Annotated in this window: 104 protein-coding genes, 7 tRNA genes, 2 pseudogenes and 1 riboswitch (2 of these 114 running past the window's edge); of the genes and pseudogenes, 79 read left to right on the top strand and 34 right to left on the bottom strand. The window is 61.8% G+C overall.

From position 1 onward, the window contains the following. The 6 genes in view from ACH2A7_RS02490 to ACH2A7_RS02465 are tightly spaced (at most 27 nt apart) and all read left to right on the top strand, a layout consistent with a single transcriptional unit that may run on beyond the window. Positions 1-203, top strand: partial view of an ATP synthase subunit C gene (locus ACH2A7_RS02490; RefSeq protein WP_394959723.1) — the end only. The gene continues 253 nt to the left of window position 1, outside the view; only the last 203 of its 456 coding nucleotides appear in the window; its start codon lies off the left edge, out of view; its stop codon occupies positions 201-203. A 13-nt stretch (positions 204-216) separates the two neighbouring features. Continuing rightward, positions 217-525: a V-type ATP synthase subunit F gene (locus tag ACH2A7_RS02485; RefSeq protein ID WP_394959721.1), complete on the top strand. Its 309-nt coding sequence runs from the start codon at positions 217-219 to the stop codon at positions 523-525. Positions 526-535: 10 nt separating this feature from the next. Then, the gene (locus tag ACH2A7_RS02480; RefSeq protein ID WP_394959719.1) at positions 536-1,120 is read left to right on the top strand and encodes a V-type ATP synthase subunit E; all 585 of its coding nucleotides are present in this window, start codon (positions 536-538) and stop codon (positions 1,118-1,120) included. Positions 1,121-1,143: 23 nt separating this feature from the next. Then, positions 1,144-2,901 carry a V-type ATP synthase subunit A gene (locus tag ACH2A7_RS02475; RefSeq protein WP_394959717.1) on the top strand — a complete coding sequence of 586 codons (1,758 nt, stop codon included), beginning with the start codon at positions 1,144-1,146 and terminating at the stop codon, positions 2,899-2,901. A gap of 27 nt (positions 2,902-2,928) precedes the next feature. Next, on the top strand, positions 2,929-4,344 hold the full coding sequence (locus ACH2A7_RS02470; RefSeq protein WP_394959715.1) for a V-type ATP synthase subunit B: 1,416 nt from the start codon (positions 2,929-2,931) through the stop codon (positions 4,342-4,344). 25 nt (positions 4,345-4,369) lie between these two features. Next, positions 4,370-4,978 carry a V-type ATP synthase subunit D gene (locus ACH2A7_RS02465; protein WP_394959713.1) on the top strand — a complete coding sequence of 203 codons (609 nt, stop codon included), beginning with the start codon at positions 4,370-4,372 and terminating at the stop codon, positions 4,976-4,978. Positions 4,979-5,101: 123 nt separating this feature from the next. Here ACH2A7_RS02465 and ACH2A7_RS02460 read toward each other — a convergent pair whose 3' ends face one another. The 5 genes from ACH2A7_RS02460 to ACH2A7_RS02440 form a co-directional block, all read right to left on the bottom strand. Beyond that, the gene (locus ACH2A7_RS02460) at positions 5,102-6,271 is read right to left on the bottom strand and encodes a DUF1266 domain-containing protein (protein ID WP_394959710.1); all 1,170 of its coding nucleotides are present in this window, start codon (positions 6,269-6,271) and stop codon (positions 5,102-5,104) included. A gap of 170 nt (positions 6,272-6,441) precedes the next feature. Beyond that, on the bottom strand, positions 6,442-6,927 hold the full coding sequence (locus ACH2A7_RS02455; protein ID WP_394959708.1) for a hypothetical protein: 486 nt from the start codon (positions 6,925-6,927) through the stop codon (positions 6,442-6,444). A 160-nt stretch (positions 6,928-7,087) separates the two neighbouring features. Then, positions 7,088-7,714, bottom strand: coding sequence for a TetR/AcrR family transcriptional regulator (locus ACH2A7_RS02450; RefSeq protein WP_394959706.1), 627 nt, complete (start codon positions 7,712-7,714; stop codon positions 7,088-7,090). Positions 7,715-7,863: 149 nt separating this feature from the next. Further along, entirely contained in the window at positions 7,864-8,481 is a 618-nt protein-coding gene (locus ACH2A7_RS02445; protein WP_394959704.1) for a thymidine kinase, read from the bottom strand. A gap of 33 nt (positions 8,482-8,514) precedes the next feature. Further along, a complete protein-coding gene (locus tag ACH2A7_RS02440; protein WP_394959702.1) occupies positions 8,515-9,153 on the bottom strand; it encodes a redox-sensing transcriptional repressor Rex in 639 nt (212 codons plus the stop codon). A gap of 243 nt (positions 9,154-9,396) precedes the next feature. Here ACH2A7_RS02440 and ACH2A7_RS02435 point away from each other — a divergent pair, with 243 nt between their 5' ends. The 7 genes from ACH2A7_RS02435 to ACH2A7_RS02405 all read left to right on the top strand — a co-directional run bounded on the left by ACH2A7_RS02435 (position 9,397) and on the right by ACH2A7_RS02405 (position 17,013). Further along, positions 9,397-10,101 (top strand): ClpP family protease, encoded by a 705-nt coding sequence (locus tag ACH2A7_RS02435; protein WP_394959700.1) that lies wholly within the window; start codon positions 9,397-9,399, stop codon positions 10,099-10,101. A gap of 276 nt (positions 10,102-10,377) precedes the next feature. Further along, positions 10,378-10,827 (top strand): GNAT family N-acetyltransferase, encoded by a 450-nt coding sequence (locus ACH2A7_RS02430; RefSeq protein ID WP_394959698.1) that lies wholly within the window; start codon positions 10,378-10,380, stop codon positions 10,825-10,827. Positions 10,828-11,013: 186 nt separating this feature from the next. After that, positions 11,014-13,557, top strand: coding sequence for a DNA translocase FtsK (locus ACH2A7_RS02425; protein ID WP_394959696.1), 2,544 nt, complete (start codon positions 11,014-11,016; stop codon positions 13,555-13,557). 23 nt (positions 13,558-13,580) lie between these two features. Continuing rightward, positions 13,581-15,494: a YgiQ family radical SAM protein gene (locus ACH2A7_RS02420; RefSeq protein ID WP_394959694.1), complete on the top strand. Its 1,914-nt coding sequence runs from the start codon at positions 13,581-13,583 to the stop codon at positions 15,492-15,494. A 9-nt stretch (positions 15,495-15,503) separates the two neighbouring features. Beyond that, a complete protein-coding gene (locus ACH2A7_RS02415) occupies positions 15,504-16,499 on the top strand; it encodes a ComEC/Rec2 family competence protein (RefSeq protein WP_394959692.1) in 996 nt (331 codons plus the stop codon). Continuing rightward, positions 16,499-16,723, top strand: a complete 225-nt coding sequence (locus tag ACH2A7_RS02410) for a DUF3006 domain-containing protein (RefSeq protein ID WP_394959690.1) — start codon at positions 16,499-16,501, stop codon at positions 16,721-16,723. The genes ACH2A7_RS02415 and ACH2A7_RS02410 overlap by 1 nt, the downstream gene beginning before the upstream one ends. 11 nt (positions 16,724-16,734) lie before the next feature. Beyond that, complete coding sequence (locus tag ACH2A7_RS02405; protein ID WP_394959688.1) at positions 16,735-17,013, top strand: DUF1294 domain-containing protein; 279 nt, start codon at positions 16,735-16,737, stop codon at positions 17,011-17,013. 65 nt (positions 17,014-17,078) lie between these two features. Here the strand turns inward: ACH2A7_RS02405 and ACH2A7_RS02400 are convergent, their stop codons facing one another. Next, positions 17,079-17,831 carry a DUF975 family protein gene (locus ACH2A7_RS02400; RefSeq protein WP_394959686.1) on the bottom strand — a complete coding sequence of 251 codons (753 nt, stop codon included), beginning with the start codon at positions 17,829-17,831 and terminating at the stop codon, positions 17,079-17,081. Positions 17,832-17,993: 162 nt separating this feature from the next. Next, a riboswitch (Lysine riboswitch) is annotated at positions 17,994-18,179 on the top strand. A gap of 85 nt (positions 18,180-18,264) precedes the next feature. Between ACH2A7_RS02400 and ACH2A7_RS02395 the strand changes: the two genes are divergently transcribed. Then, the gene (locus ACH2A7_RS02395) at positions 18,265-20,031 is read left to right on the top strand and encodes a Na+/H+ antiporter NhaC family protein (protein ID WP_394959684.1); all 1,767 of its coding nucleotides are present in this window, start codon (positions 18,265-18,267) and stop codon (positions 20,029-20,031) included. A gap of 143 nt (positions 20,032-20,174) precedes the next feature. Here the strand turns inward: ACH2A7_RS02395 and ACH2A7_RS02390 are convergent. Then, positions 20,175-20,246: pseudogene (locus ACH2A7_RS02390) on the bottom strand (zinc ribbon domain-containing protein); the annotation flags it as partial. 27 nt (positions 20,247-20,273) lie between these two features. Here ACH2A7_RS02390 and adhE point away from each other — a divergent pair. Together adhE and ACH2A7_RS02380 are read left to right on the top strand one after the other, a co-directional pair. Next, positions 20,274-22,883: a bifunctional acetaldehyde-CoA/alcohol dehydrogenase gene (adhE, locus tag ACH2A7_RS02385; RefSeq protein WP_394959682.1), complete on the top strand. Its 2,610-nt coding sequence runs from the start codon at positions 20,274-20,276 to the stop codon at positions 22,881-22,883. A gap of 181 nt (positions 22,884-23,064) precedes the next feature. Next, positions 23,065-23,140, top strand: a tRNA-Ala gene (locus tag ACH2A7_RS02380). Between the two features lie 493 nt (positions 23,141-23,633). Here ACH2A7_RS02380 and ACH2A7_RS02375 read toward each other — a convergent pair. The 8 genes and pseudogenes from ACH2A7_RS02375 to ACH2A7_RS02340 all read right to left on the bottom strand — a co-directional run. Further along, positions 23,634-24,200: pseudogene (locus ACH2A7_RS02375) on the bottom strand (recombinase family protein); the annotation flags it as partial. Between the two features lie 134 nt (positions 24,201-24,334). Continuing rightward, a complete protein-coding gene (locus tag ACH2A7_RS02370) occupies positions 24,335-24,607 on the bottom strand; it encodes a recombinase family protein (protein ID WP_394959681.1) in 273 nt (90 codons plus the stop codon). Further along, on the bottom strand, positions 24,604-25,371 hold the full coding sequence (locus ACH2A7_RS02365; RefSeq protein ID WP_394959679.1) for a hypothetical protein: 768 nt from the start codon (positions 25,369-25,371) through the stop codon (positions 24,604-24,606). Before ACH2A7_RS02365 ends, ACH2A7_RS02370 begins: the two co-directional genes overlap by 4 nt. Next, positions 25,358-26,815, bottom strand: coding sequence for a Gldg family protein (locus tag ACH2A7_RS02360; RefSeq protein ID WP_394959677.1), 1,458 nt, complete (start codon positions 26,813-26,815; stop codon positions 25,358-25,360). Before ACH2A7_RS02360 ends, ACH2A7_RS02365 begins: the two co-directional genes overlap by 14 nt. Next, positions 26,815-27,678, bottom strand: coding sequence for an ABC transporter permease (locus ACH2A7_RS02355; protein ID WP_394959675.1), 864 nt, complete (start codon positions 27,676-27,678; stop codon positions 26,815-26,817). The genes ACH2A7_RS02360 and ACH2A7_RS02355 overlap by 1 nt, the downstream gene beginning before the upstream one ends. After that, positions 27,675-28,673: an ABC transporter ATP-binding protein gene (locus ACH2A7_RS02350; RefSeq protein ID WP_394959673.1), complete on the bottom strand. Its 999-nt coding sequence runs from the start codon at positions 28,671-28,673 to the stop codon at positions 27,675-27,677. Before ACH2A7_RS02350 ends, ACH2A7_RS02355 begins: the two co-directional genes overlap by 4 nt. Before the next feature lie 178 nt (positions 28,674-28,851). Further along, the gene (locus ACH2A7_RS02345) at positions 28,852-30,087 is read right to left on the bottom strand and encodes a sensor histidine kinase (RefSeq protein ID WP_394959671.1); all 1,236 of its coding nucleotides are present in this window, start codon (positions 30,085-30,087) and stop codon (positions 28,852-28,854) included. Further along, the gene (locus ACH2A7_RS02340; protein WP_394959669.1) at positions 30,084-30,758 is read right to left on the bottom strand and encodes a response regulator transcription factor; all 675 of its coding nucleotides are present in this window, start codon (positions 30,756-30,758) and stop codon (positions 30,084-30,086) included. The genes ACH2A7_RS02345 and ACH2A7_RS02340 overlap by 4 nt, the downstream gene beginning before the upstream one ends. 579 nt (positions 30,759-31,337) lie before the next feature. Here ACH2A7_RS02340 and ACH2A7_RS02335 point away from each other — a divergent pair. The 12 genes from ACH2A7_RS02335 (at position 31,338) to ACH2A7_RS02280 (ending at position 45,017) form a co-directional block, all read left to right on the top strand. Continuing rightward, entirely contained in the window at positions 31,338-31,961 is a 624-nt protein-coding gene (locus tag ACH2A7_RS02335; RefSeq protein ID WP_394959667.1) for a hypothetical protein, read from the top strand. A gap of 383 nt (positions 31,962-32,344) precedes the next feature. Next, positions 32,345-32,497 (top strand): hypothetical protein, encoded by a 153-nt coding sequence (locus ACH2A7_RS02330; RefSeq protein WP_394959665.1) that lies wholly within the window; start codon positions 32,345-32,347, stop codon positions 32,495-32,497. Positions 32,498-32,523: 26 nt separating this feature from the next. Beyond that, positions 32,524-33,270, top strand: coding sequence for a hypothetical protein (locus ACH2A7_RS02325; RefSeq protein WP_394959663.1), 747 nt, complete (start codon positions 32,524-32,526; stop codon positions 33,268-33,270). After that, positions 33,254-34,087: a sensor histidine kinase gene (locus ACH2A7_RS02320; RefSeq protein WP_394959660.1), complete on the top strand. Its 834-nt coding sequence runs from the start codon at positions 33,254-33,256 to the stop codon at positions 34,085-34,087. Before ACH2A7_RS02325 ends, ACH2A7_RS02320 begins: the two co-directional genes overlap by 17 nt. Positions 34,088-34,281: 194 nt before the next feature. Then, a complete protein-coding gene (pyrH, locus tag ACH2A7_RS02315) occupies positions 34,282-34,992 on the top strand; it encodes a UMP kinase (protein ID WP_394959658.1) in 711 nt (236 codons plus the stop codon). A gap of 81 nt (positions 34,993-35,073) precedes the next feature. After that, positions 35,074-35,628: a ribosome recycling factor gene (frr, locus tag ACH2A7_RS02310; protein ID WP_394959656.1), complete on the top strand. Its 555-nt coding sequence runs from the start codon at positions 35,074-35,076 to the stop codon at positions 35,626-35,628. Between the two features lie 80 nt (positions 35,629-35,708). Next, positions 35,709-36,425, top strand: coding sequence for a polyprenyl diphosphate synthase (uppS, locus tag ACH2A7_RS02305; RefSeq protein ID WP_394959653.1), 717 nt, complete (start codon positions 35,709-35,711; stop codon positions 36,423-36,425). A gap of 27 nt (positions 36,426-36,452) precedes the next feature. After that, entirely contained in the window at positions 36,453-37,295 is an 843-nt protein-coding gene (locus tag ACH2A7_RS02300) for a phosphatidate cytidylyltransferase (protein WP_394959651.1), read from the top strand. Between the two features lie 20 nt (positions 37,296-37,315). Continuing rightward, on the top strand, positions 37,316-38,470 hold the full coding sequence (gene dxr, locus ACH2A7_RS02295; protein WP_394959649.1) for a 1-deoxy-D-xylulose-5-phosphate reductoisomerase: 1,155 nt from the start codon (positions 37,316-37,318) through the stop codon (positions 38,468-38,470). Positions 38,471-38,519: 49 nt separating this feature from the next. Further along, positions 38,520-39,590 carry an RIP metalloprotease RseP gene (rseP, locus tag ACH2A7_RS02290; RefSeq protein ID WP_394959647.1) on the top strand — a complete coding sequence of 357 codons (1,071 nt, stop codon included), beginning with the start codon at positions 38,520-38,522 and terminating at the stop codon, positions 39,588-39,590. A gap of 19 nt (positions 39,591-39,609) precedes the next feature. Beyond that, complete coding sequence (ispG, locus tag ACH2A7_RS02285; RefSeq protein ID WP_394959645.1) at positions 39,610-40,653, top strand: flavodoxin-dependent (E)-4-hydroxy-3-methylbut-2-enyl-diphosphate synthase; 1,044 nt, start codon at positions 39,610-39,612, stop codon at positions 40,651-40,653. 344 nt (positions 40,654-40,997) lie between these two features. Next, on the top strand, positions 40,998-45,017 hold the full coding sequence (locus tag ACH2A7_RS02280) for a PolC-type DNA polymerase III (protein ID WP_394959747.1): 4,020 nt from the start codon (positions 40,998-41,000) through the stop codon (positions 45,015-45,017). A 74-nt stretch (positions 45,018-45,091) separates the two neighbouring features. Here the strand turns inward: ACH2A7_RS02280 and ACH2A7_RS02275 are convergent, their stop codons facing one another. Next, positions 45,092-46,048: an RluA family pseudouridine synthase gene (locus ACH2A7_RS02275; RefSeq protein ID WP_394959643.1), complete on the bottom strand. Its 957-nt coding sequence runs from the start codon at positions 46,046-46,048 to the stop codon at positions 45,092-45,094. A gap of 93 nt (positions 46,049-46,141) precedes the next feature. Here ACH2A7_RS02275 and ACH2A7_RS02270 point away from each other — a divergent pair, with 93 nt between their 5' ends. The 29 genes from ACH2A7_RS02270 to thrC all read left to right on the top strand — a co-directional run bounded on the left by ACH2A7_RS02270 (position 46,142) and on the right by thrC (position 82,137). Continuing rightward, on the top strand, positions 46,142-46,921 hold the full coding sequence (locus ACH2A7_RS02270; RefSeq protein WP_394959641.1) for a RadC family protein: 780 nt from the start codon (positions 46,142-46,144) through the stop codon (positions 46,919-46,921). Beyond that, positions 46,908-48,917, top strand: coding sequence for an excinuclease ABC subunit UvrB (gene uvrB, locus ACH2A7_RS02265; RefSeq protein ID WP_394959639.1), 2,010 nt, complete (start codon positions 46,908-46,910; stop codon positions 48,915-48,917). The genes ACH2A7_RS02270 and uvrB overlap by 14 nt, the downstream gene beginning before the upstream one ends. Positions 48,918-48,944: 27 nt before the next feature. Continuing rightward, positions 48,945-51,779: an excinuclease ABC subunit UvrA gene (uvrA, locus tag ACH2A7_RS02260; protein ID WP_394959637.1), complete on the top strand. Its 2,835-nt coding sequence runs from the start codon at positions 48,945-48,947 to the stop codon at positions 51,777-51,779. A gap of 125 nt (positions 51,780-51,904) precedes the next feature. Further along, positions 51,905-53,287 (top strand): tRNA (N6-isopentenyl adenosine(37)-C2)-methylthiotransferase MiaB, encoded by a 1,383-nt coding sequence (gene miaB, locus ACH2A7_RS02255; protein ID WP_394959635.1) that lies wholly within the window; start codon positions 51,905-51,907, stop codon positions 53,285-53,287. A 35-nt stretch (positions 53,288-53,322) separates the two neighbouring features. After that, on the top strand, positions 53,323-53,730 hold the full coding sequence (locus ACH2A7_RS02250; RefSeq protein ID WP_394959633.1) for a YlbF family regulator: 408 nt from the start codon (positions 53,323-53,325) through the stop codon (positions 53,728-53,730). A 108-nt stretch (positions 53,731-53,838) separates the two neighbouring features. Then, complete coding sequence (gene mutS, locus ACH2A7_RS02245) at positions 53,839-56,430, top strand: DNA mismatch repair protein MutS (RefSeq protein ID WP_394959631.1); 2,592 nt, start codon at positions 53,839-53,841, stop codon at positions 56,428-56,430. Between the two features lie 28 nt (positions 56,431-56,458). Then, complete coding sequence (gene mutL, locus ACH2A7_RS02240; protein WP_394959629.1) at positions 56,459-58,477, top strand: DNA mismatch repair endonuclease MutL; 2,019 nt, start codon at positions 56,459-56,461, stop codon at positions 58,475-58,477. After that, positions 58,461-59,402: a tRNA (adenosine(37)-N6)-dimethylallyltransferase MiaA gene (gene miaA / locus ACH2A7_RS02235; protein ID WP_394959627.1), complete on the top strand. Its 942-nt coding sequence runs from the start codon at positions 58,461-58,463 to the stop codon at positions 59,400-59,402. The genes mutL and miaA overlap by 17 nt, the downstream gene beginning before the upstream one ends. Before the next feature lie 40 nt (positions 59,403-59,442). Beyond that, positions 59,443-60,648: an HlyD family efflux transporter periplasmic adaptor subunit gene (locus tag ACH2A7_RS02230; protein ID WP_394959625.1), complete on the top strand. Its 1,206-nt coding sequence runs from the start codon at positions 59,443-59,445 to the stop codon at positions 60,646-60,648. 193 nt (positions 60,649-60,841) lie between these two features. Then, on the top strand, positions 60,842-61,207 hold the full coding sequence (locus ACH2A7_RS02225; RefSeq protein WP_394959745.1) for a cell division protein SepF: 366 nt from the start codon (positions 60,842-60,844) through the stop codon (positions 61,205-61,207). After that, the gene (locus ACH2A7_RS02220) at positions 61,191-61,988 is read left to right on the top strand and encodes a YlmH/Sll1252 family protein (protein ID WP_394959624.1); all 798 of its coding nucleotides are present in this window, start codon (positions 61,191-61,193) and stop codon (positions 61,986-61,988) included. Before ACH2A7_RS02225 ends, ACH2A7_RS02220 begins: the two co-directional genes overlap by 17 nt. Before the next feature lie 41 nt (positions 61,989-62,029). Next, entirely contained in the window at positions 62,030-62,800 is a 771-nt protein-coding gene (locus ACH2A7_RS02215) for a DivIVA domain-containing protein (protein WP_394959622.1), read from the top strand. A 58-nt stretch (positions 62,801-62,858) separates the two neighbouring features. Next, positions 62,859-65,648 (top strand): isoleucine--tRNA ligase, encoded by a 2,790-nt coding sequence (gene ileS / locus ACH2A7_RS02210; RefSeq protein WP_394959620.1) that lies wholly within the window; start codon positions 62,859-62,861, stop codon positions 65,646-65,648. Positions 65,649-65,766: 118 nt separating this feature from the next. After that, positions 65,767-66,291 carry a signal peptidase II gene (gene lspA / locus ACH2A7_RS02205; protein ID WP_394959618.1) on the top strand — a complete coding sequence of 175 codons (525 nt, stop codon included), beginning with the start codon at positions 65,767-65,769 and terminating at the stop codon, positions 66,289-66,291. Next, positions 66,278-67,204: an RluA family pseudouridine synthase gene (locus ACH2A7_RS02200; RefSeq protein ID WP_394959616.1), complete on the top strand. Its 927-nt coding sequence runs from the start codon at positions 66,278-66,280 to the stop codon at positions 67,202-67,204. The genes lspA and ACH2A7_RS02200 overlap by 14 nt, the downstream gene beginning before the upstream one ends. Continuing rightward, positions 67,201-68,019 carry an HAD family hydrolase gene (locus ACH2A7_RS02195; RefSeq protein ID WP_394959614.1) on the top strand — a complete coding sequence of 273 codons (819 nt, stop codon included), beginning with the start codon at positions 67,201-67,203 and terminating at the stop codon, positions 68,017-68,019. The genes ACH2A7_RS02200 and ACH2A7_RS02195 overlap by 4 nt, the downstream gene beginning before the upstream one ends. 122 nt (positions 68,020-68,141) lie before the next feature. Continuing rightward, on the top strand, positions 68,142-68,477 hold the full coding sequence (locus ACH2A7_RS02190) for a ComEA family DNA-binding protein (RefSeq protein ID WP_394959611.1): 336 nt from the start codon (positions 68,142-68,144) through the stop codon (positions 68,475-68,477). Positions 68,478-68,499: 22 nt separating this feature from the next. Further along, positions 68,500-70,659, top strand: a complete 2,160-nt coding sequence (gene ppk1 / locus ACH2A7_RS02185; protein ID WP_394959609.1) for a polyphosphate kinase 1 — start codon at positions 68,500-68,502, stop codon at positions 70,657-70,659. Between the two features lie 236 nt (positions 70,660-70,895). After that, positions 70,896-73,685, top strand: coding sequence for an N-acetylmuramoyl-L-alanine amidase (locus ACH2A7_RS02180; protein ID WP_394959607.1), 2,790 nt, complete (start codon positions 70,896-70,898; stop codon positions 73,683-73,685). A gap of 128 nt (positions 73,686-73,813) precedes the next feature. Continuing rightward, the gene (locus ACH2A7_RS02175) at positions 73,814-74,656 is read left to right on the top strand and encodes a M23 family metallopeptidase (protein WP_394959605.1); all 843 of its coding nucleotides are present in this window, start codon (positions 73,814-73,816) and stop codon (positions 74,654-74,656) included. Further along, positions 74,653-75,072, top strand: coding sequence for a peptidase (locus tag ACH2A7_RS02170; protein WP_394959603.1), 420 nt, complete (start codon positions 74,653-74,655; stop codon positions 75,070-75,072). Before ACH2A7_RS02175 ends, ACH2A7_RS02170 begins: the two co-directional genes overlap by 4 nt. A 73-nt stretch (positions 75,073-75,145) precedes the next feature. After that, a complete protein-coding gene (locus ACH2A7_RS02165) occupies positions 75,146-77,023 on the top strand; it encodes a TIGR03960 family B12-binding radical SAM protein (protein WP_394959601.1) in 1,878 nt (625 codons plus the stop codon). Continuing rightward, positions 77,004-77,639, top strand: coding sequence for a TIGR03936 family radical SAM-associated protein (locus ACH2A7_RS02160; RefSeq protein ID WP_394959743.1), 636 nt, complete (start codon positions 77,004-77,006; stop codon positions 77,637-77,639). Before ACH2A7_RS02165 ends, ACH2A7_RS02160 begins: the two co-directional genes overlap by 20 nt. 149 nt (positions 77,640-77,788) lie before the next feature. After that, entirely contained in the window at positions 77,789-78,133 is a 345-nt protein-coding gene (rplS, locus tag ACH2A7_RS02155) for a 50S ribosomal protein L19 (RefSeq protein ID WP_394959741.1), read from the top strand. A gap of 101 nt (positions 78,134-78,234) precedes the next feature. Further along, on the top strand, positions 78,235-78,774 hold the full coding sequence (lepB, locus tag ACH2A7_RS02150; protein WP_394959599.1) for a signal peptidase I: 540 nt from the start codon (positions 78,235-78,237) through the stop codon (positions 78,772-78,774). After that, positions 78,771-79,697, top strand: coding sequence for a ribosome biogenesis GTPase YlqF (gene ylqF, locus ACH2A7_RS02145; RefSeq protein WP_394959597.1), 927 nt, complete (start codon positions 78,771-78,773; stop codon positions 79,695-79,697). Before lepB ends, ylqF begins: the two co-directional genes overlap by 4 nt. Then, positions 79,663-80,283 (top strand): ribonuclease HII, encoded by a 621-nt coding sequence (gene rnhB, locus ACH2A7_RS02140; RefSeq protein ID WP_394959595.1) that lies wholly within the window; start codon positions 79,663-79,665, stop codon positions 80,281-80,283. Before ylqF ends, rnhB begins: the two co-directional genes overlap by 35 nt. Before the next feature lie 3 nt (positions 80,284-80,286). Continuing rightward, positions 80,287-80,646 (top strand): YraN family protein, encoded by a 360-nt coding sequence (locus ACH2A7_RS02135; protein WP_394959593.1) that lies wholly within the window; start codon positions 80,287-80,289, stop codon positions 80,644-80,646. A gap of 39 nt (positions 80,647-80,685) precedes the next feature. Beyond that, positions 80,686-82,137, top strand: a complete 1,452-nt coding sequence (thrC, locus tag ACH2A7_RS02130; RefSeq protein WP_394959592.1) for a threonine synthase — start codon at positions 80,686-80,688, stop codon at positions 82,135-82,137. Between the two features lie 62 nt (positions 82,138-82,199). Here the strand turns inward: thrC and ACH2A7_RS02125 are convergent, their stop codons facing one another. Next, on the bottom strand, positions 82,200-82,358 hold the full coding sequence (locus ACH2A7_RS02125; protein WP_394959590.1) for a DUF1540 domain-containing protein: 159 nt from the start codon (positions 82,356-82,358) through the stop codon (positions 82,200-82,202). A 63-nt stretch (positions 82,359-82,421) separates the two neighbouring features. On the opposite strand from ACH2A7_RS02125, the gene ACH2A7_RS02120 reads away from it, so the two are divergent. From ACH2A7_RS02120 to ACH2A7_RS02040, 17 genes are all read left to right on the top strand, one after another. Further along, a complete protein-coding gene (locus tag ACH2A7_RS02120; RefSeq protein ID WP_394959588.1) occupies positions 82,422-83,105 on the top strand; it encodes a metallophosphoesterase in 684 nt (227 codons plus the stop codon). A 69-nt stretch (positions 83,106-83,174) separates the two neighbouring features. Next, positions 83,175-84,476, top strand: a complete 1,302-nt coding sequence (tig, locus tag ACH2A7_RS02115; protein WP_394959586.1) for a trigger factor — start codon at positions 83,175-83,177, stop codon at positions 84,474-84,476. Between the two features lie 120 nt (positions 84,477-84,596). Further along, a complete protein-coding gene (gene clpP / locus ACH2A7_RS02110) occupies positions 84,597-85,181 on the top strand; it encodes an ATP-dependent Clp endopeptidase proteolytic subunit ClpP (protein ID WP_394959584.1) in 585 nt (194 codons plus the stop codon). A 53-nt stretch (positions 85,182-85,234) separates the two neighbouring features. Further along, positions 85,235-86,554, top strand: a complete 1,320-nt coding sequence (gene clpX, locus ACH2A7_RS02105; protein ID WP_394959582.1) for an ATP-dependent Clp protease ATP-binding subunit ClpX — start codon at positions 85,235-85,237, stop codon at positions 86,552-86,554. 97 nt (positions 86,555-86,651) lie between these two features. Continuing rightward, positions 86,652-89,114 (top strand): endopeptidase La, encoded by a 2,463-nt coding sequence (gene lon, locus ACH2A7_RS02100; RefSeq protein WP_394959580.1) that lies wholly within the window; start codon positions 86,652-86,654, stop codon positions 89,112-89,114. A gap of 13 nt (positions 89,115-89,127) precedes the next feature. Then, entirely contained in the window at positions 89,128-89,718 is a 591-nt protein-coding gene (yihA, locus tag ACH2A7_RS02095) for a ribosome biogenesis GTP-binding protein YihA/YsxC (RefSeq protein WP_394959578.1), read from the top strand. A 6-nt stretch (positions 89,719-89,724) separates the two neighbouring features. Next, positions 89,725-90,495 carry a class I SAM-dependent DNA methyltransferase gene (locus ACH2A7_RS02090; protein WP_394959576.1) on the top strand — a complete coding sequence of 257 codons (771 nt, stop codon included), beginning with the start codon at positions 89,725-89,727 and terminating at the stop codon, positions 90,493-90,495. Further along, a complete protein-coding gene (gene hslO / locus ACH2A7_RS02085) occupies positions 90,488-91,354 on the top strand; it encodes an Hsp33 family molecular chaperone HslO (protein ID WP_394959574.1) in 867 nt (288 codons plus the stop codon). Before ACH2A7_RS02090 ends, hslO begins: the two co-directional genes overlap by 8 nt. 138 nt (positions 91,355-91,492) lie before the next feature. Then, positions 91,493-91,568 (top strand) — tRNA-Gly (locus tag ACH2A7_RS02080). Between the two features lie 7 nt (positions 91,569-91,575). Then, positions 91,576-91,651, top strand: a tRNA-Val gene (locus tag ACH2A7_RS02075). A gap of 4 nt (positions 91,652-91,655) precedes the next feature. Then, positions 91,656-91,732, top strand: a tRNA-Asp gene (locus ACH2A7_RS02070). Positions 91,733-91,736: 4 nt separating this feature from the next. After that, positions 91,737-91,812 (top strand) — tRNA-Phe (locus tag ACH2A7_RS02065). A gap of 6 nt (positions 91,813-91,818) precedes the next feature. After that, a tRNA-Gly gene (locus ACH2A7_RS02060) sits at positions 91,819-91,894 on the top strand. 33 nt (positions 91,895-91,927) lie between these two features. Beyond that, a tRNA-Cys gene (locus tag ACH2A7_RS02055) sits at positions 91,928-92,002 on the top strand. A 311-nt stretch (positions 92,003-92,313) separates the two neighbouring features. Next, positions 92,314-92,802, top strand: a complete 489-nt coding sequence (locus ACH2A7_RS02050) for a dCMP deaminase family protein (protein WP_291244157.1) — start codon at positions 92,314-92,316, stop codon at positions 92,800-92,802. Positions 92,803-92,823: 21 nt separating this feature from the next. After that, on the top strand, positions 92,824-94,212 hold the full coding sequence (gene radA, locus ACH2A7_RS02045) for a DNA repair protein RadA (protein ID WP_394959571.1): 1,389 nt from the start codon (positions 92,824-92,826) through the stop codon (positions 94,210-94,212). A gap of 214 nt (positions 94,213-94,426) precedes the next feature. Then, the gene (locus ACH2A7_RS02040; RefSeq protein ID WP_394959569.1) at positions 94,427-95,494 is read left to right on the top strand and encodes a tyrosine recombinase XerC; all 1,068 of its coding nucleotides are present in this window, start codon (positions 94,427-94,429) and stop codon (positions 95,492-95,494) included. On the opposite strand, the gene ACH2A7_RS02035 is transcribed toward ACH2A7_RS02040, so the two are convergent. The 5 genes from ACH2A7_RS02035 to queA form a co-directional block, all read right to left on the bottom strand. Next, a complete protein-coding gene (locus tag ACH2A7_RS02035; RefSeq protein WP_394959567.1) occupies positions 95,456-96,256 on the bottom strand; it encodes a hypothetical protein in 801 nt (266 codons plus the stop codon). The two genes, ACH2A7_RS02040 and ACH2A7_RS02035, sit on opposite strands and share 39 nt — an antisense overlap. 98 nt (positions 96,257-96,354) lie before the next feature. Next, on the bottom strand, positions 96,355-96,774 hold the full coding sequence (locus tag ACH2A7_RS02030) for a TIGR04086 family membrane protein (RefSeq protein ID WP_394959565.1): 420 nt from the start codon (positions 96,772-96,774) through the stop codon (positions 96,355-96,357). 64 nt (positions 96,775-96,838) lie between these two features. After that, on the bottom strand, positions 96,839-97,165 hold the full coding sequence (yajC, locus tag ACH2A7_RS02025) for a preprotein translocase subunit YajC (RefSeq protein WP_394959563.1): 327 nt from the start codon (positions 97,163-97,165) through the stop codon (positions 96,839-96,841). Positions 97,166-97,245: 80 nt separating this feature from the next. Next, on the bottom strand, positions 97,246-98,379 hold the full coding sequence (tgt, locus tag ACH2A7_RS02020; protein WP_394959561.1) for a tRNA guanosine(34) transglycosylase Tgt: 1,134 nt from the start codon (positions 98,377-98,379) through the stop codon (positions 97,246-97,248). Positions 98,380-98,397: 18 nt separating this feature from the next. Continuing rightward, the gene (gene queA, locus ACH2A7_RS02015) at positions 98,398-99,426 is read right to left on the bottom strand and encodes a tRNA preQ1(34) S-adenosylmethionine ribosyltransferase-isomerase QueA (RefSeq protein WP_394959559.1); all 1,029 of its coding nucleotides are present in this window, start codon (positions 99,424-99,426) and stop codon (positions 98,398-98,400) included. A 201-nt stretch (positions 99,427-99,627) separates the two neighbouring features. Between queA and asd the strand changes: the two genes are divergently transcribed. From asd to ACH2A7_RS01990, 5 genes are all read left to right on the top strand, one after another. After that, the gene (gene asd, locus ACH2A7_RS02010; protein WP_394959557.1) at positions 99,628-100,707 is read left to right on the top strand and encodes an aspartate-semialdehyde dehydrogenase; all 1,080 of its coding nucleotides are present in this window, start codon (positions 99,628-99,630) and stop codon (positions 100,705-100,707) included. Between the two features lie 24 nt (positions 100,708-100,731). Then, positions 100,732-101,619 carry a 4-hydroxy-tetrahydrodipicolinate synthase gene (gene dapA / locus ACH2A7_RS02005; protein WP_394959555.1) on the top strand — a complete coding sequence of 296 codons (888 nt, stop codon included), beginning with the start codon at positions 100,732-100,734 and terminating at the stop codon, positions 101,617-101,619. A gap of 67 nt (positions 101,620-101,686) precedes the next feature. Further along, entirely contained in the window at positions 101,687-102,445 is a 759-nt protein-coding gene (gene dapB, locus ACH2A7_RS02000) for a 4-hydroxy-tetrahydrodipicolinate reductase (RefSeq protein ID WP_394959553.1), read from the top strand. 9 nt (positions 102,446-102,454) lie between these two features. Continuing rightward, positions 102,455-103,678: a CapA family protein gene (locus ACH2A7_RS01995; RefSeq protein WP_394959550.1), complete on the top strand. Its 1,224-nt coding sequence runs from the start codon at positions 102,455-102,457 to the stop codon at positions 103,676-103,678. A gap of 17 nt (positions 103,679-103,695) precedes the next feature. Beyond that, positions 103,696-104,160 (top strand): ACT domain-containing protein, encoded by a 465-nt coding sequence (locus ACH2A7_RS01990; RefSeq protein WP_394959548.1) that lies wholly within the window; start codon positions 103,696-103,698, stop codon positions 104,158-104,160. A gap of 46 nt (positions 104,161-104,206) precedes the next feature. Here the strand turns inward: ACH2A7_RS01990 and tyrS are convergent, their stop codons facing one another. From tyrS to nusB, 12 genes are all read right to left on the bottom strand, one after another. Next, positions 104,207-105,427 carry a tyrosine--tRNA ligase gene (gene tyrS, locus ACH2A7_RS01985; protein ID WP_394959546.1) on the bottom strand — a complete coding sequence of 407 codons (1,221 nt, stop codon included), beginning with the start codon at positions 105,425-105,427 and terminating at the stop codon, positions 104,207-104,209. Positions 105,428-105,775: 348 nt separating this feature from the next. Continuing rightward, a complete protein-coding gene (gene recN / locus ACH2A7_RS01980) occupies positions 105,776-107,437 on the bottom strand; it encodes a DNA repair protein RecN (RefSeq protein WP_394959544.1) in 1,662 nt (553 codons plus the stop codon). 42 nt (positions 107,438-107,479) lie between these two features. Then, a complete protein-coding gene (locus tag ACH2A7_RS01975; RefSeq protein ID WP_394959541.1) occupies positions 107,480-107,944 on the bottom strand; it encodes an arginine repressor in 465 nt (154 codons plus the stop codon). Between the two features lie 5 nt (positions 107,945-107,949). Continuing rightward, a complete protein-coding gene (locus ACH2A7_RS01970; RefSeq protein ID WP_394959540.1) occupies positions 107,950-108,792 on the bottom strand; it encodes an NAD(+)/NADH kinase in 843 nt (280 codons plus the stop codon). 24 nt (positions 108,793-108,816) lie between these two features. Then, entirely contained in the window at positions 108,817-109,614 is a 798-nt protein-coding gene (locus ACH2A7_RS01965) for a TlyA family RNA methyltransferase (protein ID WP_394959538.1), read from the bottom strand. Between the two features lie 4 nt (positions 109,615-109,618). Further along, positions 109,619-111,478 carry a 1-deoxy-D-xylulose-5-phosphate synthase gene (dxs, locus tag ACH2A7_RS01960; RefSeq protein ID WP_394959536.1) on the bottom strand — a complete coding sequence of 620 codons (1,860 nt, stop codon included), beginning with the start codon at positions 111,476-111,478 and terminating at the stop codon, positions 109,619-109,621. A gap of 18 nt (positions 111,479-111,496) precedes the next feature. Further along, positions 111,497-111,964 carry a divergent PAP2 family protein gene (locus ACH2A7_RS01955; RefSeq protein ID WP_394959533.1) on the bottom strand — a complete coding sequence of 156 codons (468 nt, stop codon included), beginning with the start codon at positions 111,962-111,964 and terminating at the stop codon, positions 111,497-111,499. 15 nt (positions 111,965-111,979) lie between these two features. Then, positions 111,980-112,861: a polyprenyl synthetase family protein gene (locus ACH2A7_RS01950; protein ID WP_394959531.1), complete on the bottom strand. Its 882-nt coding sequence runs from the start codon at positions 112,859-112,861 to the stop codon at positions 111,980-111,982. Next, positions 112,858-113,088 carry an exodeoxyribonuclease VII small subunit gene (gene xseB / locus ACH2A7_RS01945; RefSeq protein ID WP_394959529.1) on the bottom strand — a complete coding sequence of 77 codons (231 nt, stop codon included), beginning with the start codon at positions 113,086-113,088 and terminating at the stop codon, positions 112,858-112,860. The genes ACH2A7_RS01950 and xseB overlap by 4 nt, the downstream gene beginning before the upstream one ends. Next, a complete protein-coding gene (xseA, locus tag ACH2A7_RS01940) occupies positions 113,066-114,301 on the bottom strand; it encodes an exodeoxyribonuclease VII large subunit (protein ID WP_394959527.1) in 1,236 nt (411 codons plus the stop codon). Before xseA ends, xseB begins: the two co-directional genes overlap by 23 nt. Further along, a complete protein-coding gene (locus ACH2A7_RS01935; protein WP_394959525.1) occupies positions 114,294-115,226 on the bottom strand; it encodes a glycoprotease in 933 nt (310 codons plus the stop codon). The genes xseA and ACH2A7_RS01935 overlap by 8 nt, the downstream gene beginning before the upstream one ends. Positions 115,227-115,229: 3 nt before the next feature. After that, positions 115,230-115,343: the end of a transcription antitermination factor NusB gene (gene nusB / locus ACH2A7_RS01930; RefSeq protein ID WP_394959523.1), read on the bottom strand. The gene runs 333 nt beyond the window's last position; only the last 114 of its 447 coding nucleotides appear in the window; the start codon falls outside the window, past its right edge; the stop codon is at positions 115,230-115,232.

Raw genomic sequence — 115,343 nt, 5'->3', positions numbered from 1 at the left:
GCCTGATCGCTGCCGCTCTGGTCACCGGTCTGGCCGGCATCGGCGGCGGTATGGCTGTGGCCGCCGGCGCCCCCGCCGCCATCGCCGCCGCCAGCGAGGATCCCAAGAGCTTCGGTAAGAGCCTGATCTTCGTGGCTCTGGGCGAGTCCATCGCGCTGTACGGCGTCGTTATCTCCATCCTGATCCTGAACAAACTGGTATAAAGGGGGCGCAGCAATGCGTTTCTTTCTGATCAGCGACAACACCGACACCCAGACCGGCATGCGGCTGGCGGGCATTGAGGGCGTGGTGGCGCACACCGCCGAGGAAGTGACCAACGCCTTCGAACTCGCTTTGTCGCAGCCGGACATCGGGATGATCCTGGTGACCGAAAAGATCGCCGACGATTTCACCGAGATCGTCAACGACGCGAAAAAAGACCAGGAGGGTCCGCTGGTGCTGGCCATCCCCGACCGGCACGGTTCGGTCCTTGGCCGGGACCGCATCACCCGCTATGTACGCGAAGCCATCGGCGTTAAGATTTGAGGTGCAGCAAATGATTGAAGAAAACGAGCGCGCGGCAAAATTCATGCAGGCCATTCAGCGGGACGGCGAGAAACGCCGCGCCGCCATCATCCAGGCCATCGACGAGGAGATCGCCGCCGAACTGGAGAAAGTGAAAACCGACGCCGCAGCCAAGGCGAAGCAGATGGGGGACTATGAGAAGGTCCGCCTGCAGGAAGACACCAACCGCAAACTGTCCCACAGCGTGCTGGAGACCGGCGCCGAACTGGCCACCCGCCGCAACGAGATCGAGCAGCAGGTGTTTGACGCCTGTGAGGAGCGCCTTGCGCAGTTTACCGCAAAGCCGGAATACACTGACTACCTGCGCACGAGCGCGGAAGCGCTGCTGCAGCTGCTCCATGCAGACAAAGCGGAGTTTTTTGCCCGCACGCAGGATGTGGAAGTGGCAAAGAAGGCCGTTCCCGCCGGCTGTGCGGTGAGTGCCGACCCCACCATCCGCCTGGGCGGCCTGCGCGCCAAGAGCGGCGCGGTGGAGGCGGACGACACGCTGGATATGAAGCTGGATGCCCAGAAAGACTGGTTCCTGCAGAATTCCGGCATGTCCATCGCCCTTTAATTTGAAAACCGAGGTGAACCGAATTGGCTCAGAATCTCATCTACAGCATCAACGGCCCGGTGGTCACCATCAAAGGCAAGACCGACCTTTCCATGATGGAAATGGTCCACGTCGGCAATGACCATCTGGTGGGCGAGGTCATCCGCATGGATGAGGAACTCACCACCATCCAGGTCTACGAGGAGACCAGCGGCCTTGCCCCCGGCGAGCCGGTGACCACCACCGGCGGCCCTCTGTGCGTGACCCTTGGACCGGGCATCCTTCGCAATATCTACGACGGTATCCAGCGGCCGCTGCCCGCGCTGGAGAAGGCCAGCGGGCCTTTCATCGCCCGCGGCAGCAACATCCCCAGCCTGGACCCGGACGCCAAGTGGGATGTGACCGTGACCGTGAAGGTGGGCGACAAACTCACCCCCGGCCAGATCTACGCCACCTGCCCCGAGACTCCGGTCATCCTGCACAAGTGCATGGCCGCGCCCGGCGTGGAAGGCACCGTGACCTGGGTGGCGGAGAACGGCAGCTACACCGTGAACGACACCGTGGTGCGCATCACCGACAAATCCGGCAAGGAGCGGGAACTCACCCTGTGCCAGAAGTGGCCCATCCGGCGTCCCCGCCCGGTGCAGGCCCGTATGCCTGCCCAGCGCCCGCTGATCACCGGCATGCGCGTGGTGGACACCATGTTCCCCATTGCCAAGGGCGGCGCGGCCGCCATCCCCGGTGGTTTCGGTACCGGTAAGACCATGACCCAGCACCAGCTGGCCAAATGGTGCGACGCCGACATCATCATCTATGTGGGCTGCGGCGAGCGCGGCAACGAGATGACCCAGGCGCTGACCGAGTTCGGCGAACTGACCGACCCCAAGACCGGCCGGCCCCTGACCGACCGCACGGTGCTGATCGCCAACACCTCCAACATGCCGGTGGCCGCCCGTGAGGCGTCCATCTACACCGGCATCACCCTGGCGGAGTACTACCGCGATATGGGTTACCACACCGCCATGATGGCCGACTCCACCAGCCGCTGGGCCGAGGCCCTGCGTGAGATCAGCGGCCGTCTGGAAGAGATGCCCGCCGACGAGGGCTATCCCGCCTATCTGCCCAGCCGTCTGGCCGAGTTCTACGAGCGCGCCGGCTATGTGCGCGCGCTGAACGGGGAAGAGGGCTCGGTCACTGTTATCGGCGCTGTCAGCCCTCCGGGCGCCGACTTCTCCGAGCCGGTCACCCAGAACACCAAGCGCTTCACCCGCTGCTTCTGGGCGCTGGACAAGGCGCTGGCCTATGCCCGCCACTACCCGGCGATCAACTGGAACACCAGCTATACCGAGTACCTCACCGATCTGGCTCCCTGGTACTACGACAACGTGGGCCCGGATTTCCTGTCCTGCCGCGAGCAGATCGCAAGCCTGCTGCTGCAGGAGACCAGCCTGATGGAGATCGTCAAGCTGATCGGCTCCGACGTGCTGCCCGACGACCAGAAACTGGTCATCGAGATCGCCCGCGTCATCCGTGTGGGCTTTTTGCAGCAGAACTTCTTCCATGACCAGGATACTTACGTCAGCATGGAGAAACAGCTGAAGATGATGCAGGTCATCCTGCACCTGTACGAGAAGAGCCAGGCGCTGGTGGCACGGCAGATCCCCATCAGCAAGCTGCTGCGTCTGGGCCTGTTCGACAAGCTGGTCAAGATGAAGTACGATATCCCCAATGACAAATTGGAAATGTTCGACGAGTACACCGCCGAGATCGACCAGAAGATCGGCGAGCTGCTGCGCGCTTAACAAGGGAAAGGAGCTAAAGAGAGACATATGATCCTTGAACATGTTGGTTTAAGCCAGATCAACGGCTCGCTGGTTGTCCTGGACGGCGTGCAGGACGCCGCCTACGATGAGATGGTGGTCATGAAACTCACCGACGGCACCCAGCGCGTGGGCCGTATCGTGATGATCGAAGGCGAGAAGTGCGTCATTCAGGTGTTTGAAGGCACCACCGGCTTCTCGCTGGAGAACACCCGCACCACCCTGTCCGGCCATCCCATGATGGTGGACCTGAGCCCTGAGATCCTTGGCCGCACGCTGGACGGCCTGGGCCGCCCCATCGACGGCCTGGGGGAAATCTACCCCGAGTTCCGGCGGGACGTGAACGGCTCGCCCATCAACCCGGTGAGCCGCGTGTACCCCCGCAACTACATCCGCACCGGCATCTCCTCCATCGACGCGCTGGCCACCCTGATCCGCGGCCAGAAGCTGCCCATCTTCTCCGGTTCCGGTATGAAGCACAACGAGCTGGCGGTGCAGATCGTGAAGCAGGCGGACGTTTCCGACGGCGAGGACTTCGCCATCGTGTTCGCCGCCATGGGCGTGAAGAACGACGTGGCCGACTACTTCAAAAAGAGTTTTGAGGCCGCCAACGTTATGGACCGGGTGGTCATGCTGCTGAACCTGGCCAACGACCCCATCGTGGAGCGTATCATCACCCCCCGCGCGGCGCTGACCATCGCCGAGTACCTGGCCTTCGACCTGGGCAAGAACATCCTGGTCATCCTCACCGATATGACCAGCTACTGCGAAGCCCTGCGCGAGTTCTCCTCCTCCAAGGGCGAGATCCCCGGCCGTAAGGGCTACCCCGGCTACCTCTATTCCGACCTGGCGTCGCTGTACGAGCGCGCCGGCATCATCGAGGGCCGCAAGGGCAGCGTGACCCAGATCCCCATCCTCACCATGCCCGGCGACGACATCACCCACCCCATCCCCGACCTGACCGGTTACATCACCGAGGGCCAGATCGTGCTGGACCGCGGCATGGACGCCACCGGCGTCTATCCGCCGGTGAGCGTGCTGCCCAGCCTGTCCCGTCTGATGAAGGACGGCATCGGCGCCGGTTACACCCGTGAGGACCACAACCCGCTGGCCAACCAGTTGTTCGCCACCTATGCCCGCGTGCAGGACGCCAAGGCCCTGGCCAGCGTCATCGGCGAGGAGGAACTCTCCGCCAGCGACAAGCGGGTCATGGAGTTTGGCCGTGCCTTCGAGCAGAAGTTCGTGGGGCAGGGCAACACCAACCGCACCATCGAGGAGACGCTGGACCTCGGGTGGGAGCTTCTGTCCATGCTGCCCCGCGAGGAACTGGATCGTGTGGACCAGGTCATGCTGGACCACTACTACAAACCCAAGACGAACGCGGCCCATCGGGATCTCAGCACGGTCCTCAAGAGCAGCAAGTGATTTTTAACAGAGAGGAGGCTGCCGTATGGCACAGGTTTTCCCGACCAAATCGAACCTGATGGCGCAAAAGCGCAGCCTTGCGCTTGCCAGCCAGGGCTATGACCTGATGGACCGCAAACGCAACATCCTTGTGCGGGAAATGATGCAGCTGATCGACCGGGCGGCCGCCATCCAGGACGAGATCGCCACCGCCTACTCGGCGGCGTACAAGGCCTTACAGCGTGCCAACATTACCTTGGGCGTGGTGGGCGAGTTCGCCAAGACCGTGCCGGTGGAGACCGGCCTCAAGCTGGACTACCGCAGCGTCATGGGCGTGGAACTGCCCATCGTGAAGCTGGAGGACAGCACGCCGGGCCTGTACTACGGGCTGGATTCCACCAACAGCCAGTTGGACGATGTATACCTGAAATTCTGTGAGGTCAAGCGCCTCACGGTGGAGCTGGCGGAGGTGGAGAGCAGCGTCTATCGCCTTGCTGTGGCCATTCAGAAGACCCAGAAGCGCGCCAATGCGCTGAATAACATCATGATCCCTCAGTTTACCGCCACCATCAAGTATATCACCGAGGTGCTGGAGGAAAAGGAACGGGAGGACTTCTCCCGGCTGAAGGTCATCAAAAAGCAGCGGGACGGCTGATTGACGTCCGTACAATAGCGTAAAGCAAATCCCCCTTGCGGCGGGTCCGCAAAGGGGATTTGCGTATTTCAGGCAGGCCGCGCGGGGGGGGCGATGCAGATATGGCGGCGTCTGCGCAGGATATCACGGCGCAAACCCGATTTTTTTGCGTGCCGGCCAGGGAAAATCCCTCCACTGTCCGCCGGAACCGTCGCCTTTTCCCATCAAAAGGCAGGTGGCCGCGTCGGCAAGATAGCCCAGGTACCCTTCGGCGGGGCTGTTGCAGAGAAGTTTCCACATCAGGCCGCCAAAGAGGTAGGACTGGGCGAATTCCCGCCAGCTGCCCAAGTCTTCGGCCGCCCGTTGTGCCAGTTCCCACAGGATGCCCTGCGCCTCCTCCGGGGTGATCCAGCCCAGATAGCTGCCCCAGCGGGCCAGCATGGCGGCGCGGCCCACGTCCCAACCCGCCATGAAGGCAGGGGAGTACCGGCCTTTGTATCGCTGGGCAAAATTCCACGCCCGAATGACCCCCTCCCGGTCATCCTCATCCTCATCGCCGGTCATTAATTCCTCCGGCGACAAAGCCTCGCAATAAAAACGGTAACGCGCGGTGTAGCCGCCCTGGGTCAGGTAGCGGAGCGTTTCCAACAGTTCACCCCGCCCGTCAATGCCCCAGGAGCGGCGCACGACGGAGACCACCTGCTGTTCCAGCACGGGGATGTGCTCCTCCACATCCATCCCGTCCAAACGATGATCGTTGAGGGTGGACACGATGCCGGACAGCAGGATCCCGAACCGCCCCCAGAGTTCCGGGCTTTTCCCGTACTCCGCGGGCATTGGTTCAGGCAGCGCTTCCAGCCGTGCCATCGTCTCGTCCAGCAGCGTGAACAGCGCCTCGTCGCTCTCCTCCTCATCCTCGGCGCAAAATCCGTCGCCCTCATCCCCCATGGCCAGGGCCTCCAGCGCCGCGGCCAGCACCCCCATGTCTTCCCCGAACATCTGCTCCATCACGGCGTTGGTGCTCATGGCAGCCGCTTCGGCGACCCTGGCGTTGATCGCCTGCTGCAGTTGTTCCTGATTGGCTGCCATCTGCGCCATGGCATCGGCGTCAAATATCTGCCCCAGGATCTCCACCTGGCGCCGGGTATTGGCTGCCTGCTGAGCAGCCTCGTCATCGGCAGGACGCTGGGGCGGGATGACCGACTCCGGTCGGGAAGAAAATGCGGCCGGCGATTTTTCCTCCATCTCATGCAGGCTGTCCAGGGCGCGCGCCTGCGCGGCCTTTGCCCGGTTCATGATCTCATTGATGTCCATTGTGATTCTCCTTTTCTTTCCACAGGGGGTGCCAGGCCGACGGCGGAAGGGCAGACGCTTTGTCTGTTCCGGCAGAAATTCCACCAACTGAAACCCGGTGCCGGCCGAAGAGCATCACCGCCGTGGGCGGGGACGATCTCCCAAAACGTTTGATCCGCGGCATCACCGGTTCACTTTTTCGCAAAGCGATTCAAAAAGAAATCGGTGAAGGCCGCCAGTTCTTCCTCCTGGGAAACATATACATACAAACGTTCATCCTCCAGCCAATCGTAGGCGTTGATGGCAATGTACCCCCGCTTGTCAGGATAGATGACAAAGGCGTCGGTGGGGTACTTGTTCCGGCAGGCTTTGAGAATATCCGCACGCCGGTAGTAAACGGGATCGCCGCAGCTGGAAAGATCGGGGACGGTGGGCACCACCACAACGGTCTGCGTCTCTTCGTTCCAGCCCACGATGAGATTGCCGATCTTAGTCTTGCTGCCGTGGACAAAGCCGTAATTGAAGCGGCTCACGTCTTCGGTGTAACCAAAGATCAGCCTGTATTGGCCGCCGTTTTCCACCACATGATCGAACAGCGATCGCATTTTTCGGGCGTTTGCGGCGCTTTTTTCCATGTCGATCGTTGGCCCCTTGAACAGCTTGCTGAAAATACCCATGTCAAAAACCTCCTGAATATGTATGATATCGCCCCGCCGGGAGCAGGACGCATGAACTTTATATAAAGATAAATCTTTAAATTTATCTTTATTTTGGGTGAAAGGCCGGCCCGCCGGAAAATGCCGCTGAAACGGGGATCCGAACGGGCCGGAGCGTGGGTTATGCATTGCAGGCGTCTTCATCCCTGAGGGAGGCCAGGCAGTCCACGATGGTGCGGATCTGAGCCGCGACCGTGGCGTCGGCCGCCTCGGGAACGAAGAGGGGAAGGCTTTCGGGAATGGCGCGGCGGACGATCATCACCGTCAGGCACAGGTTGGTGAAAAGACTGATCCGGGGCGGGGAGGGCTTTACACCGAAAATATCCAGCAACTGCCCAAACAGCCGCGCCTGTTTTTCGCGAAAGACACGGTAGCTTTCGGGAGTGAGCCGCCGGAAGATCAGTTGCTGCTGTTCAATGGTCAGCACTGCGATCCCGTGCTGTTCGCCGTAGCAGCAGGAATGGAGAAACCGGGTGAGGGCGCTTCGCCAGTCCAGCGCCGGGTCGTCCATCAGTTGCCGGGCATAGCGGAGGATGCGGGGTTGCTGGAGGTAGAGCGTTTCCACGATCAGGTCTTCCTTGGTGGGAAAGAAGGTGTAAAAGAAGGAACGGGAGATGCCCACCTTTTTGTAGATCTGTTCCACCGTGGTGTGCTGGATGCCCTGTTTGGCCATCAGGGCAAGACCGGTGACGATCAGATCCTGCCGGATCTGTTGGCGCTCCGCTTGCGAGTATGAGACCTTTGGCATTCTTTCACCTCCACGCAATAAATACAGAATATATATTTTGTGTTTATTCTACCATGGCATATTCCGGAATTCAAGAGAGAAACACCGGAAAAACAAAAATCCCCCGCGGGCAGCCCGCGGGGGTAAACGTTATAAAGCAGAGCGATGGTTCAAAGGCCGACTTTCGGGTGCCGCTGGTAGAACTTTTCACGCTCGGCAAAATAGCACTGGGCGCAAAGACTCTGGTACTGCACGTTGTTTTCCTGGTCGATGGCAACCTGATCGCCCTCAAACACGAATTCTCCGTTCACCTTTCGCCCGTTGCAGGTGGCCTTGCGCCCGCAGGTGCAGATGGTCTTCATCTCCTCAATGGCATGGGCAAGTTCCAAAAGGCGGGTGGAGCCGGGGAACCCGTTCATGGAAAAGTCGGTGCGCAGGCCGTAGGCAATGACGGGAATGTTGAGCTTGACCGTGACCATGAAAAGCTGTTCGGCCTGTTGCGGGGTGAAAAACTGGCTTTCGTCGGTGAGGACACAGGCCAGGGGCTTGTCACCGCGAAAGGCCTCCTGCCTCACAAGTTCAAACACGTCCATGTCGGGGGTCACCGCCCTGTCCACCGGGCGGCTGACGCCCAGGCGGCTCAAAAGACATTCGCCGCCTTTTGTGTCGATGCTGGGTTTGAGGATGAACACCCGCATGCCCCGCTCCTCATAATTGAAAGCGACCTGCATCAGGGCGGTGCTTTTGCCGCTGTTCATCGCGCCATAGCGAAAGTATAATTTGGCCATAGGGGAGAGACGCTCACTTTCCGTTTTGGAGTTTTACTTGTTGCGCAGCCGATACCCCAGACTCATCAGGCTGTCTCCCAGATGCGCGTTTTCCACGGTAATGCCGGGATAGGCCACCGCCAGGTCATAGTGGCTGAAATTCCAGAAGCCCTTGATCCCCAGTTCCACCAGCTTGCCGGAGACTGCCTTCGCGCTTTCCCGGGGCAGACAAAGCACTGCCACGGCGGGACGGTTCGCCTTGCAGAAATCGTCCAGTTCGTCAATGTGGAGGATGGGCACACCGTCCAGATCGTGACCCACCAGTTCCTGCCGGACATCGAACACCGCCAACAGATTGTACCCGTTGGTATCGGTGGTCAAAAAACGGGAGACGGCGGTGCCCAGGCGCCCGGCGCCGAGAAGGATGGTGGGCAGCTTTTCTCCGTGGCCGAACAAAAGCTGGCCGATCTCGTTTTCCAAAACCTCCACGTTGTAGCCGATGCCCTGCTGGCCGAACCCGCCAAAACAGTTGAAATCCTGCCGCACCTGGCTGGCAGTGGTGCCCATCATGCGGGCCAGTTCACTGGAGGAAATCGTGGAGACGCCGGATCGGTGCAGCTGGGAAATATAGCGGTAATATTTCGGCAGCCGTTTGATGACCGGGAGCGACACTTTGCCCTGAGAGTGATTCATTCATTTCACCATCTTTTTATCAAATTCTTCAGCTTGCAAAAGGCAAAGCGGCAACAGGCCGCTTACCATCCCCCGGAACTTGTGGATCACAGGCGGGAGAAAGAAAATTGTCCTTGTATATAGTATAATCGTTACAGCGACTTTGTCAAACGATGTACAAAGAATTGCCCCTTTGTCTGTATAATCTGTGTGCCGGACGGGGAACAATGTGTGTGAAAATCAAAAGAGGGGAAGTAGGTCCGGATGGAAGAAAACGAGCAAAAACAGCAGCCCACCGACGCGCAGGTGGAGCAGGAAAAGCTGGAACATGAATACATGATGGACACCGGCTCGGTGATCCGCACAAAGGGCCGCCATGCCATCCACTGCCTCACGGTGGTGGGCCTGATCGAGGGCCACGTCAGTGCGGATCAGAGCCAGAAGGTCACAAAATACGAGCATGTCATCCCGCAGCTGGTGGCCATTGAGGAAGACCCGGACATTGACGCCCTGCTGGTGATCCTGAACACGGTGGGGGGCGATGTGGAGGCCGGCCTGGCCCTGGCCGAACTCATCAGCGGCGTGAGCAAACCCAGCGCCACGCTGGTGCTGGGCGGCGGGCATTCCATCGGCATCCCGCTGGCGGTGAGCGGCCGGCGCAGCTTCATCGTGCCCACCGCCACCATGACCATCCACCCGGTGCGGCACTCCGGGCTGGTGCTGGGCGTGCCCCAGACCATGCGCTATTTTGAGCAGATGCAGGAGCGCATCGCCGGTTTTGTGGAGGGCCATTCCAAAATCAGCAAAGAGCGCTTTGTGGAACTGATGATGCACACCGGCGAACTGGTGATGGACGTGGGCACGGTGCTCACCGGGCAGCAGGCGGTGCACGAGGGCCTGATCGACCAACTGGGCAGCCTGGGCGACGCGCTGAATTATCTGTATGGTGAGATCGAGCGCCGGGGCTGACCGCCCCGGCGTTTCCTTTGGTTGACACCGTCGGCGGCTGGTGTTATAATTTGTTAAACTCTGATGGAAAGCGAGGTGCCTGATCATGGAAAACAGCGGAATCAATCCAGCATCTGAATATCTTTCGGGCCCTCGGCTGCAGGTATGATCGATTCATAAATTTTGCCGCGGCGTATCAGCCGCGGCTTTTTCTTTTTGAGCCGATGGTTTTCCCTTCATGGAGATTCAGACACAATCAACCGGCGAAGAAAGTAAAAACGATTTATGGAGGAACATATGATCCATCTCAGAAAAATCACAGAGGAAAACTTTTTGGAGGCCTTTGGCCTGAAGCTTGCGCCTGAACAGGAACGCTTTGTTTCGCACCCGACCCGCAGTCTGGCACAGGCGTATGTGTACAGGGACCAATGCCAGCCGTTCGGCATCTGCCGGGGGGACACAATGGTCGGGTATGTCATGGTGATCTATGACGATGGTATTCCCGAATACAACATATGGCACATGATGATCGATGCATCGAAGCAAAGGCGGGGGTATGGAAAGGCGGCACTGGACCGGGTGCTGGAGTACATCAAAACAAAACCGTTCGGCCCCGCCGACCGGGTGGTCCTGACCTGTAACCGGGACAACGTCGGGGCGCTGCATCTGTACAAAAGCAGAGGCTTTGCCGAGACCGGAACCGTGTGTGAGGATGAGATCGAACTGTCCCGCACAATCCAGGGATAAACAGGCTCCGGCCGCTGCAGAGCCGCACTGCTTTTTCCAGTGTCGGGCACCCGTGTTCGGCAAATTTGGGTTTTACAATTCGTCTTGCAGATGGTAAAATAATTAAGTTAAGCATTCCGCGCCTTGGGGCAGAAAGCCGCCGGGGCGCATCCGATACAACGCAGGGCAAAGAGGAAATAAAGCGCTATGGCAACGAGAAAAACGACGACAAAAAAGACGAATACCGGCGCGCGGCGCCGCCGGTCCAAACCGGACATCGCCCAGAGCTGGAGCATCCTGCTCTTTGGCCTGGGGGCTGTGTTGGTGGCAATGATCTTTGTGGAGGGCCAATCCGTGTGGGCCTGGCTGCGCGCGGCGATGTTCGGCGTGTTCGGCCTGGGGATGTATGTGCTGGGCCTGCTGGTGCTGTATGTGGCGGTGCTGGTGGCGCTGGGTCTGCCCATCTGGTCCAAGTGTGCCAAAGCGCTGCTTCTCATGATGTTTTTGTGCGGCACCGCGGTGGTGTTCTCCCGCGTGAACCTCACGGACATGAATTTCGTGCAGGTGGTCAAGGCCCTCTACCAGCAGGGGCAGGGAGCGCTGGGCGGCGGTGTGCTGGGCGGCGTGGTGGGCGGCAGCCTGCTGGTGCTGTGCGGCCGGCCGGCGGCCAATATCCTGCTGCTGGTGCTGCTGGTCGCCGGCGCCATGTGGTTTGCCGGTGTCACCCCCGGCGATGTGTGGAACTTCGTCGCGGGGCGGTACGCTCTCTGGCAGGACGAACGCGCCGAGCGTGAGGCGCGCCGGGAGGAGGAGCAGGAAGAGAAACCCGCGCCCCAGCCCCGCAAGAAGGAACGCACGGCTCCCGCCTCTGCGCCCGGCGCACGCCGCCGGCCGGCACAGGTGGACATCGACCTCGGCCCGGACCCGGTACAGGAGACCGACCTCGCCCCCGAACCGGAAGAGCCGCTGGTGGGTCCCGGCGGAACCTTTGGGATGTTCCCGCCGCAGGATGCTGCGCCGTCCGCCCCGCCGGCCCCGGAAACTTCGGAGTTCGAGACCCCGATCCTGCTGGAAGGGGAGGAGCCGCCGGCGGAAGCGCAGGCGCTGGAACTGCCGGGTCAGGACCAGCCCGAGACGGTGGGCGGCAGCGACCTGGACGATCTGGTGCAGCGGGCCATGGGCGCGGCGTCCGCCGCGCAGCTGACCCCCGCCGCCGTGGTGCCGGGCAAGAACGATCAGATGACCATCGCACCGGCTTCTGCCGCCGAACAGGTCTATCACTATCCGCCGTTGAGCCTGTTTGAGCGCACGGGCACGGCGGATGACCCGGGCATGGAGGAGGAACTGAAGAAAAACGCCGAGTTGCTGGTGAGCACGCTGGAGAGTTTCGGCGTGCGCACCCGCGTGCTGGACATCTGCCGCGGGCCGTCTGTCACCCGCTATGAATTGCAGCCGCTGGCGGGTGTAAAGATCAGCCGCATTACAGGCCTTGCGGACGATATTGCGCTGAGCCTCGCCGCCGGGGGCGTGCGCATCGAGGCGCCCATCCCCGGCAAGCCCGCCGTGGGCGTGGAGGTGCCCAACCGCAAGAAGAGCCCGGTGGGCATCCGCAGCATCTTCGAGTCGCCAGTCTACTCCAAGAGCGCTTCGCCCCTGACGCTGGCCCTGGGCAAGGACATCGCCGGCAACGCCCAGATCGCAGACCTGTGCAAGATGCCCCACCTGCTGATCGCCGGCTCCACCGGCAGCGGCAAGTCGGTGTGTGTCAACAGCATCATCATCAGCTTCTTGTACAAATCCAGCCCCGAGGACGTGCGCCTCATCCTCATTGACCCCAAGGTGGTGGAACTGGCGGAGTACAACGGCATTCCTCACCTGTTGATGCCGGTGGTCACCGAGCCCCGCAAGGCGGCGGGCGCGCTGGGCAGCGCGGTGGCCGAGATGGAGCGGCGCTATCATCTGTTCGCCGAGAACAACGTGCGGGACATCAAGAGTTTCAACCGCCTCGCCGCCGAGAGCGACGGCCTGGAGAAGCTGCCCTACATCGCCATCATCATCGACGAGTTGGCCGACCTGATGATGGTGGCCGGCAAAGAGGTGGAGGACTACATCTGCCGCATCGCCCAGAAGGCCCGCGCGGCGGGGATGCACCTGATCGTGGCCACCCAGCGCCCCAGCGTGGATGTCATCACCGGTCTCATCAAGGCGAACATCCCCAGCCGCATCGCCTTCGCCGTGTCCAGCCAGGTGGACAGCCGCACCATCCTGGACGCCGGCGGCGCGGAAAAGCTGCTGGGCATGGGCGATATGCTGTTCATGCCGGTGGGCGCGGCAAAGCCCGTGCGCATCCAGGGCACCTATGTAAAGGATGAGGAGATCAGCGCCGTGCTGGACTTCATCAAACAGGGCAGCACCAGCCAGTACGACGAGGAGATGATCGCCCAGATGGACAAGCTGGCCGTGGCGGACAAGGGTTCCGGCGGCGGCGAGGAGGGCGACGGCGGCCACGACCCCATGCTGGATCAGGCGGTGGAGGTGGTCATCGACGCGGGGCAGGCCAGCACCAGCCTGTTGCAGCGCCGCTGCAAGCTGGGGTATGCCCGCGCCGCCCGCATCATGGACGAGATGGAGCAGCTGGGGGTCATCGGCCCCTACCAGGGCGCCAAGCCCCGTGAGGTGCTCATCACCCGCCAGCAGTGGATCGAGCGCAGTATGCGCGCGGACGCCGGCCCGGTGCCCGACGAGATTTGATAAAAGGGAAAGGAGACCGCTCCATGCAGCAGGGGACGGAATTTCTGCCGGTCAGCCGCGAGGAGATGGCGGCGCGGGGCTGGGATGAACTGGATTTCGTCCTGGTCACCGGCGACGCCTATGTGGACCATCCCAGCTTTGGCTCGGCCATCATTGGCCGGGTGCTGGAGGCGGAGGGATACCGGGTGGGGGTGCTCAGTCAGCCGGATTTTACCACGCCGGAGAGTTTCAAGGTCCTGGGCAGGCCCCGCTACGGCTTTTTCATCGGCGGCGGCAACGTGGACAGCATGGTGGCCCACTACTCGGTGGCAAAGATCCGCCGCAATGTGGACGAATACACCCCGGGCGGGGTGGCGGGCAAGCGGCCGGACCGCAGCGCCACCGTTTACACCCGGCTGGCAAAGCAGGCCTATCCCGATCTGCCGGTGATCCTGGGCGGCCTGGAGGCCAGCCTGCGCCGCTTTGCCCACTACGATTACTGGATGGACACCGTGCTGCCCAGCATCGCCGAGACCTCCGGCGCGGACCTCCTCAGCTACGGCATGGGCGAGCGGCAGACCGTCGCCATCGCCCGCCGACTGGCGGCGGGGGAGCGGGCCGAGACCATCCGGGACATCCCCGGCACCTGCTACCTGACGGATTTTGCCGGTCTGCCCGACCGCTATGTGGAGTGCGCGGGCTTTGCGAAGGTGAGCGCCGACAAGGCGGCTTATGCCCGCGCCTGCCGCATCCAGATGGACAACCAGGACTCGGTCACCGGCCAGATCATCGTGCAAAAGCAGACAAATCAGTACCTGGTGCAGAATCCGCCCGCAAAGCCCCTCAACCGCAAGGAACTGGACAAAGTGGCCGCGCTGCCCTTCACCCGCCGCTGGCACCCCAGCTACGACACGCTGGGCGGCGTGCCCGCCATCGAGGAGGTGGAGTTTTCCATCATCCACAACCGGGGCTGCTACGGCGGCTGCAATTTCTGTGCCATCACCCTGCACCAGGGCCGGCGGGTCACCAGCCGCAGTGTGGACAGTGTGGTGGAGGAGGGAGAGCTGCTCACCCGGCAGCCCGGCTTCAAGGGCTACATCCACGATGTAGGCGGCCCCACCGCCAACTTCCGCCTGCCCAGCTGCAAAGAGCAGATGACCAAGGGAATGTGCCAGGGCGGCAAAAAATGCCTCGCCCCCAGCCCCTGCCCCCACCTGATCGTGGATCACACGGAGTATCTCTCGATGCTGCGGCGGCTGCGGCAGCTGCCCGGCGTCAAAAAGGTGTTCATCCGCAGCGGCATCCGCTACGACTACCTGATCTGGGACAAAAACGACGAGTTCTTCCGGGAACTGGTGGAGCACCATGTGTCCGGCCAGCTGAAGGTGGCCCCGGAGCACTGTGCCCCCAATACCCTGAAGTATATGGGCAAGCCTCCGGTGGAGGTGTTCAACAAATTCTCCGCCAAGTTTTATGAACTGACCAGAAAGGCGGGCAAAAAACAGTATCTCGTGCCCTACCTGATGAGCAGCCACCCCGGCAGCACCCTGAACGACGCGGTGATCCTGGCGGAATATCTCTACAAGCACAAGATACGCCCGGAGCAGGTGCAGGACTTTTATCCCACGCCGGGCACCGTCTCCACCTGTATGTTCTACACCGGTCTGGACCCGTACACCATGAAGCCAGTCTTTGTGGAAAAGACGCCGGAGGGCAAGGCGCTGCAGCGGGCTCTGCTGCAATATTACGAGCCCCGCAACGCCGAAAAGGTGGTCAAAGCCCTGCGCAAGACCGGGCGGGAGGATCTCATCCCCCTGCTGGCGCCCACCTGGAAGCCGAAGCATGACAAGCGGCCTGCTGCACCCGCGCCCCGCGGCAAAGAGAACCGGCCGACGCGGAGTGTACAGCAAGGACGCTTTACACCCAATTCCAAGCCGCCCCGCAAGGGCAGAAAGTAACGCGCGCTCATGGCAAAACGCAGATCATCGCGCCGCCGCAGGCGCAAAATCAAACTCACTCCCTTTCAGGCCGTGGTGTTCTCGCTGGTGGGCCTCTGCCTTGTGCTGGGGCTCTACGTCAGCGTGGGCAGCGGCGCAGGGGTCGCTCCCTCCTGGCAGGAGATCTACACCGCGGTGGGCCTTGCCGACCCGTTGCCGGCCACCGATCTGCCCGCAGAGACCGACGCGGTGCACTTCATCGACGTGGGCCAGGCGGACGCCACGCTGCTGCAAAGCGGCGGGGAATACTGCCTGGTGGACGCCGGCGACACCGACAGCGAGCAGGCGCTGATGAACTATCTGGAACAGCGGGGCGTCACCCGCCTCAAACTGCTGGTGATGAGCCATCCCCATGCGGACCACATCGGCAGCATGGCGGCGGTGCTGCAGAATCTGGAGGTGGAGCAGGTGCTGCTGCCGAACTTTGAAAAGGCGCCCTATCCCACCACCCGTCTGTTCGAGACGGTGATGCAGGCTGTGGAGGACAGCGGCGCGGCGGTGTATACCGCAAAAGAGGGACAGAGTTATCCCGTGGGCGGTGGCAGTCTCACGGTGCTGGCCGCCGGCGTGGAAACGGACAACTACAACGACCTCTCCCAGCTGCTGCTGTTTGAGAGCGGTGAGCTCTCGGTGCTGCTCAGCGGCGACGGGGAAAAGCCGGTGGAGCAGGCGGCGCTGGAGGCGGGCGTGGTCCCGCAGGCGGACGTGTTCAAGGCGGCCCACCATGGCTCCGACACCTCCAACACGCTGGAGTTTTTGCGGGCAATCCGCCCGCAGTATGTGGTGATCAGCTGTGGGCTGGGCAACAGCTACGGCCATCCACACGCCGGGCCGCTGGAGCGGTTTGAACAGGTGGGCGCGCAGGTGCTGCGCACCGACCAGGACGGCAGCGTTGTGATCGCGGCCACCGAAGGCGGCCTGCAAAGTTATACCGCCAACGCCGAGCAGGTAAAGGAGGCCGCCTGATGGAATACATCGTGGATCGCTTTGAAGAAGGCTTTGCGCTGCTGGAGCCCTCGGAAGGGCCGTTCCGGGTGGAACAGGTGCCCCGCGACCGGCTTCCGGCTGAGACCCGGGAGGGGGACGTCATCGTGCGCGAGGGCGAACGCTGGCGGGTGGACGCAGCCGCCACAGCGGCGCGCCGGGAGCGGCTGCGCCGGCGTTTTTCCGCGCCGAAGCGTCCCGGCTGAGGAGAGACGGAATGGAGTTGCAGTATCAGTTCTTTCTTATCTATTTGGGAGCGGTCAACCTGCTGGCCTTTGTTTTTTGCGGCTGGGACAAACGGGCCGCAAAGCGCGGCGCGCGCCGGATACCGGAGCGCAGGCTGCTGGCCCTCTGCGCGCTGGGCGGCAGCCCGGCCTTTCTCCTGGGTATGACGCTGTTCCATCACAAGACCCGCAAGCCCAGGTTTGCGTGGGGCGTGCCGCTCATTTTGGCGGCTCAGATGGCCTTGTTGGTGCTGATCGCCCGCTGCCTGTAAAAAAACCTCCCGCTGCCCGGCAAACAGGCGGCGGGAGGTTTTTTCGTGAAAGGACAGGGGCGACTTTAGCGCTTGGGGTAGACCGCGAAGCCGGAGAGTTCATCCTCGCCGGTGATGCCCAGGGCGAAGGCCTTGGCCCGGGAGGCGGCGTAGAGTTCCGCCATGGTGGCGTATACATAAGGCATCAGGAAATAAAGGCCCAGTCCGCAGGTGAGCAAGCCCAGCAGATACCAGCCGATGAAGGAAAGCTGCAGCACGAAGATCTCCATCTTTTCGCCATTGCTCATGGCTTTGCTCAGTTCTTTGGCACGCTTGTAGCTCAAATAGGGGTTTTCCGCCAGCAGATAGGGCACATACACCAGCTGATAGCTGCGAACGATGCCGGGAATGATGAACAAAAGGGAGAAGCCGAAGATCTCCAGCCAGAGCAGCAGCATGTTTTTTGCCACATTGAGGTACTGGGCCTTGTCCCGGAAGGTGGAAAAGATGGTGTCGATGGGGGGATAACCGGCCCGGTTTTCCATCATGTAGCGTATGCCGCCCACCGAGAGCGGGGAGGACACAAAGGCGTTGAAGATGACCATAACGACGATCAGCAGCAGATAGATCAGAATTATGCCGGCCACATAGGCGCCCGGCGAGTTGATGGTGGCAAAGGCCACAAAGATGGTGGGCACCAGGATCAACACATAGGACAGTGCACTGGCAACGGCGCTCACGCCCAGGGTGATCAGCAGCCATACCAGGAATACACGCCAGTAGCTGCCGGCCAGCACCCGTTTGGCGTTTTGTTTGAGCAATTTGCGAGACCAAAACATTTGAATGATTCCCTCCCTTGGGCAGACACTGCCATGGGTCAGCGCTCCCCAGCGATATTTTCTTCAGTATAGCACAGAACGGTTTTATTTTACAGAAAATTGCAATTTATTTCACATGTCTTGTTGACTTTTGAGAAAATAGGCTTATCATTAAAGCGTATAAAGCATGATAGAGGCGCGGGTGTCAAGAGTACGGTTCTCCCACAAAAACAGGCAGGGGGAGCGGGGAAGGGGCATTCGCCGAGGTGCGGTGTGTTTCGCCTGTGGAGCAGCCGTGCCGGGCTGTGGGATAACATCCCCCGGACTGTCGCCGCCGTTGGGATACGGCGGCGGGGCGCTGTCGTGAATTCAGCCGTTTTTACTGCGGGTATCGGTATGAAGTCATGGCACGGTTCATGGCTTCATTTTTATTATGCAGGAGGGTAAAAACGTCATGAGAAAAACACTGTCACGCATTCTGCCTTTTGCGGCGATGCTGCTGGTGCTGCTGGTGCTGCTCAGCGCCACGGCGTTTGCGGCGGGCGACCCCACCGAGGAACCGGGCACCAAGATGATCGAATGCCCCGACTGCGGTACCCTTGGCATCTGCACGCAGTGCTACGGGCTGGATCCCGCCTGTGAAGCCTGCGGCGGCACCAATGTGTGTGCCACCTGCGGCGGCACCGGCTATGTGACCTCGCCCAGCCGGTTCTTCAACACCGTGTGGTCGTTGCTGCCGCCGGTCATCGCCATCGCCCTGGCGCTGATCACCAAGGAGGTTTACAGCTCGCTGTTCATCGGCATCGTGGTGGGCGGGCTGCTCTATTCCAACTTCCAGTTTGAGACCACCGTGCTCCATGTGTTCAACGACGGCATTGTCGCTTCGGTGACCGACAGTTACAACATGGGCATCCTGATCTTCCTGGTCATTCTGGGCGCCATGGTGTGCCTGATGAACAAGGCGGGCGGCTCCGCCGCCTTCGGCCGCTGGGCAAAGGCGCACATCAAATCCCGCGTGGGTGTGCAGCTGATGTCCATCCTCCTGGGCGTGCTCATCTTTATCGACGACTATTTCAACTGCCTGACGGTGGGCAGCGTGATGCGCCCCATCACCGACAAGCAGAACATTTCCCGGGCAAAGCTGGCCTACATCATCGATGCCACCGCCGCGCCGGTGTGCATTATCGCGCCGGTGTCCTCCTGGGCGGCGGCGGTGTCTGCTTTTGCGGAGGATGGCCAGGGCTTCAGCCTGTTCCTCCGGGCGATCCCCTATAATTATTACGCGCTTTTGACCATTGTGATGATGGTGGCGCTGGTGCTGCTGCGGGTGGAATACGGCCCCATGGCAAAGTTCGAGCGGAACGCCGTGGAGAAGGGGGACCTCTTCAGCGGGTCCAATCCCTATGCCGACAGCGATGACGATGTGAACGAGACCAAGGGCTCGGTGATGGATCTTGTGCTGCCGGTGCTGGTTCTGGTGGTGTTCTGCGTGATCGGCATGATCTACTCCGGCGGCTTTTTCTCCGGCGTGGGCCTTGTGGAGGCGTTCTCCGCGTCCGACGCCTCGGTGGGCCTGATGCTGGGCTCCGCCTTCGCGCTGATCGTCGCGTTTGTGTACTATATGGTGCGCCGTTCCATGACCTTTAAGGAGATGATGGGCTGCATCCCGGAAGGCTTCAAGGCCATGGTGCCCGCCATCATGATCCTCACCTTCGCCTGGAGCCTCAAGGGCATGACCGATTCCCTGGGCGCCAAGTACTTTGTGCGTGACTTTGTGAGCCAGAGCGCCGCCGGGCTGCAGATGCTGCTGCCGGTGATCGTCTTTGTGGTGGGTTGCCTGCTGGCTTTCTCCACCGGCACCAGCTGGGGCACCTTCGGTATCCTGATCCCCATCGTGCAGGGCGTGTTCTCCATGGATAACCCCATGGCCATCATCTGCATCTCCGCCTGCATGGCCGGCGCGGTCTGCGGTGACCACTGCTCTCCCATCTCCGACACCACCATTATGGCCTCCGCGGGCGCCCAGTGCGACCATGTGAACCATGTGTCCACCCAGCTGCCCTATGCCATCACCTGCGCGGTGATCTCGGGGCTGACCTATCTGGTGGCCGGCCTGCTCACCCACTTCGGCGCGCCGGGCGTGCTGGCGCTGCCGGTGGGCATCGTGATGATGCTGGGCACGCTGCTGTTTATCCGGCGGCGGGTGGGCACCATCGGCTGAGCAGCCCGGACCAAGGCACATAAACTTCCCAAAACGCCCGCGGAGCAAATGCTCCGCGGGCGTTTTTTTTGGCAATGTGCACCTTACACAAAAGTGTGTTATAATATTAACAATCTTTGGACAACCGCCTCATTGTTATTTCATTAACGATACGGTATGATAATGGCAGGGCAAACAGCTGCAGGCGGGAACAAAACGCTCCCGCACCACGCACATCACGCCTGAAAGGACGGAAGATTGCAATGGCAGACAAGAAACCTGTAGTGGAAACGACGAAAAACGACGTGCAGGTCATGATCGACGAACTGGTGGCAAAAGCCCAGGTTGCGCTGAAGGAGTTCATGACCCTGGACCAGGAAAAGGTGGACAACATCGTTCACGAGATGGCGCTGGCCGGCCTGGATAAGCATCAGGAACTGGCGCGCATGGCGGTGGAGGAGACCGGCCGCGGCGTGTACGAGGACAAGGTCATCAAGAATATGTTCGCCACCGAATACATCTGGCACGACATCAAAAAAGAGCGCACGGTGGGCATTCTGGAAGAAAACGATATGGAAGGCTATGTGGAGGTGGCCGAGCCGGTGGGCGTGATCTGCGGCGTGACCCCCACCACCAACCCCACCTCCACCACGCTGTTCAAGTGCCTCATCGCCATCAAGACCCGCAACCCCATCATCTTCGGGTTCCACCCCTCGGCCCAGAAGTGCAGCGCCGAGGCGGCCCGCATCGTCTACGAGGCGGCGGTGAAAGCCGGCGCGCCGAAAAACTGCATCCAGTGGATTGACAAGCCCAGCATCGAGGCCACCGGCGCTTTGATGAATCACCCGGGCGTGGCCACCATCCTCGCCACCGGCGGCCCCGGCATGGTGAAGGCGGCTTACTCCTGCGGCAAACCGGCGCTGGGCGTGGGCGCGGGCAACGTGCCCTGTTTCATTGAAAAGAGCGCCGACCTGCACCAGGCCTGCACCGACCTGATGATGTCCAAGACCTTTGACAACGGCATGATCTGCGCCTCTGAGCAGGCGGTGATCGTGGAGAAACCCATCGTCAAGGAGTTCGAGGCCTACATGAAGGCCAACAACTGCTACTTCCTCACGCCGGAGGAGACCGAGATCCTCACCAAGTATATGTTCCCTGACCCGACAAAGGGTGTGTTCGCTCCGGTGGTGGGCAAGAGCGCGAACTGGATCGCCGAACAGGCGGGCATCAGCGTGCCGGAAAAGACCAAGATCCTCATCGTGCCGCTGCCCCATCCGGGGGTGGAGCATCCGCTGAGCAAAGAGAAGCTCAGCCCGGTGCTGGCCTATTTCGTCTGCAAGGACAAAGAGCAGGGCTTTGAGTACGCCAACAAGATGCTGGAACTGGGAGGCTTGGGCCATTCCGCGGTCATCCACACCGGCAGCAAAGAGATCGCCGACGAGTACGGTGTGGCCATGAAGGTGGGCCGCATCATTGTGAACAGCCCGTCTTCTCAGGGCGCGATCGGCGACATCTATAACACCAACACTCCGTCCCTGACCCTGGGCTGCGGCAGCTACGGCAAAAACTCGGTGAGCCAGAACGTGACCACCGTGAACCTCATCAACAAAAAGCGCATCGCCAAACGGAGGGTGAATATGCAGTGGTTCAAGATCCCGCCCAAGATCTATTTCGAAGAGGATTCGATCCAGTACCTTGAAAAGATGGAGGGGATCAGCCGCGCGTTCATCGTCACCGACCCGGTGATGGTGCAGCTGGGCAACGTGGACAAGGTGCTGTACTACCTGCGCAAGCGGGAGCAGTACTGCCACAGCGAGATCTACTCCGACGTGGAGAGCGACCCCAGCGTGGAGTGCATCATGCGGGGCGTGGAGGCCATGCGCGCCTTCCAGCCGGACGTGATCATCGCCATCGGCGGCGGCAGCGCCATCGACGCGGCCAAAGGCATGTGGCTGTTCTACGAGCACCCCGAGACCAGCTTCGACGGCCTGCGCCAGCGCTTTATGGATATCCGCAAGCGCGCGTTCAAGTTCCCCAAACTGGGCACCAAAACCAAGCTGGTGGCCATCCCCACCACCTCCGGCACCGGCAGCGAGGTGACCAGTTTCTCGGTCATCACCGACAAATCCAACGGCAACATCAAGTATCCTCTGGCGGATTACAGCCTCACCCCGGACGTGGCGATCATCGATCCCCAGTTCACCTACACCATGCCCCGCAGCATCGTGGCCGACACCGGCCTGGACGTGCTGACCCACGCCATCGAGGCCTATGTGTCGGTGATGGCCAGCGATTACACCGACGGCCTGGCCCTGCATGCCACCGAGATGGTGTTCACCTACCTGAAAGCCTCTTATGACGGCGACAAGCTGGCCCGTGAGAAGATGCACAATGCCAGCTGCATTGCCGGCATGGCTTTCACCAACGCCTTCCTGGGCCTGAATCACTCGATGGCGCACAAACTGGGCGGCGAATTCCACATCCCCCACGGCCGCGCCAACGCCATCCTGCTGCCCTTCGTCATCGCCTACAATGCGAAGAAACCCACCAAGTTCGCCGCGTTCCCGAAATACAAGGAATATGTGGCCGACAAGCGTTACGCCAAGCTGGCCCGGCGCTGCGGGCTGTGCAATGTGGGCACCGATACCTACGAGGCGGTGGATTGCCTGATCGCCGCCATCCAGAAGCTGATGATGGAGACCGAGCGTCCCATGACCATCAAGGCCTGCGGTGTGTCGGAAGAAGAATTCCTGGCCAAGGTGGACGAACTGTCCTACAAGGCGTTTGAGGACCAGTGCACCACCGCCAATCCCGTGTATCCGCTGGTGAGCGAGATCAAGGAGATCTATCTCCAGGCGTACTACGGCAAATAAGCGATCCTCCTCCTTCTGTTGGGGCAGGCGACCGACCCGATGAGGGCGGCCGCCTGCCTTTTTGACGGGGATACCGCCTGGAATTCCAATGCGGACACCGGCGCGAAAATTTTTTTGAATCCAAAAAAATGTCTTGACTTTTGCGCGAAAATGCTTTAAATTAGATAAGGCAATCACACACGGGCCTGTAGCTCAGTTGGGAGAGCGCTGCGTTCGCATCGCAGAGGTCAAGGGTTCGAATCCCTCCAGGTCCACCATACGCACATTAGACGAACCCCCATCCGCGGAGATTGCGTCTAATGTAACCATTTCTTGACCGTTCTGCACATTCAGCAGAACGGTCATTTTTTGTGTTCCATCATCATTGTCGTACAGATACACACTGTTTACCAGAATATCGATAAGATAGCGGTTATACTCTGGGCTTTCAATGTTTCCGTGAATAAAATTCTCAAAGAAGAATGTCACTTCCTCCACCGATGGGATTCGGTGGAGGATTTTTTCTTTTGCAATTTCAGCCTCCAGCTGTTTTTTCTGCGTTTCCCGTTCGTCAAGACGATCCGCCAGTGCAGCTGTCGTTCTTCCTGCTTCAATAAGTGTTAACAGATTTTCGATGGCATGATTGACTTCTCGAAGTTCAGCCGTAAGCCGAAGAAGCTTCCCGTTGTCCTGCGCATCATTACAGCATTTTACAACCGCTTTAGCCAACTTATGGATATTGTTTTGAATCAAAGTCTTCTTCACTACATCCACAACAAGAGACTCAAGTACACTTTTGGAAATGTACTGCTTCGTGCAGGAATGATGTTTGTATCTGGCACAGCAGGCATAATACTGGTATTTTCTTCCTTTTGTCTTGGATGTACCTGAAACACCGGACATCGGGCTTTGACAAATCCCGCAAAAGAGTTTTGTAGTAAGTAAATATTGCTCTTCTTCACCCTTCGTCCGTGAAGGTGCTTTTTTGTTCTTCTCTATTTGCATCTGAACAGAATCGAAAAGGGCTTTATCAACAATTGCAGGAATGCGAACACCTATATCTTCGCCCTTATAAAGAAGGATGCCAATATACCGTTTGTCAGTTAAAATGCGGCGCATACCGGTAAGAAGAAATGAATTCCCTTTGCTGTTCTTAAAGCCCTTTTCGTTCAATTCTCGTGTTATTTCTGCCATGGACTTGCCCTCACTGTAACGCTGAAAGATCAGTCGTACAATAGGCGCTTCTCCTTCATCTACGACCAAGTGCTTATCAATTACTTTATATCCAAGCGGTCGCTGTCCTCCTGAAATCTGACCTTTGAGAGCAGATTTGTACATTCCGTCCATAACCTTTTCAGCCAGCTCTACAGAGTAGGCTTCATTGCTGCCAAGCAGGACTCCTTTAATAATAGAGGAGTGCGCACCCTTTGGAATTTGTTCTGTGGCTGAAATCAAAACCGCGTTGTTCTTCTTCAAGAGGCAGCATGGTCATCCATGTTGCGGGCGAATCGATCATAGCGCCAAACAAGAACCACGTCGAACTGATGACGGGAACTATCATAAATCATTTTTTGAAAATCGGGTCTGGCGTCGCTTTTCCCGGTCTTTTTCCGATCAATATAGCTTCCTACAATCATCATGTCATTATGGACTGCATAGTCCATGCAAATTTCAATTTGCCGTTCAATGCTTTCTTCCCTCTGCCGGCTACTGGAATACCGGGCATATATCACAGCCTTTTTCATTTTGTCTCCTCCAACAATTGCTTCCACTTGCTTTTCAAGCGTTCGCCAAAGTTCTCGACTGACTCGCATTCGATCTCCCAATTTATGCGATATGGATTGACTCCTCGACCTGAAAGCTCATCCAATTTAGCGTTTTTTTGTGCTTCATATTTTTTTGTTGCAGTTTCAAATTCTTGTCGAGCCCATTCGACCCAAGCGTCATATGCTTTCTGCATCCTCTGTACCTCGGCATCAGAATCAGTTTTCATGGAACGCAGATTATTCAGCTTTCGGTTATGGTATTGCCTTAAATAGCGGTATTTGCGATAGTACGAACTTTTGCTGTTGCTTTTTTCAATGTCATCGTCTTTACATTTTTTGCTGCAATAGACTTTGTTTTTGTATCCAGCCCGGAAAGCTGTTCTGCAAGTTGGACAAATACAAACTTTTTTCACGCTGTCGGCCCAGAAGAATGTGTGGTAAAAATCGAGCGCAAGGTAATCGTACAAAGACTTTACAGCATAGACCTGCATCACTTCCCCGTCCAGCAAAACAAAGGAAACGTTAAACCTGTTCGGCACAAATACGGTGCGATCGTTTTCATCTGATTCACAATGAGTAAACAAGTAGGCAGCCTGCTGAAACCTTTTTGCATCATCATTTTCCGTGCCAGGATGAGCAGATAGCGCAACATGCAGATCGGAGTAGTGCAACACGCAGACGGTGGCGATGCACACGGCCACCAGCACGCCGAACAGGATATACAGCCGTTTAGCCCGCTTCATTCTGCTTCTTCCTCCTCTTCAAGATAACATACACGCCCACCCCCAGGTATCCGATGGGGAACACGCCGATCATCAGGATCTTCAGCAGCGAGGCGGTGGAGCCGCTGATGGACAGATAGTTGTAGTTCAGCGATTTGCTGCGGATGGCCATGGCCTCGGTCTCGCCGATGAGCGACGAGAGGGCATTCATGGCAAGGTCGGAGTTGGAGCCGGAGGACAGCGCGTTGTACATATCGTCCAGGAACGCCGCGGAGGAGAACCAGATGATCTGGCCGTCGGTGCCGCAGGTGATGGACACCGCCAGGGCAAAGGGCCCGTCGATGTCGCCGTCCTCCTTTTCGTAGGTAGTCAGGTCATAGCCGGCGATCTTGCTGAAGGCGGCGTCGGAGGTGGTGAGCAGTTCGGTAACGTTGTCGCCGGCGCTCTCGGTGACCAGCAGGCCCTGGGAGATGGGCATGTTGGGATAGTAGTGCTCTTCGATCAGCGGATCGGTGATGGCGCTGCTGTTCATCTGCGGCAGCAGCACATAGGGCTGAGCGGTGTAGTACGCCCGGTCGCCCTCCACCACGACGCCGTCGCAGGTCTCCACGCCGTAGTCCGCCAGCAGGCTGTTCAGATTGGTCAGTTCGCCGTCCTGCACAGGCCCGGCGATGACCAGCAGCTTGCCGCCGTTTTCCGTGTAGTCGGCCAGCATCGCCTTTTCCTCCTCGGAGATGTCGGAGGAGGGCTCATAGATCATCACGCAGTCGGCGTCCTCGGGGACGGCGTCCACCGTCAGTAGCGACAGGGTGTTCTGCTCGATGTTCTCCTTTTCAATCTGGTCGCTGAAGGTGGCGGGCAGGTCCTGTTCGCCGTGGCCCTCCAGCAGATACAGCTGGGGCAGTTCGTCGGTGACCACATAGTCGATGGCGGAGGTGATGGCTCCCTCGCCGTCAAAGGAGGTGCTGTAGGAGTAGGAGTAGATATCCGTCTCCTGCACATAGATGTCGTCGTAGGCGATGTAACGGCTGCGGTCGCCGCACTCCACCACCAGGCTGTTGTTCTGCACCGTCTCATCGGTGTACTGCTCGGCAAAGGTGGGGTAGACGTCCGGGTTCTTCTTTACCACGGAGATGTGGTCGGAGAGGCTGTCGTATTTGCTCAGCAGCGTCTCGATCACATCGTCCTCCGCGCCGGACTGGACGATCCAGTAGATCGTCACATCCTCCTGCAGGGCGTTCACCACCACCTTGGTGTTGCTGGTGATGGAGTAGAGTTTGGAGGCGCTGATGTCGTACCGGGTCATGGAGGCGGGCAGCGCGCTGACCAGCACATTCACCGCGATCAGGATGGCCAGCAGGATCGCCGCCACGGCAAGGGAGTAGCTGCCGCCCTGAAAGGCAAGGCGGCTGGCCGCGCGGCCGGCCCGGTCCTTCCCGGCGGAAAAGAGATTCCAGCGTTTCATCAGTTGTACCTCCTTTTTTCAAGGGACTGCACCGTCAGAAACAGGAAGAAGGCAGCCACAGACAGATAGTAGACAACGGCCGTCAGATCGAACACGCCGCTGACAAAGGTGGTGAACCGGTCAAACAGCGAGAGCTGTTTCATGATGTTGGGCAGAAGGCCCTCGAACATCGTGTAGTCGGTGAAGTAAACCACCGCCACCAGCGCGAACAGCACGATGCACACTCCCACGGCGAACGTTTCATTTTGGGTCAGGTGCCGCACAACCGCACCCAGGGCCAGGATGAGCACCACCAGGGCGAGCACCGAGCCGAAGGCGGTGCTGGAGACATACTCCGAGAGGCTGACGCTGTAATAATTGAACAGGATCACGGCGATGCTGATGCCCGCCGCGAGGCCCTGGTTGTCGGTCAGCGAGGAGATGAAGATGCCGATGGCGATGAGGGCCGCGCCCATGATGAAGATGGCCAGCAGCGACCCGTAGCTGGTGGGAAGATACACGTCGCCGAACTGGGCAAAGATCAGCGGGTAGAGGCAGATGATGGCCAGGGGGATGAGGTAGACGGTGAGCAGGGCCGCATACTTGCCCAGAACCACCTGGGTGGTGGTGATGGGCAGGGAATAGAGCAGCTGGTCGGTCTTCTGCCGGCGCTCCTCGGCGATCACCCGCATGGTCAGGATGGGCACGATCACCACGAACACGATGTTGCCGAAGCTGAGCACATACTCGAAATTGCTCACCGCGGCTTGCAGGTTGTAGAGCATGGAACCGAACCCCACGATGGCCAGCAGGAACGCGCCGAACACATAGGCGGTGAAGGAGTGAAAATAGTTCCTCAGTTCATGTTTCAATACGGCGGTCATTGGTCGTTCGCCTCGCTTTCTGCGGAAGGTTGGCCGGCTTCGGCCGGCTCCGGGGCGGGGGCGCCCTCGGTCAGTTCGATGAAGATGTCCTCCAGGCTGGCCTTCTTCAGGTTCAGTTCAAGAAGGGGCAGCTCCCGCTTTGCAAAGGCGAAGAACAGTTCCCGGGAGGTGTCGTAGATGTTTTTGGCGTTGGTCTGCATCTGCGCGCGCACCAGCCCGTCCTCCGGCTGCGAGATCTTCACGTCGAAGACGTTGGGCACACCGGCCAAAATGCTGCGCACCTGGTCGGTGCGGGCGTCGGTGGTAAAGGCGATCTCGCTGGTGCCCAGCAGGCTGCGCTCCAGCCGGTCGGGCGTGTCGAAGGCCACCAGCCGGCCGTGGGCGATGATGAGGATCTTCTCGCAGATGGCCTGTACCTCCGAGAGGATATGGGAACTGAGGATGACCGTGTGCGTCTGCCCCAGCTGGCGGATCAGATCGCGGATCTCGATGATCTGCAAAGGGTCCAGGCCCACGGTGGGTTCGTCCAAGATGATGACCTTCGGATTGCCCAGCAGCGCCTGGGCGATGCCCACGCGCTGTTTGTAGCCCTTGGAAAGCGCCGAGATGCGCCGGCCTTTCACTCCCTCGATGCGCACCTGCCGCATCACACTCTCCATCTGCTGCGCCAGTTCCTCACCCCGCAGCCCCTTGGCCTCGCCCACAAAGCGCAGGTATTCCTCCGGCGTCTCGCTCATGTAGAGAGGCGGCTGCTCGGGCAGATAGCCGATCAGGCGCTTGGCCTTGTCCGCGTCCTCGAAGATCTCAAATCCGCCGATGGAAACGTGCCCGCTGCTGGGGGACAAGCACCCGGTCATAATGTTCATTGTGGTGGTCTTTCCCGCGCCGTTGGGCCCGAGGAAGCCGTACACATGGCCCTCGTCGATCTCGAAGGAGAGATCGTCCACCGCCAGAAAGTCGCCGTAGTACTTTGTCAGATGCTCAACTTTTATCATGGAGTGACCTCCTTGCTCTGCGTTTTAGCGGCTGTGCGCCGCCGTTTGCCGTGACAAGTATAGTGCCCCATCCTAAAGCGGCGCTAAAGAAATCGGTGAGGATTTTCCGAAAAAAGGAGGGGAGGCCGCAGCGCGGCCTCCCCTCGCAAGGTGCATGATCCGAATATTCCCCGGCGGGTCAGCGCTCTTTCAGCTCCGCCCGAAACCCGAAGACACCCTCCTTTTTATAAGCGGTGAGGGTCCCGCGGTGCTTTTTTGCGATGGACTGGGCGATGGACAGCCCAATGCCGAAACTTCCCGTAAAGGTGCGCGCCTTGTCGGCTCGGTAGAAGCGGTCGAACAGGCGCTCCAGTTCCAGTTCGTCCACCGCGGCATAGCTGTTTTCCACCGTGAGCACGGGGTGATGGCGGCAGCGCAGTTCCACCCGTATCTCGCCCCCGGCGTCGCAATATTTCACCGCGTTGTCCAGCAAAATGGCCGTCAGGCGGCGCAGAAGGGCCTCGTCGCCGCGGCAGTGAATGCCCGGCGCGATCCCGGCGGCAAGCACTTTGCTCCGGTCGGCGGCGAGAGACTCAAACTCCGAGACGGCGTCGCCCGCCACCGCGCTGAGGTCCACGTCCGCCAGCGCCAGGGGCGCGTCGCTCTCGTCCATGCGGCACAGGGTCACCATCTGGTTGATGAGCAGCCCCATGCGCTCGCTCTCGCTGCGGATATCGTCCAGCCACTCGTTTTTGCCCATCTCCGACTCCACGATGTCCAGATTGGAGAGGATGAGGGTCAGCGGGGTCTTGAGTTCATGGTTCGCGTCGGTGATGAACTGCTTTTGCTTTTCATAGCTTTCCGCCACCGGCCGCACCGCCCGCTTGGAGATGACGACGGTGAGCGCCAGGATGAGGCAGGCGCTGCCCAGCAGCACCAGAAAGGCGGTGAGGAGCAGCCGGCCGGACATGCTGCGGTTCATGCTGCCGTTCACGAACACAAGGGTGGAGCCGCTGTCAGTCTCAACAACGCGATAACGGTAGTCCGACACCCAGCCCCGCGGGGTCTGTTCCGCCAGAGCGGCGGCGGCGTAGTCCTCCACCTGCTCCTCCGAGATGGAGGAGACGGAGTTGATGTTGACCCGGGTGATCCGGCCCTGGGCATCCATCCAGACGGTGAAAAAGCGGGTGCTGAACCGGGTCTCCTCGGTGATGATGTCGTCAAACGGGAAGGGGCGTGAGGGCTTGTCTGGATCGCCCGGCTCAAAGTCCGGGAAAACGCCGTCGTTGAAGGAGATGGCGTCGGTAAGGGTGTCCATCGTGCGGTCCAACTGGCGGTTGCTGAAGTAGACCAGCAGCAAGAAGATGCCGGTGAACACCACACAGATGGAGACGGCGCTGGTGAGGATGAACTTCTTGCGCAGACTCGCGATCATGCCCGCACCTCCAGCAGATACCCCGCGCCCCGCACAAAGCGAATCTCCAGCGGCGCGTTCAGGGCGTTGATCTTTTTGCGAAAGTTGGAGATGTGCACCCAGATCACGCTGGTGTCCACATTGGTGTCCCAGCCCCAGAGATGGGTGATGAAGCGCTCGGTGGCGATGATGGTGCCGGGCGTCTGCATCAGCATCTCAAGCAGCTGGAACTCCTTCCCGCTGAGGGACTGCTCCCGGCCGCCGCAGCTCAGCTGATAGGTGGAACGGTTCAGCGTGACCGGCCCCAGACACAAAAGATCGGGCAGGTAATTGTCTTTGCGGCGCAGCATGGCCCGCACCCGGGCCAGGAGCTCCGCGGTGGAGAAGGGCTTGGGCAGGTAGTCGTCCGCCCCGGCGTCCAGCCCCTCCACCCGCTGCGATACCTCCGAGCGCGCGGTGAGAAACAGCGCGGGCGTGGTGATGCCCGCCGCGCGCAGGGCTTTGAGCACGCTCACGCCGTCCAGCCCGGGCATCATGATGTCCAGGACCATGCCGTCGTACTCCACCGTCTGCCCGTGGGCCAGCGCGTCCTCCCCGTTGGAAACGCCGTCCACACTGAATTTGTTGCTCTCAAAAATATGGGTCAGTGTCTTCAAAAGGCGGGGATCGTCCTCCGCTACCAGCAAGCGCATCGCCGCACCTCCCTGATCTTTTCCATCGACAGGATACCACCTGCCCCTAAAGGCAGCCTAAAGCAGGCGCCGTTATTTTTCATTGTAACATTCCGCCCGGGCGCGTCAAGGGCGGCAGAGCACTTGCCACAGGGCTTTCACAGGAACTTTACCGACTGTTCACAACCTCCTTTAGCGGTGCTTTAGACCGCTTTGGTATCCTTGTCTCACAGGATAAATCACTCCTCAGCACGGGATTTTCCGTGGCCGGCCGTCTGCCGGCAGAAATCCCCACTGGCGCAGGCACAGTATCTGCGGCTATGCGGCGGGCCGATGCCGGGGCAGACGCCCCGGATGAGCCGACGGCCCGGCGCTTTGGCAATAGCGGCACAGTGGTTTATATAGGAACACTCAAGCGCAGTTCATCAGGCGAACTGCGCTTGAGACAAGTTTGGAGCAAGGCGGACCGCAAAAATCTTTACAATTTCCACAAAACCGCCACAGCCGGCTTTAGCGCCGGTTTAGCCGGCGGGGGTAGGATGTTCCCGTCGGAAGAAATTCCGAACATACATGATGGACGAATGAATGGAGGGAAAAACCATGAAACATACCACAAAACAGATCGCCCTGTGCCTTGCAGCCGCTCTGGCGAGCGTCGCCGTCTTGACCGCCTGTTCCGGCGGTGCCGAGAGCACTGCGCCGGCGAGCGGTTCCACCGCCTCCGCCAGCGGTTCCGGCAGTGCCGCCCATGAGGCGAGCCAGGAGACCGTGATGGGCATGGTGAGCTATGTCGGGTCTGATTACATCAGCATGACCCGGTACACCGGTGGTGAGGAGGCGACGGATTATGCCGCTCTGGATGTGTCCGGCCTGACCGCCACCCAGGAGACCGTGAGCGTGGACACCACCGACGCCACCGAGTACCTGAAGGCGGAGTCCGGAATGCTCAGTGCCGCTGCCCGGGAGGATGTGACCACCGGCGCGTTTATCGTCTCCACCTATGACGAGAACGGAACGCACCAGATCATCCTGCTCCCCGCCGCGGCTTCGTCCGACGAAAGCACGTCCGGCAGCGCGGCGGAAAACACGGAAACGGACAGTACCGCGTCCGTCTCCGAAGCGCAGGAGAGCGCCTCCGCCGCTTCGGGTGAGCAGGAGAGCGCTTCCGTGGCTTCCGGCGAAGGGGAGGCGGCCGACGCGTCAGAATCCGCCGTTTCAGAGTGACCGGGCCTGGACCTCGAACTGCACATGCCCCGTCAAAGGGCCGCGCGCTGTGGAAAAACCACGGGCCGCGGCCCTTTTTCCTTTTCCCCATTGCGGACGTGGGAGATGATGGCCCGTCTTGGGGCCGTTATGGCTCCGGGCGCCGACATCGGCCCCGCGCGGGGCGCGACGGAAAACGACGGATTTTTATCATTGCATTTCTCGCCGTAATTCGATACCATTGTATTGATAAATATACAGAAGGGACCGGAGACACAGTGAAGATCGTCAAGCGATACCAAAGAGACAGAGTATTCTCACAGCTTGGTCGGCTGCAGAACGCCCATCGGATCCGATATTCACTGCTATTCTCGCCCGGGCGGACGGCAACGTATGAGATCCTGGTGGATTCGGCAAAGCAGCGCAGCCACGAGACCCGGGCCGTAACGGGACTGTGCAGACAGAAAGCGCGCTGGATCCTGGAGTATCTCTATGAGAACGCTGTGCCGGCGGAACATTGGCGGGATGTTCTGGACGATCTGCTGGCGCAGGTCTGAGGCAAAAAGGAAAGGTGTGACTTGCGTTGGGCGGACCGACACGCAAATGGGAGAAAATTCTTATCCTGGAATCTTCTGCCGTGCTTCAGCGCCGGCTTGCGGCGGGGCTGGAACAGTTGGACCAGACCTGCGTGTGCTTTCAGCGCGCGACAGCATTGCTGCGGTACATCAGCATGGAGCTCTCGCCAACGGTGGTGGTCGCGGATTGCTTTGTGCCGGATATGGATCTCTTTTCCTTTCTGAAACGGTATACCGAACAGGCGGGGACGCATACGGAAAACCGGCTCATCCTGACCTGTACCGAGACCTACCCGCCGCCGGAACTGAGGGCGCAGATATTGTCAAACGGCGCGGATTATTATATGATAAAACCATACACCGCACAAATGCTGCTGGAAAGCATCCAGCATCTGTATTCACCGGCTGTTCCGGCCCGTATGGCAGGGGTACATCCCGACATTGTGGACTATCTCCGCAAGCTTGGGCTGCCTCTGGAACACATCAGCTTCTGGTACATTGCCAGCGCTGTGCAGCTGGGGGTGAACGCCAATTCGCCCCTGCCGCTGAAATCCCTGTACATCGAACTCGGGCGTATCTACGGCGTCAGCCCGCAGGGAGTGGAGAGCGGTCTGCGGCGGATGGGCAAAACGTTGACCCGGCTGGGTGTGTTCAGTGAAGCGCCCAGTTCAAAACAACTGGTGGCCACCCTGGTGAGCGCATTTTTGCGGGAAAGATCGGAAAGCCGGGATGATGAGTATGCCGTCAAGCCATGAACCGGAGCTTCTGCTACGGGAAGAACAGCGAAAAAATCTTTTGTGCGGCGGCCTTGCCGGTGAGATCCAGCAGGTCGCCCAGGGGATCATGCTGGCCCGCGAGACGGTGGAACTGCAAACCCGCGACGCCCTGCCGGAGGGCTACGCCCGGTTCATCGGGCCCGCCCTCGCGGACATGGACGTCTGTGTGCGGTATCTGAGTTACATCGCCGAAAATCTGGCCGATCTCACCAGCTGCGGCCAGGGGCGGCTCACGCCCCGGCTTCAGCCGGTGGAACCGGCGTGGCAGTGGGCCCAGATGATCGAATTGGTCAACGAAACGACACCGGGAGGCGAACGGGTCGCCTGGGCGTGCGGCTGCCCCGCGGGGAAGTTCGTGCTGGCGGACCAGGCCTGGGCGGACAAGGTGCTTCTCAACCTGCTGATGAACGCGTTGCGCTACACCGAAGGGCCTGTGCAGGTGAGCCTTCATCCGGAGGGCGAGGGGCTGTGCCTTACGGTAAAGGATAAGGGGCCCGGCATCACACCGGAGCGGATGGCCCGTTTGTTCGAGCCGTTTTCCGATGACCCTTCACGCAGCGGGGAGCGGCACGGGCTGGGGCTTGGGCTGTATCTCGCGCGGGAGTACTCGCTGGTAATGGGGTGGAAATTCCAACTGGAAAGCGATCCGTCCGGAACCTGCGTCCGGCTGGATATTCCCGCCACCCCGCTGCAAACGGCGGGGCACACGGCGCTGCGCAGCACCTCGCGCAGCCTTGCATTGCGCGCCCAGCAGGCAAACCGGCTGCGCAACGCCCAAAGCGGCCTGCTGCTCTGAGGGCGGACCCGAACAAAGAATCTCCGCAAGGCGGCCTCCCCGGGCAGGGGGAGACCGCCTTGCTTTTTGACTGCCGGCATGGGCGGCCCGTTTTTTAATTGTTTACAAGAATGGGGTTTTATTGTAAAATATAAGCAATATAATAGATACAGATCGGGTGTCCGAACTGTACGGATACAGGCGGTGTTTTGAACGTGGCAACCAGATACAAACGCATCCTGCTCAAGGTGAGCGGCGAGGCCCTCGCCGGCGCCAGAGGCGCGGGCTTTGACGACGAGACCATGCGCGCCATCTGCGGCGGCATCAAACAGGCCCATGAACTTGGCGTACAGATCGGCATCGTGGTGGGCGGCGGAAACTTTTGGCGCGGCCGGTCCAGCGGCGCGATGGAGCGCACCTGCGCGGACAAGATCGGCATGCTGGCCACGGTGATGAACTGCCTGGCCCTGGCCGACGCGCTGCGCCAGGCGGAGGTGCCCGCGGTGGTGCAGACCTCCATCGTAATGCCCCAGATCGCGCAGGTGTTCACCCGGGACGAGGCGGTGGCGGCCATGGAGGAGGGCAAGGTCGTCCTCTTCGGCGGCGGCACCGGCTGTCCCTTCTTCTCCACCGATACCGCCAGCGCCCTGCGCGCTATCGAGACCGGCTGCGACGTCATGTTCAAGGCCACCATGGTGGACGGTGTGTATGACAAGGATCCCAAAAAGCACCTGGACGCTGTGAAGTATTCCACCCTTACATTCAGTGAGGTGCTGGAAAAGAAGCTTGCCGTGATGGACGGCACCGCCGCCACCCTCTGCCGCGAGAACGGCCTGCCCATCCTGGTGTTCGATCTGGCCGACCCCGCCAACATCGCCCGCGCGGTGCGGGGCGAGGAGATCGGCACGCTGGTGCAGGAAGCCTGATCCGTTGCAACCATTCCCCGCAAGATCGTAAAAAACGTACCCTGAGCCTGACGGCTGGAAAACAAAAAAGGAGCTTTGGATATGAGCGAATTTACAAAACCCTACGAGGAAAAAATGGACAGCGCGCTGCACCATCTGGACAAGGAACTGGTGGCCATCCGCGCCGGCCGCGCCAACCCGGCCATTCTGGACCGCGTTACGGTGGACTATTACGGCAGCCCCACCCCCATCAACCAGATGGCCGCGGTGGCGGTGGCGGAGGCCCGCATCCTCACCATCACTCCCTGGGATCCCTCGCTGATTCACGCCATCGAGCATGCCTTGCTGGTGAGCGACATCGGCATCAATCCCACCGATGACGGCCGTGTGATCCGCCTGGTGTTCCCCGCGCCCACCGAGGAGCGCCGCCGCCAGCTGACCAAGGACGTGCAGAAGCTGGGCGAGGAGACCAAGGTCGCCGTGCGAAATGTGCGGCGTGAGGCGATGGATAAGCTGAAAGCGCAGAAGAAGAACAGCGAGATCACCGAGGACGATCAGAAGCATCTCGAGGAAGAGATGCAGAAGATCACCGACAAGTTCGTGAAGCTGATCGATAAAGCCTGCGAAGAGAAAAACAAGGAGATCATGGAGATTTGATCTCGGCGTGACCACAAGGGCCGAGCCGCGCAGCGTTGGATGCGAAGCGCGGCCCTTTATTTGTGAAAGGAACATTTCGTATGCAGCAGTCCATTCAGGAACTGGCCAAGGGCCTGAGCATCGGCATCATCATGGATGGCAACGGCCGCTGGGCCAAGCGGAGGGGTCTGCCCCGCACCGCGGGCCACAAAAAGGGCGCGGAGGTCTTTCAGGACATCACCCGCTACTGCAACCAGCTGGAGGTGGCTTCCGTCACCTTTTACGCGTTCTCCACCGAGAACTGGCGCCGCCCGCAGGACGAGGTGAGCGCCATCATGAAGCTGTTCGGTGAATACCTCATCAAGGCCTTCGATTACCAGAAGGAGAACAACCGGGTGGTGTTCCTGGGCGAGCGCTCGGTGCTGGAACCCAAGCACCAGAAACTGATGAACGAGATCGAGGAAAAGACCGCCGGCAACACCGGCATGACGCTGAACATCGCGGTGAACTACGGCGGCCGGCCCGAGATCGTGCGGGCGGCGCAGCAGCTGGCGCAGCTTGTGAAAGAGGGAAAGCTGGAGCCTCAGGACATCACCGAGGCGATGATGAGCGACCACATGTACACCCGCGGCCAGAAGGATCCGGATTTCATCCTCCGGCCCAGCGGGGAAAAGCGGCTGTCCAATTTTATGCTGTGGCAGGCCGCCTATGCCGAACTGGTGGAGATGGACGTTCTCTGGCCGGATTTCACCCGGTCGGATCTGGACGCCGCAATTCTGGAATTCTGCCACCGTAACCGCCGCTTCGGCGGCATCTGAGCGGGGCCGAAAAGGGGAGACACTTGCATGAAAACGAGGATCATCACATCGATTTTCGGCTTGATCCTGCTGGCGATCGTGCTGTGCTTGTTCAATACGCCGGTTTTTGAGATCGTCGTGGCGCTGATCTGCCTGATCGCCGTGCATGAAATCTACAAGGCCTTTGACCTGGGCAAGCGCGGGCCGTGGATCTTCGGCGGCTTTGCGGTGTACACCGTGCTGCTGATCCTGTCCGCTGCCGCGCCGGAAAAACTGTTGATCGCTCCCGTCAGCTTTGTTTTTGTACTGTATCTGGCGATCTGCCTCATATGGTTTAACCAGAACCTGAATGTCGCCCGTCTCAGCGGGGTGTGCGCCGTGGGCGCGGTGGTCTGGTCTGCCTTTTACGCGCTGGTGTTCATCAAGGCGCGGTTGCCGGTGGATGTGTACGGGTATGAGGCGGTGTATCTGATCCTGATGGCGCTGGCCTTCGCCTGGGGCGGCGACACCTTCGCCTACTTCACCGGGCGCAAGCTGGGCAAGCACAAGCTGGCGCCGCTGGTGAGCCCCAACAAAACCGTGGAGGGCGCCATCGGCGGCATCATCGGCTCCGGTGTGGTGGGGGTGCTGTGCACCCTCGTCGCCCGCGCCGTCACCGGCCACACGGCGGGCAGCATGTTCGGTTACATCACCGTGTTCGTGCTGGGCATGGGGTGTTCGGTGCTGGGCATTCTGGGCGATCTGTTCGCCTCGGCCATCAAGCGCCAGCTGGGCATCAAGGACTACGGCACCATCTTCCCGGGCCACGGCGGCATCATGGACCGGTTCGACAGCGTGCTGTTCATCACGCCGCTGCTGTCGCTGGCCGTCTGGTCCCGCACCATGATGTAAATTCGACGGAGGAACGCGTTATGGCAAAAAGCATCACCCTGCTGGGCTCCACCGGCTCCATCGGCACGCAGAGCCTGGATGTGGCCCGCAGCCAGGGATACACCATCCGGGCGCTGGCCGCCCACTCCAATGTGGACCGGCTGCTGGAGCAGATCGGGGAGTTTCATCCCCGCTATGTGGCGGTGGCGGATCCCGCGGCCTGCCGCAAGCTGCGGGATGCGCTGGCGGACCAGCCGGGCGCGCCCCGGGTGCTGGAGGGCGCCGAGGGCATCGTGACCCTGGCCGGCATGGGCGAGGCGGACGTGGTCCTCAACGCCGTGGTGGGCATCGCGGGCCTGGGCGCCACCCTGGCCGCGCTGGAGAGCGGCTGCGACGTGGCCCTGGCCAACAAGGAGAGCCTGGTCACCGGCGGCTATCTGGTCACAAAAGCGGCGAAGGATCACGGCGCAAAATTGCTGCCGGTGGACAGCGAACACTCCGCCATCTTCCAGTGCCTGCAGGACGCCCACTCCGCCAAGGCCCTCACCAAGATCCTGCTCACCGCCTCCGGCGGGCCCTTCTTCGGGATGAAGAAGGAGGAATTGGCCGGCAAGACCAAGGCGGACGCCCTCAAACATCCCAACTGGAACATGGGCGCCAAGATCACCATCGACTCGGCCACCCTGATGAACAAGGGGCTGGAACTGATCGAGGCGGTGTGGCTGTTCGGCCTGCCGCCGGAGAAGGTGCAGGTGGTGGTGCAGCGCCAGAGCATCATTCATTCCATGGTGCAGTTTTCCGACAATTCCATTCTGGCGCAGCTGGGGGTGCCGGATATGCGCATCCCCATCCAGTACGCACTCACCTGGCCCGAGCGAGCCCCGGGCTGCGCGCCGGAACTGGATTTCACCACCCTCAAGGCCATCACCTTCGACGTGGCCGACGAGGAGACCTTCCGGTGCCTTGCGGCCTGCAAGAAAGCCATTGCCAAGGGGGGCCTGGGTCCCTGCGCCGCCAACGGGGCCAACGAGGAGGCGGTGCGCCTGTTCCTGGAAGACAGGATCGGCTTTTTGGACATCGGCCGCCTGGTGGAGGCGGTGGTGGACAGCGACTCCTTCGGCGGCGGATACATCCTCGCCGACGTGTACGAGTGTGACCGGATGGCCCGCTCCTTTGTGCAAAGTCATTTGGCTTGACAGGAGAGAACGCTGTCGATTTTAGAAGAAAGCGAGCAAACAAGGGCATATGTCAGTTTTGATTACGACCGTCGTTTCGGTGCTGATCTTCGGGCTGGTGGTGATGATCCACGAACTCGGGCATTTCGTCTGTGCCAAAAAGGCGGGCATCCAGGTGAACGAATTTTCCATCGGTATGGGGCCGGCGCTCTTCAGCCGGGTGCGGCACGGCACACGATACAGCATCCGTGCGCTGCCGGTGGGCGGTTATGTGAGCATGGAAGGGGAGGACGAGGAACTGGAGGAGGACACGGCGTTCTCTGATCCTGACCTTCCGCCGGAGGAAAAGACCGGCCTGCCCTTCCCCAAGGTAAAGGTGTGGAAGCGCATCATTGTGGTGGCCGCCGGCGCCATCATGAACCTGGTGCTAGGCTTTGTGGTGCTGCTGCTGGTCTTTTCCGGCACCGACACGCTGGCCAGCCGCACCGTGGCGCTGGTGGAGGAAGGAAGCGCGGTGGAGGCCTCCGGCCTGCAGGTGGGGGATGAGATCCTGGCCATCAACGGCCGCCGCTGCTTTGTGACCAACGATATAATATACGAGTTACAGCGCAGTGAAGACTTCACCGCCGACTTCACCGTGCGGCGGAACGGCGAAAAGGTGCAGATCGATGACGTTCACTTTGACCAGGTGCAAAACGGCGACACCGTTACCATGAACATGGGCTTCAAGGTCTACGCGCTGGAGAAGACGCCGCTGAACGTGATCGGGCAGGCCTTTGATTATACCCTCTTCTATGCCCGGCTGGTGTTCCGCTCGCTGGTGGATCTTGTGACCCAGCGGGTGAGCGTGACCGAACTCTCCGGCCCGGTGGGCATCGTCAGCGCCATCAACCAGGCGGCGGGCATGGGCCTGTCCGAGGTGCTCAGCCTGCTGGCGCTGCTCACGGTGAACCTGGGCATCTTCAACCTGCTGCCCTTCCCGGCGCTGGACGGCGGCAAGCTGGTGTTCCTGTTCATCGAGGGCATCTTCCGCCGACCGCTGCCCAAGCGGTTTGAGATCTGGGTGAACATGGCGGGGCTGCTGTTCCTGTTCGCTGTGATGATCTTCGCCACCTTCAACGACATTACCCGTCTGTTCTGATCAGAAAAGAGGAATAAATATGCGCAAAGTAAAGCGTGAAGTGAACATCGGCAATCTGGCCATCGGCGGCCACAACCCGGTGGCGGTGCAGACCATGCTCAACGTGCCCGCCGCCGACGTGGCGGGCAACGTGGCCCAGGCGGTGCGGGTGGCCGAGGCCGGCTGCCAGATCGTGCGGGTGAGCGTGCCCACCCTGGAGGACGTGCGCCTGATCGAGGCCATCAAGAACGCCGTGGACATCCCCCTGGTGGCGGATATCCACTTCAACCATCGCATCGCGCTGGCCTGTGTGGACGCCGGGGTGGACAAAATTCGCCTGAACCCGGGCAACATCGGCGGCGACGACCATGTGAAAGAGGTGGCTGCCGCCTGTAAAGCGAAAAACATTCCCATCCGTATCGGGGTGAATGCCGGCAGCCTGGAAAAAGAGGTGCTGGCCAAATATGGCGCGCCGGTGCCGGAGGCGCTGGTGGAGAGCGCCATGTACCATGTGTCTTTGCTGGAGAAATTCGATTTTGACAACATCGTCATCTCCATCAAGTCCAGCAATGTGCCCCGGATGATGGCGGCCTACCGGCTGCTCAGCGAGCGGTGCGACTATCCGCTGCATGTGGGCGTCACCGAGGCGGGCACCTACCGCATGGGGCTCATCAAGTCCGGCATGGGCATCGGCGGGCTGCTGCTGGAGGGCATCGGCGACACACTGCGGGTCTCCCTCACCGATGAACCGGAGAAGGAGGTCCAGGCAGGCTTTGACATCCTGCGCGCCGCCGGTCACGCCGTGGGCGGCCCGGAGATCATCAGCTGCCCCACCTGCGGGCGCACCAACATCCCGGTGGCGCAGATCGCCGACGAGGTGGAGCGCCGGCTCAAGGGCTACAAAAAGCCCGTCAAGGTGGCGGTGATGGGCTGTGTGGTGAACGGCCCCGGCGAGGCCCGGGAGGCGGACATCGGCATTGCCGGCGGCAAGGACGAGGCCCTTCTGTTCATCCGCGGCGAAAAGATCCGCATGCTGCGGGGCGATATCGTCGGGCAGCTGGTGGACGAGATCTATAAACTGTAAACTTTTGCTGCCGCAAGCCTGCGGGCGGGGCCGGGCCCCGTCCGTGGGCTGCGCTTTGTTACAAGGAGAGGGAGAACACATTGAAGCCACTGGTGAGCCAGCTGTGGCCGCAGTTCAACGCCGACGAGACCTTTGCCCGCTGTTTTGCGGGGGTGCTTGTGGAGCAGGTGGAACTGCTGCGCACCAGCCGAAAACTGAAGATCAGCCTGCGCAGCGCCTCGCCCTTGCCGAATGAGCTGTGCGGGCGGCTTTGCGCGTCGCTGGCGCCGCAGTTCGAGGGGCTGGAACTGACCGTGTGCAATTACTTTCCCTTTGAGACCATCACCGAAGAGAGCCTGCGGGCGATGATCGAGGAACTGCGGGATGAGGGCCTGCCGGTAAACGGCTTTCTGGACCACGCAGCCTTCGCGCTGCAGGGCGCGCAGCTTGCCATCACGGTGCCGGTGGGAAGGAACATCCTGGAGGGCATCGGTTTCCCGGATACGCTGGCAAAGCTGGTGCAGCAGCGCACCGGTGTGCTGCCCACCGTCACGCTGGAGCAGAACAGCAGTCTCACCGCCGACGAGTGGGAGAAACGGGTGCTGGAAAAGGCCCCCGCGCCCCGTTTCGAGGAGAAAAAGCAGCCTCCCGACTTCAAGATCCCCGGGCTGGACCTTTCCGACAAACCGGTGAGCGTGTTCCACGGCAAGACCTTCAAGCCCGGGGCCGTCACCCCCCTCAAGGACCTGGGCAGCGACAGCGGCAAGGTCACCATCTGGGGCGATGTGTTCGCCGTGGAGGTGAAGGGCAACTTCCAGAAGAGTTACATCGTGTCCATCACCGACTACACCGGCTCCATCAGCCTGAAGCTGCGCAGCCGGGACGGGGAGGACTACTCCCGCTGGGAGGAAGTGAAGAAGGGCACCACCTTTGTGCTCAAGGGCGAGTGCGCCTATGACAAATATGAGCACGACTATGTGGTCTACCCCTACGACGTGCTGCAGGTGGAGCGCAAAAAGCGGGAGGACACTGCCCCCGAAAAGCGGGTGGAGCTGCACCTGCACACCAAGCTTTCCAGCATGGACGGCTTCTGCGACCCGGGCGAGATCGTGCGCACCGCGCATCGCATGGGCCACCGCGCCATCGCCATCACCGACCACGGTGTCTGCCAGGGCTTCCCCGAGGCGATGCTGGCCGCCGAGGCCATCCGCAAAAACGACCCGGATTTCAAACTCATCTACGGCTGCGAGGCCTATTTTGTGGACGATATGGTGCCGGTGCTCTACGGCGAGGCCTCCGGGCCGCTCACCGGCAGCTTTGTGGTCTACGACACCGAGACCACCGGCCTGGACCCCAAGACCGAGGCCCTCGCCGAGATCGGCGCGGTGCTGGTGGAAAACGGCGAGATCACCAAAACCTTCGGCACCTTCGTGAACCCCGGCAAGCCCATCCCCCCCAAGATCGTGGAACTCACCGGCATCAACGACGCCATGGTGGCCGACGCGCCGGGCCCGGACGAGGCCATCCGGCAGTTCATGGCGTTCGCCGGCGACCGGGTGCTCATCGCCCACAACGCCCATAACTTTGACATGCGCTTTATGCGGGCGGCGGCGCAGCACGCCGGCCTGCGGCTGGAAAATGCCTACATCGACACGCTGCCTCTGGCCCAGAATCTCTACCACGGCCTGCGCAATTATAAGCTGGACACCATCAATGACCATCTGGAGATCGAGCCCTTCAACCACCACCGCGCGGTGGATGACGCCATGGCCCTGGCAAAGATCTTCTGCAAGATGCTGGAGGACCTGGCCCTCAAGGGGGTCAAGACGGTGGAGCAGATCAACACCGGCCTGGGCGGCGGCAATACGGCGGTCATCAAAAAGAAGTATTACCACCTCATCATCCTGGTGCGAAACCAGCTGGGGCTGAAAAACCTCTACAAGATCGTCAGCGAGGCCCATACCAAGTATTTCTTCAAAAAGCCGCGGGTGCCCCGCAGCGTGCTGGACAAGTACCGGGAGGGGCTCATCATCGGTTCTGCCTGTGAGGCCGGTGAGCTTTACAGGGCTATCGTGGAAGGCCGCAGCTTCGAGGAGTTGTGCCGCATCGCCGAGTACTACGATTTCCTGGAGGTGCAGCCCCTGGGCAACAACGAGTACATGCTGCGGGAGCACCTGGTGGACTCCATCGAGAAGATACAGGATTTCAACCGCACGGTCATCAAACTGGGCGAAGCGCTCCACAAGCCGGTGGTGGCCACCGGCGACGTGCATTTCCAGGACCCGGAGGATTCGGTCTACCGGGCGGTGCTGCAGGCGGGCAACGGCTTCAAGGACGCCGACAACCAGGCGCCCCTCTACTACCGCACCACCCAGGATATGCTGGACCAGTTCTACTACCTGCCCAAGGACAAAGCCTTTGAGATCGTGGTGAAGAACCCCAACAAAATTGCCGATATGTGCGACGGCGGCATCCGGGCCATCCCCAAGGGCACCTTCCCGCCCTCCATCGAGGGCGCGGAGCAGCAGCTGCGGGACGCCACCTGGTCCACCGCCAAAAAGCACTACGGCGACCCGCTGCCGGAGATCGTCCAGTCCCGCCTGCAGCGGGAACTGGACTCCATCTGCGGCCACGGCTTTGCTGTGCTGTACGTCATCGCCGTCAAGCTGGTGGCCTACTCCAACGCGGGGGGCTACCAGGTGGGCAGCCGTGGTTCGGTCGGTTCCTCCGCCGTGGCCCACTTCTCGGGCATTTCCGAGGTGAACAGCCTGCCGCCCCACTACCTGTGTCCGGAATGCCAGTACAGCGAGTTCATCACCGACGGCAGCGTGGCCGACGGCTTTGACCTGCCGGACAAGAACTGCCCCCGCTGCGGCGCCAAACTCATCGTGGACGGCCACGACATCCCCTTCGAGACCTTCCTGGGATTCGACGGCGACAAGGAGCCGGATATCGACCTGAACTTCTCCGGCGAGTACCAGAGCCAGGTACACCGCTACACCGAGGAGCTGTTCGGCAAGGAATATGTGTTCAAGGCGGGCACCGTGTCCGGCCTGCAGGATAAGACCGCCTACGGCTATGTGAAGAAGTATCTGGAGGAGCGGGGCCGCACGGTGAACCGCGCCGAGGAAAACCGCCTCACCGTGGGCTGCACCGGGGTCAAGCGCACCACCGGCCAGCACCCGGGCGGTATGGTGGTGGTGCCGGACGTGCACGAGATCCAGGATTTCTGCCCCATCCAGCACCCCGCCGATGACAAGGACAAGGGTGTGCTGACCACCCACTTCGAATTCAAATACCTCCATGATACGCTGCTCAAGCTGGACGAGCTGGGCCACGATGTGCCCACCATGTACAAGTATCTGGAGGACATGACCGGCATCCCCATGGACCAGGTGCCCATGAACGACCGCAAGGTCATCAGCCTGCTGGTGAGCACCGAGGCGCTGGGGGTGCGCCCGGAACAGATCGGCAGCCAGACCGGCACCTTCGGCATCCCGGAACTGGGCACCCCCTTCGTGCGCCAGATGCTCATCGAGGCCCAGCCCAAGAACTTCAGCGACCTGATCCAGATCTCGGGCCTGTCCCACGGCACCGACGTGTGGAACGGCAACGCCCAGGACCTGATCAAAAATCAGATCTGCACCATTTCCGACGTGATCGGCTGCCGCGACAGCATCATGACCTACCTGCTGCACAAGGGGCTGGAGCCGAAACTGGCCTTCAACATCATGGAGCTCACCCGAAAGGGCAAGGTGGCCAAGGGGGGCTTCCCGCCGGGTGCGGAGGAAAAGATGAAGGAGTGCGGCGTGCCGGACTGGTACATGGATTCCTGCCGCAAGATCAAGTACATGTTCCCCAAAGCGCACGCGGTGGCCTATCTGATCGCGGCCATCCGGCTGATGTGGTTCAAGGTCTACCATCCCCAGGCGTTCTATGCCACCTACTTCACCGTGCGCGGCGACGACATCGACTACGAGGCCGCCGTGGGCGGGGTGAAGGTGGCCCAGCAGCATCTGAAAGAGGTGGAGCAGCGTCTGCGGGAGGAAAAGAAGGCCAAGGACGAGGACATCCAGGTGTCGCTGCAGCTGGTGAACGAGATGCTGGCCCGGGGCTGCGAATTTTTGCCCATCGAACTGGGCAAGAGCCGCGCCGTGCGCTACATGGTGGAGGACGGCAAGGTGCGCCTGCCTTTCGCCTCGCTGAAGGGCGTGGGCGAGGCCGCGGCTCAGGCGCTGGAGGCGGCCACCATCAACGGGCAGGAATACCTCTCGGTGGAGGAACTGCAGCAGGCCTGCGGCGTGTCCAGCGCGGTGATGGAAAACCTGAAAAACGTGGGCGCCCTCGGCAGCCTGCCGGACACCAGCCAGGTCAGCTTCTTCTGAACAGTGAAAAACGGCGGCCCGCTCCCCGAAAGGGGAGACGGGCCGCCGTGCTTTATGCAAAAGGGAAGAGCGGATCATTTTCTTGCCAAAGAGTCGAACTTGTCCAGAATGGCCGGGTGTTCCAGCCGGATGGTCTTGCCACTCAGGGTACACAGCGTGTTCTCCGGCGGCAGCTGGGCAAAGGTGAGGCTCACCGCGCAGAGGGCCTGGGTCCTGAAGCCGGTCTTTTCGTTCCACTTGCGGTTGCCGTACTTGATGTCCCCCAGCACCGGCGCGCCCAGAAAGGCAAGATGTGCCCGGATCTGATGGGTGCGCCCGGTCACAAGGCCGATGCGGCAGAGGGCGAAGGGACCTTCGGTGCGCTCCACCGCCACATCGGTGATGATCTGCTTGAAGCCCTCGCCGGGCCCGGCCTGCACCTTCACCTTGTTGTTCTTTTCGTCGTGGCGCAGGTACGCGGTGTGCCGGCCCGCGGCGGGCACGCCGAAGGTGATGGTCAGGTATTCCTTGCGCACAAGGTCGTTTCGAATGACGGCGTTCATGTCCCGCAGCGCGGCGTAGGTCTTGGCGCCCACCACCAGCCCCTCGGTGCCCCGGTCCAGCCGGTTGCAGAGCGCCGGCTTGAAAGACGCCTCCGCCCGCGGGTCAAACTCGCCTTTTTGGGCAAGATAAGCGATGAAGGCGTCCACCAGGCTGGCGTCGCCGGTGCGGTCGCCGTGGCACAGCAGATGAGCGGGTTTGTAGAGCACGGCGATGGCGTCATCCTCGTACACCACCCTCAAAGCCGGCAGCTTCCGGGCAGGAGCAGGCTTTGGGGGAGCGGCGGCAAAAAACTCGTCGTTGATGTAAAGTTCCACCACGTCCCCCGGATGCAGCCGGTAGTCCGGCGTCTGGCGTTTGCCGTTCACCTTGATGCGCTTGTTGCGAAAACTCTTGTAAAGCAGGCTGGCGGGCAGGCCGGTGGTGACGCTCTCCACAAAGCGGGAAAGCCGCGCCCCATCCTCATTTGCGCCGGCGGTAAATTGTTTCAAATCCCCTGGCCCCTCTCTTTAAAAATGCCTGCAAATAGTATATAATAAATCGGATAATGCGTAAAGTGCCAATGGGGAAAGGAGGGGGACAGCTTGCCGCAGGAAAAAGGGCTTCATACGAATCACCGCCAGCGGATGTACAGGCGGTTTGCCCAGCAGGGCGGCTTTTCCGGCTTTGCAGAGCACGAGGTGCTGGAATACATCCTGTACCTCGCCATCCCCCGCAGGGATACGAACCCGCTGGCCCACCGGCTGATCGACCGTTTCGGCAGCCTGTGTCAGGTGCTGGAGGCCAGCGAGGCCGACATCCTCTCGGTGGAGGGGGCGGGGCCGGCGGTGGCCCGGCTGCTCACCACCATGCACGCCGCCAACCGCTATTACAGCCAGAACCGCGCCCGGGCGCCCCGGGCCTTTCAGGACCTGGAGGAGGTGGCGGACTACCTCATCCCCCAATTTTACGGCGCGGTGACCGAACAGGTCTACGTCCTGTTTCTGGACGACCGCAACTGCCCCATCAAGCTGCAAAAGGTCACCGAGGGCACTGTGAACGAGGCGGCCATGGCCCGCACCCAGATCGCCCGGCTGGCGGTGCAGTGCCACGCCACCCAGGCGGTACTGGCTCACAACCATCCGGCGGGGGCGGCGCTGCCCAGCCCCGCCGACATCCAGTTCACCCGGGACCTGGCCAACGCCCTGGCAAGCCTGGGCATTCGTTTTCTGGACCACATCATCGTGGACCGGGAAGGGGATTACATCTCGCTGCAGCAGTCGGGGCGGATGCCCGCGGTGGAACCCTCCCTGCTGCAGGGGGTGGCAGGCAGCAAGGAAAAACCCCTGGAGGAAGAGAAAAAGGAGAACCATGGATCAGTTTAAACTTGTTTCCAGCTATCAGCCCACCGGCGATCAGCCTCAGGCCATTGAAAAACTGGCCGAGGGTATCCTGCGGGGGGATAAGGCCCAGACGCTGCTGGGCGTGACCGGCAGCGGCAAGACCTTTACCATGGCCAACGTCATCGCAAAGGTGAACCGGCCCACCCTGGTACTGGCCCACAACAAGACGCTGGCCGCCCAGCTGTGCACCGAGTTCCGGGAGTTTTTCCCCGAGAACGCGGTGGAGTATTTCGTGTCCTACTACGATTATTATCAGCCGGAGGCCTATATCCCCTCCACCGACACCTACATCGAGAAGGACAGCGCCATCAACGACGAGATCGACCGGCTGCGCCACTCCGCCACGGCGGCCCTCTCCGAGCGGCGGGACGTCATCATCGTGGCCAGCGTTTCCTGCATCTACAGCCTGGGCGACCCCATCGACTACCGCAGCATGGTCATCAGCCTGCGGCCGGGCATGCAGATGGACCGGGACGAGCTGTGCCGCCGTCTGGTGAAGCTGCAGTACGAGCGCAACGACATCAACTTTGTGCGCAATAAGTTCCGCGTCCGGGGCGACACGGTGGAGATCAACCTGGCCTACGCCAGCGACACCGCCATCCGGGTGGAGTTCTTCGGCGACGAGGTGGATCGCATCAGCGAGATGAACCCCCTCACCGGCGAGCGCAAAAACGTCGTCAAACATGTGGCCATCTTCCCGGCCAGCCACTACATCGTCTCGCCGGAGAAGATGCGCGCCGGCCTTGTGCGCATCCAGGAGGAGATGGACGCCCAGGTGCGCAAGTTCACCGAGGAGGGCAAGCTGCTGGAGGCCCAGCGCATCGCCCAGCGCACCCGCTACGACATGGAGATGCTCCAGGAAGTAGGCATGTGCAAGGGCATCGAGAACTATTCCGCGGTGCTCAGCGGCCGGGCCCCCGGTTCCACCCCCACCACGCTGCTGGACTATTTCCCCAAGGACTTCCTGCTCTTTGTGGACGAAAGCCACGTCATGCTGCCACAGCTGCGGGCCATGTACGGCGGCGACTACGCCCGCAAGCGCACCCTGGTGGACTACGGCTTCCGCCTGCCTTCCGCCTTCGACAACCGCCCACTCAAATTCGAGGAGGTGGAGCAAAAGCTCAACCAGATCGTCTTTGTCAGCGCCACCCCCGGCGAATACGAGCGGGAGCACAGCACCCAGATCGCCGAGCAGGTCATCCGGCCCACCGGCCTGCTTGACCCGCAGATCATCGTCAAACCGGTGGAGGGCCAGATCGAGGACCTTCTGGGCGAGATTAACCTGCGCACCGCCCAAAACGAGCGAGTGCTGGTGACCACCCTCACCAAGAAAATGGCCGAAGACCTGACCGACTTCCTCTCGGAGCACGGTGTAAAGGTAAAATACATGCATCACGAGGTGGACACCTTCGAGCGCATGGAACTCATCAAGGACCTGCGCACCGGCGCCATCGACGTGATCGTGGGCATCAACCTGCTGCGGGAGGGCCTGGACCTGCCGGAGGTTTCGCTGGTGGCCATCCTGGATGCGGACAAGGAGGGCTTTCTGCGCAGCGAAACGAGCCTTGTGCAGACCATCGGCCGGGCGGCCCGCAACGCCGACGGCGTGGTCATCATGTACGCCGACGAGGTCACCCCCAGCATGGAGCGGGCCATCACCGAGACCGAGCGCCGCCGCTCCATCCAGATGGCCTACAACGAGGCCCACGGCATCGTGCCCAAAACCATCGTCAAGAGCATCCGTGAGGGCATCGAGATCAGCGACCACAAGGAGAACGAAAAGCTTTCCGGCCACCGCATGAGCAAGGCCGAGCGGGAGCAGCTCATCACCCGGCTGACGAGGGAGATGAAGGAGGCCGCGCGCCTTCTGGAATTCGAGCACGCTGCCTTTTTGCGGGACCGCATCGACCGGCTGCGCCGGGGCGAGAACCCAACAGAGGAGCCTCAGGCGCCCAAAAAGCGCCGCGGCCGCCGCTGAGCAAACCGACCAAGGGAGAGTATATCTGTGAGCAACGACAAGATCGTAATCAAGGGTGCGCGGGAGCACAACCTGAAAAACGTGGACCTGACCATCCCGCGGGACAAGCTGATCGTCATGACCGGCCTGTCCGGGTCGGGCAAATCCAGCCTTGCCTTCGACACCATCTACGCCGACGGCCAGCGCCGCTATATGGAGAGCCTTTCCAGCTACGCCCGGATGTTCCTGGGCCAGATGGAAAAGCCGGATGTGGACGACATCCAGGGCCTTTCGCCCGCCATCTCCATCGACCAGAAGACCACCAACCGCAACCCCCGGTCCACCGTGGGCACGGTGACGGAGATTTACGACTACCTGCGCCTTCTCTACGCCCGCATCGGCATTCCCCACTGCCCGGTGTGCGGCCGGGTCATCAGCCAGCAGACGGTGGATCAGATGGTGGACGCGGTGCTGGCGCTGCCGGCCGGCACCCGCTTTCAGGTGCTGGCGCCGGTGGTGCGCGGGCGCAAGGGCACCCAGCAGAAGGAGCTGGACGCCGCTCGCCGGGGCGGCTACGCCCGGGTGCGCATCGACGGGGACATGTACGACCTGGACGAGGAGATCGCCCTGGAAAAGAACAAAAAGCACACGGTGGAGATCGTGGTGGACCGCCTCGTCATCAACGAGAACGTCCACAGCCGCCTGGCCGACAGCCTGGAGACCGCCCTCGCCCTCACCGGCGGGCTGGTCACGGTGGACGTGCCGGGCGGGGAGACCATGCAGTTCAGCCAAAGCTACGCCTGCCCGGAGCACGGCGTGTCGGTGAACGAACTGGAGCCGCGGATGTTCAGCTTCAACAATCCCTTCGGCGCCTGCGAGCGCTGCACGGGTCTGGGCACCTTCATGCGGGTGGATCCGGAGCTCATCATCCCCAACAAGGAACTCTCCATCCGCCAGGGGGCCATCAAGGCAAGCGGCTGGTACTACGCCGAGGGCTCGGTGAGCGAGATGTACTATGAGGGCCTTGCAAAGCACTATGGCTTTACACTGGACACCCCCATCAAGGACCTGAGCGCCAAGGCGCTGAACGCCCTGCTTTACGGCACCGGCGGCGAGCGCATCGAGATGCACCGGGAGAACGAGTTCGGCTCCGGGCGGTACCTCAACGACTTTGAGGGCATCGTGAACAATCTGGAGCGCCGTTTCCGGGAGACCGGCAGCGAGTGGATGAAGGAGGAGATCGCCACCGTGATGAACGGGGTGGAGTGCCCCGAGTGCCACGGCAAGCGCCTCAAGCCCGCCAGCCTGGCGGTGACGGTGGGGGGCAAGAACATCAGCGATTTCTGCGAGATGAGCGTGCGGCAGGAACTGGAATTTCTGAACGGCATGGAACTTACCCACCAGGAGCACCTCATCGGCGACGGCATCCTGAAGGAAGTGCGGGAGCGGCTGGGCTTTCTGCAGAGCGTGGGCCTGGACTATCTGACCCTCTCCCGTGGGGCGTCGGGCCTGTCCGGCGGCGAGAGCCAGCGCATCCGCCTTGCCACCCAGATCGGCAGCGCCCTCACCGGCGTGCTCTATGTGCTGGACGAGCCCAGCATCGGCCTGCACCAGCGGGACAACGACAAGCTGATCGCCACCCTCAAGCGGCTGCGGGATCTGGGCAACACCCTCATCGTGGTGGAACACGACGAGGACACCATGCGCCAGGCGGACTACATCGTGGACGTGGGCCCCGGCGCGGGGGTCCACGGCGGCGAGATCGTGGCCGCCGGCACGGTGGAGGACATCTGCGCCGCTCCCCGCAGCATCACCGGCGATTATCTCTCCGGCCGCAAAAAGATCGTGGTGCCCGCCACCCGGCGCAAGGGCACCGGCAAAAAGCTGCGCATCGTGGGCGCGGCGGAGAACAACCTGCGCAACATCAACGTGGACATCCCCCTGGGGCGGATGGTCTGCGTCACCGGCGTGTCCGGCTCGGGCAAGTCCAGCCTCATCAATGAGGTGTTCTATAAGGCGCTGGCCATGGAGCTGAACGGCGCCAAGCGCCGCCCCGGCAAATTCAAGGCCATCGAGGGGCTGGAAAACGTGGACAAGGTCATCGGCATCGACCAGGCCCCCATCGGACGCACCCCCCGCTCCAACCCCGCCACCTACACCGGCGTGTTCACCGACATCCGCAATGTTTTCGCCCAGACCCAGGACGCCAAGATGCGGGGCTACGGCCCCGGCCGGTTCAGCTTCAACGTGAAGGGCGGCCGGTGCGAAGCCTGCGAGGGCGACGGCATCGTCCAGATCGAGATGCACTTTCTGCCGGACATCTTTGTGCCCTGTGAGGTGTGCAAGGGCGCGCGCTACAACCGGGAGACGCTGGAAGTCAAGTACAAGGGCAAGAGCATCGCGGACGTGCTGAACATGACGGTGGAGGAGGCCTGCGTCTTCTTTGCCAACGTGCCCAAGATCGCCCGCAAGCTGCAGACCCTGATGGATGTGGGCCTGGGGTATATCACCCTGGGCCAGAGCGCCACCACCCTGTCGGGCGGCGAGGCCCAGCGGGTGAAGCTGGCGCTGGAACTGGCCCGCCGGGAGACCGGCCGCACGGTGTATGTGCTGGACGAGCCCAGCACCGGCCTGCATGTGGCGGACGTCCACAAGCTGATTGGCGTGCTGGACCGGCTGGTGGAGGGCGGCAACACGGTGGTCATCATCGAGCACAACCTGGACATCATCAAACGGGCGGACTATATCATCGATCTCGGCCCCGAAGGGGGCAGCGAGGGCGGCACCATCGTGGCCACCGGCACCCCCGAGCAGGTGGCGGAAAATCCCGCTTCCTACACCGGCAGGTACCTCAAACCCATCCTGGAGCGGGATCGGGTGTGAGGCGCGCATTTGGCTCTTGTGCCAGACCGCAAAATATAGTATACTAAATCAGAATATCGGTGCGTTTGCCACAAGCAGGGGTGCCGTTTCACAAAAGCAACACCCGAGCGGAGGAAAAAACTGCATTGGAGATCCTGCATTTTGAACACAACCAGGGGGCAGCACAGCACATCGCCTCCTTTTATGACACCCCGCCCTTGGCCTATATCCACTCCTTCGGCTGCCAGCAGAACGTCAACGACGGCGAAAAGATCAAGGGCGTGCTGGCGGACGTGGGCTTTGGCCTGTGCGACGCCCCGGAGCAGGCCGACCTCATTCTTTTCAACACCTGCGCCGTGCGGGAACACGCCGAACAGCGGGTGTTCGGCAACGTGGGGGCGCTGAAGAGCCTGAAGGAGAAAAATCCCCGGCTGATCATCGGCCTCTGCGGCTGCATGGCCCAGCAGCCCACCGTGGTGGAGAAGCTGCGCAAAAGCTATCCCTTTGTGGACCTGGTGTTCGGGGTGAACGCCATCGACACCCTGCCGCAGCTGCTGTGCGAAAAGCTTGCCGGCGGCAAAAAGCGTCTCTTGCAGATGCCGGTGGAGCGAACGGACATCGTGGAAGAGGTGCCCATCCGCCGGGATTCCGACTTCCGGGCCTGGCTGCCCATCATGTACGGCTGCGATAACTTCTGCACCTACTGCATCGTGCCCTATGTGCGCGGCAGAGAGCGCAGCCGCCGCCCCGAGGACATCCTGGCGGAATTCCGCCAGCTGGTGCAGGCGGGCTACAAGGAGATCACCCTGCTGGGCCAGAACGTGAACAGCTACGGCAAAGGCCTGGAGCCCCGGGTGGACTTCGCCGACCTGCTTTTGATGCTCTGCCAGGTGCCGGGCGACTATCACCTGCGCTTCATGACCAGCCACCCCAAGGACGTCAGCCGCAAACTCATTGACGTGATCGCCGCCGAGGAGCGCATCTGCAATCATCTGCACCTTCCGGTGCAGAGCGGCAGCGACCGCATCCTGAAGGAGATGAACCGGCACTACACGGTGCAGCAGTATCTGGAACTCATCGACTACGCCAAGGCAAAAATTCCCGGGGTGACCTTCTCCAGTGACATCATCGTGGGGTTTCCCGGCGAGACGGAGGAGGACTTTGCCGCCACGCTGGAACTCATCCGGAAGGTGCAGTATATGCAGCTGTTCACCTTCATCTATTCCAAGCGCACCGGCACCAAGGCCGCCTCGATGCCTGACCCGGTGACCCACAAGGAAAAAACCGAGCGCATGGCGCGCCTTCTGGCGGTGCAGGAGGAGATCGCCCACGCCCAGACAGCCGCCCTTGTGGGGGATACCCAGCGGGTGCTGGCGGAGGGCCACAGCCGCACCCCCGGCACCCTGGCCGGGCGCCTCACCAACAATCTGGTGGTGGAGTTTCCGGGCGATGAGGCCCTCATCGGGCAGTACGTCCGGGTGCATTTCACCTCCAGCAAAGGCACCATCCTCAAAGGAACACTTGTGTAAAACAAAAATACTTTATAATTAAAAGGAGAACTACTATGGACGCGATCGACCTTTTCAAGAAAGCCGCTGTTGCCCTGCAGACCGACGAGCGCTATCTGGCGCTGGCCGCCGCCCGCAAGGCCAACGATGAAGACGAAGCCCTGCAGGACATGATCGGCGAGTTCAACCTGGCCCGCATGGATCTGAACAACGAAATTTCCAAGGACGCGCGGGATGACGAGCGAGTCGCCAGCCTGAACGCCAAGGTCAACGACCTCTACGGCAAGATCATGGCCAGCGAGGGCATGGTGGCCTACAACGCGGCCAAGGCGGACGCCGAGGCTCTTATCAGCCACATTGACGCCATCATCAACACCGCCATGAACGGCGGCGACCCGATGCTGGTGGAAGCGCCCGCGGCCGGCTGCAGCGGCAGCTGTGCCTCCTGCGGCGGCTGCGGCTGATCGCACATACCCATGTCAAACGGCGCGGCGGCAGACACTACCGCCGCGCCGCCCTTCATTTTTGGATACGGCCCCCTTTAAGAGATTACAGGCAGGTGAAGCGCAACAATGGCGGAACTTTCCCCCATGATGGCCCAGTATTTTGAGATCAAACAGCAGCACAAGGATGAGATCCTGTTTTTCCGGCTGGGTGACTTCTACGAAATGTTCTACGACGACGCGATCCTCGCGTCCAAGGAGTTGGAACTCACCCTCACCGGGCGGGACTGCGGCCAGCCCGAGCGCGCCCCCATGTGCGGCGTGCCCTTCCACAGCTACGAGAGTTATGTGGCCCGGCTCATTGCCAAGGGCTACAAGGTGGCCATCTGCGAACAGATGGAGGACCCGGCCCTGGCCAAGGGGCTGGTGAAACGGGATGTCATCCGGGTCATCACCCCCGGCACCGTCATCGAGAGCAGTATGCTCCAGGACGACAAAAACAACTACATCTGCAGTATATACTTGGAGGGGGACAAGGCCGGCGTCTGCTTCGCCGACGTCTCCACCGGGCAGGCCTATGCCACCTTGCTGGCCGGCCCGTCGGTGAGCGGGCAGATCATCACCGAGCTTTGCCGCTACAACCCCAGCGAGGTGCTGTTCAACGAGGCGATGCTCTCGCTGAAGGATGTCACCGCCTACATCAAGCAGCACATGGCCTGCGCCGTGGAATTGATGGAGAACGAGGCCTACGCCGACGCGCAGGACGCCCTGCAGGCCCAGTTCGGCGAGGAGGGCTGGCCTGCCGGCAGCCTCGCGAGGGACGGCGCCGCCGGATTTGCCGTGGCAGGGCTGCTGACCTATCTGCGCCGCACCCAGAAGCACGGCGTGGGACGGATCAAAACGGTGGTCAGCTACGCCGAGGCCCAGTATATGCAGCTGTCGCCGGTGACCCGGGCCAATCTGGAACTGACCCAGACCATGCGCGGGCGGGAGAAGCGGGGCACCCTGCTCTGGGTGCTGGACAAGACCCAAACGGCCATGGGCAAGCGCCTTTTGCGCGGCTGGCTGGAGCAGCCGCTGGTGAGCGCGCCGGCCATCAACGACCGGCTGGACTGCGTGCAGGCTTTGTACGCTGAGAGCGTGCAGCGGGCCGAGATCATCGAGACGCTGAGCCATGTGTTCGATATGGAGCGGCTGATGACCCGCACGGTCTACGGCAGCGCCACCCCCAAAGAGGTGTACGCCCTGGCCGCCACCTGCGCCCAGCTGCCCGGTCTGCGGCAGCTGACCGAGGGCTTTGACTGCCCCCAGCTGAAGGCGCTGGCGGTGCAGATCGACCCCCTCGCCGACATCCACGACCGCATCGTGGCCGCCATCGACCAGAACGCCCCCTCCACCCTCAAGGACGGCGGCGTCATCCGGGAAGGCTTCTCGCCGGAGGTGGACGAACTGCGGGACATCGTCCACGGCGGCAAGGGCTTTTTGTCCCAGATGGAGGCAAAGCTTAAGGAGGAGACCGGCATCCGCACCCTGAAGGTGGGCTTCAACCGGGTGTTCGGCTATTACATCGAGGTCAGCAAATCCTTCACCGATCAGGTGCCCGCGAACTTTGTGCGCAAGCAGACGCTGGCCAATGCCGAGCGCTACATCACCGAGGATCTGAAAAACCTGGAAAACAAGATCCTGGGCGCCAGCGAGCGGCTGCTGGTGCTGGAGCGCAAACTCTTTGAGGAGCTGCTGAACGACCTTGCGGCGCAGCTTGGCCGCATCCAGTCCACCGCCGGCGCGGTGGCGAAGCTGGATGTGCTCACGGCGCTGGCCCAGGTGGCGGTGGACAACAACTATGTCCGCCCCGCAGTGGACGAGGGCAGCGAGCTGCTCATCCGGGAGGGTCGCCACCCGGTGATCGAGCGGATGCTTAAGGGCAACCTGTTCGTACCCAACGACACCACGCTGGACTGCGGCGAAAACAACCTGCTCATCATCACCGGCCCCAACATGGCGGGCAAATCCACCTATATGCGCCAGAACGCCCTGATCGCGCTGATGGCTCAGATCGGCAGCTTTGTACCCGCCAAGGAGTGCCGAGTGGGCGTGGTGGACGCCATCTTCACCCGGGTGGGCGCCTCCGACGACCTGGCCGCCGGTCAGTCCACCTTTATGGTGGAGATGACTGAGGTGGCGCAGATCCTGGAATACGCCACCCGAAAAAGCCTGGTCATCCTGGACGAGATCGGCCGGGGCACCTCCACCTTCGACGGCATGAGCATCGCCCGGGCGGTGGTGGAGCACATCGTGGTCAAGATCGGCTGCAAGACCCTGTTCGCCACCCACTACCACGAACTCACCGAACTGGAGGAGCAGCTGCCCGGCGTCAAGAACTACAACATCGCGGTAAAAAAGCGGGGCGACGACATCACCTTCCTGCGGCGCATCGTCCGCGGCCCCGCCGACGACAGCTACGGCATCCAGGTGGCAAAGCTGGCCGGCCTGCCCGACGAGGTCACCGACCGGGCCAAACAGGTGCTCAAGACGCTGGACGCCGCCAGCCAGGCGAACCGCCGGGTCACACAGCTGGATTTTGACGCGCTGGAGACGATGAACAGCCCCGCGGTGCCCAGCGAGATGATGGACAAGCTGAACGCGCTGGACGTGGAGACGCTGACCCCCATCGAAGCGCTGAATTTTCTGTACGAGTTGAAGAAGACGCTGAAGGACTAAGTTTACTTACGGGAGGGAATACAGGCCCATGGCTGTGATTCATGTGCTGGACAAGCACACCGCGGAGCTGATCGCCGCCGGCGAGGTGGTGGAGCGCCCCGCTTCGGTGGTGAAGGAACTGCTGGAAAACGCCATCGACGCCGGCGCCACCCAGGTGAGCGTCGCCATCGAGAAGGGCGGCGTGTCCCTCATCCAGGTGACGGACAACGGCAGCGGCATCGAGGCGGAGTATATCTCCACCGCCTTCATCCGCCACGCCACCAGCAAAATATCCTGTGAGCAGGATCTGGAAAGCATTCACACCCTGGGCTTCCGCGGCGAGGCGCTGGCCTCCATCGCCAGTGTGGCGCGGGTGGAGGTGCTCACCCGCACCGAACCGGACGAATTCGCCTGCCTCTACCGCATCGAGGGCGGTGAGGAGCAGGGGATGGAGCCGGGCGCGCGGCCGGTGGGCACCACCATCACCGTGCGGGATCTGTTCTACAACACTCCCGCCCGGATGAAGTTTCTGAAAAAGGACGCCAGCGAGGGCGCCTTTGTGGGGGAGACGGTCGGCCGCATCGCCCTGTCCCACCCGGAAGTCTCGGTGGCCTTTATCCGGGAGGGTAAACAGCTTTACAAAACTCCCGGCGACGGGAATCTCAAGAGCGCCGTCTATGCCGTTCTGGGCCGGGACTTCGCCAAAGATCTGCTGCCGGTGGACGACGCCAGCGGCAGCTACCATGTGTCCGGCCTGGTCACTCCGCCCCGGGCCTGCCGGGCCAGCCGGGGCATGCAGTTCTTTTTCATCAACGGGCGGTTCGTCAAAAACCGCACCATGATGGCCGCGCTGGAGAACGCCTATCGCGGCACTCTGATGCAGGGCAAATTCCCCGGCTGCGTGCTGATGCTGGAGATGCCCGCGCAGCTGGTGGATGTAAATGTGCATCCCGCGAAAACGGAGGTCCGTTTCTCCCGGGAGAGCGATGTGTTCGACGCGGTCTATCGGGCGGTGAAGGCTGCCCTTGCCCAGCCGGGCAGCGGTGAACAGCGCTTCAGCTTTGCCAAACAGACGGCGATGGAGGAACCGGCGGAGAAGGTGGAGCAGCTGGACCTCACAACGCCTGTAAAGCATCCCGCAATTACACATGCGACGATCCCCGCGCCCGCCGCGCCGCCTCCGTCCGCGCCCGCCGGGTTGGGCGGATGGGGCAGCGAGCCGGCGGTGCCGCGCCCCGCGCCTGCCCCGCGGCCGGCAGCCCCGGCCTTCGAGGCCGTCCCGTCGCGGCAGGATTCTCTGCACTCCGAACCGCTGCCGCTGGGCGGCAAAGCCGCGCCTGCCGGGCCGGCGCGTCCCCCCGAGGAGGGGATGCCGGAGCGTGGGCAGGCCCCTGCCGATTTCGATGCGGAAGAGACGGGCGCCGCGAGCGACCGCGCCGCACCGCCGGCGGAAGCCCCGCAGGAACCGGCGCCGGCGCAACAGGCCGGGCAGGATGATACGCCGCTGGAATACATCGGTGAGGCTTTTAAAACCTACATCATCACCCAGCGGGGGGACGAACTCTGCCTCATTGACAAGCACGCCGCCCACGAGCGCATTTTGTATGAGCGGCTTGCCGCCGGCTACGGCGCGGCCAGCAGCCAGCTGCTGCTGGCGCCTGTGGCAGTGAACCTCTCCGCCCAGGAAAAGGCGGCGCTGCTGGAAAACGCCGACCTGCTGAACGCCGCGGGCGTGCAGGCGGAGGACTTCGGCGGCACCACCATGCTGGTGCGGGCGGTGCCGGCGGACGTTCCGGTCACCGATGTGGAGGGCCTTTTGTGCGAGCTGGCCGACCGCCTCGCCCGGGGCAGCCGGGAGACGTTGAGCGAAAAGACCCAGTGGGTGATGCACTCCATCGCCTGCAAGGCCGCCATCAAGGCGGGGGACAAGTCCGACCGGCAGGAGCTGATGGCCCTGGCCCGGGACATCCTGGCGGGAACGGTGCCGCCCTTCTGCCCCCATGGCCGGCCGGTGGTGCTGAAACTTACCAAAAAGGAGCTGGAAAAACAGTTTGGCCGATTGGGATAAGATGCCGGTGGTGGCCGTGGGCGGCCCCACCGCCAGCGGGAAGACCGCCTTTTCGGTGCAGCTGGCCAAGCGCCTCGGGGCCGAGATCCTCTGCGCCGACTCCATGCAGATCTACAAGGGCCTGGACGTGGGCACCGCCAAGGCGACCCAAGAGGAGATGGAGGGCGTGCCCCATCACCTGATGGACTTTCTGCCTCCGGAAGAGACCTTCAGCGTGGCGGACTTTGTGGCCGCCGCCAACCGGGCGGCCCGGGCCGTCGCCGGCCGGGGCAGGCTGCCCATGCTGGTGGGCGGCACCGGGCTGTACATCGAAAGTTTTTTGAACGGGGTCCGCTTTGCCGAACAAAAAGCCGACCCAGCCCTGCGTGCAAAGCTGGAGCGGGAGGCTGAAGCCCTTGGCCCCGCGGCGATGCACGAAAGGCTGGCCGCCATCGACCCGGACTATGCCGCCGGCGTGCATCCCAACAACGTGGGGCGGGTGATCCGGGCGCTGGAACTCTATTATTCCACCGGCAAGACCATGAGCCGGCAGCGGGCGGAATCGCTGCCCGAGGCGCCGCCCTTTGACGCGGTGGTGTTCTGCCTCGCGCCGGCGGACCGCTCGCGGCTTTACCGGCGCATCGACACCCGGGTGGACCGGATGCTGGACGCCGGCATCCTGGAGGAGGCACGAACGGTTTGGGAGAACCGGGAGCGCTACCGCACGGCGGCTCAGGCCATCGGCTACAAGGAGTTTTTTTCCTATTTCGAGGGGACGGCGGGGCTGAATGCCTGCGCCGAAAAGCTCAAGCAGGCCAGCCGCAACTACGCCAAGCGTCAGCTTACCTGGTTCCGCCGGATGAAGGACGTTGTCTGGCTGGACCCGGACGAGCCGCAGCTTGTGCAGCGCGCCGAGCAGATGGTGCGGGAACACTTCCAACAATGAGCGGCGCGGCCGCGCGCAAAAAGGAGAGGGGGAGAGGACGATGAAAGCCTCGGTCATCAAATACGGGCTGTTCGCGGCGCTGGGCCTTGCCGCCGCCTATCTGGCGGTACAGATCTTCACGGTGCTCGACCGGCCCTACCGCACCGAGACGGCTATCCTGTACGATATGTCCGACAGCCTCTCCTGCGGCGGATACCTGGTCTTTGAACAGGCGGAGGTGCCCGGCGAGGGACAGATGGGCTATCTTGTGGCCAGCGGCGAGCGGGTGGCGGTGGGCACCCAGGTGGCGGAGATCTACTCTGACCCCAGCCAGGCCCGCGCCCGCACCGCCCTCACCGAGCTGGACGCCCAGCTGGAACTGCTCCGGCGCAGTGAAAACACCGCGGGCACCGACGTGGATGTGCTGCTGAACCAGCGGCAGTCGGCGCTGTACGACCTGTTGGACAGCCTGGACCGGCAGGACTACGGGCAGCTCACCACCAAGAGCAACAATTACCTGCTCACCCTCAACCGGCTGCAGATCACCACCGGCGCCGTGAAGGACTTTTCCGGCGCGAAGGAGTTGATCGCTCAGGAACAGGCGGCGCAGCAGGCGAATCTGGGAAGCCCCGCGCCGGTCACCGTATCCACCGGCGGCTATTTTGTGACGGCGGACACGGCCCAGATGCTCACCTACAGCAAGGAGGAACTGGACGGGATGTCCGCTCTGGAGATGACCGACGCGCTGCTGAACGGCTCTGGCGTGCGGGCCGTTTCCGGCGCAGGAAAGCTGGTCACCGATTACAAATGGTATTTCTACGGTGTGTGCACCGCCGACGAGAGCAAAAAATTTGAAAATGTTACCAGCGTGGACATCAGTTTTCCCGGCGCGGCGGAGAAGGTGCTGCCGGCCACGGTGGAGAGCGTGAAGGTGGAGGAGGATTCCGGCCTCGCAAAGTTTGTTTTGAGCTGCGAGTATGTGGGGGCGGATGTGATGAGCCTTGCTTCCGCCACCGCCCGCATTGACTTCCAGTCCTTCAAAGGGGTGCGGGTCAGCGCCAAGGCGCTGAACATCGTGGACGGCGTGAAGGGTGTCTATGTGAAGTACGGCAACCTGGCGCGCTTTCGAAAGATCACTGTTCTTTACCAGGACGACCAATACATCCTGGTGCCGGAGGGGGGCAAGGTGGGCACCGACAACGAGGTGCGGCTGTTCGACGAGGTCATCGTGGAGGGTACCGATCTCTACGACGGGAAAATCCTGTGAAACAAAGGCAATGTTGCGTTTATTTGTTGACAGAAACACTAAAAATAGCGATAATATATACTAACTGGTGATTTGGTTTCAATTTGGAGCGATCATCATTTTCGGAAGGAGATACGGAACGATGCTCGACGGGCTTAAAAGATTTCTTGGTGTGAACGAAGAGGACGACGGTTACTACGACGAAAACGAGGATATGTTCCCTCAGCGCAGCACCGCGGAGGACGACGGCTATCAGCCCGAACCTACCGGCAAGCGCAACAAGGTGGTCAACATCAACGCCACCACCCAGCTGCAGGTGGTGCTGGTCAAGCCCGAGCGTTTCGACGATGCCAGCACGGTGGCCGATCACCTGAATGCCAAGCGCACCGTTGTGCTCAATCTGGAGGGTACCAACAAGGAAGTTTCCCGCCGCCTGGTGGACTTTTTGTCCGGCGTGGCCTACGCCAACAACGGCCAGATGAAGCGCGTCGCCAACAGCACCTTCATCATCACCCCCTACAACGTGGACATCATGGGCGATTTATTGGACGAGCTGGAGAGCAATGGCGTCTTCTTCTGACGGGCGGCAGCGGGGATATGTCCCGCCCCAAAACGATCAGGAAAAACTGGTCATGCGCCGCGCGCAGGATCTCTGCCGCGCCGCGCAAAACCGGGGCGTGGCCCGCTACAGCGGCTTTCTGTCCGACCGGGAGCAGACCCTGGCCGAAGCCGCGCTGAATCAGGTCGGCTGCGACTGGGCCGCCTTTGAGGGCGGCTATCCCGCAGCCGAGCGCAAACTGCTGTGCCTCGAACCGGCGGGCGCCTCGGGCGAACCGCCGATTTGTTGCGTTTTGCTCCGTTGCGCGGCGGCGGGCGCCGACGCGCCGGCCCACAAGGATTATCTCGGCTCCCTTCTGGGCCTGGGCCTGGAGCGGGAGTGTGTGGGCGATATCCTGCCCGACCCCGAATCGCCCGGATGCGCCTACGCATTCGTGCTGGAGCGGGTGGCGCCGCTGATCTGCGATGAACTGACCAGCGTGGGCCGTTTTTCCGCCTCCGCCCAGCGGTTCGACGGGCCGCTGCCGGTGCAGCCGCCCCAGCGGGAGAGCAGGACCGCCACGGTGTCCTCCCTGCGGGCGGACGCGGTGCTGGCGGCCATGCTCCGGTGCAGCCGCAGCCAGGCGGAAGCGCTGGTGCGGGGCGGCCGGCTGGAGATCAACCATGTGCCGGTGAGCAGTGCCCACGCGCCTGTGTATGAGGGCGACATCTTTACCGTGCGGGGAATGGGCCGCTTCAAGCTGGAGGCGCTGGGCGGCAAGAGCCGCAAGGACCGGTTGTTTATCCAATACTTTCAATATTGACGGCCCCCGTGCCGCCACTTTCGCCGAAAGGAATGATCTGAATGATTTCACCCCAGGAGATCCGCACCGTAACCTTCGACAAGGTCATGCGCGGCTACCGCACCGAAGATGTGGACGCGCTGCTGCAGCAGCTTGCGCAGCAGATGGAGGAGCTGCAGGCGGAGAAGGAGAGCACCGAAAAGAAGCTGTATGTCCTGGCCCAGAAGGTAGAGGAGTACCGCAAGGACGAGGATAACCTCAAGACCGCGCTGCTCAACGCGCAGCGCATGGGCGAGAACGTCATCAAAGAGGCCAAGCAGAAGGCGGAGTCCATCCTGCGGGAGGCCGGCATCAAGGCCGAGGACATCACCCGTGCCGCCCAGGAGCAGGTGAGCGAGGAGCAGCTGGAACTGGAGCGGGTGAAGGCGGAAGTGGCCCAGTTCAAGAACAGCGTCCTCAGCCTTTACAAACAGCACATCGAATCGCTGAGCACGCTGCCCGGCGATGAACCCGAGGAGCCGGAGGAGGAACCGTCCTCTCCCGCCGAGGAGGAACCCGAGGCGGCCGCCCCGCAGGAGCCGCAGGCGCCCGCGGAACCGGATCTGTTCGGGGAGAGTTTCGACGAGCAGGAGCAGCCGGAGGACCCCATCGGCCAGTTCCCCGATCTGGGCGCGCTGTACGATGCGCCCCAGGCCCCGGAAGAGGAGACCCCCGGGGAGGAGCCCACCCGCACCTTTGTGCCGGGCCAGTCCCGGCCCGCGCCCCAGCAGGCCGAGGCGCCGTCCGCCCCGTCGGTGTTTGAGGGGTTTGAGGGCATCAAATTCAGTGATTGATCCCGGCGCGCGCTTTCAAAAAACGCGCAGCTCATTCAGAAGAGGAGTGTAGATACCAGTGCCACAGGATTACAACAGCACGATCAACCTGCCCAAGACCTTGTTTGACATGCGGGCGGGTCTGCCCAAAAAAGAGCCGGAGATGCTCAAGGAGTGGAACGCCGACCATCTGTACGAGGAACTGATCAAGCACAACGAGGGCAAGCCCCGCTATGTGCTGCACGACGGCCCTCCCTACGCCAACGGCAACATCCACATGGGCACCGCCCTGAACAAGATCATCAAGGACATCATCGTTCGCTACAAGAACATGAGCGGTTTCCAGGCGCCTTATGTGCCCGGCTACGACACCCACGGCCTGCCCATCGAACTGAAGGCCATGAAGCAGCTGGTGGGCAAGGGCGAGGTCTCCAAGCTGGAGCTGCGCAAGGTCTGCCACGAGTTCGCCACCGAACACATCGACATCATGGGCGAGCAGTTCCAGCGCCTGGGCGTCATCGGCGATTTCAAAAACCCCTACCTGACCCTGAAGCCGGAGTTTGAGGCCCGCCAGATCGAGGTTTTCGGCGAGATGGCCAAGAAAGGCTACATCTACAAAGGCCTGAAAGCGGTGTACTGGTGCCCGGAGGACCGCACCGCCCTGGCCGAGGCCGAGATCGAGTATGGCGAGGACGAGTGCGATTCCATCTATGTGCGCTTTAACGTCACCGATGACCCCAACGGCATCCTGGCAAAGCGCGGCATCCCCATGGACAAGGCCTGGTTCGTGATCTGGACCACCACCACCTGGACCCTGCCCGCCAATGTGGCCATCTGCCTGAACCCCGACTATGACTACGTCTTCGTCAAGGTGGGGGAGGACTATCTGGTCATGGCCGAGGCCCTGGTGGAGAGCACCATGCAGGCCTGCAAGATCGACAGCTACGAGATCGTGGGCGAGCCGGTCAAGGGCAGTGAACTGGAACTGATGCAGGTGCAGCATCCTTTCCTGGACCGCAAGAGCCTGGTGATCCTGGGCGACCATGTCACGCTGGAAAGCGGCACCGGCTGCGTGCACACCGCGCCCGGTCACGGCGTGGAGGACTTTGAGGTCTGCACCAAGCACTATCCCCAGGTGCCGGTAATCGTGCCGGTGGACGACGGCGGTTTCCTCACCGCCGAGGCCGGTCCCTTCAGCGGCCTCAAGGTGTGGGAGGCCAACAAGGTCATCCTGAAGCACATCCAGGAGAGCGGACATCTGCTGGGCGTCCAGCACATGACCCACCAGTATCCCCACTGCTGGCGCTGCCACAGCCCCATCATCTTCCGGGCCACGAACCAGTGGTTCTGCTCCATCGACGCCTTCAAGGAGGACGTCTATAAGGCCATTGATCAGGTGCAGTGGTTCCCGGCCTGGGGCCATGACCGCATGATGGGCATGGTGCGGGACCGCAGCGACTGGTGCATCAGCCGTCAGCGCACCTGGGGCGTGCCCATCCCCGCGTTCTACTGCAAGAAGTGCGGCAAATATCATATCACCGACGAGACCATCAAGGCGGTGAGCGACCTGTTCCGCCGCGAGGGCAGCGACGCCTGGTACAAATACGACGCCGGCGAGATCCTGCCCGCGGGCTATACCTGCGAGTGCGGCGGCACCGAGTTCGAGAAGGACAAGGACATCATGGACGTCTGGTTCGACTCCGGCTCCACCCATGTGGCGGTGCTGGAGGAGCGCCCGGAACTGCACTGGCCCGCCGATCTGTACATGGAGGGCGGCGACCAGTTCCGCGGCTGGTTCCAGTCCAGCCTGCTCACCAGTGTTGCCACCCGGGGCGTCGCGCCCTACAAGAACGTGCTGTGCCACGGCTGGGTGGTGGACGGCGAAGGCAAGCAGATGCACAAGTCCGCCGGCAACGGCGTGGAGCCCAGCGAGATCATCAAGGATTACGGCGCCGACATCGTCCGCCTGTGGGTGGCTTCCAGCGATTACACCGTGGACGTGCGCATCAGCAAGGAGATCATCAAGCAGCTGAGCGAGGCCTACCGCAAGATCCGCAACACCGCCCGCTTCATTCTGGGCAATCTGAACGGCTTCGATCCCCGCACCGATCTGGTGGCACACGACCAGCTCACCGAACTGGATCTGTGGGCGCTGGACCGTCTGGACCAACTGAACGCCACCGCCTGGGACGGGTTTGAGAGTTTTGACTTCCACAAGGTGTACCACGCGGTGTACAACTTCTGCGTGGTGGATATGTCCAACTTCTATCTGGACGTGGTGAAAGACCGGCTGTATTGCAGCAAGGCGGACGCTCCCGCCCGCCGCGCGGCGCAGACCGCCATGTTCCGCATCCTGGTGGACCTCACCAAGATCATCGCCCCCATCCTGACCTTCACCAGCCAGGAGATCTGGAGTTTTGTGCCCGCATTTGACGGCAAGCAGAAGTATGTGGCCTTTGAGGATATGCCCAAGGCCGGCGTGTACGCGCAGAACGAGGAGTTCCGCGCCAAGTGGGATCGGATCATCGCCGTGCGCGACGACGTGAAGAAGGTGCTGGAGCAGGCCCGTGCCGAAAAGGTCATCGGTTCCTCGCTGGAGGCCAGGGTCACCCTGTACTGCTCGCCCGAGATGGCCGCGTTCATCGCCGGCATCCCCGTCGCCCAGTGGGAGGACCTGCTGATCGTCTCCCAGCTGGAGATCGCGGAAGGCGAGGGCGGTGCTCACGGCATGGTGGATGGCCTGGGCGTTGCCGTGCAGCATGCCGAGGGCGAAAAGTGCCAGCGCTGCTGGAAGTACACCGCCGACGTGGGCAGCAACGCGCAGCATCCCTGCCTGTGCGCCCGCTGCGCCGCTGTGCTGGCTGAATAAAAATTTTTTTTCAAAAGCGGCGCGCAAAGACGCATCCCAAAACGATGCGGCGGCGCCGCTTTTGAGCTATCAAAGGACCCGGCCGCCCCCAGGGGCAGCCGGCAACGGGAGGCTTCTCTTGATTTCTGCACTCATCACCCTTGTGGCCGCCGCCTTGCTGGTGGCCATCGACCAGGGCATCAAACTGTGGGCGACGGCCAATCTTGCACCCGTGGGCAGCATGCCGCTGATCCCCGGCATTGTGGAATTGCGCTATTTTCTCAACGATGGCGCCGCTTTCAGCATTTTGCAGGGCAAACAGACCTTTTTGATCCTCTTCACCGGTGTGGCGCTGCTGGCTGTGGCCTGGTATCTCCTCTTCCGGCGTCCCGCCAAAAAGCTGGAATACATCGGTTGGCTTTTCGTGCTGGGCGGCGGCATCGGCAATCTGGTGGACCGGGTGCTGAACGGCGAGGTGGTGGACTACATCAATCTCCTGTTTATGAACTTCGCGGTGTTCAACTTTGCCGACATGCTGGTCTGCACCGGCATCGGCCTGTTGCTGCTGAACCTCTTGCTGGAGGAACTGGCCGCCCGCCGCAAGGCAGGCGGCCGGGAGGAGCCGGCAGCAGATCTTCCGGAGCGGGACGATGGAACGGTTTGACGTGTTTGTTCCCGCCGAGTGCGCCGGGCAGCGCGCCGACCGTTTTCTTGCCGACCTGGAGGAGGTAGAACTCACCCGCAGCGCGCTGCAGCGTCTGTTCGAACAGGGCCTCGTGCAGTGCGGCGGCAGGCCGGCGGCGAAAAACCTGAAGCTGAAGGCCGGGGAACACCTGGCGGTGGACCTGCCGGACGCAAAGCCCCTGGAGGCGCAGCCCCAGAACATCCCGCTGGAGATCGTCTACGAGGACGCGTACCTGCTGGTGGTGAACAAGCCCAAGGGCATGGTGGTGCACCCGGCGCCCGGCAACCCGGACGGGACGCTGGTCAACGCGCTGCTGTACCACTGCGCGGGGCGGCTCTCCTCCATTGGCGGGGTGGTGCGCCCGGGCATCGTGCATCGCATCGACAAGGACACCAGCGGCCTGCTGGTGGTGGCCAAGACCGACGTTGCCCACGAGGCTCTCTCGGCCCAGATGGCCGTTCACAGCGTAGACCGGGTCTACGAGGCGGTGGTCTATGGGCGCTTCAAGGAGCCGGAGGGCTTTGTGGAGGCCCCCATCGGCCGTCACCGCACCGACCGCAAGAAGATGGCCGTGGTCCCGAACGGGAAGTATGCCTATACGGGCTACCATGTGCTTGCACAGTATGATGGCTTTACACACATTGCCTGCCGCCTGAAGACCGGACGCACCCACCAGATCCGGGTGCACATGGCCAGCATCGGGCATCCGCTGGCGGGCGACAGTGTTTATGGCCCGCGGGACTGCATCAGGCGGCTGAACGGGCAGTGCCTGCACGCCCGGGTGCTGGGCTTTACACACCCCATCACCGGCGAGGCTATGCGGTTTGAAAGCCCGCTGCCCGCCTATTTCACGGAATTTCTCCACACTCTCCGAAAGGAGCCGGAAACATGATCGAATCCCTTGCGGACCTTCTGGTCGTCAGCGATATGGACAATACCCTCCTCACCGCGAAAGAAGGCGTGCCCTCCTGCAACCGGGTCACCATCCAGCTGTTTTGCGAGTTGGGCGGGCGCTTCACCGTGGCCACCGGGCGGCCGGTGGAATCGGTGCGGGCGGCGCTGGGCGACCTGCCCTTGTCCTGCCCGGCGATCACCTGCGGCGGCAGCGTCCTGTACGATATGCAGGCGGGAAAAGTTCTGGAAACGCATTTTCTGCCCCGGCAGGCCGCGCAGCAGGCCATCGAGGCCGTGCTGACCCAATTTCCGGATATCGGCGTGGAGATCATGGCACAGGAAGGCCGGGTCTATATCGTGCAGGCCAACCGCTACACCCAGGCCCATGTGGAGGAGGAGCACATGCACTCCGTGCTGTGCCCGCTGGACCAGGTGCCGGACCACTGGGCCAAGGTGGTTTTCGCGGCGGATCCCGTCACCCTCGCCTCGCTGCAGAATTTCGCGGCAGGCCTTTCGGTGGAGGGAATGTATTTTTTGCACACCAACCTCATGTATTTTGAGATCATGCCCGCCGGGGTGAGCAAGGCCCAGGCCCTGCGGCGGCTGTGCGCTCTTCAGGACATCCCCCTGGAAAACACGGTGGTGATCGGCGATTACTACAACGACATCGACCTGATGCGCGCCGCGGGGCACGCGGTGGCGGTGGACAACGCGCCCGCCGAGGTGAAACTCGCGGCGGACGAAGTGGTCTCCAGCTGCCGCAGCGGCGGCGTGGGGGAATATCTTTACAGCCTGATCCGCCGCTACACCTGAATCGTTTGCCCGCCGATGCGCTGAAAAGGCGCGCTGGCGGGCTTTTTTACAAAGATTTCGGTTTTTGAAGGCGGAAAGATGTGCTATAATGGCTGTGTAGACTCCGAAATGGGGGATGTGCCGTGAAGAAGGCCCTGATGGCCGCCGTGTGCTGTGCCGCGGCTTTGGCGATCCTTGTGGGCGGATACCTCTGTTACGCGCCGTACTGGCAGCCGGGATACGCCCCGGTCTCGCCCGAGCCGCTCTCAACGGAAGAGGTGTTCCGGGTGGATCTGAACCGCGCCACCGCGGCGGAACTGCAAAGCATCCCCGGCATCGGCGAGGGGACCGCCCGGGCAATCCTGGATTATCGGGATGACTTCGGCGGCTTTATCATCGTGGACCAGCTTATCCTGGTGGAGGGTATCAGTATGGACGATGTGAACGCGTGGCGGGAGTATCTGTATATCGGAGAATGATTTGTGAGGAGGGAAACTGACGATGGAGGCCCAACGTCAGAGCGTGTTCATCAACCGGGAGCTGAGCTGGCTGGACTTTGACCGCCGGGTGCTGGCCCTGGGCAAGGAAAAAACGGTCCCGCTGGCGGAGCGGATGAAGTTTACCGCCATTTACGGCAGCAACCTGGACGAGTTCTTCATGGTGCGGGTGGGCTCGCTGTATGACCGCACGCTGCTGAAAAATGAGATCACCGACAACAAGACCAAAATGACCGCCGCGCAGCAGCTGGCGGCGATCATGCCCAAAACGGCGGACCTGCAGCAGCAGTGCGACAAGATCGTGGTAAAGCTGCGGCAGCATCTGGCGGAAGAGGGATATGTGCGCATTGATTTTCAAACCCTCGCCAAAGAGGACGAGCGGTTCTGGAAAAAATACTTTTTGAACGAACTGCTGCCGGTGCTCTCGCCCCAGATCATCGACCACCGGCACCCCTTCCCGTTTCTGCGCAACCAGGAGATCTACCTCTGCGCGACCCTGAAGGGAAAGGGGGACGACGCGGTCTCCTACGGGCTGATCCCCATCAGCAGCCAGTTTGACCGGATGCTCTATCTGAAGCGGGACGGCCAGCTGCTCTACGGCCTGGCGGAGGAACTGATCTTCCGCTTTGCCGATCTGGTGTTCCCCAAGGGGATGCTGCAAAAGAAATGCCTCTTCCGCGTGACCCGCAACGCCGACATCGACGTGAAAGAGGGGATGTTTGACCAGGACATCGACTACCGGCAGGTGATGAGCGAACTGCTCAAAAAGCGGCGCAAGCTGGCCGCTGTCCGCCTGCAATTCTGGAACGAGCCGCCCCAGGAGATCGACAAATACCTCCGCGAGAAACTGATGCTGCCCGAAAAGCAGTGCTTTTCCCAGGAGAGCCCGCTGGATCTTTCCTGCTATTTCAAGCTGGCCGCCCGCCTGCAGGCGGACGGGCGCAGCGACCTGTTTTATCCGCCGGCAAAACCCATGCAGGCCCCGGCTGACTTCAAGCTGGGGGAGGAGGCCAAGCGCCGGGACATTCTGATCGCCTATCCCTACCAAAGCATGCGGCCGTTCATCAAGATGCTGATGGCCGCGGCCTATGATCCGGACGTGGTCAGCATCAAGATGACCCTGTATCGAATGGCCAACAACTCCCAGATCGTGCAGGCGCTGGTGGCCGCCGCCGAAAACGGCAAGGAAGTGGTCACCATCGTGGAACTGCGGGCCCGGTTCGACGAGCAGAACAACATCGACTGGTCCAAAAAGCTGGAGGAAGCGGGCTGCACGGTGATCTACGGCCTGGACGACTACAAGGTCCACTCCAAGCTGACCCTCATCACCCGGCGCAGCCAGGGCCGCTACTTCTACACCACCCAGATCGGCACCGGCAACTACAACGAAAAGACCAGCGAGCAGTACACCGACCTTTCCTTTGTGACCACGAATCAGGAGGTGGGGGAGGAGGCTGCCGCCGTCTTCAACAATCTGGCGGTGGAGCGGCTCACCGACGACACCGAGCACCTGATCGTCGCCCCGCTGCATTTCAAGAGCGTTTTGCTGAAAGAGATGGACGCCGAGATCGAAAAGGCGCGCCTTGGCCAGCCGGCCCGCATCATCCTGAAAAACAACTCCATCAGCGACAAGGACATCATTGAAAAGCTGGTGGAGGCCTCCCAGGCAGGCGTCCCCACCGACATGATCGTGCGGGGCATCTGCTGCGTGCAGGCGGGGCTCCCGGGGCTGACCGACCACCTGCGCATCCGCAGCATCGTGGGCCGGTACCTGGAGCACTCCCGCATCTACGCCTTTGGAGAAGGCGGGGACAGGCGCATCTATATGGCCTCGGGCGACTTCCTCACCCGCAACACCGAGCGCCGGGTGGAGGTGGGCATCCGGGTGGATGACCCGGCCATCGCCCAAAAGCTGTGGGACATCCTGGAATTGCAGCTGGCGGACAATGTGAATGCCCGGGAAATGCGTCCGGACGGCAGCTACGCAAAGGTAAAGCCCGCCGAGGGGCAGCCCCTGGTGGACAGCCAGATGGAGCTGTACAACTATTTTAAGGACGGGTTCGCGGTCAGCGCGCCCGCAGCGGCGGATAAACAGCCCACGGGCGACGCGCCCGCGGCCGGCGGCCTGCTCGCGCGTCTGCGCAGCTGGCTTCACAGGGAATAAGAGCAAGAAAAGCCGAACACCTTTACAGGTGTTCGGCTTTTCTGTACTCAAAATTGCGGAAAACCACATCTGTAAAGTTTATTTGTTTTACATGCACAAACACTGGAAAACCGTCTCCTTTTGCTTGATTTTGTCCGAAAAACCGTATAGTATGAGGATGTGTCAACAACCGCGAAGTTTCGTCTTGAAGGGGGGCGTGTGCAGTGCAGCGTATGTGGCGGCGGTTAGCAGTCGGCTTGCTGTGTTTGGTGTTGTTTGCCGGCGGAAGGGTTTTCGCCGAGGAGGAGGCCCAGACAGCGACTTCGCCGGCTTCGGCCGGCGAACTGAAGGCGGTGGTCCTTCAGGCGGGTCGGGATTTCGACCCTGCCGCCGATGAGACAAACTGTAAGGCCCAGCTGGACGCGGCGATGGCGCAGGTGGCAGAGTACGGGATGAACGCGGTGCTGTTTCCCGCCAACACCTCCGACGGCGCGCTCTATTCCGGGACCATCTGGCCCATGGCTTCCGGCTTTGACCTGGTGGCCTACGCGGCGGAAGCCGCCCGCGGGCAGGGCCTTTCCTTTTATGTGATCCTGGACGCCTCCAACGGTGTGGGGGCGGAAGGGCAGTACGGTCCCCGGGCAAACCTGAGCGCGGAGGCGGTGCAGCAGACGGCTGCCGTGCTGAGCGAACTGACCGCTCAGTGCCAGCCGGACGGCGTCTATCTGACCGGCTATTACAACCAGAAAACCGCCGAGAGCATGAGCCTGTATCGCAGCGAAGGCGCCTCCATGGGCTACGACAACTGGGTGCGGGAATGCGGCAGTTCGCTGGTGGTCAATGCCGGCGCGGCGGTCCGTGAGGCAAAGGCGGACGCGCTGTTTGGCCTGATCGCCGACCCGGTGTGGGCCAACCAGTCCACCGACCCGGCCGGCAGCGACACCCAGGCGGACTTTGAGATGGCGACGGACGGCTATGTGGACCTGAACGCCATCTTCGCCTGGGCCGAGGTGGATCGCATCCTGGTGCGCTGCACCGGTTCCCTCACCGATCAGGACCAGAATTTTAAAACGGTGCTCAGCTGGTGGGCCGAAACCGCGTCCCAGCACGGAACGGGGGTGGCGGCCTGGATCTGCAACGACCGGCTGGGAGGCGACGAACCCGGCTGGAAAGCGCCCGATCAGGTGATGCGCCAGATCATCGAGACCCGTGCGGTGGAGGGCTGCGTTGGCGCGGCCTACGGCTCCCTCGCCGCGCTGGAAGAGAATGTGGGCGGTTCCACCGATGTGCTCCTGCGCTATTACGCCGATCAGATCGAGGAACAGGACATCCTCACCGACCTGACAGTCAGCACGCCGGAAAAGCGCACCTACACCACCCAGGAGCCCCAGATGAATTTCTATGGCGCCTCTGACCCCAACTTTCCGCTGACGCTGAACGGCAAGGAACTGGAGCGCAACGGCGAGGGCGTGTTCAGTGTGGAGATGGACCTGCAGCCGGGGCTCAACACTTTTACCTTTGAGCACAAGGAAAAATCGGTGGTCTACAACATCACCCGAGAGGTGGTCATCATCAAGGAGGTCTCGCCCTCCGGCAGCATGACCGTGGAGGGTTCCACCCAGATCGGTATCACGGTGATGGCCTATTCCGGCTCCTCCATCACCGCCAGCCTGGGCGGCGCCAGCGTCACCCTCACCGAGCAGGAGCTCACCGCCGACGCCGCCGACGGCAGCCCGTCCGCTTATGTGCCTTATAAGGGCACCCTTACCGTGCCGGCGGCCACCGAGAGCCAGCAGGACGTGGGCAACATTGCGGTCAGCGCCACCTGGTCCGGCATTACCCAGAGCGCCGGCGGCGCGCGGGTGTATGTGTCCGCGCTGCCCCAGCAGGCCCCCAATGTGGAAGGCCAGAAGGGGAACCTGGTGGAGGTGACAGCCAGCCAGGCCCGCACCTACCCCGCCAATGTGCTGAACAACGAGCCCAACGGCAGCTGCTTCCCACTGCCCAAGGGAACGGTGGACTACATCGTCAGCGACAAACTCACCTATTCCGACGATACCTACGGCAGCGGCGAGTACTACATCCTGGGCAGCGGGGTGCGGGTGAGCGCCTCCGATGTGAGCAGCCTGGGCGAGGCCGAGTGGCAGATGTCCTCGCTGAGCGGGGCATCCAGCTGGGCCGACGGCCAATACGTCTACGTCAGCTTTACCCGCTCCGGCCGCAAGACGGCCTACACCGTGCAGTTCGACGGGGTGGGATACTCCGCCTCCGGCGGGGTGAACGGCTTCTCCGGAGCCACCAGCATGAGCGCCATCCTGAAAGACACCAGCGCCGACACCGCCGCCCCCGGCCTTGCCGCCAACAACCTACTCAGCGGGGTGAGCGTCGCCCAGCAGGGCAACGACACGGTGGTCCGTTTCGATTTGCGCAAAGCCGGTTCCTTCCTGGGCTACCGGGCCTATTACGACGGCGACAACCTGGTGTTCCGCTTCAACCAGATCCCCTCCGGCCTCTCCGGGGCAAAGATCTATCTGGACCCCGGCCACGGCGGATACGACGGCGGCACCTCCATCACCGGAATGTACACCGAAAAGACCCTGAACGCCGACATCGCCGCCCGTGTGGCGGATATCCTGCGCAGCCGCGGTGCCACGGTGCAGGTGACGGACACCTCCGGGTATGTCTCGCTGGACAGCCGGGTCAGCCAGTCCCAGAGTTTCAGCCCGCACCTCTTTGTGAGCATCCACCACAATTCCGGCGTCTCCAGCGCAAAGGGCACGGAAGTGTACTACTTCAACCCCTATTCCCGCCAGCTGGCGGCAAACCTGTCCGGCGCGGTGGCCGGGGCGCTGGGCACCACCAACCGGGGCGACAAATATGGCGCCTACCGCGTTACCACGCACATGGATTTCCCAGCGGTGCTGGTGGAGTGCGGCTTCCTGACCAACCCGGAAGAGTTGAGCAAGCTGCAGAGCGACAGTTACAAAAACGCCATCGCCACCTCCATCGCGGACGCGATCCAGAATACACTGACTTCCATGCTGTGAACCGCCGCCTGGCGGAAGAGCAGCCGGCGGGGCTGCAATGTGCGGCCCCGCCTTTTCTGTAACTGCCATTTTTCCCTTGTCCGCCGCATACAATGGAGCATAAAGCACAGAGAAAGAGGAACAAAAACATGTGGGAAAAGACGCAGGACATCCAGTACCCGCCCATTCTGCCGCAGGCGGAAGAGATGAAAGCGGCCCTCACGCCGCCGCTGACGCCCCGGGAAAAGCAGCGGCCCAACTATATTTTGCGGGTCCAGGTGTTCCTCTGCCTGCTGGCGGTGGGGGCGGTGCTGGTGATGAGCCGGGTCGCGCCCGAGGCGTACCGCCAGTGCGGCGCGGCCTTTCGTGCCGCGCTGGAAAGCGGCGTGGAACTGAATGGTCAGGAGCAGCTGCTCAAATTCACCTCCGAGGTGGTCAGCCGCCTGCAGGAGGAGGTGGTTCAGGTGATGGCGCAGATCGACGGCTCGCCGGCGGCGGACAGCGAAGCGATCCCCGAACTCACGGGGGCAGGCGGCCAGCTGCGCGCCATCTGGCCCTTTGTGCCGGAAGGCAATTCCACAAAATCCTACCAGCCGCCCTTTGCGCTGTCGCTGCCGGTCAGCGGCTTTGCGGTCACATCGGATTACGGCTGGCGCAAACATCCCGTTACCGGCAAGAGCGATTTTCACACCGGCGTCGATCTTGCCGTCGGCGAGGGAACGCCCATTCATCCCGCTGCGGAGGGCGTGGTGCAAAAGAGCGAGTACAACGCATCCTACGGCAACAACGTGGTCATCCTGCACAGCGACGGCGTGACCACCCGTTATTGCCATATGCAGTATGTGTTTGTGCGCCAGGGCGAGCGGGTGAGCGCCGACACGGTGCTGGGCACGGTGGGGCAGACGGGTATGGTCACCGGCCCGCACCTGCACTTTGAACTGCTGTACAACGATGTGCGCTACGACCCGGCCAAGGCGCTGGGCCTGGCGTGAGGCATCTTCGCGTTCGCCGCCCGGTGCTGCTGCTGGCCGCCCTGTGGTTTGCGCTGTATCGGGACCACAGCGGCCTTGTGCGGGTGGGTCTGCTGGCGGCGCTGCTCCACGAGTGCGGCCATGTGGCGGTGTGGCTGGCCCTCACCCGCAGCCTGCCGGTGCTGCGGCTTTCGGTGCGTGGCGTCGGGCTGGATGTCTCCGGCGTTCACCTGTCCCGCCGGCAGGCCTTTGTGCTGGCGCTGGCCGGCCCGCTGACCAATTTTGCCCTCTGCGCGGGCACCCTGGCGAAAATGCAGCTGCGGGCAAGCTACTGGGGATACTTTTTCGCGGCGGCGAATCTTGCCACCGGGCTGTTCAATCTGCTGCCGGTGGGTGATCTGGACGGGCGCAGGCTGTTGCAATCCCTCTGGCCGTGATTGCAATTATGCGGCGAATCGGGTACAATAAACAGGTAATCAAACCTGCGGGCTGCCGTTTGCAGCGCGCGCGATGGAGGAACCGGTTTTGTTTGACCCGAAATTGAAAGAGGCGCTGGCCCATGTGCAGAAGCCGGGCCGCTACACCGGCGGCGAGCCGGGCTGCGTCATCAAGGACAAGGCGGATGTGGACCTGCGCTTTGCCTTCTGTTTCCCCGACACCTACGAGGTGGGGATGTCCTTTCTGGGCATGAAGATCCTGTACGAACTTTTGAACCAGCAGCCGAACTGGTGGTGCGAGCGCGTCTTTATGCCCTGGGTGGATATGAAGGCGGAGATGGAGCGGGTGGGCCTGCCCCTCTACGCGCTGGAGAGCAAGGACCCGCTGACCGAGTTCGACATCGTGGGCTTCACCCTGCAATATGAACTCTCATACAGCAACATCCTGGCCATGCTGGATCTGGCGGGCATCCCCCTGCGGGCGGCCGACCGGGGCGAGGAGTGGCCGCTGATCGTGGCGGGCGGCCCCTGTGTGTGCAACGCCGAACCTTTGGCGGATTTCATCGACATGATGATGCTGGGGGAAGGGGAGGAGCAGCTGCCCCACGTCTGCCGCATCGTGGAAGAGGCCAAGCGGAAAGGGCTGCCCAAAAAAGAGGTGCTGCGGCGCATCGCCGCCGTGCCGGGCTGTTATGTGCCCTCCTTCTATGACGTGAGTTATCACGAGGACGGCCGCGTCAAAGCCATTACCCCCAACGACCCCGCGGCGCCCGCCGTGGTCACCAAGGCCATCATCCGGGATATGGACAGCCAGACCCCGCCCACCCATTTTGTAGTGCCCATGGTGGGCGCGGTGCATGACCGTGCCCAGATCGAGGTGCTGCGGGGCTGCGTGCGCGGCTGCCGCTTCTGCCAGGCGGGCTTCCTCTACCGGCCCATGCGCCAGCGCAGCGCGGATAAGCTCAACGCCGCCGCCCACCGCCTGTGCGACAACACCGGCTACGAGGAGATCAGCCTCACCAGCCTCTCCACCTCCGACCACAGCCAGCTGGAGACCCTGCTGGACGACCTGCTCACCTGGACGGGAGGCGAGCATGTGAGCCTGTCGCTGCCCTCGCTGCGCATCGACAACTTCAGCGAGAGCCTGGTGGAAAAGACCAACCGGGTGCGCAAGACCGGCCTGACCTTCGCGCCGGAGGCGGGCACCCAGCGCCTGCGGGACGTCATCAACAAAAACGTCACCTGGCCGGAGATCGAGCGCACCTGCACCCTCGCCTTCAAGGCGGGGTACACCTCGGTGAAGCTGTACTTCATGATGGGCCTGCCCACCGAGACCATGGAGGACATCGAGGGCATCGCGGACACCGCGCAGAAGGTGGTGGACCTGTACTACGCGAATCCGGACAAGCCCAAGGGCAAGAGCGTGCAGGTGACCATCAGCGTGGCCTGCTTTGTGCCCAAGCCCCACACTCCCTTCCAATTCGTTCCCCAGGACACCGAGGCCCAGCTGAAGGAAAAGCAGCAGCACCTGCTGCACAGCGTCCACAGCAAAAAGATCCATGTGAACTATCACGACAGTTCCATCAGCTTTTTGGAGGCGGTGTTCGCCAAGGGCGACCGCCGGCTGGGCCGGGTGCTGGAGACCGCCTATCGCAAGGGCTGTTTCTTCGACGGCTGGGACGAGTGCTTCCACTACGACCGCTGGATGGAGGCATTCCGCGAGTGCGGGCTGGACACCGCTTTTTACGCCAACCGTTTCATCGGGCTGGATGAGGTGACCCCCTGGAGCCACATGGATTACGGCGTGAGCCATGCGTTCCTGGTGCGGGAGTACCAGAAGGCCATGGCCGCCCGGACCACCCAGCCCTGCAACAAAACATGCAGCGCCTGCGGCGCCAATAAATTCGTGGGAGGTGCCTGCTTTGACTACGGTGCGGATCTGGTTCACTAAGACCGGCGAAGCCTCCTACATCTCCCTGCTGGACCTCCAGCGGGTGATGCAGCGCTCCCTCAAGCGCAGCGGCCTGCCGGTGTGGTACACCCTGGGCTTCAACCCTCACATCTATATGACCTTTGCCTGCCCGCTGCCTCTGGGCCAGGAGAGCCTGGTGGAGAGCGTGGATGTAAAAACCGAGGAAGAACAGCCGGACCTGGCGGCGTGGAAAGCGGCGCTGGAGCCGGTGATGCCCCTGGGCGTGGCCGTCACCGCCGTGACCCTGCCCAAATACAAGGCGGAACAGATCGCCGGCGCCGTGTACACGGTGCGCCTGCCCGCGGCCTTCCGGGATGCGCTGGACCGCTACAACGCGCTGGACACGGCCCCGGTGATGAAAAAGTCCAAGCGGGGGCAGAAAGAGATCGACCTGAAAGAGCACTGCCCCCGGCTGGACTATGTCCAGGAGGGGGACGAGGTGCGTTTTGAGATGCTTTTGCCGGCGGGGGAAGGGCTGAACCTCAACCCGAGCCTGTGGCTGAGCTTTTTGCAGCAGCACTGCGGTGTGGACTCCACCCGGGCCCAGGTGCTGCGCACCCGGTTGCTCACAAAAAATTCCGAGGATTTTGCCTGAAAAAGCTTGCAAATCGTCCGGCGCTGTGCTATCATATTTAGGCGTTAGTGTTCGCTGGCACCACCAGCGGGGTTAATGTACATCATTAAACGGGCGGTCCTCTGCCGGGTTCCGGGCATGAACGTCATAAAAAAATGGAGGATTCATCAATGGACGCAATGCAGATCATCACGCAGGGCATGGTCAAAGAGAACCGGCCCCAGTTCGAGGTCGGTGACACCGTTCGGGTCTCCGTCCGCATCAAGGAAGGCGAGCGCGAGCGTATCCAGGCCTTTGAGGGCACCGTGATCGCCAAGAAGCACGGCGGCGTCGCCGAGACCTTCACCGTGCGCCGCACTTCCTACGGCGTGGGCGTGGAGCGCGTGTTCCCCGTCAACTCTCCCTTCGTTGAGAAGGTGGAGGTCGTCCGCCACGGCAAGGTGCGCCGGGCCAAGCTGTTCTACCTGCGCAGCCGCACCGGCAAGGCCGCCAAGGTCAAAGAGCAGATCCGATAAGACCACGAAAAAAGGGGCAATGGATATTGCCCCTTTTTTTGTTATATGCTACAATAAAACCCGTTAAATTTATTCATTATCACGGGGGAGGGCACGACATCATGGAGGAGAACCGTTTTCGGCGCAATATGGACATCCTGGACTGGTACGACGCGCTGGTGTTCGCGCTGGCGGTGCTGGTGCTGGTGTTCGCCTTTTGCGCCCGCATCGTGGTGGTCAGCGGCAGCTCCATGAACAACACCCTAATCGACGGCGACCGTCTGCTGGTGCAGAGCACCTTCTACACGCCCCAGCGGGGCGATGTGGTGGTGGTGGACAGCTACATCAACTACGGCAAACCCCTGGTGAAGCGTGTCATCGCCAAGGGCGGCGACACGGTGGACATCGACGTGGCCAAGGGCCTGGTGTATGTCAACGGCGAGGCGCTGGATGAGCCCTATACGCCGGAGGGCACCCTGTCCACGGGGGATGTGGAGTTCCCCCTCACTGTACCGGAGGGGGTGCTGTTTCTGATGGGCGACAACCGCCAGCACTCCACCGACAGCCGCAGCAGCAGTGTTGGGTTCATCGACGAGCGGGACATCCTGGGCAAGGTGATCCTGCGGCTTTACCCCTTCAATAAAATAGGATTGATCCAATGAGCAATGAATTTGTGAACCGCCGCAACATCCAGTGGTTTCCCGGCCACATGGCCAAGACCCTGCGGCTGATCGAAGCCAATCTGAAAAATGTGGATGTGGTGCTGCAGCTGCTGGACGCGCGCATTCCCCTGAGCAGCCTCAACCCCGAACTCCAGCGGCTCACCGCTGTTAAACCCCGGCTGTATGTGCTGAACAAGGCGGACCTCGCCGACCCGGCGCTCACAAAGGCGTGGCAGGCCTATTTCCGCGCCGCGGGGGCCGGGTGTGTGGCCATCAGCGCCAAGCAGAAGGGCAGCGCGGGCCAGGTGCGAAGCGCCATCGAGGCGGAACTGCGGCAGCTGCTGGAGAGGCGCGCCGGCAAGGGCATGGCGGGCGCGCGCATCCGGGTGATGGTGGTGGGCATCCCCAATGTGGGCAAGTCCACCTTCATCAACAACTTCGCCGGCACCACCCGCGCCAAGGCCGCCGACAAGCCCGGCGTCACCCGGGGCAAGCAGTGGGTCACGGTGGGCAACTACGACCTGCTGGATATGCCCGGCGTGCTCTGGAAGAAATTCGACAGCCTGGAGACCGCCACCAACCTGGCGTTCATCGGCTCCATCAAGGACGACATCCTGGACATTGAGGAACTGGCCATGGGCCTGGTGGCCCAGATGCAGGAGGTCTACCCCGACCGGCTGGCCCAGCGCTACAAGCTGGCCGAACAGCAGGTGCGGGAACTGGGCCCCTGGGAGCTGGTGGAGGCCATCGGCCGGGCCCGCGGCATGCTGGTGAGCGGCGGCGAGGTGAACACCGAGCGGGCGGCCATCATGCTGGTGGACGAGTTCCGCGCGAGCAAGTGGGGGCGCATCACCCTGGAGACGCCGCCCCGGCAAGGAGGGCAGCAGGATGGACACGAACAGCCCACTGAGCCCACTGTATGAATACGACGACGCCGTCCGCGCCCGGCACGGCATATTCTGCGGCGTGGACGAGGCGGGGCGCGGCCCGCTGTGCGGGCCGGTGTGCTGCGCGGCGGTCATCCTGGACCCCGCGCGCCCGGTGCCGGGGGTAAACGACTCCAAAAAGCTGAGTGAAAAAAAGCGGGAGGCCCTCTTTGACGAGATCACGGAGAAGGCGCTGGCCTATCAGATCGTGTTCGTGAGCCCCCAGGAGATCGACGAAAAGAACATCCTCTGGGCCACCATGGCCGGCATGGAGCGGGCGGTGGCGGCCCTTGACCCCGCGCCCGCCTTTGCCGTGGTGGACGGCAATCGGGTGCCGCCGCAGCTTGCGGTGCCGGCGCTGGCCCAGGTGAAGGGGGACGGCGTCTGCGCCAGCGTGGCGGCGGCGTCCATCCTCGCCAAGGTCAGCCGGGACCGGTATATGTTGGAACTGGACCGTCAGTATCCCCAGTACCAGCTGGCCAGGCACAAAGGCTATCCCACCAAGCTGCACTATGAACTGCTGGAGCGCTACGGCATCCAGCCGTTCTACCGGCGCAGTTTCTTGAAAAAGCTGGGGTATTAAGCCATGGACGCAAGGACGTTCGGCCGGAAAGGGGAGGCCGCCGCGGCCCGGTACTATCTGGACCGGGGCTGCCGGCTGCTGGCCCACGGCTACCGCACCCGCATGGGCGAACTGGACCTGGTCCTGCTGGAAGGGGAGACGGTGGTCATCGCGGAGGTGAAGGCCCGCAGCGAGACCCGACGGGGCCCCGCGGCCGAGGCGGTGGGGCCGGCCAAGCAGCGGCGGATCGTTCTCGCGTCCCGGCGCTTTTTGCAGCAGTCCGGTCTGGCGGAGCACCCCGTTCGCTTCGATGTGGTGGAGGTCACCCCCGCCGAGGGAGGCGGTTTGCTGGTACACTGCATCCGGGGCGCCTTTGAAGTTTGAAACGCGCGATCGCGCAATGTAGATAGAGGGGGAATCATGATGCAGTTTACTACCACCCGCGGCGCGGGCCAGCCGGTCAGTGCAGCCCGGGCCATCTGCCTGGGCCTTGCCGGCGACGGCGGCCTGTTCGTGCCGGAACGGTTTCCTTCGGTGGATCTGAAGGAGACGCTGGCCCAGCCGGATTATCCCGCCCTGGCGGCGCTGATCCTGAAAAAATTCCTCACCGACTACGACCCCGCCTTTTTGCGGGACACGGTGCGGCAGGTCTACGGCGAAGCCTTCGGCGAGGGCACCGCGCCCCTGCGGGCGGCGGGGGACGGGCTGTACAGCCTGGAGTTGTGGCATGGGCCTACCTGTGCCTTCAAAGACTTTGCCCTGCAGCTGATGCCCCGCCTGCTGGTGGAGGCCAAACGGATGCTGGGCGACGGTTCCACCACCGCCATCCTGGTGGCGACCTCGGGGGACACCGGCAAGGCGGCCCTGGCCGGCTATTGCGACGTGCCGGGCGTGACCATCACGGTGTTCTATCCCAGCCACGGCACCAGCGAGATCCAGCGGCTGCAGATGACCACCCAGCAGGGCGGGAATGTGGCCGTATACGCGGTACAGGGCAATTTTGACGACGCCCAGACCGGCGTGAAGCGGATCTTCGGCGACGCCGACGTGGCCCGGCAGCTGGCCGCGCGGGGGGTGCATCTCTCCAGCGCCAACTCGATCAACTGGGGGCGTCTTGTGCCCCAGATCGTCTACTACTTCCACGCCTACGGCCAGCTGGTGCGCGCCGGCGCGCTCAAGGCGGGGGACAAGGCGGACTTCTGCGTGCCCACCGGCAACTTCGGCGACATCCTGGCCGGCTGGTACGCCAAGCAGATGGGCCTGCCGGTGGGCAAGCTGATCTGCGCGTCCAACAAAAACGACGTGCTCACCGAGTTCTTCGCCACCGGCGTTTACAACGCCCGCCGCCCCTTCTACCGCACCACCTCGCCCTCCATGGACATCCTGGTCTCCTCCAACCTGGAGCGGCTGCTGTACCACATGGCCGGCGCGGACCGGGTGCGGGGCTGGATGAAACAGCTGTCGGAGGACGGCTCTTACCGGGTGGATCCGGAGGTAATGGAGCGCATCCGCGCCGACTTCGGCGCCGCCAGCGCCGACGACGCCACCGCCGCCGCCCAGATCAGGGAACTCTTTGAACAGCGCGGCTACCTGTGCGACCCCCACACCGCCGTGGCCTTCAGCGCCGCCCGACGCAACAAGAGCGAGGCTCCCATGGTGGTGCTCTCCACCGCCAGCCCCTTCAAGTTCCCTCGGGATGTGCTGGCCGCCCTGGGCCGCCCGCTGCCCCGGGATGAGTTCGCGGCCATGGGCGCCCTGGCGGAGTATACCGGTCAGCCCGCGCCAAAGGCGCTGGCCTGCCTGCGCAGCCTGCCGGAGCGGTTTGACGCTGTCATCGCGCCCGACGCGTTGGGGGACGTGGTACTGGGCGAGTAAACGAAAAAACGACCCGCGAAACCAGATCGCGGGCCGTTTTCCGAAGACGCTGCCGCCGGGGATCAAACCTCGGTGAAGGTCTCGCACTTGGTTCTGCCGATGTCGTCGTAACAGTTGTTGACGTGGATGGTGCCCGCCGTGCAGCAGCAGGAACCGTTGTTGTAAACGCAGTTTTTCACGTCGCAGCAGATACCGTTGATGACAGGTTCGTTCGTATTCATTGTTCTTTCCCCCTTTTCTGCCCTTATTGTGCCCGGTGCGCCGGCGATTATCAGGAGGAACGCATGGCAATTTTTGTAATAGGCGACCTGCACCTCTCCCTGGGCGCCGACAAACCAATGGACAAATTCCCCGGCTGGCAGGGCTATGTGCAGCGCATCCGGGAAAACTGGCTGCGCGTGGTGAGTCCCGACGACACGGTGGTGCTGGCGGGGGATACCAGCTGGGGCATGAAGCTGGAGGAAGCTGCGCCGGATCTCGCCTTTCTGGAACAGCTGCCGGGCCAGAAACTGCTGTTAAAGGGCAACCACGATTACTGGTGGACCACCGCCCGCAAGATGGAAGGCTTTTTTGAGGCCCGCGGGTTTGGCAGCCTGCGCCTTTTGCACAACAACGCCCACATCGTCGAGGGGGTGGCCCTCTGCGGCACCCGCAGCTGGCTGTTTGAGCCGGGCGAGCCCCACGATGAAAAGGTGATGAACCGGGAACTGGGCCGCCTGCGGGCCAGCCTCGCGGCCGCCGGAGAACAGGCGCGGGAGAAGGTCGTGTTTCTCCACTATCCGCCGGTGTACCCGGGAGCCAGCGCCCCCCAGGTGATCGAACTGATGCGCAGTTTCGGGGTGCGGCGGTGCTTTTATGGGCACCTGCATGGCGCGTCGGTGCACGCGGCGGTGCAGGGCGTTGTGGACGGGCTGGAATACCGCCTGATCTCCGCCGACGCGCTGCGGTTTTGTCCCTATAAAATTTAGGGAAACTATGGATTTTTAACCACTCGCATGATATAATAAAACGAATCTCTTTGTACGGAGGCTATATTCATGAATCTTGTAAAAAGCGAAAAGCTTGAAAAAAGTATGCAGGAACTGCAGTTCTCGGTGGATGCCGACACCTTCAAGGCCGCCATCGACAAGGCCTTCAAGCGTGAAGGCAAGAAGTACAACGTCCCCGGTTTCCGCAAGGGCCATGCGCCCCGCGCGGTGATCGAAAAGATGTACGGCGCCGACATCTTCCATTACGATGCCATCAACGACCTGTTCCCCGAGGCCTATGAGGCCGCGGTGGCTGCTGCCTGCATTGAGCCCGTGGGCCGCCCCGAGGTGGACGTTGTGTCCGAGAGCCTGGACGACGGCGTGGTGCTCAAGGTCACCGTGGCGGTGAAGCCCGAGATCAAGGTGGGCAGCTACACCGGTTTAAAGGCCATCAAGAAGGTCCATACTGTCGATGACGCCGACGTGGAGGCCGAACTGGTGCGCATGCAGAACCGCAACGGCCGCATCATCACCCGCGAGGGCAAGGCCGAGAACGGCGACACCGTGGATATGGACTTCGAGGGCTTTGTGGACGGCACCCCCTTTGAGGGCGGCAAGGCCGAGCATTACAGCCTGGTGCTGGGCAGCGGCAGCTTCATCCCCGGTTTTGAGGAGCAGCTGGTGGGCCATGAGGCGGGCGAGGAGTTCGATGTGAACGTCAGCTTCCCCGAGGACTATCACGCCAAAGAGCTGGCCGGCAAGCCCGCTGTGTTCAAGATCAAGCTGCACGAGGTCAAGACCAAGGAGCTGCCCGCGCTGGACGACGAGTTCGCCAAGGACGTGAGCGAGTACGACACGCTGGATGAACTGAAGGCCAGCATCCGCAAGGGCATGGAAGAGCAGAACGAAAAGCAGGCCGCTCTGGAGGTGGAGAACGATCTGGTGAATCAGGTCATCGCCACCATCGAGGGCGACATCCCCGACGCCATGTATGAAGCCCGGATGGACGAGGCTGTCCGCGACTTTGAGTACCGGCTGGCGCAGCAGGGCCTGAAGCTGGATATGTACCTGCAGTACATGGGGCAGACCCTGGAGACCTTCCGCGCCTCCTTCAAGGAGCAGGCCGAGAAGCAGGTGAAGATCCGCCTGGCTCTGGAAGCCATCGCCGCCGCGGAGAACATCACCGCCAGCGACGAGGAGTTGGAGGCCGAACTGCAGCGGGTCGCCGACAACTACAAGATGGAACTGGCCAAGGTCAAGGAGCTGGTCAACCCCGACGAGGTCAAGAAGGATCTGGCGGTGAACAAGGCCATCGACTTCATCCGCGACCACGCCGAGATCACCGAGGAGAAGGTTGCCAAAGAGGGCTGATCGCCCGTTCCGGCGCCCATCCTTACATAAGCCGTTTTGCTTTGACCGATACGTGCGACAATGGCCCGTATCGGTCAATTTTGCAGACAGCTTTCATTTTTCACAGGGAGGTACAGCCAAATGAGTTTGGTTCCTTACGTTGTGGAGCAGACCGCCCGCGGCGAACGCTCTTACGACATCTTTTCCCGCCTTTTGAACGACCGCATCATCATGCTCAGCGATGAGGTCAACGACGCCACCGCCAGCCTGGTGGTGGCCCAGCTGCTGTATCTGGAAGGGCAGGACAGCGAAAAGGACATCAGCCTGTATATCAACAGCCCGGGCGGTTCCATCAGCGCGGGCATGGCCATCCACGACACCATGCAGTATATCAAGTGCGATGTGTCCACCATCTGCATGGGCATGGCCGCCTCCATGGGCGCGTTTCTGCTGGCCAGCGGCGCCAAGGGCAAACGCCTGGCGCTGCCCAACGCCGAGATCATGATCCATCAGCCGCTGCTGAGCGGCTTGCAGGGCCAGACCACCGACATCAAGATCCACGCCGATCATCTGGTGCGCACCCGTGAGCGGATGAATCAGATGCTCAGCGAGTATACCGGTCAGCCGCTGGAAAAGATCATGGCCGACACCGAGCGCGATAACTTTATGTCCGCTCAGGAGGCCGCCGACTACGGCCTGATCGACGCAGTCATCGCCAAACGGTAATCACATCCGCGCGGGGCGCGCTCTGTGCGCCGGCGCATCGTTTAGGGGAAACTATGGCAAACAATACGAACGGAAAAGACAAAGACAAAAACCTGCGCTGCAGTTTCTGCGGCAAAAGCCAGGACGAAGTGGAGCGCATGATCATCGGCCCCGGCGTCAACATCTGCAGCGAGTGCATCACGCTGTGCGCCTCGCTGCTGGACGAAGACGGCAAGCCCGACGCCCCCAAGTCCGCGCCCCGGCGCGGCGGCGTCAAGCATGCCGCCCCCACGCTGGACCCTGTGAACGTGCTCACCCCCGCCGAGATCAAGGAGGGGCTGGATCGCTACGTCATCGGCCAGGACGAGGCAAAACAGGTGCTCGCGGTGTCGGTGTACAACCACTACAAGCGCATCCTGAGCGGCGAGAGCAAAAACGACGTGGAACTGCAGAAGAGCAACGTGCTGCTGCTGGGCCCCTCCGGTGTGGGCAAGACGCTGCTGGCCCAGACCCTCGCCCGAATGCTGGGCGTGCCCTTTGCCATCGCCGACGCCACCACCCTCACCGAGGCCGGCTATGTGGGCGAGGACGTGGAGAACATCCTGCTCAAACTCATCCAGGCCGCCGACTTTGACGTGAAGCGGGCGGAGATGGGCATCATCTACATCGACGAGATCGACAAGATCACCCGCAAGAGCGAGAACCCCTCCATCACCCGGGACGTGGGCGGCGAGGGCGTACAGCAGGCGCTTCTGAAGATCCTGGAAGGCACGGTGAGCAACGTTCCGCCCCAGGGCGGGCGCAAGCACCCCCAGCAGGAGTTCATCCAGATCGACACCAAGAACATCCTGTTCATCTGCGGCGGCGCCTTCGACGGGCTGGACAAATACATCCAGCGCCGCACCGACGCTTCCGCCATCGGCTTTGGCAGCAAACTGCATGACACCTCTGTGCAGGAGAAGCAGAACTTGCTGCGCAAGGTGGAACCGGACGACCTGGTCAAATTCGGCCTCATCCCCGAGCTGATCGGCCGTCTGCCGGTGGTCACGGTGCTGGACCCGCTGGACGAGGACGCCCTCATCCGCGTGCTCAAAGAGCCGAAAAACAGCGTCATCAAGCAGTACCAGGCGTTGATGCAGATGGACAATGTGGACCTGGAATTTACCGACGACGCCCTGCGTGCCGTGGCGAAAAAGACCATCGAGCGCAAGAGCGGCGCCCGGGGCCTGCGCAGCGTGATGGAGGAGATCCTGATCCCCATCATGTATCAGGTGCCCAGCGACCCCACCATCATCAAGGTCACCATCACCCCCGAGACCGTGGCCGGCGGTAAGCCCGTGCTGGAATACGGCGCGGTGCGCAAACGGTATAAGAATACCGTCCCGGTTGTGTAACGGCCGCGAAAAGGGAAAGAACTTTACAGAAGAATCAGTCCAAAATTGCAACGGTACGGGCGATCTGTCCGTACCGTTTTTGGGAGGGAATGCCAATATGTCTGAACGTGTGAAAATCAAAGTGGAACACAATGTGCTGCATCTGCCGGCCATTGCCCTGCGCGGGCTCGTGGTGTTCCCCAACAACGTCATCCACTTTGAGGTGGGCCGTGAGAAGAGCATCGCCGCGATCGAGTGGGCCATGGCGAACTCCAGCCCCATCTTTCTGATCACCCAGCGGGAGATGGATGTGGAGGAGCCCACCACAGGCGATCTGTATCGCTATGGCGTGGTGGCACAGGTCAAGCAGGTGATGCGCGTCTCCGACGACCTGGTGAAGGTGCTGGTGGAAGGGCAGTACCGCGCCCGCCTGTTGGCGCTGGAAAACGGCGAAAAGATGCTCACCGTTACCGTAAAGGAGGCGCCGGTGCGGGGCCTGCAAAAGGCGGGCAGCGTCAGCGCCGAGGCGCTGATCCGCAACCTCAAACTGGCCTTTGAAAGCTACCTGCAACTCAACCCCCGCATGCCCAAGGACGTGGTGTATACCATCCTGTCCAGCAGCGACGCGGTTTTTCTCAGCGAATATCTGCCCGCGAACCTCCTGTTCAAGTATCAGGACAAGCAGACGGTGCTGGAGCAGAGTACCCTGATCGGGCGTCTGCAGACCACGCTGGATCTGCTGTGCCGGGAGAATCAGGTCCTGGAACTGGAGAAGGAGATCCAGGACAAGGTCAACGACCAGATGGAGAAAAACCAGCGGGATTATTATCTGCGGGAACAGATGCGCGCCATTGCCACCGAACTGGACGGGGACGACGATGTGCGCTATGAATCGGAGCAGTATGTGCGGCAGATCCGGGCATTGGAATTGCCCGAGGAAGCCACCGAAAAGCTGGAAAAAGAGGCGGAGCGTCTGGGCAAGATGCAGGGGAACAGCCAGGAGGCCGCGGTCATCCGCACCTATCTGGACACCTGCCTCGCGTTGCCCTGGGGCATTTATACCGAAGACGATCTGGACCTTGCCCGGGCGGAAAAGCACCTGAACCGGGAGCACTACGGGCTGAAAAAGGTCAAGGACCGCATCCTGGAACTGCTGGCCGTGCGCAAACTCAATCCGGACGCCAAGGGGCAGATCCTCTGCCTGGCGGGCCCTCCGGGCGTGGGCAAGACCAGCATCGCCCACTCCATCGCCGAGTGCATGGGCCGCAAATATGCGCGGATGAGCCTGGGCGGTGTGCGGGACGAAGCGGAGATCCGCGGGCACCGGCGCACCTATGTGGGCGCGATGCCGGGTAAGATCATCAGCGCCGTCACCACGGCCAAGAGCATGAACCCGTTGATCCTGCTGGACGAGATCGACAAACTCGCCGCCGATTTCCGGGGCGATCCGGCGGCGGCGCTACTGGAGGCGCTGGACCCCGAGCAGAACAAGACCTTCAAGGATCATTACCTCGACATCCCCTTTGACCTCAGCCAGGTGTTCTTCATCACCACGGCCAACGATCTGTCCACCATCCCGGCCCCGCTGCTGGACCGGATGGAGGTGATCGAACTGCCCAGCTACACCCGGGAGGAGAAGTTCAACATCGCCAAGCGCCACCTTCTGCCCAAACAGCTGAAAAAGAACGGACTGGAGGGCAGGGCGAATCTGACCGCGGGGGCCATCTACGGCCTCATCGACGGCTACACCCAGGAAGCGGGCGTGCGCGGCCTGGAGCGGGCCATCACCGAAGTGCTGCGCAAATGCGCCCGCAAGGTGGCTGCCGGCGAGGAGGAGAAGGTCACGGTCACCGCGGCCAATCTGGAATCGCTGATGGGCCCCCGGCGCATCAAGCCGGATTTCTACAACCGCACCAACGCGGTGGGCATCGCCAACGGCCTCGCCTGGACCAGTGTGGGCGGCGCCATCCTGCCCATCGAGGTGCAGACCATCCCGGGCGGCAGCGGTAAGATCGAATTGACCGGCTCGCTGGGCGACGTGATGAAGGAGAGCGCCCATCTGGCCGTCACCTTCGCGCGGGTCCACGCCGCCGAATACGGCATCGACCCGGAGCAGCTCAAGAACGTGGACCTTCACATCCACGCCCCCGAGGGCGCGGTGCCGAAGGACGGCCCCTCCGCCGGCGTGACCCTCACCACCGCGCTGATCTCCTGCCTGTCCGGCATCCCTGTCCGGGCGGATGTGGCCATGACCGGCGAGATCACTCTCCACGGCGATGTGCTGCCCATCGGCGGGCTGAAGGAAAAGAGCATGGCGGCCTATCGCCAGGGCATCAAGACCGTGCTGATCCCCCAGGCCAACCAGAGCGACCTGTATGATGTGGATGAAGAGGTCAAAAAGGCCATCCGGTTCGTGCCGGTGAGCCATCTGGGGCAGGTGCTGTCCCACGCGCTGCTGACCCCGCGGCGCGCCCGCCGCACCCCCAGCCGGGCCAAATCTGTCCCGGCCGCCGCGCCCCATCCGTCCGGCCTGGTGACACCGGGGGAACAGCGCCCCCAGCAATCCACCCTGCGGCAATGAGAAGGAGAGGGATATGAACTTTCAAAGAGCTGACTTTCAGGCCTCCTATGGGCTGTCCAGCCAGCTTCCCGACAGCGACCGGCCGGAATTTGTTTTCTCCGGCCGGTCCAATGTGGGAAAATCCAGCCTCATCAACAAGCTCTGTAACCGGAAAAACCTCGCGAGGGTCAGCGCCACACCGGGCAAGACGGCCACCATCAATTTCTACACGGTGGACGACGTCTATTTCGTGGACCTGCCGGGGTACGGCTACGCGAAGGTCTCCGCGGCGGACCGCCAGCGGTGGGACCAGCTGATCAACAGCTACTTCGATGACCGGCGGAACTGTGTCCTGCTGGTGCAGCTGCTGGACAGCCGCCACGCTCCTTCCGCCGACGATCTTCAGATGCTGGAATATCTTCGCTATCGAAAGATCCCGTTCGTGGCGGCGCTGACCAAGGCGGACAAGCTGAAAAAGAGCGAAGCGGCAAAAAAAGCCGATGAATTTGCCTTCCTTCGGGAAAAATACGACTGTAAAGGTATTGTTCTTTCCAGCAGCGAAACAGGTCTTGGCATCGACACGTTGCAGGCATTGTTCGATCAGGCGCTTCTGCATGAGGTGTAAATTCCCATGGCATACAACGAATTCGCCTATTTTTACGACGAGCTGAACGGTGAGGCCGACTATGACGCCCTCTATACTTATATAAAAGGGCAGCTGGACGCACACGGTGTGGCCGACGGCATTCTGGCGGACCTTGGCTGCGGCACCGGCGACCTGACGCTGATGCTCACCCAGGCGGGGTACGACATGATCGGGGTGGATCAGTCGGAGGAGATGCTGGCGGTACTGCGGGAAAAGGCGGACGAGTTGGGCGTTTCCGACCGGTTGCTGCTGCTCCGCCAGGACATCCTGGACCTGGACCTGTTCGGCACCATCCGGGGGGCGGTGTCCACCTTCGACACCTACAACCACATCGGCCCCGCGCCCCGGTTCGAGCGGGCGATTGCCCGGGCCGCCTTTTTCATGGAGGAGGGCGGCGTGTTCCTCTTTGACCTCAACACCCCCTACAAGCACCGGCAGGTGCTGGCGGACAACGAATTTGTGCTGGAAGGGCCGGATGCGGTCTGCCGCTGGAAAAACACCTGCGCGCCCCAGGGGGACCGGGTGGATATCTCCATCGAGATACGCTATCTCGATACCGGGGAGGTGTTCCGGGAGCAGTTCTCGGAATACACCTACGAGGCAGCGTATGTGGAGCGGGTGCTGGAGGCAAACGGGTTCCGCCTCGCCGCCCTTTGTGACGGCGAGACCTTCGGGCCCCTCCGGCCGGACAGCCAGCGCTACATCTTTACGGCGATCAAACAATACACACAACTGGAGAAACAACACAATGGCTAACATGATTCGCGGTATTTCCGACAACGGCGGCGTGGTGTTTTACGGCGTGGATTCCACCGCCATCGTGGCCGAGGCCGAACGCATCCACAAGACCAGCGCCGTCACCAGCGCGGCGCTGGGGCGGCTGCTCACGGCCGCCTCCATGATGGGCATCACTCTGAAAAGTGAACAGGATTCCCTGACCCTGCGCCTCAACGGCGGCGGGCCGGCCGGCACCGTCCTGGCGGTGGCCGACGGCACCGGCTGCGTGAAGGGCTATGTGCAGAACCCGGTGGTGGAACTGCCGCTGCGGGCCGACGGCAAGCTGGATGTGGGCGGCGCTGTGGGCAAGGACGGCACATTGAGCGTCGTGCGTGATCTGGGGCTTAAAGAGCCCTATGTGGGTCAGATCCCGCTGGTGAGCGGGGAAGTGGCCGAGGACATCACCGCCTACTATGCCACCAGCGAACAGACCCCCACCGTGTGCGCGCTGGGGGTCCTGGTGAATCCCGATCTGTCCATCCGCTGCGCGGGGGGGTACATGATCCAGCTGTTGCCCGGCGCCACCGATCAGGAGATCACCACCCTGGAGCAGAACATCGCCAAGGCTCCCAGTGTGACCCGCCTTTTGCAGCAAGGGATGGGACCCAAGGAGATCATGGACCTGGTGCTGCAGGGCTTTGACCCGCAGGTGCTGGATGAATACGACGTGTGCTACCGGTGCGATTGCAGCCGGGAGCGGGTGGAGCGCGCCCTGCTGAGCATGGGCCGCAAGGAACTGGAAAGCCTTGCCGCAGAGCAGAAGTGCGTGGAAGTGAACTGCCAGTTCTGCGACAAAACCTACAATGTGGACGTGGCAAAACTGCTTCGCTCCCTGTAAAAAAACGGACATTCGCATGGTTTGCCCGCCTTTGGAGAAACTAAAATAAAGTTGAGAAATAGTCTTGACAAAGCAGGTAAGATACGGTAAAATAAACAACGTCGCCAAAACACATCGGCGATGCAAACCATGGGATTTGCGGCTTTAGCTCATCTGGTAGAGCGCCACCTTGCCAAGGTGGAGGTAGCGAGTTCGAGCCTCGTAAGCCGCTCCATTTTTAAGGAAGTTTAGCTCAGCTGGGAGAGCATCTGCCTTACAAGCAGAGGGTCAGCGGTTCGAGCCCGTTAACTTCCACCACCGTGGCCCGGTAGTTCAGTCGGTTAGAACGCTAGCCTGTCACGCTAGAGGTCGTGAGTTCGAGCCTCATCCGGGTCGCCAATTTGCCTCTGTAGCTCAGTTGGTAGAGCAGGGGACTGAAAATCCCCGTGTCATTGGTTCGATTCCGATCGGAGGCACCATTTTTTGCGGCTTTAGCTCATCTGGTAGAGCGCCACCTTGCCAAGGTGGAGGTAGCGAGTTCGAGCCTCGTAAGCCGCTCCATAAAAAGAACCGACTTCTCCTCGGTTCTCATCTGGTGCCGTGGCCAAGTGGTAAGGCAAAGGTCTGCAAAACCTTCATTCACCGGTTCAAATCCGGTCGGCACCTCCAGTTTCGCCGCAAGCGTTCCGCTTGCGGCGATTTTTTTGTTGGTTGCCGATTTACCCTCCCTTGTGCTATACTAACGTTATATATACGCATTGTGCAGGAAAACCCAAAAGACGTGGGCGCGGGGATCGGGCATCCCGTTGAACCGAAAGAAGGCTCTGCAACGGCAGGAAAAATCTGTCCCGCAGGGTCGCCCGCCTGCTTCGGTTTACCGGGCACGAATGTGACGTGCCGGAGAGGCCGAAATCATGCAAACCATAAAACGCCGCATTCGTGCGATTCATCTCACTTGGAAAGGGGAACAGGGAATACCAATGGCGCGCAGAGACAAAATAAACTATTATCTGGATCTTGCGGAGAGCGTTTCGCAGCGGGGCACCTGTATGCGCCGACACTACGGGGCGGTGATCGTGAAAAACGACGAGGTGATCTCCACCGGTTATGTGGGGGCGCCCCGCGGGCGTAAGAACTGCGATGATATGAAGGTCTGCATCCGTGAAAAGCTGCAGATCCCCCGCGGTGAGCGGTATGAACTGTGCCGCAGCGTTCATGCGGAGGCCAATGCCATCATCAGTGCTTCCCGCGATAAAATGCTGGGCAGTTCGCTGTATCTGGTGGGCATTGACATGGCCACCGGCGACTACGTCAAAAACGCCAGCAGTTGCTCCATGTGCAAGCGGATGATCATCAACGCGGGCATCGAAAAGGTGTATATCCGGGATACCCGCGACGAATACCGCATGGTCCTTGTGCAGGATTGGATCGACAACGACGAGTCGCTGGAGGGTGTGTTCGGATACTGATTCAAGAAGGCGGTTTGCGTTTTGAAGGACAATAAACTGAAAACGATCTTTGTCTGCTCCAACTGCGGGGAAAGCAGCCCTCGCTGGATGGGGCGCTGCCCCAGCTGCGGGGCCTGGAACACGATGGTGGAGGATGTGGTCGTGCCCGAGCCGAAGTCTGCGGCGCGGGGTGCGTCCGCCCGGCCCGCCGGTGTCACTGGCATCACCGCGCGGCGCCTTTCGGAGGTGAGCACCACCGAAGAGAAAAGCCGCATCGTCACCGGCATCTCCGAGTTGGATCGGGTGCTGGGCGGCGGCATCGTGCTGGGCAGTGTGGTGCTGCTGGGCGGTGAGCCGGGCGCGGGCAAATCCACCTTGCTGCTGCAGCTGTGCGGCGCCATCAGCGACCGCTGTGAGGTGCTGTATATCACCGGCGAGGAATCGGTGCGTCAGATCAAACTGCGCGCCGACCGGCTGCAGGTGCCCCAGCAGAACATTCATCTCGCCGCCGAGACGGACATCGACGATATATGCGGTCTTATTGAGCAGACCAAACCGGATCTGGTGGTCATCGACTCCATCCAGACCATGCACTGCGGCGATGTTTCCAGTTCGGCGGGCAGCGTGTCCCAGGTGAAGGAGTGTTCCGCGCGTCTGCTGGCCGTGGCGAAAAGCTGCGAGATCCCCACTTTTATTGTGGGCCATGTAAATAAGGATGGCGCCATCGCCGGCCCTAAGGTGATGGAGCACATTGTGGATACCGTACTCTACTTTGAAGGGGACAAAACGCTGCCGTATCGGGTGCTGCGGGCGGCGAAAAACCGCTACGGCTCCACCAACGAGATCGGGATGTTCGATATGACCGGCCACGGCCTGACCCAGATCGAAAACCCCTCGCAGGTGCTCCTGGAAGGCCGTCCGCTGGGCACCAGCGGCAACTGTGTCGCCTGCACCATGGAAGGCACCCGCCCAATCCTGAGCGAAGTGCAGGCCCTGGTGACCAAGAGCAGCTTCAATGTGCCGCGCCGCACCGCCAGCGGCTTTGATTTCAATCGTGCCAACCTGCTCATCGCGGTCCTGGAAAAGCGGGCAGGGTACTTCTTCGGCAGTCTGGATGTGTATCTGAACATCGTGGGCGGCCTGGAACTGGACGAGACCGCCTGCGATCTGGCGGTCTGCCTGGCCATGGTCTCGTCCATGCTGGACAAGCCCATCGATGACAAGACCGTGGCCATCGGCGAGGTGGGCCTCGGCGGGGAAGTGCGCAATGTGACCTTCCTGGAACTGCGGCTGCGAGAGGCCCAGCGCATTGGTTTTACCAAGGCCATCGTTCCGCGGCACAGCCTCAAACAACTGGATCCGAAAGAGTTTGCCGACATCGAACTGGTGGGCGTGAACTATCTGCGGGACGCCATCCAGGCCATCAAATAAGGAGCGGCACCGGAGCGCGCGCGATCTTGCGCCCCGGTGCTTTATTATAATGTAAGGGGTCTGGTGGTCACGAAGTGCCGTTTATCAGCCCACTTTGGTGTTGCCTCACAGACCGCCTTGACAAATCTTTTGGGGGAAGGTATACTAATTTCAATTAATATAATTTCGCTAAATAAAAATTTAGCGAAATTAAGGGGAGGGCAAACCCGGTTATATGAGCACCTATATCGATACCATGCATCCCGAGCGCCACGATCCGTATGAGGATATCCCGCGGGATGTACGGGATTTTTTGAATTACCTTGGCGCGATCCTCAACCGATCGCCCCGCACGGTCAATGCCTATTACATTGATCTGCGGCTGTTCTTCAAATTCCTGTTGCGTGAACGCGGCCTCGCTCCGTCCAACTGCGCGTTTGAGGACATCGACATCCGTTCTGTCGATACAGCGGCCATCGGCAGCGTGACCCAGTCGGAAATCTATGAGTATCTGTATTTTTTAAAAAACGAACGGCACAACGAACCAGCCGCCCGCGCCCGCAAGCTGACCAGCATCAAGAGTTTCTATCGATTCATGACGGTGAAGTCCAATCGCCTGTTGGATGACCCGGCCAAGGATATTTCTGTGCCCAGCCTGAAAAAGGCGTTGCCGAAATACCTTTCTCTCGAGGAAAGCATCGACTTGTTAAAAAATATACAAAGCGACTTTTACGAGCGTGACTTCTGCATCCTCACGCTTTTTTTGAACTGCGGCATGCGCCTGAGCGAACTTGTGGCTATTGATCTGAAGGATTTTCAGGAGGACACCATCCGCATCGTGGGCAAGGGCAACAAAGAGCGGCTGGTGTATCTGAACGCCGCCTGTATGGACGCGCTGAAGCACTATCGCGCTGCCCGTGCGGCGCTGGGCAACCTGCGGGACCCACAGGCTCTGTTCGTTTCCAAAAAGACGGGCAGGCGCCTGAGTGCCCGGCGCGTACAGCAGATCGTGGACCACTGCCTGCAAACAGCCGGGCTTGCCGGAAAGGGATATTCTCCGCACAAACTGCGCCATACAGCGGCGACGCTGATGTATCGCCACGGCAACGTGGATATGCTGGAACTCAAAGAAATACTGGGGCATGCGCATGTGTCCACCACCGAGATCTACACACACATCAACACCGAAAAGCTGCGAAAGGCCGCCAAGTCCACTCCCCTGTCCAGAATCTCCTATATACAGCCACAGGATCCCCAAGCGGTGTCAGAACAGCCTGCCGAAGACGAGAGTGAGCAGGACTGATAGCACGCACACAAGCATGGCGGCAAAATTCACGGCCAGGTAACGGCGGATCATGCGCCGTGCCGCTGTGCCAAGGCCATTCCCCCCATGCCCCAAGCAACTGCGCAGTAACCCACAGGACACATGGAAAGCGGACGCACTTAACAGTATCACGAACAGGCTGCCCAGCACCTCCGGAAGCCAAAACACCAGCGCCTGCAGCAAAAGCCCCTTCGCCGCGCCCAACTGCTGATACAACAGCGCGGTGAACACACCGGTGCCGGCGCCTTTCAGCAGCATGGTGATGGGGATCAGGCCAACGCCAAGCACACAGAATCCGGCGATGAGGACCAGGGTGAGTTGGCAGAACAGCGACAGAAACCCCACGCTGAAAACCATCGCCCCGTTGCCCGTGGTGCGCAGCCCCAGGTCGATGGAGGCAAAATAGCGGGCATAGGTCATCAGCGGCTCGCTCAGGATACGGCTGCAAACGGACCCCACCGCAAGCCCGCACAGATACAGGCCCCCCATCACACAGGCGGTCCGCAGCATTGCGGGGCGCGATGCCGCGCTGAATCTCTGCCGCCGCATTGTCTGCGCGGAAACGTTCGGGGTGGTGCCGCCGGTTCTGACCTGCCTGTCCGCCGGCTCCGCCGGACGAGGAGCATCGCGCTGCGGCTGTATGGGCTGCTGGCGGACCGAAAGCGGCGTTTTGACCGGGGCGGCGGGCTGCTGCGGGGGTCGTTGTGTGATTACAGTGTCGGAAGGGCGATACGTCCACATAGCTTGTACCTCTTTTTGGTTGTTTACAAAATTGTATGCGGTGGATCCGATCCCTATGAAAAAACGCTCCGCGCGTTGCAAAGCGGAGCGTTTTTCCTTTAACCGGGACGGCGGGTTCGTTTGCGTTCCGCTATCACGATCCCAAGATACCCGCCGAAGCAGCCGGCCAGGATGTAGCAGACCAGCTTGATGCCGGCGGTGGCGGTGAAGTCGAACTGACCGTTGAGCAGCGCGGCCGCAAGGTAGATCAGATAGTACGCCACCCCTGTGCACAGGCCACAGAACAAGCCGTTCTTTTTGAATCCTCGCGCCAGAGCGAGGCCACAGACAAAGCAGCCCAGACACACTGCACAGGTGGCCATGGGCACGGCGGACCATGCGGGCAACTGCGTTCTGGTGAACAGCCAGCTGCAGAAAAGCAGCGCAAGAAACGTCACGGCCAATCCCGCGACACCGGAGATCAGGATCTTTCCCAGAGGGCCGCTGGCATTGCGCCCCGGTTTCGGCTGTTTTGGCATAAAAAAGCACCTCCCTGCACACTAAAACAGTATGCGGGGAGGCGGCTTTTTAGTCCGGATGTTGTTATTTCTGCGCAGGAGTTTCCATCTCCAGCTTGTTCACGGCCTGCACGGCGGCGCGGCGGAAACGGATCTTGGTGCGGTCGCTGCCGGTCTCCAGCACGAAGGTGTCCTCTTTGATGGCGATCACACGGCCAACGATGCCGCCGATGGTGGTCACCTCATCGCCGATCTCCAGCGAGTTGCGCATCTCGGCTTCCTTCTTCTGCTGCTTTTTCTGGGGACGGTACAGCAAAAAGTACATCACCGCAAACATAATCACCAGCATGGCGATCATGCTGATGTTGCTCATCGTGTTGGGATCCATGGTGGACAGAAACTGAATGTTCATTGTCTAACTCCTCTCGAAATTCGGGATCGTATTGTATCAATTATAGCGGATACCGGCACAATTTGCAAGGGATTGCCGGATCAAATCCGGGTGTCCAGCAGGGTCACATAGCGGTCGTGGAAGGCCTCGTAGGTCCCGGCGTCCAGTTCGGCGCGGATGCGCTCCAGGAGGTGATTGTAGAAATAGAGGTTGTGCATCACCGCCAGACGCATCCCCAGCATCTCGTCGGCCTTGAACAGATGCCGCAGATAGGCGCGGCTGAAGTTGCGGCACACGGGGCAGTCGCACTCCGGGTCGATGGGGCGTTCGTCCTTTTCGTATTTCAGATTCTTGATGTTGATGATACCGCTCCAGGTGTTCAGATGACCGTGGCGGGCGTTGCGGCTGGGCATGACACAGTCGAACAGGTCCACGCCGCGCCACACGCCCTCGATGATGTTGCCCGGCGTGCCCACCCCCATCAGGTAGCGGATCTTATCCTTCGGTGCGAAGGGCTCCACCGCGGTGATGATGCGATACATCTCCTCCGCGGGCTCCCCCACCGCCAGGCCGCCGATGGCATAGCCATCCAGGTCCATGTCGGCGATCTGCTTCATGTGCTCGACGCGCAGTTCATCGAAGGTGCATCCCTGGTTGATGCCGAACAGCAGCTGATGCGGATTGACGGCGAGGCCTTCCGCCTTCAGCCGGGCCATCTCGGTCTTGCAGCGCGCCAGCCAGCGCACGGTGCGCTGGCAGCTGGCCTTCGCGTAGTCGTACTGGGCGGGATTCTCCACGCACTCGTCAAAGGCCATGGCAATGGTGGAGCCCAGGTTCGCCTGGATCTGCATGCTCTCCTCGGGGCCCATAAAGATCTTGTGGCCGTCCAGATGGGAGTGGAAGGTCACGCCCTCCTCGGTGATGTTGCGCAGTTTTGCCAGGCTGAACACCTGGAACCCGCCGCTGTCGGTGAGAATGGGGCCGTCCCAGCGGGTGAACTTGTGCAGGCCGCCCAACTCGGCCACCAGCTTGTCCCCCGGGCGCAGGTGCAGATGGTAGGTGTTGCACAGCATCACCTGGCAGCCGATGTCCTTCAGGTCAAAGGCGGAAAGCCCGCCCTTGATGGCGGCGGCGGTGGCCACGTTCATGAACGCCGGCGTCTGCACGGTGCCGTGTACCGTCTCAAACTCGCCCCGTCGGGCGGCGTGCTCGGTCTTGATCAAGCGATAAGGCATGTGTAAAGTTCCTTTCGTTTACAGAATCAGCATGGCATCGCCAAAGCTGAAGAACCGGTACCGCTGGGCCACCGCCTCCCGATAGGCGGCCATGGTGCGCTCGTAACCGTAGAAAGCGCTGACCAGCATAATGAGGGTGCTCTCCGGCAGATGGAAATTGGTGATCAGCCCGTCCATGCACCGAAACTTGCAGCCGGGATAAAGGAAGATGTCCGTGTCACCGCTGCAGGCGCGGATCTCGCCGTATTTGGCCGCCACCGATTCCAGGGTGCGGCAGCTGGTGGTGCCCACACAGATCACCCGGTTGCCCCGGGCTTTCGTCTCGTTGATCTTGCGGGCGGTCTCTTCGCTGACGGAGTACCACTCCGAGTGCATCTGGTGGTCGGCGATGTCTTCCTCTTTCACGGGGCGGAAGGTCCCAAGGCCCACATGCAGCGTCACCTCGGCGAAATCCACGCCCTTCGCCCGCAGCCGATCCATCAGTTCCGGGGTGAAATGCAGGCCCGCCGTAGGGGCCGCGGCGCTGCCCAGTTCCTTTGCGTACACGGTCTGGTACTGGCTCTGGTCCTCCAGCTGACGGGTGATATAGGGCGGCAGCGGCATCTTGCCGAACTCATCCAGCTTTTCATACAGCGTCTGGGTGTCATAGAAGAACTCCACCAGCTTGTTGCCGTCCTCCATCGTCTCGCGGATGACCGCCCGCAGGCTGCCGTCGCCAAACACCACTTCGGTGCCGGCTTTCAGACGTTTGCCGGGCTTTGCCAGGCACTCCCACACATCGCCCTTCACCTGCCGCAGCAGCAAAATTTCGCTCACCGCGCCGGTTTCCGCCTTTTCCCCCACCAAACGGGCGGGCAAAACCTTGGAATCGTTCACAACCAGAAGATCCCCGGCATTTAATAGGTCAGGCAGATCACGAAACACCTTGTGGCGAAGTTCATCGCTGCCCCGCTGCGCGCACAAAAGGCGGGCGGAGTCCCGTGGATCGGCCGGTTCCTGTGCGATCAGTTCATGGGGCAGGTCAAACCAAAAATCTTTTTTCAGCATGGAGTATTGCCTTTCTTCACAATTGACATTGCCGTGCGGCAATGCTATATTTAAAACATATTTATTAAAGGTGTGGTGCGCTGTGCACGCTATGCAATCTAATTTATTATATTGCATACATTGCCGGTTTTCAAGCCGGTTTTTTTTATACGTCCACACCGGCAAATCATAGAGGGCTTTGCGGAAAGGAACGAGTGTACAATGAAACAGTATCAAGTGGGCGTCGTGGGCGCCACCGGCATGGTCGGTCAGCGGTTCGTATCTCTGCTGGCGCAGCATCCCTGGTTCAATCTGGCCGTTCTGGCTGCCTCTCCCCGCTCGGCAGGCAAAACCTACGAGGAGGCTGTGGGCGACCGTTGGGCCATGCCGGACCCGATGCCCGCGAACGTTCGGAACATGGTGGTGCTGGATGCCTCCCATGTGGAGGAAGTGGCTTCCCAGGTGGACTTTGTGTTCTGCGCGGTGGACATGAAAAAAGAGGAGATCCGCGCGCTGGAAGAGAGCTACGCCAAGGCGGAATGCCCGGTGGTCTCCAACAACAGCGCCCATCGCTTCACCCCCGATGTGCCCATGGTGGTGCCGGAGATCAACCCCGAGCACCTTGAGGTCATCCCGGCCCAGAGAGCGCGTCTGGGCACCAAAAAGGGCTTTGTGGCGGTCAAATCCAACTGTTCGCTGCAAAGCTATGTGCCGGCGCTGCATCCGCTGAAGGATGAATTCGGCCTCACCAAGGCGCTGGTGTGCACCTACCAGGCGATCTCCGGCGCGGGCAAGACCTTTGCCACCTGGCCGGAAATGGTAGACAACTGCATCCCCTACATCGGCGGCGAGGAGGAAAAGAGCGAACAGGAGCCGCTGAAGCTGTGGGGCAAGGTGGAAGCCGGCGTCATCGTGCCGGCCGCCGCCCCCTCCATCACCGCCCAGTGCCTGCGCATCCCGGTGTCCGACGGGCACATGGCCGCCGTCTTCATGAGTTTTGAGAAGACCCCCTCCAAAGAGGAGATCCTGGCGCGCTGGGCGGATTACGAGGGTGAGGCGCAGCGCCTGAAGCTGCCCAGCGCCCCGAAACACTTTTTGCACTATTTTGAGGAGAACGACCGGCCTCAGACCAAGCTGGACCGCAACCTGGAAAACGGCATGGCCGTTTCTATCGGCCGCCTGCGCCCGGATACCCAGTATGACTACAAGTTCGTCTGTCTGTCCCATAATACTTTGCGGGGCGCGGCGGGCGGCGCCGTCCTTCTGGCTGAACTGCTGGCCGCCAAAGGTTATTTTGACTGATCGAACCAAAAGGAGTTGAGCGCAATGAAAACGACGATCTTCACCGGAGCCGCCGTCGCCATCATCACCCCGATGCTGCCGAACGGCAAGGTGGATTACGAGGGGCTGGTGCAGCTGATCGAATACCAGATCAAGGGCGGCACCGACGCCATTGTGATCTGCGGCACGACGGGCGAGTCCGCCACTTTGAAAGACGACGAGCACCTTGAATGCATCCGTGTTGCGGTGAAGGCCGCCGCGGGGCGTGTTCCTGTGATCGCGGGCACCGGTTCCAACTACACCGAGCACGCGGTGGATATGTCCAAAGAGGCCAAAGCCCTGGGCGCGGACGCGCTGCTGCTTGTGACGCCGTATTACAATAAGACCACGCAAAAGGGTCTGATCGCCAACTTCAACACCATCGTGGACGCCGCCGGCCTGCCCGCGATCCTGTACAACGTCCCCTCCCGCACCGGGGTGAACATCGAGTCTGCCACCGCGCGGGAACTAGCCAAAAACCCGCTGATCTGCGGCATCAAGGAGGCCAGCGGCAACATCAGCCAGATCGCCATGACCGCCGCCCTGTGCGGCGACGAACTGCCGCTGTATTCCGGCAACGACGATCAGGTGGTGCCCATCCTGGCGCTGGGCGGCAAGGGCGTGATCTCGGTGGTCTCCAACGTGGCGCCCGAGCCCATGCACCGGATGTGCCAATTGTGGTTCGACGGAAAGATCGAGGAGAGCCGTGACCTGCAGCTGAAGCTGATGGGCCTTTGCAAGGCGATGTTCTGTGAAGTGAATCCCATCCCCGTAAAAGCCGCCCTGGAGATGATGGGGCTCCCGTCCGGGCCCTGCCGTCTGCCGCTGGTGCCGCTGAGCGACGATCACGCCGCACTGGTCCGTCGGGAACTGCAGAACGCCGGCCTTTTATAAGAGGACTCAGAAGGCCCGCGCGCTGTCTGCGCCGGGCCTTTTGTCAAAAGAACAGGAGAAACACACTATGACCCGTATCATCATTCAGGGAATCAACGGCCGCATGGGCAAGGTCCTGTGCGAACTGATCGACCAGCGTGATGACTGCCGCGTGGTGGGCGGCGTGGATATCACCCCCCAGAGCGGGGCCATCCCCGTGGCGGCCAGTCTGGAAGAATTGAACGTGCAGGCCGATGTGCTCATCGATTTTTCCAGCCCCGCCGCCACCCGCAACGCGCTGCGCTTCTGCGCGCAAAACGCGCTGCCCTGTGTCATCTGCACCACCGGGCTGGACACGGACACCGAAGCGCTGCTGGCCGACGCCAGCACCCGCTGCGCCGTATTCAAGAGCGCCAATATGTCCATGGGCATCAATCTGCTGGCCCAGCTGGCCCAACAGGCGGCGGCAGCACTGGGGCTGGACTACGACATCGAGATCATCGAAAAGCATCATCACAACAAGCTGGACGCCCCCAGCGGCACCGCGCTGCTGCTGGCCGACGAGATCAACAAGGTGGCCGCCCAGCCCTATGAATATGTGTACGACCGCCACAGCGTGCGGCAGAAGCGCTCGCCCCATGAGATCGGGATACACTCGGTCCGGGGTGGCAGCATCGTGGGTGAACATGAGATTTTGTTCTGCGGGCCGGACGAGGTGATCACCCTTGGCCACAGCGCGGGTTCGCGCCGCGTATTCGCCAACGGCGCGGTGAACGCGGCGGTATTTCTTTCCAATAAAGGCCCTGGCCTTTACACCATGAAAGACCTGATGAAGGAACTTCTGTAAGGAATCAAAATGAAAAAAAAACTGATCGTTCTCGCACTGGCGGTCATCGCGCTGCTGATGATCGTTCCCCTTGCGAGCAACACCTTTTCTTCGGTGCGGCAGACCGCGGCGTCTTACCCGCAGCCATCGCCTTCACCCTCCCCCGCTCCGGTGCCCACGCCGCAGCCGACACCAACGGTGTCCACCGTGCGTTTTTCCGCCACTGGCGACAACCTGATCCACAACGGCATCTTCAATCAGGCAGCGCGCCGTGCCCAGGCGGAGGGTGAAACGGGATACGATTTTTCCTTCTGCTACGACGCCGTGCGGGACTTCTACGCCGGGTTCGACGTGAATTGGATCAACCAGGAAACGCTGGTCAACGACGAACTGGAACCCAGCAGTTATCCCTGCTTTTCCACCCCGGGCGATATGGGGCGGGAGTTGTACGACATTGGGTTCCGCGTGTTCAGCCTTGCCAACAACCATACATACGACAAGGGCGCCGAGGGCATTGCCGCCACGCGGCGCTTCTGGGCCAGCCTGCCGGAGGATGCCGTCACCTGCGGACTGTACGAGGGCGAAGCGGATTACGATAACATCGTGATCCGGGAGACGAACGGCATCCGGATCGCCTATCTGTCCTATACCGAGTTCACCAACGGCATTCCCACGCCGGCGGGCGCCGAGGCGAATCTGATCTACACCCGAGAGACCGACGTGATCCAGCGGCAGATCGAACTGGCCCGCCAGCAGGCGGACTTCGTGGTGGTGGGCGTGCACTGGGGCGTGGAGGGCAGCCACAAGGCGACCGACGCCCAGCGAGCCCTGGCACAGCAGATGGCGGACTGGGGCGCCGGTGTGGTGATCGGCACCCACCCCCATGTGGTGCAGGACGCCCAATGGCTCACCGCCGCCGATGGACGGCAGGTATTTGTGGCCTATTCCCTGGGAAACTTTCTGAACGCCCAGTCCACGGCGGACACGATGATCGGTGTGGTGCTGAGCTTCACACTGGAAAAAACCACCCAGCCGGACGGCTCCAGCGAGACGGTGTTGAAGGAGCCGATGCTCCATCCCACCGTCAACCATTACGGCCAGAACTATTCCCAGATCCGCATTTATCTCTACAAGGATTACACCGACGAATTGGCCGCAAGCCATGGTGTGCGGGCAAACTTTCCCGGTTTCAGCAAAAGCTATATTGAATCGGTGCTGCGGGAGAATATTGACAACACTTTTTTGGATCTATAAAAGGGAGGCAGTACAATATGAACGGGATTTCCGATCTTTCCAGCGAACAGAACATCATGGTGGTGGCCTTCCCTGCCGTGCGGCAGAGCGAGGGCGGACCGGCAGGGTACCTCTCCCCCTTTGCTGCGGCCGGGGTCAACATGGACATGATCTGCCAGGGCCTGCCCCAGGGCGATGAGGCTGCGCTGAGCTTTACCACCTCCTATGACAACTGGTCAATCGTGATGCGCACGCTGCCCCAGGTCACGGCGGGCAAAAGCGGGCCGGCGCCGCTGATCAGCGGCGGGTATACCAAACTGACCCTGTTCGGACAGGAAATGCCGAATCTGTGCGGCGTGGCCTCCCGGGTGATGGAGGTCATGGCCGCCGCCAAAGTGCCCATCCACCTGATCACCACCAGTTCGGTGGACATCTCGCTGCTGGTGGCCTCGGAGGATGAAGACACCGCCCTGGGGGCGCTGCGGGAGGCGTTCGGCCTGTAACGATGAAAAAAGAGTGCCGTCTGTGACGGCACTCTTTTTTTGTGCATTACAGCTGTACCTTGTGGTAGACCTTCTTGCCCTTTTTGATGACCACGCCGGCCGCCAGCGCCTCGGCGCTCACGGTCATGGTGGGGTCGGTGACCTTTTCCCCGTCCAGCAGAACGCCGCCCTGCTGGATCAGCTGGCGGGCCTCCCGCTTGCTGGGCACCAGTTTCGCGGCCAGCATCATGTCCAGAACACCGATCCTGCCGTCGGTGAACTGGTCAGCGGTGAGGGTGGTGGAGGGCATGTTCTGGGTGTCGGCTCCACCGCTGAACAGGCCGCGGGCGGTCTCCTGCGCTTTTTGGGCCTCCTCCTCGCTGTGGACCAGCTTGGTCAACTCAAAGGCCAGGATCTCCTTCGCCTTGTTCAGTTCACCGCCCTGCCAGGAGGACATCGCGTCGATCTGCTCCAGGGGCAGGTCGGTGAGCATCCGCAGGCATTTCAGCACGTCGGCGTCATCCACATTGCGCCAGTACTGATAGAACTCGTAGGGAGAGGTCTTTTCGGGATCCAGCCAGACGGCGCCCTTCTGGGTCTTGCCCATCTTTTTGCCCTCGCTGGTGAGCAGCAGGGTGATGGTCATGGCATAGGCGTCCTTGCCCAGCTTGCGGCGGATCAGCTCAGTGCCGCCCAGCATATTGGACCACTGGTCGTCGCCGCCGCACTGGAGGTTGCAGCCGACGGTCTGGAACATGTGATAGAAGTCGTAGGACTGCATGATCATGTAGTTGAATTCCAGGAAGGACAGGCCCTTCTCCATCCGCTGTTTGTAGCACTCGGCGCGCAGCATGTTGTTCACCGAGAAGCAGGCGCCCACCTCCCGCAGCAGTTCGATGTAATTGAGTTTCATCAGCCAGTCGGCGTTGTTCAGCATCAGTGCCTTGCCATCGGAAAAGTCGATGAACTTGCTCATCTGCTTTTTGAAGCACTCGCAGTTGTGGGCGATGGTCTCCACCGTCATCATGGTGCGCATATCGGTGCGGCCGCTGGGATCGCCCACCATGCCGGTGCCGCCGCCGATCAGGGCGATGGGGCGGTTGCCCGCCTTTTGCAGCCGGCGCATCAGCATCAGAGCCATGAAATGCCCCACATGCAGCGAGTCCGCCGTGGGGTCAAAGCCAATGTAGAGGGTGGCTTTGCCGTTGTTGATGAGGTCCTTGATCTCCGCCTCGTCGGTCACCTGAGCGATCAGGCCGCGGGCGACCAGTTCGTCGTAAATCGTCATTCTTCCATTCTCCTCCTTGTTTTGCGGGCAAAGGGCAAACAAAAGCCCTCTGCCAAAATGAATTTGGCAGAGGGCGAAACTTCGCGGTACCACCTCTGTTCGCCGCCCTCCTCGCAGAAAGCGGCCTCGGCGGGTGCACACAGACACCCTTGCGCTGTAACGTGCGCACACGGCGGGGCCTACCGGGCGCACAACGCGCCGTTCAGCCTGCTGCTCCGGGACGTATTCCCCTCTGCGCGCGCTGCCCTTTTCACCGGCCAGGGCTTCTCTGTGCCGCGCTCTCACAGGGTACTGGTTCCCTTCGTCGCATTTGATATTGTACAGTATACCCGCAGCGCCGGGCCTTTGTCAAGAGTCAAGGCCCAGCATTTCCCGGGCGTTTGCCAGGGCGATGGGGGTGATCTGGTCGCCGGAGATGATGCGGGCCAGTTCCCGCACCCGGCCCTCGCCGTCCAGCGGATAGAGTTTTGTAAAGGTGCGCTCCCCTTCCACGTTTTTCTGAATGAGCAGATGGCGGTCCGCCAGCGCCGCGATCTGGGCGGTGTGGGTGATGCAGATGACCTGCCGGCCGGCGGAGGTCTGCTTGAGCATCTGGCCGATGCGTCCCGCCGCCGAGCCGGACACACCGGTGTCGATCTCGTCGTAAATGACGGTTTGGATGGCGTCCTTTTCCGCCAGCGCGCTCTTGAGCGCCAGCATGATGCGGCTGAGTTCGCCCCCGCTGGCTATTTTCGCCAGGGGCTTCGGAGCCTCGCCGGGGTTGGGCGAGATATAAAACTCCAGTGTATCCTGCCCCGCCCCGGCCAGCGGCCCGCGGGTGTGCTGCAGCGCGAAGCGCACCCCGGGCATATTCAGGAAGGTACAGGCTTTTACCAGCTTCTGCTCCAGATCGCGGAACGCTTCCAGCCGCGTCTGGGTGAGGGCCTCCGCTTTTTCCTTGGCCTGGCGGTAGAGCGCCTGTTTTTCGGCGTTCAGCTTTGCCAGGGTCTCGTCCGACTGCTCAATGCCCTCCAGTTCCTCCCGGGCGGCCTGCCCGTGTTCCAGCACCTTCTCCACCGTGCCGCCGTACTTCTGCTTGAGGCGGTAGATCTCGTCCAGCCGGGTCTCCACCCGGTCCAGTTCGGCGGGGTCCATACCGTATCCCTCCAGCCGGTCGGCCAGGTCGGTGGCCAGTTCCCGGGCGGTGTAATACAGATCGTTCAGCTTCTCGCAGGCGCTTTGCAGCGTCTCGTCCAGCCGGGCTGCGCCCTCCAGCTGACCGGCGGCGTCCCCCAGAAGATCGGCGGCGCCCCCGAACTCGTCGCCGCCCGCAAGGGCGTTATGGGCGGCGCTCACCTGCTCCAGAATGGTCTGGGCGTGGCTGAGCACCTGCCGGCGGGCGGTCAGCTGCTCTTCCTCCTCCGGCTGCAGCGCCGCGGATTCGATCTCGTCCACCTGGAAACGCAGCAGTTCCATCCTGCGCTGCTTTTCCTCCTCGTCCATCTGCAGCGCGTCCGCCTGCCGCTTGACCGCGATCAGCTGCCGGTAGACCTGCCGGTATTCACTGTACTGCGCGTCGTTCTGGGCATAGAGGTCCAGCAGCGCCAGATGGCGGGCGGGGTTGGTCAGGTTCTGGTTGTCGTGCTGGCCGTGGATGTTGATGAGCCCCGCCGACAGATCCCGCAGGATGGCCGCGGTGGCGGGCATCCCGTTGACGCGGCAGTTGCTCTTGCCCTCGGCGCTGATCTCCCGGTAGAGCAGCAGTTCGTCCCCGGCCTCATAGCCCGCCTGTTCCAGCTGACTGCGCACGGCGGCGGGAAGGTCGGTAAAGGTGGCCCAGATGCAGGCTTTGGACGCACCGGTGCGCACCAGGTCCCGGCTGGTGCGGTTGCCGAGAATGGCGTTGATGGAATCGATCAGAATGCTTTTGCCCGCGCCGGTCTCGCCGGTCAGCACGTTCAGGCCGGGCGAAAATTCCGCCTCGGCCTTCTCGATGACAGCCACATTCTCTATTTTCAGATCTTTCAGCAAAGCCCTCTCGGCCCCCTTTTCCCTCTGGTGCTGCCCGGCCGGTCAGTGACGGGTGATGTATTGCTGCAACTCCTGGCAGATGGCCTCCGCGTCCTCCTTGGTGCGCATCAGGGCGATGAAGGTATCGTCGCCCGAGAGAGTGCCGATCACGTCGAAATCCCACTGCATCGAATCGAACATCTCGCAGGCCGCGCTGGCCATGCCGGGATAGCAGCGCACCAGCAGCGTGCAGCCGGCCCAGTCCGCCTTGAGCACGGATTCCCGAAAGATGGTCTCAAACCGCCCCTGGGAATGCCGCGGTCCGCTGGCGGAGGCACTGGAGACATAGCGGTATTTGCCGTCGCCCACCGCCGCCTTCACAAGGTGCAGCTGCCGGATGTCCCGGGAAACGGTGGCCTGCGTAACGGAAAAGCCCGCCTCATTGAGGTAAGCCAGAAGGTCTTCCTGCCGGTCGATGGGGTATTGTTCGATCAGCTCCAGGATCTTTGCGTGTCGGTCGTTTTTCATTGGAATCACCTGCCACGAAGTTTTTTGTCAATGGCATCGAACTGATCCGTGCCATTAAAGGTTATAAGCTTTACACTCTTTTCCGAGAGTTTTGCGTGCAATTCACCGTTTTCCGGCAGAGGGATCTCCTGTTCCCCGTCGGAACTGACGAGGATGGGGCCCCGCTGATCCGGCCCGGGCCGCACGGTGATGCGGCGATCGGCGGCAAAGACGATGGCCGGCCGCTGCAGGCTGTGAGCGCAGATGCTGGTGACCACAAGGCCGCGGATGCGCGCGTCCAGAATGGGGCCGCCGGCGGACAGCGAATAGGCGGTGGAACCGGTGGGGGTAGCCAGGATGACCCCGTCGCCCCGGCAGTTGCTCACCGCTTTTCCGTCGCAGTAGATATCCAAATCCACCGTCTGCCGCCGCTGCCCGCTGTAGATCACCAGATCGTTCAGCGCGATCAGCGGTGCCTCGGCGCCGGTGCATTCCGCCTGCAAAAGGGCCCGGTGCTCCACCGCAAACTCTCCTTTGGCCAGCTTGAATAGTTTTGCGCTCATCTCGTCCAGTTCGCAGGTGGCCAGAAAACCGGTGCGCCCCAGATTGACCCCCAGCACGGGCAGCCCGTGGCGGGCGCATTCTTTGGCGGCGTGGAGCATGGTTCCGTCGCCCCCCACCGTGACCACCGCGTCCGCCTCGGCCAGCGCCTGTGCACCAGGCAGGCGGACAACGCCCGTGGGCGGCTCAAAACCGGATTCTCCGGCCAGGACCACCCGCGCGCCCGCCGCCAGCAGCAGCGACGCCGCCCTGGCCAGTACCCGGGCGGTCTCGGGTTTTGCGTTGTAGCCTGTCAGGCAGACCGTCATGGACAGCACCCCTTTTCCCGGTAGTTACAGCGCGGCGTGCGCCGCCGCCACCACGGCATCCGCCAGCGACGGATCCAGCGGCGTCGGCGCTTCGCTTTTCTCCACGAACATCAGAAACTCAATGTTCCCCTCGGGGCCCTTAATGGGCGAGTATTCCAGCCCGCTCACCGAGAAACCGTTGTCTGTCGCGTAGCCGGCGGCCTGCAGGATGACCTCCCGATGGGTCTCGGCCTCCCGCACCACACCCTTCTTGCCCACCTTTTCGCGGCCCGCCTCAAACTGGGGTTTTACCAGGCAGACGCCGGCGGCGCCGGGCGCGGTGACCGCCTGCGCCACCGGAAAGATGTGCTTGAGGGAGATAAAAGAGACGTCCACGCTGAAAAATTCCACCGGCTCGGCGAGCATCTCCGGCGTGACGTTGCGGATGTTCGTGCGCTCCATGTTCACCACCCGGGGATCGGTACGCAGTTTCCAGGCCAGCTGGCCGTAGCCCACGTCCACCGCGTAGACCTTGACCGCGCCGTTTTGCAGCATACAGTCGGTGAAGCCGCCGGTGGAGGCGCCGATGTCCATGCACACCTTGCCGGCGGGCGTGAGCGGAAAGGCCTTCATCGCCTTTTCCAGCTTGAGGCCGCCGCGGCTCACATACCCGATGTCGTGCCCCCGCACCTCTACCTGGGCGTCCTCGGCGATCATCTGACCGGCCTTGTCCGCCTTCTGCTGGTCCACGAATACGATGCCGGACATGATGAGCGCTTTGGCCCGCTCCCGGCTGGGCACAAGGCCGTTTTGGCACAGATACTGATCGAGACGAATTTTCAATGGGTCACTCCTCACAGACGGCCGCCGCCAGGCTGGCCCCGTCCAGACCCAGAACGTTCCGGATCTGCGGTACCGTGGCGTGCGGCAGTGTTTGGCGGGCCGAGATGCCTTTGTGGATGAACCGGCCCTGATAATTTTGCGCTGCCAGCTGGCGGGCGAGATGTTCGCCGATCCCGCCGGCGGCGATGCTGTCCTCCGCAAAGAGGATCACGGGATACCGCAGCAGCGCCTTGCACAGCCCCTCCGGCAGGGGGTACAGCTGTACCAGCTTGTACACGTCCGCCTGGCGGCCCTTCTGCCCCAGCAGCTGCGCCGCCGCCAGCGTCTCCTCGGTCATGCTGCCGTAGCTGACCAGCGCGACGGAGGCGTCCGGCTGCGAAAGGCAGCGGTCAAAGGCGTCGCCGCTGCAGCCCAGCGCTTCCAGCGTCTGGCTCTGCCCGCCCCGGGGATAACGAATGGCCCGGGGGCCGGTGAGTTTGTCCACCACAAAAGTGAGCCAATGGTCCAGTTCCGCGTAATTGGAGGGCGCATAGATCGGAATGCCAAGCTGGCTGAGGAAGGCGGTGTCGTAGATGCCCTGGTGGGTCTCGCCGTCGCCGGGAACAAGGCCCGCCCGGTCGATGGCCAGCACCACATTGTTGTTCATCAGCTTCACATCGTGGATCAGTTGGTCATAGGCGCGCTGCAAAAAGGTGGAGTAGATGGCCACCACCGGCAGCATCCCCTGGCTGGCCAGCCCCGCCGCAAAGGTCACGGCGTGCTGTTCCGCCATGCCCACATCAAAAAAGCGCTCGGGGAAGCGGCGGTAGAAGAACTGCAGCCCGGTGCCGTACTTCATGGCCGCCGTGATGGCACAGATGTTCGGCCGCGTTTTGGCCAGTTCCACCAGATCGTTGCCGAACTGGGTGGAGAAGGAGGCGTCCGGCGCCACGTCAGGGTCGGTGATGTGCGCCGGGTCGAAGGAGGACACACCGTGAAATTCACCGGGGTTCTCCTCCGCAGGATTAAAGCCTTTTCCCTTTACAGTGATCGCATGGATGAACACCGGAGCGTACTGGGTCTGCAAATTGGCGAACAACTCGCTCAGGCGCTGCACGTCGTGCCCATCCACCGGGCCCAGGTACTGAAAGCCCATCTCCTCAAACATGGTGGAGTGGTAGATGCCCCGGCGCAGCAGCGCCTTGCCGGCCTGCAGTGCGTGCACGATGGGCTTGCCCACGCCGGGAATGGCGCCGAGCACGGTCTCCAGGTTGGCCTTGGCCTTGGAATACTCCGGGTTGGTGCGCAGCTGGGTGAGATACCGCGCCAGAGAGCCCACATTCTTGGAGATGGACATCTTGTTGTCGTTCAAAATGACGATCAGGTTGTTGAGGGTGTCGATGTTGTTCATCCCCTCGTACACCATGCCGCCGGTGAACGCGCCGTCACCCACCAGGGCGATGACCTTGCCGGGCTCGCCCTTGATCTTTTTGGCCTGGGCCATGCCGATGGCCACCGAGATCGCGGTGTTGCCGTGGCCGGCCACAAAGGCGTCGTGCACGCTCTCCTTCGGGTTGGGAAAGCCGGAAATGCCCCCCAGCTGCCGAAGGCTGTCAAAGCGCTCCCGCCGCCCGGTGAGGATCTTGTGGGTGTAGCACTGGTGGCCCACGTCAAAGACAAACTTGTCCTGAGGCGTGCTGAACGCCCGGTGCAGCGCGACGGTGAGTTCGATGGTGCCCAGGTTGGAGGACAGATGTCCCCCCGTTTTGGACACGTTTTCAATCAAAAACTGCCGTATCTCTTCACACAACGGCTCCAGCTGGTCGGCCGGCAGCGCCTTGAGTTGCTGCGGGTCGTTCACCTGCTCCAACAAAGGGTAACCCATGTCACCCGCCCTTTCCATTTAAATGATCGGGATGAGCCAGCCCACGACCACACCCACGATGGCGCCGCCCAGTACCTCGAAGGGGGTGTGGCCCACCATTTCCTTGAGCTTTTTGTCGCCCAGGAAGGGGCTGTTGGCGCTTTCCGCCTCCATCCAGTCGGTGAGCATCCGGTTCAGGATCTTCGCCTGCTCACCGGTCTCCCGCCGCACCCCCATGGCGTCGTACATCACGATGATTGCCATGATGAACGCCAGGGCGAAGATGGCGGAATCCGGCCCGTAAAGCCGGGCCGCCGCCACCACCAAGGAGCAGACGGTGGCGGAGTGGGAGCTGGGCATCCCGCCCGAACCCCACATCCGCTCCAGAGAAAACCGGCCCAAAAGCAGGCCGTTGAGCAGCGTTTTAAGGACCTGCGCCACCAGCCAGCCGGTCAGTGAGATGGACAGAAGATAATTGAACCCGTACACTTGTTTGAACAGTTCCAAAAACGATACTCCCTTTCAAGTGCGCCGGCGGAGAAGGCTCCCGGCCAGCGCTGTCAAAAACTCCGATCGTTCGCCGTACGCCCGTTCCAGCCGGCCGCAGGCCTCCGCATTGATCTTCTGTGCCAGGTCCATGGCACCCTGGGGACCATAGAGGGTGGCGAAGGTAGTCTTGTGATTCTCCGCGTCGCTGCCCACAGGTTTGCCCAGTTCCTCGCTGGTGCTGGTCACGTCCAGCACATCGTCCACGATCTGAAACACCAGCCCCAGATCGTAGGCGAACTGTTCCAGCCGGCGGCAGTCCTCTTCGGCGCCGTCGGCGGCCGCGGCGCCCATCTGCATCGCCGCGTTGATGAGCGCGCCGGTCTTGTTGCGGTGCACACGGCGGAGGACGTCTTCCCCTGTGGGCTGGTTTTCATACTGGAGGTCCAGTTCCTGCCCGTACACCATCCCCGCGCTGCCGGCGCCGTGGGCCAGCGCCGCCGTGGCCCGCACCCGGGCGGCCTCACTGACGGGCGCGCCCGCGATGGCCTCAAAGGCCTCGGTGAGCAGAAGGTCCCCCGCCAGCAGTGCCGTCGCCTCGCCAAACGCCTTGTGGCAGGACGGCTTGCCCCGGCGGAAATCATCGTTATCCATGCAGGGCAGATCGTCGTGGATCAGCGAATAACAGTGCAGCATCTCCACCGCGCAGGCCAGCTGCGCCGCCTGCTGCGCCCGGCCGCCCAGCAGTTCGCAGGCTGCCATGCACAGCACCGCCCGCACCCGCTTGCCGCCGGCCAGAAGGCTGTACCGCGCCGCCTCGCACACCCGGCTGCCCACGGGCAGAAAGCGGTCGCAGCACACGGCGATCTGCGCGTTGAACAGGGCGAGATATTCATCATAACGCTGCCGGTAGTTCATGGTTCCTCGCTCCCCTCCTGCGGCTGTGCCAGCGCGGCGATGCGCTCGTCGATGGTCTGCATCTTCAGCCGTGCCTTATCCAGCGCGCTGGTGCAGTATTCCGCCAGCACGGCAGTCTCGGTGTAAAGGGAGATGGCCTCCTCCAGCGGGGTGTCCGGGCTGGCCAGGCGGTCCAGCAATTCCTGCAGGCGGGCCATGCCCTCCTCAAAGCTTTTCGGATTTTTCATCAAAGTCCTCCTGTGTCTGGCTGACCTGTTCCACCTGGCAGCGGGCTTCCGCGCCCGTCCCCTGCAAGCGGATGGTCTGCCCCGGCTGCAGCGCCGCCACGGGCAGGTATCCGCCCGCCTCGTCGCGCACGACGGCATACCCGCGGCCCAACACCGCGTAGGGGCTCAGAGAGTGGGCCAGGGCGCAGGCAGACGCCAGCGACCGCCCTTTTTCCGCCAGCAGGCCGGCCTTGGCCTCTTGCAGCGCACCGCAAAGCGACAACAGCTTGTCCTGTTTGGGCCGGCAGAGGGATTCGCCGGTAATGCGGCCCGCCTGCCGGCGCGCCGCAGCAAGTTCATTATAGCACAAATTCAGCCGTGAATGCATATATTCATGAATATTTGACAAGATGGTGCATACTTTTTTTCGCTCCATCTCCCGGTCGGGGGTGGCAAGCTCCGCCGCGGCGCTGGGTGTGGGCGCCCGCAGGTCCGCGACGTAGTCCAGGATGGAGACGTCGATCTCATGCCCTACCGCGCTGATGAGGGGCGTTTTGCAGGCATAGGCCGCCCGGGCGATCCGCTCGTCGTTGAACACCCACAGATCTTCCCGGGAGCCGCCGCCCCGGGCCACGATGATGACGTCGGCAAGGCCGCTTTTGTCCAGCGCGGCGATGGCGTCACAAATCTCCTGGGCCGCGGCAAGGCCCTGGACGTTCACCCCCGCCAGCAGCAGTGTGGCCAGGGGCCAGCGGCGGCTCAGCACGTTCCGGATGTCCTGCAAGGCGGCCCCGGTGGCGCTGGTGACCACCCCGATGCACCGGGGATAGGCGGGCAGCGGCATTTTGTGCTCGGGGCGGAACAGGCCCTCCTGTTCCAGCCGCGCCTTCAGCTGATCAAAGGCAAGCTGTGCAGCGCCCAGCCCGTCGGGGAACAGATCCTGCACATAGACCTGAAAGGACCCGGTGGCCTCGTAGAGGCTCACCCGGCAGCGCACCACAACACGCATGCCGTCCTGGGGAACAAAGCCGAGCCGCCGCGCCTCCTGGCGGAACATCACCGCCTTGACGCTGGCCCGCTCGTCCTTCAGCGTAAAATACCAGTGACCGCTCTTTACATGGTTCACAAAGCCGCTGATCTCCCCACGCAGCGCCAGGTCTGCCAGAAAACCGTCCCCGTCCAGCACCGACTTCACATAGCGGTTGAGGGCGGTCACGCCGATCACATCAGTCATGGCACACCTCCCGCCCCGCCAGCAGGGCGACGCCGATGGCGTTGTCGCTGGAGAACCGCCCGGGCACAAAGTGCGCGCCGGGCAGCCGGCCCGAAAGTTCTTTCTGGATGACGTCGCTGCTCATCACACCGCCGGCGAACACCACCGGCAGATCCGGGTGGCTCATGCGGGCGTTGACCACCATTTTGTACGCCGTTTCGGCAATGCACAAAAGGCAGTAGCGGCACACATAGGCCTGGCTTTTACCGGCGGCCAGCAGCTGGTTGCACTGATTTTCCAGCCCGGAGAGGCTGCACTGGGTTCCCTTCACGCTGGACTTTGGGCGGATGGGTTCTGTGCACTGCGCCGCCAGTTCGCTCACCTTCGCGCCGGCGGGAAACGCAAACCCCAGCCGCACGCCCACCCGATCGACCGCCTGCCCGGCGTACAGATCGGTGCTGGTGCCGATGCACTCCACGCTGTCAGCGCCCTGGCAGAGCAGCAGATCGGTGGTGCCGCCGGAGACGTGGAACACCAGCGCCTGCCGCGAAAACAGGCTCTCGTCCCCGCTGGCGTACAGCGCCGCCGCGATGTGTCCCTGCTGGTGGGTGGTCTGCACGAGGGGGATGCCCTTCGCCGCGCTGAACGCCGTCGCTGCGGAGATCCCCGCCAGAAAGCAGGGCATATACGACCCCTCCACCGGGCGGGGCCGGGCGGAGACGCCCACCGCTTCGACCTTTGTCAGATCGACCTGAGCCGCCAGTTCTTCCAGCAGCCCAGGCAGGGCTGCCGTGTGGTGGAACAGCGCGTCGCTCTGGCGCAACCCCAGCTGGCCGGCCCGCACCGGCAAAAACTTCTTTTTATCGCAAACAACCTCTTTGGAGCAGGTGTCGTACACCGCCAAAGAGGTTGCGTAGTTGCTTGTATCAAACCCCAGTGTCAGCATGGCTCACACCTGGGCGGGCTCGCCGCTCTCCAGGCCCAGCTGGCGCACCACATTGCCCAGCAGCCCGTTGACGAACTGATAGTCGGTCTCGCCGGCGTATTTTTTGCACAGTTCCAC

Source organism: Candidatus Allofournierella merdavium (assembly GCF_944382735.1).
Classification (GTDB): domain Bacteria; phylum Bacillota; class Clostridia; order Oscillospirales; family Ruminococcaceae; genus Allofournierella_A; species Allofournierella_A merdavium.
Note: the sequence above shows the minus strand (reverse complement) of the source record. Positions and strands in the feature narration are given on the sequence as shown.

Excerpts from the sequence above, each read along its gene's own strand:
- ACH2A7_RS02485 (WP_394959721.1), top strand. The coding sequence starts at position 217 with ATGCGTTTCTTTCTGATCAGCGACAACACCGACACCCAGACCGGCATG.
- ACH2A7_RS02480 (WP_394959719.1), top strand. The coding sequence starts at position 536 with ATGATTGAAGAAAACGAGCGCGCGGCAAAATTCATGCAGGCCATTCAG.
- ACH2A7_RS02470 (WP_394959715.1), top strand. The coding sequence starts at position 2,929 with ATGATCCTTGAACATGTTGGTTTAAGCCAGATCAACGGCTCGCTGGTT.
- ACH2A7_RS02465 (WP_394959713.1), top strand. The coding sequence starts at position 4,370 with ATGGCACAGGTTTTCCCGACCAAATCGAACCTGATGGCGCAAAAGCGC.
- ACH2A7_RS02460 (WP_394959710.1), bottom strand. The coding sequence starts at position 6,271 with ATGGACATCAATGAGATCATGAACCGGGCAAAGGCCGCGCAGGCGCGC.
- ACH2A7_RS02455 (WP_394959708.1), bottom strand. The coding sequence starts at position 6,927 with ATGGGTATTTTCAGCAAGCTGTTCAAGGGGCCAACGATCGACATGGAA.
- ACH2A7_RS02450 (WP_394959706.1), bottom strand. The coding sequence starts at position 7,714 with ATGCCAAAGGTCTCATACTCGCAAGCGGAGCGCCAACAGATCCGGCAG.
- ACH2A7_RS02445 (WP_394959704.1), bottom strand. The coding sequence starts at position 8,481 with ATGGCCAAATTATACTTTCGCTATGGCGCGATGAACAGCGGCAAAAGC.
- ACH2A7_RS02440 (WP_394959702.1), bottom strand. The coding sequence starts at position 9,153 with ATGAATCACTCTCAGGGCAAAGTGTCGCTCCCGGTCATCAAACGGCTG.
- ACH2A7_RS02435 (WP_394959700.1), top strand. The coding sequence starts at position 9,397 with ATGGAAGAAAACGAGCAAAAACAGCAGCCCACCGACGCGCAGGTGGAG.
- ACH2A7_RS02430 (WP_394959698.1), top strand. The coding sequence starts at position 10,378 with ATGATCCATCTCAGAAAAATCACAGAGGAAAACTTTTTGGAGGCCTTT.
- ACH2A7_RS02425 (WP_394959696.1), top strand. The coding sequence starts at position 11,014 with ATGGCAACGAGAAAAACGACGACAAAAAAGACGAATACCGGCGCGCGG.
- ACH2A7_RS02420 (WP_394959694.1), top strand. The coding sequence starts at position 13,581 with ATGCAGCAGGGGACGGAATTTCTGCCGGTCAGCCGCGAGGAGATGGCG.
- ACH2A7_RS02415 (WP_394959692.1), top strand. The coding sequence starts at position 15,504 with ATGGCAAAACGCAGATCATCGCGCCGCCGCAGGCGCAAAATCAAACTC.
- ACH2A7_RS02410 (WP_394959690.1), top strand. The coding sequence starts at position 16,499 with ATGGAATACATCGTGGATCGCTTTGAAGAAGGCTTTGCGCTGCTGGAG.
- ACH2A7_RS02405 (WP_394959688.1), top strand. The coding sequence starts at position 16,735 with ATGGAGTTGCAGTATCAGTTCTTTCTTATCTATTTGGGAGCGGTCAAC.
- ACH2A7_RS02400 (WP_394959686.1), bottom strand. The coding sequence starts at position 17,831 with ATGTTTTGGTCTCGCAAATTGCTCAAACAAAACGCCAAACGGGTGCTG.
- ACH2A7_RS02395 (WP_394959684.1), top strand. The coding sequence starts at position 18,265 with ATGAGAAAAACACTGTCACGCATTCTGCCTTTTGCGGCGATGCTGCTG.
- adhE (WP_394959682.1), top strand. The coding sequence starts at position 20,274 with ATGGCAGACAAGAAACCTGTAGTGGAAACGACGAAAAACGACGTGCAG.
- ACH2A7_RS02370 (WP_394959681.1), bottom strand. The coding sequence starts at position 24,607 with ATGAAAAAGGCTGTGATATATGCCCGGTATTCCAGTAGCCGGCAGAGG.
- ACH2A7_RS02365 (WP_394959679.1), bottom strand. The coding sequence starts at position 25,371 with ATGAAGCGGGCTAAACGGCTGTATATCCTGTTCGGCGTGCTGGTGGCC.
- ACH2A7_RS02360 (WP_394959677.1), bottom strand. The coding sequence starts at position 26,815 with ATGAAACGCTGGAATCTCTTTTCCGCCGGGAAGGACCGGGCCGGCCGC.
- ACH2A7_RS02355 (WP_394959675.1), bottom strand. The coding sequence starts at position 27,678 with ATGACCGCCGTATTGAAACATGAACTGAGGAACTATTTTCACTCCTTC.
- ACH2A7_RS02350 (WP_394959673.1), bottom strand. The coding sequence starts at position 28,673 with ATGATAAAAGTTGAGCATCTGACAAAGTACTACGGCGACTTTCTGGCG.
- ACH2A7_RS02345 (WP_394959671.1), bottom strand. The coding sequence starts at position 30,087 with ATGATCGCGAGTCTGCGCAAGAAGTTCATCCTCACCAGCGCCGTCTCC.
- ACH2A7_RS02340 (WP_394959669.1), bottom strand. The coding sequence starts at position 30,758 with ATGCGCTTGCTGGTAGCGGAGGACGATCCCCGCCTTTTGAAGACACTG.
- ACH2A7_RS02335 (WP_394959667.1), top strand. The coding sequence starts at position 31,338 with ATGAAACATACCACAAAACAGATCGCCCTGTGCCTTGCAGCCGCTCTG.
- ACH2A7_RS02320 (WP_394959660.1), top strand. The coding sequence starts at position 33,254 with ATGCCGTCAAGCCATGAACCGGAGCTTCTGCTACGGGAAGAACAGCGA.
- frr (WP_394959656.1), top strand. The coding sequence starts at position 35,074 with ATGAGCGAATTTACAAAACCCTACGAGGAAAAAATGGACAGCGCGCTG.
- uppS (WP_394959653.1), top strand. The coding sequence starts at position 35,709 with ATGCAGCAGTCCATTCAGGAACTGGCCAAGGGCCTGAGCATCGGCATC.
- ACH2A7_RS02300 (WP_394959651.1), top strand. The coding sequence starts at position 36,453 with ATGAAAACGAGGATCATCACATCGATTTTCGGCTTGATCCTGCTGGCG.
- dxr (WP_394959649.1), top strand. The coding sequence starts at position 37,316 with ATGGCAAAAAGCATCACCCTGCTGGGCTCCACCGGCTCCATCGGCACG.
- rseP (WP_394959647.1), top strand. The coding sequence starts at position 38,520 with ATGTCAGTTTTGATTACGACCGTCGTTTCGGTGCTGATCTTCGGGCTG.
- ispG (WP_394959645.1), top strand. The coding sequence starts at position 39,610 with ATGCGCAAAGTAAAGCGTGAAGTGAACATCGGCAATCTGGCCATCGGC.
- ACH2A7_RS02280 (WP_394959747.1), top strand. The coding sequence starts at position 40,998 with ATGATCGAGGAACTGCGGGATGAGGGCCTGCCGGTAAACGGCTTTCTG.
- uvrB (WP_394959639.1), top strand. The coding sequence starts at position 46,908 with ATGGATCAGTTTAAACTTGTTTCCAGCTATCAGCCCACCGGCGATCAG.
- ACH2A7_RS02250 (WP_394959633.1), top strand. The coding sequence starts at position 53,323 with ATGGACGCGATCGACCTTTTCAAGAAAGCCGCTGTTGCCCTGCAGACC.
- mutS (WP_394959631.1), top strand. The coding sequence starts at position 53,839 with ATGGCGGAACTTTCCCCCATGATGGCCCAGTATTTTGAGATCAAACAG.
- mutL (WP_394959629.1), top strand. The coding sequence starts at position 56,459 with ATGGCTGTGATTCATGTGCTGGACAAGCACACCGCGGAGCTGATCGCC.
- ACH2A7_RS02230 (WP_394959625.1), top strand. The coding sequence starts at position 59,443 with ATGAAAGCCTCGGTCATCAAATACGGGCTGTTCGCGGCGCTGGGCCTT.
- ACH2A7_RS02225 (WP_394959745.1), top strand. The coding sequence starts at position 60,842 with ATGTTCCCTCAGCGCAGCACCGCGGAGGACGACGGCTATCAGCCCGAA.
- ACH2A7_RS02220 (WP_394959624.1), top strand. The coding sequence starts at position 61,191 with ATGGCGTCTTCTTCTGACGGGCGGCAGCGGGGATATGTCCCGCCCCAA.
- ACH2A7_RS02215 (WP_394959622.1), top strand. The coding sequence starts at position 62,030 with ATGATTTCACCCCAGGAGATCCGCACCGTAACCTTCGACAAGGTCATG.
- ACH2A7_RS02200 (WP_394959616.1), top strand. The coding sequence starts at position 66,278 with ATGGAACGGTTTGACGTGTTTGTTCCCGCCGAGTGCGCCGGGCAGCGC.
- ACH2A7_RS02195 (WP_394959614.1), top strand. The coding sequence starts at position 67,201 with ATGATCGAATCCCTTGCGGACCTTCTGGTCGTCAGCGATATGGACAAT.
- ppk1 (WP_394959609.1), top strand. The coding sequence starts at position 68,500 with ATGGAGGCCCAACGTCAGAGCGTGTTCATCAACCGGGAGCTGAGCTGG.
- ACH2A7_RS02175 (WP_394959605.1), top strand. The coding sequence starts at position 73,814 with ATGTGGGAAAAGACGCAGGACATCCAGTACCCGCCCATTCTGCCGCAG.
- ACH2A7_RS02165 (WP_394959601.1), top strand. The coding sequence starts at position 75,146 with ATGGAGGAACCGGTTTTGTTTGACCCGAAATTGAAAGAGGCGCTGGCC.
- rplS (WP_394959741.1), top strand. The coding sequence starts at position 77,789 with ATGGACGCAATGCAGATCATCACGCAGGGCATGGTCAAAGAGAACCGG.
- lepB (WP_394959599.1), top strand. The coding sequence starts at position 78,235 with ATGGAGGAGAACCGTTTTCGGCGCAATATGGACATCCTGGACTGGTAC.
- ylqF (WP_394959597.1), top strand. The coding sequence starts at position 78,771 with ATGAGCAATGAATTTGTGAACCGCCGCAACATCCAGTGGTTTCCCGGC.
- rnhB (WP_394959595.1), top strand. The coding sequence starts at position 79,663 with ATGGACACGAACAGCCCACTGAGCCCACTGTATGAATACGACGACGCC.
- ACH2A7_RS02135 (WP_394959593.1), top strand. The coding sequence starts at position 80,287 with ATGGACGCAAGGACGTTCGGCCGGAAAGGGGAGGCCGCCGCGGCCCGG.
- thrC (WP_394959592.1), top strand. The coding sequence starts at position 80,686 with ATGCAGTTTACTACCACCCGCGGCGCGGGCCAGCCGGTCAGTGCAGCC.
- ACH2A7_RS02125 (WP_394959590.1), bottom strand. The coding sequence starts at position 82,358 with ATGAATACGAACGAACCTGTCATCAACGGTATCTGCTGCGACGTGAAA.
- ACH2A7_RS02120 (WP_394959588.1), top strand. The coding sequence starts at position 82,422 with ATGGCAATTTTTGTAATAGGCGACCTGCACCTCTCCCTGGGCGCCGAC.
- tig (WP_394959586.1), top strand. The coding sequence starts at position 83,175 with ATGAATCTTGTAAAAAGCGAAAAGCTTGAAAAAAGTATGCAGGAACTG.
- clpP (WP_394959584.1), top strand. The coding sequence starts at position 84,597 with ATGAGTTTGGTTCCTTACGTTGTGGAGCAGACCGCCCGCGGCGAACGC.
- clpX (WP_394959582.1), top strand. The coding sequence starts at position 85,235 with ATGGCAAACAATACGAACGGAAAAGACAAAGACAAAAACCTGCGCTGC.
- lon (WP_394959580.1), top strand. The coding sequence starts at position 86,652 with ATGTCTGAACGTGTGAAAATCAAAGTGGAACACAATGTGCTGCATCTG.
- yihA (WP_394959578.1), top strand. The coding sequence starts at position 89,128 with ATGAACTTTCAAAGAGCTGACTTTCAGGCCTCCTATGGGCTGTCCAGC.
- ACH2A7_RS02090 (WP_394959576.1), top strand. The coding sequence starts at position 89,725 with ATGGCATACAACGAATTCGCCTATTTTTACGACGAGCTGAACGGTGAG.
- hslO (WP_394959574.1), top strand. The coding sequence starts at position 90,488 with ATGGCTAACATGATTCGCGGTATTTCCGACAACGGCGGCGTGGTGTTT.
- ACH2A7_RS02050 (WP_291244157.1), top strand. The coding sequence starts at position 92,314 with ATGGCGCGCAGAGACAAAATAAACTATTATCTGGATCTTGCGGAGAGC.
- ACH2A7_RS02040 (WP_394959569.1), top strand. The coding sequence starts at position 94,427 with ATGAGCACCTATATCGATACCATGCATCCCGAGCGCCACGATCCGTAT.
- ACH2A7_RS02035 (WP_394959567.1), bottom strand. The coding sequence starts at position 96,256 with ATGTGGACGTATCGCCCTTCCGACACTGTAATCACACAACGACCCCCG.
- ACH2A7_RS02030 (WP_394959565.1), bottom strand. The coding sequence starts at position 96,774 with ATGCCAAAACAGCCGAAACCGGGGCGCAATGCCAGCGGCCCTCTGGGA.
- yajC (WP_394959563.1), bottom strand. The coding sequence starts at position 97,165 with ATGAACATTCAGTTTCTGTCCACCATGGATCCCAACACGATGAGCAAC.
- tgt (WP_394959561.1), bottom strand. The coding sequence starts at position 98,379 with ATGCCTTATCGCTTGATCAAGACCGAGCACGCCGCCCGACGGGGCGAG.
- queA (WP_394959559.1), bottom strand. The coding sequence starts at position 99,426 with ATGCTGAAAAAAGATTTTTGGTTTGACCTGCCCCATGAACTGATCGCA.
- asd (WP_394959557.1), top strand. The coding sequence starts at position 99,628 with ATGAAACAGTATCAAGTGGGCGTCGTGGGCGCCACCGGCATGGTCGGT.
- dapA (WP_394959555.1), top strand. The coding sequence starts at position 100,732 with ATGAAAACGACGATCTTCACCGGAGCCGCCGTCGCCATCATCACCCCG.
- dapB (WP_394959553.1), top strand. The coding sequence starts at position 101,687 with ATGACCCGTATCATCATTCAGGGAATCAACGGCCGCATGGGCAAGGTC.
- ACH2A7_RS01995 (WP_394959550.1), top strand. The coding sequence starts at position 102,455 with ATGAAAAAAAAACTGATCGTTCTCGCACTGGCGGTCATCGCGCTGCTG.
- ACH2A7_RS01990 (WP_394959548.1), top strand. The coding sequence starts at position 103,696 with ATGAACGGGATTTCCGATCTTTCCAGCGAACAGAACATCATGGTGGTG.
- tyrS (WP_394959546.1), bottom strand. The coding sequence starts at position 105,427 with ATGACGATTTACGACGAACTGGTCGCCCGCGGCCTGATCGCTCAGGTG.
- ACH2A7_RS01975 (WP_394959541.1), bottom strand. The coding sequence starts at position 107,944 with ATGAAAAACGACCGACACGCAAAGATCCTGGAGCTGATCGAACAATAC.
- ACH2A7_RS01970 (WP_394959540.1), bottom strand. The coding sequence starts at position 108,792 with ATGACGGTCTGCCTGACAGGCTACAACGCAAAACCCGAGACCGCCCGG.
- dxs (WP_394959536.1), bottom strand. The coding sequence starts at position 111,478 with ATGGGTTACCCTTTGTTGGAGCAGGTGAACGACCCGCAGCAACTCAAG.
- ACH2A7_RS01950 (WP_394959531.1), bottom strand. The coding sequence starts at position 112,861 with ATGAACTACCGGCAGCGTTATGATGAATATCTCGCCCTGTTCAACGCG.
- xseB (WP_394959529.1), bottom strand. The coding sequence starts at position 113,088 with ATGAAAAATCCGAAAAGCTTTGAGGAGGGCATGGCCCGCCTGCAGGAA.
- xseA (WP_394959527.1), bottom strand. The coding sequence starts at position 114,301 with ATGACTGATGTGATCGGCGTGACCGCCCTCAACCGCTATGTGAAGTCG.
- ACH2A7_RS01935 (WP_394959525.1), bottom strand. The coding sequence starts at position 115,226 with ATGCTGACACTGGGGTTTGATACAAGCAACTACGCAACCTCTTTGGCG.